The organism is Hymenobacter sp. J193 (genome assembly GCF_024700075.1).
Taxonomy (GTDB): Bacteria; Bacteroidota; Bacteroidia; order Cytophagales; family Hymenobacteraceae; genus Hymenobacter.
Genome location: NZ_JAJONE010000004.1, coordinates 56,589 through 169,662 on the forward strand (window position 1 = coordinate 56,589; position 113,074 = coordinate 169,662).

The window sequence follows — 113,074 nt, forward strand, 5'->3', positions numbered from 1 at the left end:
CGAGCAAGCAGGGCGTGGTAACCCGGGTCGCTATCGGATACCTCATTGTGCGTGCGTGTTTCGGTAGCAGTGTCCAAATAGCGACGGCAATTGTCAAGCTGAGGGTTACGGTCAGTATCCGAATCTTCGTGCATCGTCTTGGTGAAGGTTTCCGTTGCCAAGCGACTTAGGGTAATTGCCGGTTCGCTGGTTCCCTTCAGAACAGTAAGATTCAGGGTTTCAGAGTAAGACAATGATGCTGCGAAATCATCATCGCTCAACAACGGCTGTTCGGCGTATTCAAGAATAAGAGGAAGCATCTAGGTGTGTAGAGGGGTTGCAAATGGAGCTTTGAAGCTTATCACTACGTCATTGCTTACAAAGCGGAACCGCGATAAGTTACAATCGCAAGTTCAATAGACAGCATTAGGCCTCAGCGGCTTGCTCTAGGTACAGCTGCTTGTCTTTCCTTCTAGTATGTACCCAAGGGATTGGGGATAGGTGATAGGCTTCAGGGAGTATTCCGGCCTCGGCAATAAATTTAGTATACTCGATGTCCGATGTGATTATTGGGAAAGAGAACCCGGGGGCCTGCGCCATCAGAGCCAGCGAAAAAGATGAATAACCAAGCTCTTTGGGCGTCGACTTATTGCCGTGTAAGGACAAATATGCACTCGCCTCCTCACCATCGTAAAGCTTGAACTTAGCGTCGTGCATCAGGGCCAAGATGCACACAAAAACTGCTTCAAACTTTTTCCGGAACGGTTTGCTCTGAAATCCGGACAGGCCCAAGTCTTTGGATACCCTATTCAGAGCCTTGTCGAACTCATGTTGTAACCCAGCGTAACTAATTGCTCCAATTCCAAGGACCGTTCCGCGGATAAACTTCAATATGTCATCAACCAGATGAATCTCGTGAGGCTTCAGAGTTGGATTAAGGTGATAGAATCCGGCCTCCTTAGTGAAGGACCTTTTCAAAAGCTGATGAATATCTCTTTTATTTAGATTGTAATATTTGATTAAAATATCATCTGTCAAGTCATCTAAACTATCCAAGACGAAAAGGTGGAAATCAGCTTTTGAAATTTTCGGCAGGCTGATGTATCCGAGTATCTGGTCAGTATAGTAGCTGTCTGGCATTCTGGGCTCGCGGGTAATAACATTCGATTCGGCCAGTTTCTTCACCCCTTCCGAAGCCATCTTCATTTTGGCGTATTTCGCATTAATGGCTTTATGGCAGATGCCACGCTCTCTTTGGGGGTGCGCAACAAAGTCTGCTACCTCCCTCAAAAATGATTCCTCGCGCAGGAATTCTCGCACATCGATGAGCAGCATTTTAATGTCGTACTCATCAAATTGGTCATCAGCAATTCTTTGAATACTTCGGTTCAGAGAAGCAACCAGCTTTGAGTTGTGAGCCTTTATCATGGTGCAGTATAAGGAACAGAAGCAACCTTACAGGCCTAACTCTTTGGCGGCATTATGCTGCTGTACATTGTCTAGTCGCGTATAGCGCCGAATCATCGCACTGGTTTTGTGCTTGGTTTGGTTCATAATTTTGCTATCGTCCGCTCCGTTGAGCTTCGCCACCGTGACAAAGGAAGCCCGCAACGAATGGGCTGTGTAGCCGGGTCCCAAGTAACGCTGCACTAGGGTGTTAATGGTCTGGTCTGAGAGCCGATTAGCAGTAATTCGGTTGCCCTTGCGAAGCATGACAAACACCGGCCCATCGCTGCGTTCCAGTTGCTCCAGCCATGCCTTGAGGGAACGGATGGGGCACACCGCCGGCTCAGGGGAGTAGAAAATTGCCTTCTCCTCATAGTCACCCAGTTGATTGGTTTTGCTCTTGCCTAGTGACACGACCAAGCACTCCTCAGTAAAGCGTAAGTCCTGCAGGTTGAGGGCGGTCAGCTCGGAGCGGCGAAACGCCCCCGTGAAACCGAGTAACAGAATGGCCCGGTCCCGCAGACCGGTCACCGTTTCCACGTCCAGGCTGCGCACGAGCTGCTTGAGTTGCACAAGTGAAAATGCCGGCGCCTGCTTTTGCCGAACGCCATGTAACCGGCGCACTCCATCCATGAAAATCTTGAACTGCTTGTCGTCCGTTGGCGAGTCCACACCACGAACCGCATGCGCCTTGCTGATGGCCGCGCAGTGCTGCTCCAAGGTGCCGACCTTTTTGCCGGCTTCGGCCAGATGGGTACAAAAACCAACCAGCGCATCAACGGGCGCCGGCAGCGCCGAGAAGCCGTGCTCGGTGCACCAGGCGCTGAAGCGCTTCAGGTGCGCGGCATACGCACGGGCCGTATTGGGTGCGCCGGTCAGCCCGGCCTCGACATAGCGGGCGGCCGCGCCCGTGTGGTGCGCCAGCCCGTGGCCCACGGGATTCACGGTCAGTGCGGCGGAGTTTTCCATGCAGCCTATATATAAGGTATCGTCACCTGGTTTGGGATATGCCGGCAAGATAGCAGATAGGTAGTGATAAGACTTACTAATCGATACCTATTCCTGAAAAGAAAGGTCGCTGTCATCAACGGCCTTCTAGGTATGATAACTAAGACTTATCATACCTTATTTAGTGTCTAAGCCGGTCGGTCTGCCTCACCCAAATTGGTTTTCAGTTTTCGCAGGTCTGCTTTGATGCGCGGGCCGATGCTTTTGCCGTGACAATTTTTGTAACGGTCGGGTCCCTGGCAAAGGCATCGCTTCTTAGGCATACCGCCCATGTAAATGAATCCCTGCAAGGCGTTTTTCAACGCATCGTAATAGTGGTGAAGCTCTAGGGCAGCGTCGGGTAGCCGCATGTGCATATCATCTCCCCGGGTACCGTAAGCGTGTATCTTGGAAAGCGTTTCGCATACTCGGATAAAATCGTCCACTACAGGGTTACCAGTGATATTGATTCGCACGTTGTCTGTGTCTTGGCCGGTGTACACAAACCCTTCATTGTCCGAAACGAAAAGCGTGTGTTCGGCCTGCCCTTCCGTTGGGGTGATGTCTACGAACTCTTCCTGCTCATCTTCCCAGACCGCATGCCTTTCTGCTTCGCATAGGATAGTTGTTTTGTGGATAGCCCAACCGTAATGAATTCGCCCGCCATCCCGCTTCACCTTTTCCTCAACATTGGGAAAGCAGTTTAGATGCTTAGCATAAGGTTCCGGCCGGATAAGTACCAACTCGGGTTCAAACTCAACCTTCAACTTATCAAGTAGCTTGGTAACGAAAGCATCATCCTTGTCTGGAGGGGTAGTAGCGTGTAGCATGAGCGCAAGTAAAGGGTAATAGGGGGTGGAATTAGCCTACCAAAATACGTGGCCAGCTACTGACCATTTTATTGGGCGGCATTGATTAGTGTAAAAGCATCTAGTTAGTACTTTTACCGACCGCCCTTCCGCTTATTCTACTAGCAAAGTCTATATGGCAAAACTTTACATTCTTCAATTTCTACTTCTGATTGTCAGCATTCCTACGCTCGCCCAGCGGCCCAAGCCCGCCGCGGTTACCCTGCCCCCGGCCGATACCGTCTACTTTGACCGCGACTGGGAGCGCACCGAAACACTGGAGGAAGTCAGCTACGCCCGCGTTGCCCGCCACGATGCCGCCGGCAAAACCATGGGCACGGTGCGGGACTACTTTTATCCGTCCTGGAAAAAGCAGTGGGAAGGCAAGATGGCCAGCGAAGCCCCCGACAAGCCCACGGGACTGTGTTGCGGCTGGCACGAAAACGGCCAGGTGAGCTTCAAGGGCACCTACGTCAACGGCGTGCAGCAAGCCGACTTTCGCAGCTGGCGCGACGATGGCCGGGAAATCAAGTGCAAGTCTCTCATGCAGGAGGCGCTGCCGCTGAGCACCGCCTCGATTCACTGCAGCAACTGCATGCACATCAGCCGCAAAGTCTTCACCGTGGACATTCCCGAAGGCACGGTGGGCATCGTCTACAAGCTGGATGTGCGCGACGAAGGCCAGCCCCCGGTGTCGTGGTCCACGGCTCTGGCCCTGGCCGGCGTAGTCGGTACGGGCGGCATGTCCGCGCCCGCCCTGCTGACTACGGCGGCTACGGCCCTCACAAAGCAGGGCAACAATGCGCCGCCCACCGTGAGCACCAAATGCCACTGGTACATCACGCCCGACGAAGCCTCAGCGCAGCAGTTTCTGGACACCAAAGGCTACATCAAGGACGTGAAGAGCTGCCTGCGCGTGGCGTCCAACACCCCCCAGGAAACCCGGCCCATCAGCCTGCCGCCCGGCATCCGCCGGCTCTACGTGTGCGTGAACAACGACAACTACACCACCGACGCCACGGCAACGCTGAGCGTGACGGCGCTGGTGCAGACCTGCAAGTAGGGAGCCGGCTGCCCGTTAATAGTGGAGGGTCAGGCCAGCTCCCCACTTGTAGTCGCTGTCGTAGTTGGTGCTCAGCGACACGTACTTGCTGACCATGTAGCGGAAGGCGACGTTGTACTCCCGGTCCGTGTTCACCAGCAAATCGGCAAAGAAGTTGTTGCTCAGGGGCAGGTCGGTGCGCTCCAGCTGCAGGCGCACCTTGCCGTTGCTGTCCAGGCGCAGCTCCGAGCGCACCAGCAGCGGCAGCAGGTAGTACAGGCCCACGTCGAAGACGCGCCGGTTGTTTTTGGTGTTCCGCTCCCCTTCCGCCAGCAGCGTGCGGTTGTTGCGGTAATCGAAGCCGACGAAGGCGGCGAGAAACTGCCGGTTGTCGAGGTAGCGCAGCAGGTGGGTTTCGGTCTCGAAGTTGCCCTGGTAGTTCGCCCGGCCCTCGAATTCCAGCGCGTTGCGGTTATTGGAAAGGGTGGTCTCTAGAAAAGCGCCCTGCGAGTGCGCCATCAGGTCGGCCCAGAGGTAGGGCCGGTTGTCTTCCTTTTTCAGCTCCTTGTAGTCGGTGCGGGCGTACTGGTTCTGCGGGGTGCCTTCGTAGCTCACGATGCGGGCCATGCCGGCCATCATGTGGTAGAGGATGTGGCAGTGGAAAAACCAGTCCTGCTCCTCGTTGGCGTCGAACTCGATGGTGACCTTGCCCATGGACTGAATGTCGAAGGTGTGCTTCATCGGCGAGTAGGCGCCCTGGGCGTTGACGAGCCGGAAAAAGTGCCCGTGCAGGTGCAGGGGGTGGCGCATCATGGTGGTGTTGGTGAACGTCATGCGCACGTTCTCGCCCTTGCGGATGGGAATTTTGTCGGCCTCGGACAGGGTCTTGTTGTCGAACGACCACACGTAGCGCAGCATGTTGCCGGTCAGGGTCAGGTTGATTTCCCGCCACTGCTTGGTCGAGTCCAGCGTGGTGGGGTTAAGGGCCCGCAGCTGATTGTAGTTGAAGTCGCCGGCGCTGCCCCCCATGCCACTCATTCCGGCCATGCCGCCCATGTCCATGCCCGCCATGCTGCCCGTGTCCTGCATGCTGCCCATGCTCTTGCCGGCTTTTTCCTGGGCATTTTCGGGTCGGTTCTGCGGCGAGGGCGCCGTGGTGGCGGGCGGCGCCCCGTGCTGCATGTCCATCCCCGGCATCGGCGAGCCACTAGCTGGCTTCTGGCCTGACATGTCCATGCCTTTCATTTCCCCACTGCCCTGCTGCTTGGTCATGCCGGCGCCGCCCATATTCATGCCGCTCATGCCCTCCATGCTGTTCATTTCGCGCATCATCTGGAAGTAGTTGATGCGGGGCAGGTCCGGCGCTTTCATCGGCTCGCCCGCCCCGATGTAGGTAGAGGTGTAGCCCGTGATGTCGTTGGCCGTGGCCCGAAACTCGGCCGCGCCCATGGCGGGCACGGTCACCAGCAGGTCGTAGGTTTCGGCCGTGGCAATTTCGAGCTTGGTGACCGGGAAGGGCTCCACGTTGATGCCGTCGGCGGCAATCACCTGCATGGGGCCGCCGGCGTACTGCAGGAAAAAGTACGAGGAGGCGCTGCCGTTGATGACGCGCAGGCGCACCACCTCCCCGGGCTTGGCGTCCTTGAAATAGCCTTTTTCCTGCCCGTTGGTCAAAAACTTGTTGTAGTAGATGTCGGTCAGGTCCATGGCCGGCATGCGGCCCCACTCCTGCTTGAGCTTGTCTTTGAAGTAGCCGGCGGCCAGGGCCTCGCCGTAGCTCTGGGTGGCGCCTTTCTGCACGGCAAACCACTCGCCGGTGCGCTTGAGGTAGCGCAGCACTTCCTTGGATTTGTGGTCGGTCCAGTCGGAGAGCACCAGCACGTACTCCTTCATCTCGTAGGGAATCCGCTTGGGGTGGATAACGATGGAGCCGTACACGCCGTCCTGCTCCTGCAGCATGGTGTGGGAGTGGTACCAGTAGGTGCCGCTCTGTATCAGGGGGAACGTAAACGTGTGCGTGCCGCCCGGCTCCACGGGGGCTGTGTTGAGGTAGGGCACGCCGTCCTGCGCGTTGGGCAGCAGGATGCCGTGCCAGTGGATGGAGGTTTCCATGTGCATCTGGTTGTGCACCCGAATCACGGCCGTGTCGCCCTCGTTGAAGGTGAGCGTGGGGGCCGGAATCTGGCCGTTGATGCCGATGGCCCGGCGGGTGCGGCCGGTGAAGTTGACCAGGCGCTCGTCGACGTACAGGTCGTATTCCACCCGTTTGCCCACGTAGCTGGTGCGGGGCGTCACGACTTTGCCCTGCAGCTCGGCGGCCGGGGGCGCGGACTGGGTCAGGTGGGGCTCGGTGCCCTTGGCCATGCGCATGCCCGGCATATTTTGGGCCCAGGCGGGCAAGGTGGCCAGCAGCGCAGCTAGCAGAAAGAGTACTCGCATCGTCACTTAGTTATTGCTTTTGGGTTGGGTGCGCGCCGGGTTGTTGTCCTCGAAGCGGTACTTGTCCATCGGGCTGGGCATGGCCATGCCAGGCATTGTTCCGGCGCCCTTCATGTCCATGGCCTTGCCATCCTTGCCCTTCATGTCCATGCCCTTCATATCGCCCATGCCGGGCATAGATTCGCCCTTTTTCATGCCTGGCATTCCTGACATGTCGCTCGTTGTTTGACGAGTCGTGGCAGGCTTTTGGCCGCTGGCGGGCTGCATGCCGGGCATGTTTTCCATGCCCTTCATCGGGCCCATGTTGCCCATGGCAGGCTGATTCCGGGGCGTATTCTTCGGGCGGGCGGGCCCCATATCCATGCCCGGCATGTTGCCCATATCCATTTGAGTGGGCTGCCCTTTACGGCTGGGCCCTTGGGCAGAAGAGCGCGGTGTGCTCATGCCGGGCATGTTCATCCCCGGCATATCCGCCATGGCCCCCGGTCGTGCGGCGCTACGTGTTCGTGCCGGCTGCGATTGGCCGCCCCGCGGTTGATTGGGCATGGTCATGCCGTCCATCTGTTCCATGGGTTGACCGCGCTGGCCTGGCTGAGCGGCCTTGGGGTCCATGTTCATGTCCTCCATTCCGGGCTGGGGGTTGTCCGACGTCGTGCCGGTCTCCTCGTTGTGGGCGTCCGCCCCCGAAGTAGGCATGTCCATATCAGGCATTTCTTCATCCCCACCGTGGCCGTGGCTTTTGTCGAGCAGGTTGCCCTGGGGGCCCACGCCCTCCACGTACACCAGCTGCGCGCCCCGGTGCCCGGCCACGGAAAGCGCGCCGGCCGCCGCCACCGCCGCTACCAGCACCACCACCTCGTAGGCTCGGCGCTGTACCTTAAAGTAAAACCCGATGCTGGCTAGTAGCAGCGTGATGCCCGAGAGCCAGGTGGTGTAGCTGGCAAACTGTTCGTGGGCCGCAAATACCGCCGCCGCCCGGGGTGACAAGCCCAGGGGCAGGGCATGAAACACCGTGCTGGCCGCCACCGCCCCGGCGAAGCCCCCGGCCATTACCGCCAGGGCAATCCAGCGCACCTGGGGCCAGTCCTTGAACACCAGCAGGGCCTGCAACGCCGCGGCCAGCATAATCAGGACGATGGGTAAGTGCACCACCAGGGGGTGCAGATTGGGAAAATCTGAAAACATAGAGCCGAATTAGCTAAGGCTGGTGCACGGAAAAACCCCGGCTCACCGCTAATAGCAGCGCCGGGGCATTGCCCGATGGACGATGAAGAGGCCGCGCGGACCTCTGGCCCCTCGCCGGATGGTCGTTGCAGTTCTCTGTGATGTACCATACGTAGGCGGGCCGAGACAATGTTTACACGCAAGGGTCCACCCAGTTGCATAATTTCAAGCACCACGGTAGCTGCGTAGGTACACCGTGCCCAGCTGCCGGCCGCTTTAGGGAGTGCCAAAACGAAAAACGCCCGGCCACAGGGTCAGGCGTTTTAAGCAGCATCGGGTAGCTTACTTAGCGGCGCAGCAGCTGGGGGCTCCTGCCGTGCAGGCCGGAGTGCCGGCCTGGGCGCAGTTTTGCACCAATGGGCAATCGGGGGTGCCCTTCAGCGGGCAATCAGCCGCGGCGGACGTGGGGCTGGTGAAGCCAAACAGCGCACCAGCGGAGAGCAACGCCGCAGCGCTGAACATCATCATCTTGTGTTTCATCGGTTCTAGTGATTAAGATGGGCCCGCCGGTACGGCCGCGGGGTAGTTTAAGAATCCACGGTCCGTACGTCGTGGGTAGCACTCAAAAGAGAAATTAGGCCTTGGTAGCCTTGAAGCCGGCATCTTCCACCAGGGCCAGCACCTGCTCCTCGGTCACGTCGCCGGTCACGGTCAGGACCTTGTTGGGATTGGCCGTGTCGACCTGCCAGCTGGCAATGGCCTTCTCGCCGTTGAGGGTGGGCGTTACGGCTTTGATGCAGCCGCCGCAGTTGATGTTGGTGTTGAATTGAAGCGTTTTCATGGTAGTAATGCATGGCGCCCTTGGTGGGCGGGTTCGGGTTTAAAACACCCAAAAGTAGCGGCACGTGCCCGGGAAGGGGTACAGAATTAAGCTTGAGGCTTGCATGATTTGTATCAGCTGTGCCGCTACTGGCCCGCCTATCACGGCGCAGGACTTGCTTTAATGATGACTCATGCCCCCGCTTAGCAGGTGTTTGCCAACGACAAAGAGCAGCAGCAGCACCAGCCCGGCGATGAGCAGATAGCGGCCCCAGGGCTTCGGCAAAGCAGCGGCGTGACCCGCGGCCACGGCTTGGGCGTGGGCCTGCTGTTGCTGCCGCCACTTACCGATGCGTCCCCAGGGTTTGTAGACCGAAATGGCGGTGGCCGCCAGCAAGACCACCAGCGCGGCGGCGGCATCAGCCAGCAGCTGCAGGCGTAGCCCGCGCAGGTCAGTCGTGGATAGGTCGGACTTGGCGGCTACCTCGGCCAGGTAGGTAACGGGCTGCATGTGCAGCAGCAGCAAGAGCGTGGCGCCCACTGTGAGCACCAGTTTCACCAGCACCCAGTAGTGCTTGAACAAGCCCCAGGGCGTACCCAGCGCCTGCACCACGCCGGTGGCCAGCGCGGCCAGGCTGGAGGGCACGATAACAAACCAGCCGCTCAGGCCCATGGCCAGGTAGGCCGTGCGCACCAGTAAGGCATCGGAGCTGGTCAGGCCGGTGATGGCCAGGGCCAGGAACACGGCCACGGCTCCGAGCCAGCCCACCGAGAACGTGATGTGGGCGGTGAGCAGGAATTTGCGCAGGGCGGGAGCCAGGGTCATCAGCGGGGTATTTATGACGGGTAAACGACCCCGCAAAAGTAGGAGCGCCGCCCATGCCCGGCGTACAGAATTAGGCCGCGAACCAGCATGATTTCCACGCCGGAACCCAAGAAAAAAGCCAGCCCGTACGCGACGGGCTGGCTTCACACGGTATCAATAACAATTAAGCGGCGATGCCCTGGCGGCAAGCCTGCTCGCAGCGGCGGCAAGCCTCGGCGCACTCCTTGCAGTGCTGGGAGTGGGCGCCGTGCTTCTCGCACTCGTCGGCGCAGGCCTTACAGATTTCAGCACACTCCTTCAGCAGATGGGCGGCGTGCTCCGAGCCGCGGGCCACGAGGCGGGCGGTGAGGGCACACACGTCGGCGCAGTCGCGGTCCAACAGGACGCAGCGGGCCATCATCTTCACGTTGTCTTCCTGCAGGCAGGCCGTGGCGCAATGCTCGCAGGCGGCGATGCAGGCATTGAGGGCGTCGAGCAGGCTTTGGTTTTGGGTATGCATGGGAAAGGTATATAAGTGAACAAACAAGGCAACCCGACCGGGCTGCTGCCTAAGTATACCTCCCCCATGGCCCACGGTTTTGCATATTACTTCCCATCCCTTGCATGATTTGGGGCCTCATCCCCCACAACCGCAGCCATTTCGGCCCGCAGCAGCCGGCGATACGCGGAAGGCGAGCAGCGGGCCAGGCGCCGGAACTGGCCGGAGAAGTGCGCCAGGCTGGCGTAGCCCAGGCGCCGGGCAATGAGCCCCACGCTCAGGGAAGACGAAGTCAGGAGTTCCTGGGCATAGGCCAGGCGCTGACTAATAATGTAGGCCGCCAGCGTCTTATCGCCCACCAGGCGGGCAAAGGCCGCGCTGAGCTGCCCGTAGGTCAGGTCCAGCTCCCGGGCTACCGCCGCCCCAAAAGCCCGGTGCCGCAGGCTTTCACCCGGCTCGCGCAGCAGGCGGTTCACCGCCACGCTGACCCGTTCCACCAGGGTCTGGTGAAAGGTTTCGAGCAGGGCAAACCGCGCTGCTTCCAGCGTGGCCCGCAGGCGGGGCCAGTCCAGCTCCTCGGCCGTGCCCGCCACCGTGGCCGCGCCCAGGCGCACGTCGAGCACCTGCAAGCCCAGGCCTTCCAGCTCCTGCCGAACCACCCGGATACCGCGCGCGCACACCATGTGCTTGATGTAAAGCACAGTGGTGGGCGCAGCAGAATCGTGGCGATTAGGCATAACCTAGCGGGTAGGCAGCACCGGATTCAAATCCGAGGGCGGCGTAAGCGGCTGCGCGTTGAGCTCCTGCGGGTGGTCGTCCAAACCCGTTTCCTGGTGAGAGGCGAAGTACTGCGCCAAGGCCTTCTCCCCTACCAGCCAGAACACCACCGGCGTCACGATGATGTCGAGGAAGGTGGACGAGAGCAGGCCCCCGAGAATGACGGTGGCCACCGGATACAGGATTTCCTTGCCCGGCGCGTCCTTGGCCAGCGTAAGCGGCACCAGGGCCAGGGCCGCCACCAGGGCCGTCATCAGCACCGGCACCAAGCGTTCCAGGGAGCCGCGAATAATCATGGGGATGCCGAACTTCTCGCCTTCGTGCTCCACGAGGTGGATGTAGTGCGAAATCATCATGATGCCGTTGCGGGAGGCAATGCCGGTGAGCGTGATGAAGCCCACTAGCGAGGCAATGCTGAACGTGCCGCCGGTGAGCAGCACGGCCACCACCGAGCCGATGAGCGCCAGCGGGATGTTGAGCATAATCTGCCCCACCATGTAGCTGGACTTGAAGTGCGAGAACAAGACCAGGAAGATGCCGGCCAGCGAAAACAAGCTCAGCCAGAGTATTTTCTGCGAGGCCGACTGCTGGCTCTCGAATTGCCCGCCGTAGGTGAGGTAATACCCGGGGGCAGCTTCACCTGCGCATTCACTTTGGCTTGAATCTCCTTGACCGTGGAGCCCAAATCGCGCTCGGCCACGTTCAGGGAGATGGTGATGCGGCGCTGGGTGTTTTCGTGGTTGACGGTGTTGGGGCCCGGCTCGTACACGATGTCGGCTACCTGGCTCACCGGAATCATCGCGCCCGTGGGCGTTTCGATGCGGGTCTGGCCGATGGCGGCGATGTCGTTGCGCTGGGCTTCGGGCAGCTTCACCACCAGGTCGAAGCGCTTCTGCCCGTCGAGCATCTGCGAGACCACGGCGCCTTGGAACAGCGTTTCGAGGTCGCGCACCACTTCGCCGCGGGCCATGCCGTAGGCGCGCAGGGCATCGTCCTTGGGCCGGATGAGCAGCTGAGGAATCTGAACCTGCTTCTCCACCTGCAGGTCCACCACGCCCGGTACGGTAGATGCGGCAGTGCGCACCTCGTTGGCGTAGCGGCGCAGCTCTAGCAAATCGTTGCCAAACACTTTGATGGCCACCTGGGCGCGCACGCCCGACAACAGGTGGTCGAGGCGGTGTGAAATGGGCTGGCCGATGTTCACGTTCACGCCCGTAATCAAACTGAGCTTCTCGCGCATGTCGGCCAGGATTTCGTCGCGGCTGCGCATGGTTTTGCCTTCCTTCTCCAGCTCGGCTTCGGTCTTGAAGGCCACCTCGATTTCCGAGTTGTTCACCGACTCGGCGTGCTCATCTAGTTCGGCCCGGCCCGTCCGGCGCGCGGTGTAGGCCACTTCCGGAATTTTGAGCATCTGCTGCTCGCCCAGGCTGCCCAGGCGGTTGGATTCGGTGAGCGAGGTGCCGGCCGGGGCCGAGAAATTGACCGTGAGCGAGCCTTCGTTGAAGGGCGGTAAAAACTCGGTGCCGAAAAATGGAATTAGCGCCATGGCTGCCACGAACAGCGCCCCGGTCACCCCAAGGATGGCTTTGGGGTGCTGCAGGCCCCAGCCCAGCAGGCGGGTGTCCTTTTTCTTGAGCCAGCGCACCAGCCCACCGTCGGTTTCGGGGTGGTCCATCTGCTTCATCTGGGGCAGCAAATAGTAGCAGAGCACCGGCGTGACGGTGAGCGACACGAATAGCGAGGCCACGATGCTGGTGATGTAGGCAATGCCCAGCGGCGCGAAAATGCGGCCTTCCATGCCTTCCAGCGCGAACAGGGGCAAAAACACCAGCACCACGATGATGGTGGCGTACACGATGGAGTTGCGCACCTCGGAAGAAGCGGCATAGATGACTTTTAAGACGGGCTGGGGATACGCTTTTTGCTTGTTTTCGCGGAGGCGCCGGTACACGTTTTCCACGTCCACGATGGCATCATCCACCAGCTCGCCGATGGCAATGGCCAGGCCGCCGAGCGTCATGGTGTTGATGCTGATGCCCGCCGCCCGGAACACCAGCGCCGTAACCAGCAACGACAACGGAATGGCCACCAGCGAAATAAAGGTGGTGCGCACGTTCAGCAGAAAGGCAAACAGCACGATGACGACCAGAATGGCGCCGTCGCGCAGGGCTTCCTCCACGTTGGAAATCGAGGACTCGATAAACTCGGACTGCTTGAACAGGCGCGTATTCACCTGCACGTCATTGGGTAAAGAGGGCTTGAGCTCCACCAGCGCTTTTTCCACGGCTTCAGTCAAACCCACGGTAGCCGCTCCGGGCTGCTTTTCGATGCTCAGAATCACGGCGGGCTTTCCGTTCACGCTGCCGTCGCCGCGCTTGAAGCGGGCCCCGAACTCCACCTTGGCAATGTCCGCTACACGTATGGGCGACTGCTCGCGGTAGCCGACGATGATGTTCTCGATGTCGGTGACCGAGCGCAGCCGGCCCAGGTTGCGAATCAGTACTTCCGAGCCGTTGCGGTCGAAGAAGTTACCCGTGGTGTTCAGGTTAGATTGGCGCAGGGCCTCTTCCACCTGGTTCACGGTCAGGCCGGTGGCGTTCAGCCGGGGCATGTCGAGCAGCACCTGGTACTGCAGGTTGTCGCCCCCGATGGGAATGACCTGGGCCACGCCCGGAATGGATAGCAGGCGCTGCCGCACGGTGTAGTTGGCCAGGGTGCGCAGGTCGGCCGCGTTGGTTTCCTTGCCGCCCGATAGCCCCACCAGCATAATCTGGCCCATGACCGAGGAGATGGGCCCCAGCACCGGCGTGATGCCTTCGGGCAGCTGCTCGCCGGTGGTTTGCAGCTTCTCGCTCACAATCTGGCGGGCGGTGAAGATGTCGGTGCCGTAGTCGAACTCCACGAACACCATGCCCAGGCCGATGGCCGAGTTGGAGCGCACGGCCGACACGCCGGTGGCCCCGTTCAGGGCCGTTTCCACGGGCAGCGTCACCAGGGCTTCCACTTCTTCGGGCGCCATGCCGGGCGCTTCCAGAAACACGGTCACGCGGGGGCGGTCCAGGTCGGGCAGCACGTCCACGGGCAGCTGCCGGGCCGTGTAGGAGCCGGCAATCAGGAGACCCACGGCAAAGGCCAGCATCAGCAGCCGGTTTTGCAGGGCAAAGCGAATTATCTTGTCTAGCATCGGTGGTTAGCGCAAAGAGGAAGAAGCGAGAGCGGCCGGGTGGCCCCTCCCCTCCCGGAATCGGCAGCATCCCGGGCCGCAGCCCAGGCCCGCCGGACAGCTTATTTTTTGACGCGGGGGGTGCGCGCCGACGAGTGGGTGCTCATGATTTGCCACTGCCCGGCGGCGTTTTTGCGCAGCACCGAAGTGGCCACCCCGCGGCGCACGATGGGCGCCTTGGCTTCCTTGTCCTGAGGGCCTTTTTTGAGGTTGATGGTGTAGGTGTAGGTTTCCGTCGCAAAAGCGTAGGGACCGTCGACCTGCACGGTGGCTTTGTAGTCGCTGAAGGTGAAGGCACTGAATTCCTTGAGCTCGGGAGCCAGGTGATGCTCGGCGTAGTGCCGGTAGGTGCCTTCCACCCCACCCGACTCGAACACCTGGGAGTTGGCCGTGAACAGGCGGGCCGTGCCAGTAGTGTCGAGCTTTTGCACGGCCTGCTGGTACTTGGTCAGCACCGCTTTCACCGCAGTCTCGTCGGCGGCGGAGCTGGCGGCCGGGGCCGTCTGGGCCCGCGCTGTCGCGGCAGTGAGAGAAAGCGTGGCGGTCAGCGCCGCGAAAGCAAAGAGGTTTTTCATGGGGAGGGAGGAAGCTGCCACCGCGGAGCGGGACTTATTGATTGAGGTAAATGGATTTGAGCTGGTAGGTGCCAGTGGTCACCACCCGGTCGTTTTCGTTGACCTGGCCCTGCACCAGCACCGTTTGCTGGCCGTTCACGGCCCCGGGCTGCACAAAGCGAATCTTAAAGCGCTCGGGCTCGGTGTGCACAAATACCACGGGCTTGCCATTGAGGTCGGTAATGGCCGAGGTAGGCACCACCAGCTGCGGGGTGCCGCCGCCGGTCTGGCCTACCACCTGCACGTTCACGGCCTGGCCGGCGCGGTAGGCGCTGCCTTCCTGAGCGTCAAGCTCCAGCACCAGCTGGCGGGCCTGGTTCACGGGATTGACCACGTTGCTGAACACCACGAGCCGGGCGGGCACACCGGCCTGCCCTTGCAACCCTTCGACTCGAAACCGGGCGCCGGGCGTCACCTTGGCCAAATCCTGGGCAAACACTTGGGCCTCCACGCGTAGCTTGCCGGGGTTGATGACGCGGAACAGCTCGTCGCCCTGGCTCACCTGCTGGCCCACGGCGAGATTAAACACGTCCACCGTGCCGCTCACCGGCGAAGTGATGCTGACGCGGCGCTGGCCGGCCTGCCCGTTCTGGATGCCGGCGTTCTGGCGCGCCTGGCGCAGGCGCAGCTCAGCGGCCACCACGTCCTTGCGGGCGGCGATATCGGCGATGCTTTGCAGGCGGGCGTAGTCCTGCTGGGCGGCGCGCAGCTCGGCCTGGGCGTTGGCCCGCTCGGTGCTCAGCCCGATTTGCTGGGTGGCGTCGAGCGTTTGCTCGATGACGGCCAGCGTCTGCCCGGCCCGTACGGTCTTGCCCACCTGCGCGGCGAGGCTTATGATGCGCCCCGTCTGAGGCACCACTACGCGGCCTTCGCCCCCGGCCGCGGCCGATACCGTGCCGTAGAGCGTGGCCCGGCTGTAGGTAGTGGAGAATGCGGCCAGGTTGGTGCGCACTTCGAATAGAAACTGGCTTTCCTTGGGCAGCAGCACCTCGTCGGTCGAGGCCACGCCGGTGCTGGCCTTAGCCTCGCCGCCGTGGTCCTCGCCGCCGTGCGCCCGCACCAGGCCCGGGGGAGGGAGTAGTACCGTCAGGACCAGTCCCGCGGCGGCCGTGGCCGCCAGGAATTTATGCTTGGTTTTCATATCGGGGGAGCATTAAGGGAAGGGGGTGCGGCGGCTGGCGGTCAACGCCTGCTCCGAGGTTTGCAGCACAGGCTCCGGGGCTTGGCGGCGGCGCCGCATAAGCAGGGCCGTCAGGCCGATGCCGAGTGCAAAGGCGCCGACCAGGGCCAGAATGGTTTTCCAGGACGAGAACAGCGACGTGGCCGCAGCAGGGGCCGCGGCCGCTACGGGCAGCTTCTCCCCTACCTTGATGCCTTCAAGTAGCAGCAAATCAGCCGTCTCGCCGGCCACGACGTTGAGGGCAAAGCTGTAGGCCTTGTTGGCGGGAAACTGGCCTTCCACGAGGTACACGCCCGGCTCCTGCTCGGTCACCGCCCACTTCAGGGTGGCGTCTTCCGGGGTGGTGAGGGTGAGCTTAGCCCCTTTGATGGGGGCGTTGCTGGCGTAGTCGGAAAGGAACAAACGCAGGTCGGCGGGCTTTCCCCCTTCCAGAGGCTCGTAGCGCAGCAGCGCCTCGAACTGTTCCGAAAGCGCGGCCACCGAAAACGACGTCGCGCCGGCCGCGGTGCCCGCTTTGGGCCCGTCGCCGTGGTCTTCGCCCCCGTGGGCATAGGCCGTGCCGCTTAGCAGCAGGCCCAGCAGCAAAATCAGGAGTTGTTTCATGATGGTTGACGGTTATTCGCCCCGCAGGTAGTTAAGCTCGACCAAAGCCTGGCGGTAGTCGCGGATGGTGGTCAGGTAGGTGTTCTGGATGGCAAAGGCCTGGTTCAAACTCATAATGAGCTGCAGGTAACTGACTTCCCCGGCCCGGAACAGGCGCTGGGACTGGCTGATAATAGCCCGCGACTGGGGCAGCCCGGTCTGCTCGTAGTAGCCCAGCGAGGCCGAGAACTTGCGCGTATCGGCCAGCGCCTGCTGATACTGACTACTGAGCTCCAGGCGCTGGGCCTGCAGCTGGTAGCTGGCGGCCTGGGAGCGGGCGGTGGCCGCCTGCAGCTGGGAGCGGTAGGTCCAGAACCAGATGGGCACCGAGACACCGAACTGGAAACGGTACTTCAGCGCCGAGTTCTCAAAGGCCTGGTTCTGATAGCCCACCGTCAACGCGGGGGTGCGGCGAGCGCGCACCAAGCTGATGCCCGACTGGCTCAGGGCCACGTTCTGGGTGGCGGCGGCCAGCGTGGGGCTGCGCACCAGGGCTGTGCTGTCTTCGGCCGGCAGGCCCGCGAGCAAAGCCGTGCCCGTTTGGGCCAGCTCCGTGCCGGTGCGGCCCAGGTCGGTGCTGGTGGCCAGCGCCTCGTTGGGCCGGCCCATCAATAGGCCCAGGCGGCGCTGGGCGGCCTGCCGGTCGGCGGTGGCCTGCTGCAGCTGCACGGTCACTTGCCGGGCTTCGGCGTCGGTGCTGATGCGCTGCAGCGAGGTGACTTCGCCGGCCGTGAACAGGCGCTCGGTAGCTACACGCAGCACCCGGAACAGGCTGTCCTGGTAGGTAAGCTGCCGCACCTGCGCTTCCGCGAACTGCAGGGCCAAATACGCCAGGCGGGTGTCGCGCAGCACGCTGGCCCGGCTTACTTCGCGGTTGCGTTCGGCCAGGGTAATGCCCGCTTGCGCCACCTTAGACTGCTGGCGGTAGACGTTGGGCAGGTCGATGGTTTGCACCACGCCCGGGGCCCACATCTCGCCCGTGGGGGCTGAGAACAGAAAGTCCGGGTTGGCCGGCGCAAACGAGCCGCGCTTGAGGGCCCGTTGCTCCTCGATTTCGCGGTCGGATTGCCGCAGCCGCGGGTGCCGGCGCAGGGTCTGGGCTTCGGCGCTGTCCAGCCCGATAACGGTTTGCGCGCGCACCCCGGCCGGGCCCAGCCCCAGGAGTACCAGGGTCAGCAGCAGCAGTCGGTTCGCCGCACGTTTCATTTTCAAGTACTTCATAGAATCAGGTTAACGCCAGTCATAGGGCCGCCCACCGTTGCAGCAGCAGACGGCCCAAGACGGAGAAAGGCCCGGACGCACTGCGCCCGAAAAACAGGCTCCGCCTAGGCTTTTTTGACCAGGGCCATGCCGCACTTGGGGCAGCTGCCGGGCTTGTCGCTGGCACTGCCCTCGCAGTTCATGGGGCAGGTGTAGGCAGCTGTCACCGACTTGCCGGCCTTGGCGGCCGTGTCCAGCTTGTCAAAGCGCACGTTCAGGGCCTCGCTGCCGTTTTTCAGGCTCACGATGGCGGTGCGGGCTTTGGTGCCGGCGGGCAGCTTGGCCACCACGTAGTCGGTGCCGCCGGCCGTGAGCGGCACGGTCGTCGTCTTGTTGTCGGTGGTCTGCACCATCACCGAGCCCGTCAGGGTCTTGTTCGGCACGGCGGCCATCTTGTCGCCCAGCAGGTAGATGCGCAGCTCGGTGGGCTGCTGCACGAGCTCCATGTGGTAGGGTTTGGCCGAACGCACCATGCCGCCGTGCGGCGAGGCATGGGCGTGGGTTTCGCCGGGGGCGATGTGCTTGTCCGCGGCGCCCGCGCCGTGGGCGTGCTGGGCCTGCGAGGCCAGGGGAGCGAGGGCAAAAAGCGCGGCGGCAACGAATGAAATCTTTACAATCTTCATGGGAAACGGGATAACCGGTATGGTGGGAAGGGGTGAGAATGGGAGCAGGTCGCGTCCGCCAACCGGCGGCGCCACCTGCCTCCCGGGAATTACATCTTGTCGGTGTTCTTGTCGTGCCAGGCCTTGAAATCGGCGATTTCCTTCTCCTGGGCAGTAATCATCATCTGCGCCATTTCCTTGAGCTTGGTGTCCTTGCCGTGGGCCAGCTCGGCCTTGGCCATGTCCACGGCGCTCTGGTGGTGCACCGTCATCAGCATGTTGAAGTTCATGTCCGGGTTGGCCACGGGCTTGGGCATGTTTTGCATCATGCCGTCCATCGAGGCCTTCATCTTGCTGGTGAAGGGGTCGGCCGGGTCGTTGGGCTGGTAGTTGGTGGGGGCGCTGTCCAGGCGGGTGGCCACGGCTTCGAGCTCGGTGATTTCCTTGAGCTGGTCGGCTTTGATTTTCTCGGCCATCTGGCGCATGGTGGCGTCCTTGCCGTCGCGCAGCTCGATGTCGGCCATGGCCACGGCGCCCTTGTGGTGCTCCAGCATGTGGTGGGCAAAGTCGTGGTCGGTGTTGCCCTTGGGCTTGCTGGCCTCCATCTTCTGCATCATCTCATTCATCGAGGCCATCAGGGGCGATTCGCCGGCCGCGGCCCCAGCCGAGTGGTCCATGCCGGCCATGTCACCGGAGGCGCCTTCCGTGGTGGTGGTCTCGCTGGTCGTGGCCGTCGAATCGGCGGCTTTGTCGCTGCTGCAGCTGGCTACCAGCAGGGAGCCCGAGCAGAGGGCGGCGAGGAAAAAAGCGGACTTTTTCATGGGTTTGGTTGGGTTAGTGGAAAAATGAAATGGGAAGCAGGGACGGGGCTACGCCTTCGCGTTAAGCCTTCACGTTGATGGTGAAGTCGCCGGTGTGAATCTTGCCGGCGTGGTTGAACTGCAGGAATACGCGGTACAGGCCGGGCTTTTCGAAGTTGGTGTTGAAGCCGATGTTGGGACCTTTGTCGGCCTGGTCGTTGGGGTGCACGTGCAGGTACTGCTCGGTGTCCTCGCTGATGACCACCACGTGACCTAGGGCACCGAGGTAGTTGGCCAGGTCGGTCACCGGCTGGCCATCCTTGCTGATGTTGATTTTCATGCCCAGCAGCTGGCCCACTTTCAGGTCCTTGTCGAAGGAAAGGGTGGCCTTATAGCCGTCCTTGTCCCACTGCATGTCGTCGTTTTTGAACTTCACCGGGGCATAGGCCGCGCCTTTTACCGTGAGCGGCTGGCGGCCCAGCTGGTGGCCGGAGCCCGTGGGCGTGTAGTCCTGGAACAGCACGTACTCGCCGCCCTTGGGGAAGGTGTACTGCACCTTGTAGTCGCCGGCCGCGGTGTACTCGGGGTGTTCGTGGTAGAACTGGCCGAGGTCTTTGCTGACGATGATGAGGTGAATTTTCTTCTCGTGCACCACGTCCAGGGGCACGGGTGCGGAGCCCTTACCCGTTTCCACCGGCGTAAAGGCCAGCGTGGTGGGCTGCCCGGCGGTGACCTGCGTGGGGGTGGGCACCATTTTCATCTCATAGGTTTTGCCGTTGGCCACCTTGTCGTTGTGCTCCAGGTTCATGCCGCACTTGGGGCACTTGTCGCCTTCCTTGGTGCTGGTGACCTCGGGGTGCATGGGGCAGGCGTAGGTGTGGCCCCCGCCGTGCTCGGCGGTGCCTTCGGCCGGGCCGTTGGTGGGCGTGGTGACGGTGTCGGTGGTTTTGCTGGACTCGGTTTCGGACGAGCAGCTAGTGGCAGTGAGCAGGCCGGCCAGGGCCAGCAGGGAAAGCGGGATGCGGTACATAAAAGGGGAATGGGGTTGAACAGATTGGGGGCTACACTGGGTAGCGTAGAGTACTGCTACCGGGCAGCTAGGCCTGCCATTGCTGCCAGAGCACAAAGCCCAGCACGGCAGCTACCGCAGCATAGAGCAGGTAGGAAAGCAGGCGACGAACCGGGCCTTTAGGAGCGGGTGCGCCGGCTTCTTCGCAACAACTTTTCATTGTTCGGCGAGGGTAAAACCAGGAAGATGAGGGGGGCGCAACTAGGCGCCGGGCGGACACGACAATGCAAAGGCCCGCCCCGGACATAGCAGAGCTATGCCAGGGCGAGCCTAGTGCGCGTCAAACCAATCAGACCGTCAGGGACTGAATAAAGATTCGGATGTCGGGTATTTTGGGGGGCAGGTGCTCGCGGAGCACCAGAACGACCGAATGCGTGCGGTCCCACTGTCCGGCAGCGGGCCGGAAAAAGAAGTCACTGCTGGCCGGCAGCAGAGCCGGCGCGGACGCGAGCAGCTGCTTTTCGCCGGGCGTGGCGAGCGACTTAAGAATAGCAGCCGAGTTGTCCTTGCAGCAGTCATCCTGGCCCGCGGGCTTGGAATTGTGCTTGGCATGGTCATGCTTGGCTTTCGTGGACTTCTGCTGGACCGGGGCTTTGTCGTGACCGTGGCAGCCGGGATGCGAAGGCTTCTGCGCTGGGGTGAACTTAGCCATCGGCGCCGCCGCCACCGGGTTGATGGTCGCGCAGTAGCACTGGCCCACGAACACGTTGACGAAGACGAGCAGGAAGCTCGTCGCCAGCAAACGGCGGAAAGGGAACAGGCTACGGAACATGAGAGGCGCTAAGCAACCGCAAAAGTAGACTTCTCCACGAAAAGGCGGTACTGCCTATTTACCCCATTTCTAAATAAAGAGTTTCCGGGCCGTTCGCGCGGCAGGCCGCTTAGCCTCTAAAAAAGGACCGCAAAGGGCTACCAAGCCGTTTTAAGCGGCGGTTAGGCGAAATGCCCCCAATTGATGACCGCAAAATTATGCAAGCCTTCGGCCGGATTATGTAAATCCATTGCCGGCCCACTACGTGCAAATTATGCAAGTTTCAAGTGGGATTCCGTACCAACCCCGCCGCAGATGCGCCGTTCCTTTGTAAGGAGCTTTCTAGCCTGGGGAACAATGTGTTTCCCGGCCCAATGCAGCATTACAGCTGCTTATTTTTATGGAACCAACAACCAAGACTGAAACCCTCGACATTGAAGGCATGACCTGCGCGTCCTGCGCTTCCTTCGTCGAAAAGTCCTTGACCCGCACGCCCGGGGTGCAGCGGGCCATGGTCAACTTCGCCACCGAAAAAGCCACCATCGACTACCTGCCAACTCAAGCCACCCCGGCTACCCTTAAACAGGCGGTCGTCAATGCTGGCTACGGCGTCACCGAGCGAGCCCCCGATACCTCAGCTGCCGACCGGCAAGCCGAAATCGACCAGCAGAAGGCCCTGGCCTATGTCAAGCTCAAGCGCCGCTTTTGGGTAGCCACGGTGCTGGCCATCGTCATCATGCCGCTGAGCATGCTCATGCTCTGGCCGGCGATGATGGCCCGCGTGAACATGCAGTGGCTGAACTACGGTCTGCTGGTGCTGACCATCCCGGTGCTGCTGTACAGCGGGCGCGAATTCTTTACCTCGGCCTGGAACGGCTTCAAGCACCGGGCCGCCAACATGGATACGCTCATTGCGGTGGGTACCGGCGCCGCTTTCCTCTACAGCCTCGCGGCCACGGTGGTGCCCGGCTGGTTTATGCGCCGGGGCATTATGCCCGAAGTGTATTATGACACCACGGCCACCATCATTGCCCTGATTTTGCTGGGCAAGGTGCTGGAACTGCGCGCCAAAACGCAAACCTCGGCGGCCATCAAGGCCCTGATGGGTTTGCAGGCGAAGACGGCCCGGGTGGTGCGCCCCGACGGCCAGGAAGTGGACGTGCCCATTGAGCAGGTGCAGCTCAACGACCTCATCGTGGTACGTCCCGGCGAGAAAGTGGCGACTGATGGCCTCATCGAGGAAGGTCGCTCCGCGGTGGACGAGGCCATGCTCACGGGCGAAAGCCTGCCGGTGGAAAAGAAAACCGGGGACCCCGTGTTCGGGGCCACGCTTAACAAAACCGGTTCGTTCCGTTTCCGCGTGACCAAAGTGGGGGCCGATACCATGCTTTCCCAGATTGTGAAGCTGGTGGAGGACTCCCAGGGCAGCCGCGCCCCCATTCAGCGCCTGGCCGATAAGGTCAGCGCCATTTTCGTGCCCACGGTGGTGGTCATTGCCATACTCACCTTTGTGCTCTGGTTTGACCTCGCGCCCGTGGAAGCCCGTCTGCCTTTGGCCCTGGTCAACTTTGTGGCCGTGCTCATCATCGCCTGTCCCTGCGCCCTAGGGCTGGCCACGCCCACGGCCATTATGGTCAGCACTGGCAAGGGAGCCGAGCACGGCGTGCTCATCCGCAACGCCGAGGCCTTGGAAAAAGCCCACCAGGTCAACACCGTGCTGCTCGACAAAACCGGCACCATCACCCGCGGCGAACCGGCTGTGACCGACTTTGTGCCGGCCGAGGGCCAGGACGCCGCCCAGCTGCTGCAGGTAGTGGCCGCAGTGGAACGGCAGAGCGAGCACCCGCTGGCCGAAGCCGTGGTGCGCTATGCTGACACCCAGCAGGCCCCTATCATTGCCGCCACCGGTTTCCAGGCCATCGAAGGCAAAGGGGCGCAGGCGTCCGTTAATGGGCAGGCGGTGCTTATCGGCAATTTCCGCCTGCTCGATGAGGCCGGTATTTCGCTTTCATCCGCGGTGCGCCGGCAAGCCGACGAGCTGCTGGGCCAGGCCAAGACCGTGCTCTACGTGGCCATGAACCAGCAGGCCGTGGGCCTCATCGGCGTGGCCGACACCGTGCGCGAAACGTCGGCGGCGGCCATCAAACGGCTGCAGGGCATGGGCATCGAAGTGGTGATGATGACCGGCGACAATCCCCAAACCGCGGCGCAGGTGGCCGGGCAGGTGGGCATCAAGCGCTACTTCGCCGAGGTGCTGCCCGCCGATAAAGCGGGCAAGGTGAAGGAGCTGCAGGCCGAGGGCCGCATCGTGGCCATGGTGGGCGACGGCATCAACGACGCCCCGGCCCTGGCCCAGGCCGACATCGGGCTGGCCATGGGCGGCGGCACCGACGTGGCCATGGAAGCAGCCGGCATCACGCTCATGCGTTCGGATTTACAGGGCGTGGTCACGGCCATTGAGCTCTCGCGCCAGACCATCCGCACCATCAAGCAAAACCTGTTTTTCGCCTTTATCTACAACACGCTGGGTATTCCCATCGCAGCGGGTTTGCTCTACCCCTTCTTCGGACTGCTTCTCTCGCCCATGCTCGCGGCCGGCGCCATGGCCCTGAGCTCGGTGTCGGTGCTCACCAACTCGCTGCGGCTGCGCAGCTTCTCCCCTGCTAAAAACTGAGGTTATGGATACCACTGAAATCATCGTGACCCTGACCGGGCTGGCCCTGTCGGCTTTTGTCATCTGGTACTTCTTCTTTTCCGCCCGCCAGACGGCCAGCGCCGTTTCCACCGCCAGCGGGGTGCAGGAAGTGGACATCACTGTCAAAGGGGGCTACTCGCCCGACGTCATCGAGGTGGAGCGGGGCAAGCCCGTGCAGCTGAGCTTTTACCGCGACGAGGAAAACTCCTGCTCCGAGGAGCTGCTCATGCCCGACTTCAGCATCCGCCGCGACCTGCCCGCCTTTAAAACGACCCTGGTGGAGCTGCTGCCCCAGCAGGCGGGTACCTTTACGTTCACCTGTGGCATGGGCATGCTGCGCGGTAGCTTAGTCGTTAAATAGATGCCGCTCATGAACTCCCAACTCCGCTCCGGCTTCACGCTGCCCGCCCCCGGCACCCACCGGCTGCTGATAAAGAACATGGTGTGCCCCCAGTGCATCCGAGTGGTGAGGGAAGACCTGACGGCCTTGGGCCTGCAAGTACACCGCGTGGTGCTGGGCGAGGCCGACGTGAGTACCGCCGACGGTCAGGACCCGGACCTGGAGCCCGTGCGCACCAGCTTGGAGGCCGCGGGCTTTGCCTTGCTCGAAGACCCGCGGGCCCAGCTGGTGGAGCAAATCAAGACCCTGCTGGTGACGCTCATTCATTATCCCGAGCCGGGCCCGCGCTTGCTGACTTACTCGGATTACCTGGTCCAGCACCTGGGGCGGGATTACCACTACCTCTCCCACCTGTTTTCCTCCGAGGAAGGGTTGACCATCGAGAAATTCATCATCCGCCAGAAGGTGGAGCGGGCCAAGGAGCTCATCGGCTACGGCGAGCTGAGCATTGCCCAGGTGGCCGGCCAGCTGGGCTACAGCTCCCCGGCCCACCTCTCGCGGCAGTTCGGACAGGTGACGGGTTTGACTCCTACCGAATTTCAGCGGTTGGGGCCCGCCAGCCACGCCCGACGCAGCCTGGACGCGCTGCTGTAGCCTCCGAAATTATGCAAGCAAAAAGGCCAACGGTGTAAAAACCGGACAGGTGGCCTGGGCGTTTATAATGCTCACCATCAGACCCCACCGACCGTGAGCATGAACCGCTTATTCCGTTTGCCTATTTACTCCCTGCTTGTGCTTGTTTCCCTGTTTTCGGCCTGTAAAATGGACCACGACATGGACGATATGAAGCACGACTCTGCGCTGATGAAAATCATGATGGACATGATGACGCAGATGGACGCACAGGCCAAGACCCAGGACCCTGACCACGACTTCGCCGCCCAGATGGTGTTGCACCACGATGCCGCCATCAAGATGAGCGAGGAAGAACTTCGCGCGGGCAGCAACCAGGAGATGAAGACCATCGCCCAGGACGTCATTACCAAGCAGCGCGCCGAAATCACGCAATTCAACACGTTCCTGAGCGGGCACCAGCCCACGCAGCCGCTGGTGCCGCAGTTCAACCAAATCCAGAAAACCAACATGGACCGCATGATGGCCGCGAGCAACGCCCGCGCCATGACCATGCGCACCGACGTGGACTACGCAGCGATGATGATTGACCACCACCAAGCGGCCATCGACAACTCGGAGGCGCTGCTCCAGCACGGCCGCAACGCCACGATGCGTCAGCTGGCGCAGGCCATCATCACCGACCAGCGCCAGGAGATTGCCACGCTGCAAAACTGGCTGACGCGCAACCGTTAATACCGGCTTTGCTCCACGAAAAAGGCAGCTCTTGCGGGGCTGCCTTTTTCATTTCCTGTAAGCAAATGACCGACTAGGTCGTTAGCGGGCTTCTTTCTTGGAAATGTTGACCTTGCTCTGTTTGTCTGTTTTTCGTTACCTCTTTTACTTCTGCCTTGCCGCCAGCCTGCTTTTAACTGGGTGCCGGTCATCCGCCGTGGTTCCTAATTTTCCCGCGACCCCCGGGTATCACCACCCGCGCTTGGCCCAGCGCGTTGACTCGGTCACGGTTATCCCGGCCCCTGCGCGCCCCAGCACCCCGCCGCGACGGACAAAGGTGGCTGTGCAGCCTCCGGTCGTGAGCCCGCAGGTTCCTGTGCCCCGGGTGGAAAGAAAGCCGGCTGGCGAGCTGGGCCAGAGATATGCCAAAGCAGCGCCCGGAGACACTGTGCGCCGCGCTACCCAGCCGACGCCACCACGCGGCCTGCGTCGGCAGTTCCCGACCAAACTTTTCAGCGCCCAGACGCTGGTGCATTACAGCCTGCACTTTCTTTTCCCGGCCGTGCTAGCGCTGGTGTTTTTTCCTGCGATGTGGCAGGCCGCCTACCTGATGATGTTGGCCACGATGCTCATGGACCTGGACCACCTGCTGGCCAAACCCATTTTCGACCCGCTGCGCTGCAGCGTGGGCTATCATCCGCTGCACTCTTTTTACGCCTTCCCGGTGTATGCGCTGCTCCTGCTGCTGCCGGCATTGCACCCCGTCGCCGTGGGCTTGCTTTTCCACCTGTTCACCGATACCGTGGACTGCCTGTGGAACTTCAGCCACTGCAACGAGTGCTACCTCAGCTCCCGGATTTACGCCTTGCGCAACGGGGTGAAAAAGCTACTGGGCCGCAAGGTGGTTGAGTGAGTCAGGATAGCCGCTTGTACAGCGCCTAGGCACTCCTAATAAATACCCTGCAGGAGTTCCCGGAAATTATGCAAGCCATAGTTAAGCTTTTATTATTTGTAATCATTCTAAATAAGCCGAACTTTGTGCCATCGTTACCCTTTAAGGCACTCTGATGACCCGTACTTTTTCCCGCGATACCGCCGTTGCACTTGGCAGTCTGGCGTTGGCTACCCTTGCTTTCCTTCCCACCGCCCACGCCCAGCAGGCGCCGGCTGCAGACTCCACCCGCCGCCAGACCCTGAGCGAAGTAACCGTGACCGGAGTAGGTCCGCACTTTGCGGCCCCCGTGGACGGCACCACGATTACGGCCGGCCGCCGCAACGAGCTCATCAAGCCCCGTGAGGTCAATGCTAATCTGGTGCAGAACAACATGCGCCAGGTGATGGCCCGCGTGCCCGGCCTGATGGTGTGGGAAAACGACGGCTCGGGCCAGCAGATTAACGTGGCCACCCGCGGCCTGAGCCCCAACCGCAGCTGGGAGTTTAACACCCGCCAGAACGGCTACGACATGAGCGCCGACGCCTTTGGCTACCCCGAAGCCTATTACAACCCGCCCATGGAAGCGGTGGAGCGCATCCAGCTGCTGCGCGGCGGCGCCGGCCTGCAATTCGGGCCCCAGTTCGGGGGCTTGCTCAACTACGAGCTCAAGCGCGGGGCCCGCGACAAGAAAGTTGAGATTGAAACCAGCAACACGGCCGGCTCTAACGGCCTGTTCAACTCCTACAACGCCGTGGGCGGCACCGTGGGCAACGTGAACTACTACGCCTATTACCGCCACCGGCAGGGCAACGGCTGGCGTCCCTCCAACCAGTTCACCGTCGACGACTTGCACGGCAACGTGCACGTGGCCCTCACCGAGCGCCTGACCCTAAACGCGGAGCTCACCTACCTGACAAACCGCCTGCAGCAGCCCGGCGGGCTCACCGACGCGCAATTCGCGCAGGACAGCCGCCAGAGCACCCGGGACCGCAACTGGCTCAGCACCCCCTGGCTGATTCCGGCCCTCACCCTGGACTACAAAGCCAGCGAGCGCACCCACATCAACCTGAAGACCTTTGGCCTGGTGGCCGCCCGCAACAGCGTGGGCTTTGTGGCTGGCCTGCCCGCCTTGGACACCGTAAACCGTCGGACCCGGCAGTTTGCCGCCCGTCAGGTGGACCGCGACGACTACCGCAACCTGGGCGCCGAGTTGCGCCTGACCCAGGACCTGGACTTTTTGGGGTACACCCACACGTTGGCCACCGGTTTGCGGGCCTACCGGGCCACCACGCTACGCCGCCAGCGCGGCACGGGCACCACGGGTTCGGACTACGACCTGAGCTTGAGCGGCAACGGGCTTTTTACCAACGAGTTTGATTTCACTACTACCAACGGGGCGGCGTTTGCCGAACTGCTGCTGCACGCCGGCACCCGCCTGAGCATCACGCCGGGCGTTCGCTACGACTACCTGCGCAACACCAGCACCGGCTACCTGGGCCGGGCCGCCAATGGCACCGAAAACCGCTTGCCCGACCAGTCCAGCCAGCGCAACGTGCTCTTGTACGGCCTGGGTACTGAATTCATCGTCTCCCCTACGACCAACCTGTATGCCAACTATTCGCGCGCTTTTCGCCCCGTGCTCTTCGGCGACCTGGTGCCGCCGGCCACGGCCGACGTCATCGACCCCAACCTGAAGGACGCCCGCGGCTACACCGCCGAAGTGGGCTACCGCGGCACCTTCAAGAACTGGCTGCGCTTCGACGTGGGCTACTTCTTCCTCAACTACGAGGACCGCATCGGCACCATCCGCCGGCCCGTACCCGGCGGCACCGCCGGCCAGACCCAGCAGTTCCGCACCAACCTGGGCCGCACCCAAACCCATGGCTTGGAAGCCTACGCCGAATTGGACCTGATTCACTCAATCACCGGCAACTTCAACCTGCCCCACCTCGACCTGTTCGCGGCCCTGAGCCTGCTCGACGCCCGCTACGGGAACCTGCCCGTGACCACGCTCACCGGCACGGGCGTCGGCACCCAGATTGTGGAAAGCAACCTGGACGGCAAGTACGTGGAGAACGCCCCGCGCCAGACCCTGCGCACGGGCCTCACCTTCGCTCACAAAGGTGTGTCGGTGACCGGGCAGTTCAGCCACGTGGGCAAGGTGTACGCTGACGCCAACAACACCGAGGAGCCCACGGCCAATGCCCAGACCGGCGCCATTCCGGCCTACCAGGTGGCCGACTTCTCCGCCACCTGGAAGCTAGGCGCCGAGGGCCGCTACCGCCTCAGCGGCGGCGTCAACAACGTGTTCGACGCGCGCTACTTCACGCGCCGGGCGGGTGGTTACCCCGGCCCGGGCATCCTGCCCGCCGACGGCCGCACGTGGTTCGCGGGCCTGGGCCTCACGCTGTAACCGCGGCGTTTAACTCGGAAATTATGCAAGCCTGGGCGGGATTGTCGCAAATCCACGCCCGGGCTTTGCCGTTTTCAAGGTTAGCTTTTTCATTAACGACCGCTACCCATGAACAAGATATTTCGAATGCCCCTGCTCGCGCTGAGCCTGCTCGGGGCTACCTTTTCCGTTACCAGTTGCGACAAGGACGACGACAACGGTCTGGAGCTCATCGGCCACGACGAGAGCGTGTACATGCGCAACATGCACGAGGGCATGGCCATGATGGAGTCCATGCCCAAGACAGGCGACCCCGACAACGACTACTCCACCATGATGATTATGCACCATCAGATAGCCATCAAAAACAGCCAGGAGGAGATTAAAAGTGGGAAAAGTGCCGAGATGAAGGCCATGGCTCAGACGATTATCGACAAGCAGCAGGCCGAAATCGCGCAGTTCAACGCCTTCCTGGCCGGCCACCCGGCGCATGCCCCGGCCGTGCCCGAGTTCAACGCCCTGCAAATGATGAACATGATGCAGATGATGAAGGCCGTGGATTTGCGCCCCCTCACCGGTGACCCGGACTTCGACTTTGCCCAGCTGATGATTGACCACCACCAAGCCGCCATCGAAAACTCGGACGCACTGCTCAAGTTCGGCCGCGACAACGCCACCAAGGTGCTGGCCCAGCAAATTATCACCGACCAGAAGATGGAAATCAGGATGCTGCAGGACTTTCTGCTGGCTAACAAGAAATACTAGGGCTTCCCTCGCTCGTATCCCTAAGCAGCGGACCCTTCGGTTCGCTGCTTTTCTACTTTAACCCCTGCCCCTATGGAAATGCACACTACCCCCTGGGCACCGGATTGGGCTCTCTGGCTCTGGTTTAGCTTGACGCTGCTCTCGGTGCTCTACGTGGCCTGGGACCTGTTTACCCGCACGCCCGAGATGAAGGTCATGAAGTGGGGCTGGGTCCTGGTCACGCTCTACACCGGCCCGGTGGGCCTGCTTATCTACTGGTTCTCCTGCCGCGAGCCCGCGCCGGGCACCCACGAGGCTTTTATAGCGCCGCTGTGGAAGCAGGCCGTGGGCTCCACCATTCACTGCGCGGCGGGCGACGCGACGGGCATCATCGTGGCCGCCGCCATCACCGGCTACTTTGGGCTGAGCATGGGCGTGGACATCTGGATAGAGTACGCTGCCGGCTTTGTCTTCGGCCTGTTCATCTTTCAAGCTCTGTTCATGAAGGACATGATGGGCCTGAGCTACGGGGAGGCCCTACGCCAATCCTTTCTGCCGGAGTGGATATCCATGAACGCTATGATGGCCGGCATGCTGCCCACCATGGTGATTCTGATGACCCGCGACATGCGGGCCATGGAAGCCACCTCGCCCTGGTTCTGGGCGGCCATGTCGGCCGCGACGCTGGTGGGCGTGGTGGTCTCCTACCCCGTCAACTACTGGCTAGTTAAAAACCAGCTCAAGCACGGCATGGGCACCGAGCGCGCGTTGGGCAAAGGCGGCGCGGCACAGGAAGAAGTCAGCGCTTCGGCGCATGCCGGCCATTCTATGGGTGGCATGTCGCACGCCGTGTCCCCAGCAGCGGCGCACGCCGGGCACGCCATGGCCGCGATGCCCATGAACATGGAAGGCGGAGCCCAGGTGTCGGGCTTGCGCAAAGCAGTGGTTACCTTGATAACGCTGGTGATGCTCGCCCTCGGCTACTGGCTGGCGGCCCGCTACGGCGACCTGTCCATGCGGCCCGGCGAGCCGATGGAGGCCATGCCTGGCATGGACATACCGGGCCACCGAATGTAAATAGCCAGCGCGGCCCCAAACAAGTCATGGGGCTGCGCTGGCTAAATCAGAAGGCAGGCGGTGGCCTGCGGCGGTTAAAAAGCTTTTAGGCTTTTTTGACCAGGGCCATGCCGCACTTGGGGCAGCTGCCGGGCTTGTCGCTGGCGCTGCCTTCGCACTTCATTGGGCATTCGTAAGCAGTACCGGCCATTTTGCCGGCTTTGGCGGCCGCGTCCAGCTTTTCAAACCGGGCGCTGAGCGAGCTGCCGTTGGCTTTCACACTCACGATGGCCGTACGCAGCATCGAGCCGGCGGGCAGGGCGGCCACCAAATGGTCACCGGTGGGCGTAAGCTTGACCGTGCTGGTTTTGCCCGTCGTGCTGAGCAGCATGACGGAGCCGGTAGTGCGGTCAACGGCCAGGGAGTTCTCCTTGCCGTCAAGCAGGTACACGTGCACCTCGTTGACGTGCTGCACCAATTCGATGTGGTACTTGCCCGCGGTGCGCACCGTGCCCCCGTGGGGAGATTTGTGAGCATGGGTTTCGCCGGCGGCCTTGTGACCGTGGGCGGCGGCGCCGGGCTTGTGGCTGTGCTGAGCCGAAAGAGAAAGCGGGGCGGCCAACATTGTAGCGGCCAGCAGGAAGTGCGAAATTTTCATGAGGGAAAGTTGGGATGGTGCGACCAGTGGACCATGGTGGGAATACCGTCGGCAATGGTTGCTCGGGTGGGCAGTTATCATCATTTGTGCCAGTTTCATCGGAGACAAATAACCGAGCCGACTGGAGGAGGAATGAGGCGCCTGATTTGAGTTGACCGCGATTGCGCGCTTCTGTGCATCTTAGCTGCTTTATTGGCCTTACGCTTCTTTATGTCCGCCGCTCTACCGCCCCTTATCCAGCAATACAAGGCCGATTCCGAGTCCGTTTACAACACCTGGTTTATCAACAACGAGGAGCGCTTGAAGGCCTTTCGCTCCATCCGGCGCGGCGTGCAGCAGGTGGTCAAGGACATCAAGGCCGGTAGCTTCGGCAACGACTTCAAGGGCACCTCGCTTGAATTCGTGCTCAGCGTCATCAGCGAGCAGAAGCAGGTGTTTCAGGGCGCGGCCCACCCCTTCTACTGGAAGCCCAAGCTGCGCATCCCCGACATCTACGAGCACGAGGACAACAAGCGCGCCTTCGGGCAATTTCTGGAAAGCTGCCTCGCGGCCACTACTGAGCAGCAATTGCTCAAGGAAATCGAGATTCTCGACCGCCGCAAAATCAAGGGGCTGGGGCCAGCCGTGGCCAGCATCCTGTATTTTCTGCACCCGACCTTGATGCCGCCCTGCAACACGGCCATCGTCAACGGCTTCAACGCCTTGTTCGGAGAGAAAATCAAGCTCGGCTCCTGGTCCGAGTACCTGCGCATGCGCGACCGATTGCGCGACCTCAACCAGGAACACCGCCAGCACCTGAGCCTCGACTACGGCGCGCTGAGCGGCCTGCTCTTCGATGTGGGCGTGAAGAAGATGATTGCCGGCGACCAGCAGTTCACCACCGACGAGGACCGCGACAAGTACCAGCAGCAGGCCCAAAAGCGCCACAAAGAGGTGCAGTCCGAAGCCCAGGAGGAAAACCAGCACACCGAGATGCAGCACCACCTGCTGCGCATCGGCAAAGCGCTGGGCTGCGATGTGACGACGGCCATCAACGACCGCAACCGCCTCTGCGGCGGGCAGAAGCTCTCGTTTCTTTGCCTCGACCAGCATCCCGAGCTGCCGGTGCCCGCCGACGTGGCCAGCACCATCCGCCTGATTGACATCGTGTGGTTTGCGCCCGGCACCAACCGGGTGGTGGCCGCCTTCGAGGTGGAAAAGAGCACCAGCATCTACTCGGGCATTCTGCGCCTAACGGACCTGGCGTTTTCCATGCCTGAGAATGAAACGGCCCTATATCTGGTGGTGCCCGACGCCCGCGAGAAGGAAGTACAGGCCCAGCTGTCGCGGCCGGCCATCCGCGCCGCCGGCGCGACCATCCACTACATCCTGTTCTCGGAGCTACGCCAGCATTGCGAGGCGCTGTGCAAGTTCGGCGACTCACCGGCCGCGATGCGCAAGATTGCGAAGGGCGTTTAAAAGCCGAATCAGCCTTTCAGCCACCCAATCCGCTTGACTAGAATAGCTACGTACTAGTCAACTCCACTAAAAACATACGGGTTTAAGTGCTTCCGGAAGCTTCCGGAAGCTTCCGGAAGCACTTAATTTCCTCAAACTGGTTAGTTTTACACCTCATGGCAAAGGCAGCACGACTAAATGTGATGGTGAGTTCATCGGTTTATGGAAACCAGAACTTGCTGGACCGCATTTATGCTACGCTAAGCGTGAGCTATAACGTGTGGATGTCGCACGAAGGCACTGTGTTTGTCAATTCCAAAGTTGGCAACTTCGCCAACTGCATTGCCGCAGTGGAAGAGTGCGACGTTTTTCTAGGAATTATCACGGGCAATTATGGCAGCGGCCTGGAGAAGAAGGGCGAGCCTAGTATTACGCACCTGGAGATGCGCCGGGCGCTGGAGCTCGAAAAGCAGCGGTGTTGCTTGGTACACGAATCCGTAGTGACAGCCCGGCAATTATTAGCTCCTTTCCGCATGAACCCGGAACAAGGCCCGTTTCGACGAGACGAAAAGGGCGATTTGAAGCTGATAGAATGGCCCCGTGGGAACCGCGTGATAAGCGACCTGCAGGTGCTTGATTTATACGAAGAAATGATGCGCCTTAACCTTCCCATCGCGGAGCGCACCGGCAACTGGGTGCAGACGTATCAAACCGACGAGGATGCGCTGCGCTACATCACGACGGTGTTTGGCGACGTGAAGCGACTGCGTAGGATAGTAAAAGGGGAATAGGTGCTTTTGAAAATAGCCTTGCAGATGACAAACCAGAAAGATACCGGCCCCGCCCTGACTACCCTGACCAGTGACTTGGAGCTGTTGAAGCAGCCCGAAAGCAACACGCTGGAGCGGCTCACCAAATACAACCTGAAGACCATTGGCCAAACGGTTTGTGCTTTCCTCAATGGAGAAGGAGGGCGCATACTGGTGGGTGTGAGCGACACAGGCCAGGTAGTGGGGGTCCCTCAGGCTGAAGAGGCCGTGGAGAGCGTGCAAAAGGAGATTTTCTCCCGGGTGCAGCCACCGGCCACGTGCATGGTTAGCTTGGTAGCCTTCCAAAACCAAAAAGTGCTGCTGCTGGAAATAGCCCCGGGAGCCGACGGGCCCTACACCTACTCTCACACTATTTATGTCCGAGAGGGAGAGTCCACGCGGAAAGCCACGCCCAAAAACGTTATCGAATTGGTTGGGCAACTGGAAAGTGTGCCTCGTTGGGAAGCCCGCCCCTATTTGGGGTGTGAACTATCCGATTTAGACCAAGCAGAATTGGAACGCACGGCAGAGGATGCGAATCGCCGCCGCTATGCCAACTTGCCTCAGGAGCATGAGCGCATGCTGGATGCGCTGTATCTAGTCCGGGGGGGCGCTTTAACGAATGCCGCGGTGGCGCTCTATGCCAAAGAAGCCGCCCGGTTTCTGCCGCAGACGCGGGTGCGGGCGGTGCACTTTGCGGACGAGAGCAAAGATGAAATATTGGACAATAAGTCATTTGAGGGCCACGTCTTCTCGCTGCTCGACCAAATGAATGCCTTTCTGCAGACAAATCTGTCGATAAAGGCATCGCTGCCAGGAACCACTGATTTTGTGCGGGCAGAAGCCGTAACATTTCCCCCAGAGGCACTGCGCGAAGCATTATTAAATGCCATCGTGCACCGCGACTACTCCCGCAGCGACGGAAGCATTAGCATATCCTTGTTCCCCCGCCACCTGGAAATATGGAACGCCGGAGGACTTCCCGAAGGAGTGACCCTGAAAACGTTGCGAGAAGGGGGGATTTCCAGGCCCCGGAATCCTGACTTGGCCCACGTGCTGCTCTTAAGAGGCTTGATTGAGCGGATGGGCATTGGGGGGCGCCGCATTATTGAGGCGTGTCAGAAAGCTGGCTTGCCAGCGCCAAAGTGGGAGGAGAAGGCAGGCGGCATGCTGCTCACCTTCCGCTTGCCGGGGGCAGGCAGCCAACCGCAGAAAGGTGCCCCAACCCGCTCGTCCGCAGAATTAAATCCGAGGGTGTGGGATTTTGTCGCCACGCTAACTGAAGGACAGAAATTTACCGCGCGCGAATACCAGGAAAAAGCCGCAGCGGGGGTCTCGGAAAGGCAAGCCCGTTTGGACCTTGCGCAGATGATAAAGGCACAAGTTGCTGAGCGCCGCGGCAGTGGCCATAGTACTTATTATGTGCGCACCGAGATTGAGCTTAAGTAAGCTACTTCGAGGTATCGGGCTTAAGGGTGGAATTTGTTGGGTGAACGGCACGCAATGGCATACCCCGACTTTTTTTGTTGACAAGATGCCCGACAGGAAATCCCTGCCGGGCGTTTTATTCACTACTCCCCGATAACGTAAACCGGAACCGCCTGAGCTTCGATGCCCCGGCCCGTTTCCTTCTTCACCTCTTTGCCATCCAGCAGGATAGCGCAGGTGATTTCAGAGGCCGCCGTGCCCCCATCGATGCTGGCCAAGATGGTCAGGTTGTCGCCCCGTTTCATGGTGCGCTTAAATTGGTAGCTGGCTGGGAGGGGCGTGTTGTTGAGCGTCGTGTTGCCGCCGCTTTCGTTGGTGTAGCTCAGGTAGTCTGATACCGGAGCATTAGAGGTAATCTTATACTCAACCTGGTATTCTTTCGAGCCAGAAGGCGTAGCATCGTCCTTTGAGCAGCCGGCGGCGAGGGCCGCGCAGCTCAGCAGCAAGTAAGAAAGTCGTTTCATCGGTCAGAAAGGGAGGGTTAGCGGAAGTGATAGCGCAATCCAGCGCTGGCCAAACCCGGCCAGCGGTCAATGAGCGGGTTATTGAAGAGGTAGCCTTTGGTGCCGGTGGCGACCAGGGAGAGGCGGTTGCCCAGGAAGACATCGGCTTCGAGGCCGGCCTGCGGGCCATAGGTGAAGCGCTGGGGCTCATCCGAGCCGGTAATCAGCTCCCCACTGCCATTTTGGTTGGTCCACTCGTAGCCGGCGCCCGCGCCCAGCAGCAGATGGAAGTAGGCCACCTCCCCGAGGCGGAACAGTTGGGGGAGAGCAGCACGCGGCCCTGGTACACCGAGTATTCCCCGCGTGCCGGCAGGGTGCCGTGTTCGTAGCCCCCGCTCAGGCGCAGGGCCAGGCGGTTGGTGAGCATGGGCGTATAGCTCAGCTCGTAGTAGTCGCCCGTTTCAGAGCGGCCGACGTGGGCACCCCAGGAGGCGAGGTGTTTAACGTGGCGCTGCGCGGAGGCCGGCAAGATGCCGACCCCGGCGGTCAAGAGCACCATCAAAAGAAGCTTTTTCATCGTGCTAGCGCGGCCGGTTACGGTCCATTTTAATGAGCGCATTCCGGCTTAGGGTCGAGGCGTAGACGGCTTCAGCAGCTTGGTGGGCCGGGCCGGCCTGCGAGGCTTCCATGAACAGGCGGTCCCCCTGCTCGCGCAGCTGCATGGCCTTAATCATGTTGTCGTTGGAGGAATTGAGCGCCGCCATCCGCTCCCCTTCCGTCATGGCGTAGCGGCCCGGGTTTTTCAGAGTGGCCTGCATTTCCACGCTTTGCGCGGTCATCTCGTCGGCAATCTTGTAGTAATTCACGGCCATGGCCAGCTTGCGCTTGGCCATCATCTCCTCGGCTGCGAACAGGGAAACCGTCGATTCCTCGCGCTTGGCCTGGTACTGGTCGCTAGTCAGGTTGCCATTGGGGTCGGTTGAGCTGGCCCCGAAGCGGGAAAACACGTCGTACATGGTGTTCACGTCCTGCGCGGGGTTGGTCAGCTGCAGGGCTTGGCGCAGGCGCTGGGCTTTGGCATAGACCGGCATCATCTGATTGGTCTGGCTCCGGCCGGACATGGCCAGAGCCCGGGCAAACAACTCCTGCGGGTTGGAGAGGCGCAAGTCCTGAATGCTTTGCACTTTGCGCAAGTCCGCCTGCACCTGCTTTTGTAGGTCCAGGGCTTCCTGCGTCAGGCTGCGGACTTCGCTGGTGATGTCCTTGGTGACGCCGGCAATCTGGCGGGCATCTTTCACGACCTGGTAGTTTTTGACCGTTTCGGTCCACTGCGCGAGGCGCTTGGCGAAGTCGCCGATGTGCACGCCCATGTGCACCGGGTCATTGACGACCATCTGGGCCCGGGCCCGACCAGCCGGGGCAAGTATCAACGCGACAGCCACCAGGGCCGGAAAAAGAGTCTTTTTCATGGTTGTAGAATGAGTGAATGGAAAGGGTTAGCGGCCTGACGCCGTGGCTGGCCCCAGTTGGCCGGCAGCGGCCGTAGTAATCAGGATGGGGTAGCCGTCGGGCAGCAACACCTCCCGCAGCTTGGTGCGGGTCTTGGGGCGGCTGAGCACGTTCATGGCCACGCGCCCGCCCACGCCCACCACCGAGTTAGCGGCCGAGGCCGAGCGGTCGATGGCGGTGCTCACTTCCTGCATGGATTGCTGCTGCAGGTCCTGGCCGGCGAGGCTGGCATCCTTGGCGACCCGCTTAACCGGGTCAATCATGATGCCCGGCAGGTAGTTGTAGTCGTAGATGCTGGCCGCGACCCGGGTGGGCCCGAGGCGGTTGACTTCCAGCATCACGTTGTTGGTGCCCACGCTGGCAATGCCGGCGAAGACCGAGTTCTTGGGGAAGGTTACGCCCGACACCACGGCGTCTTCCTGCAGGCGCAGCAGGACCACCGAGCCCGTGCGCACCTTCTGCTCGCCGTTTATGACGCACTTGAAAAACACGTCCGGCGTGAGCTCGGCCTGGCTGCCCTGGGCCATCATCCGGGCGGAGTTGCCCACCTTGACGGTGTTGAAGCCATCCCTGCCGGCAGCGTTAGCACGATTGGCCAGGGTTTGCGCGGCCGCTTTGGGGTCACGGAAGCGCTTGCCCGTCATGCGCTCGTAGGCGGCGCGGGTTTCGGGCGGCGAGGAGCCCAGCATAGCCAGCACGTCCGGGTCTGTTTCAAACGGGGTGCCGTCAGTATCGGTCGCGGGCAGCAGCCCGGCCCGCAGGCCCCGGCCAGCCCGGTAGCTCGCCTGGCGGGCCGAAGCGCCTACTACCTGGCCGGGGCGACGCCGGGGGACCACCAGCATTTGCGCGTGGTAAGAACCCGTGGTAGGGTCCTGCAGAGTCGTTTCAATCGTGTCCACGTCGGCCGCGGCCAAGCGGGCTTCCTCCTGCCGGCGACGGGCGGCCAGGGTAGCCGCCGCGGCCCGCCGCTTCCGGCGCAGGGCCTGGCCCAGGGTGTCGGCGACAAACGCTTCCACCACTTCGTCAGTGTTAGGGCGAGCCGGCGTGCTCTGAGCTTCCTGTTCCAGCCGCCGCTGCTGCTCGATTTGCGCCGAGGGCGAAACAGGGGCGGTGGGCTCGGTGGGCGCGGCCTTGATTTCGGGCTCGATGTTTTCCGAAGCCGCCGCCACGACTTCCTTCTGTTGCTGGGCGGCCTGCGTAGCCGAGCGCAGCCAGAGGAACAGCCCCCCGGCGACCAGCAAGACCAGCAGGCCGGTCAGGGGTATCCAGTTGTTGCGCAGCAGCTCCAGCGGAGTTGTTTTTGATTTGTCAGCAGCGGTCCGGTCCGCTCCCAGGCGTTCGTGGTCATCGTGCTCGGCTGAGCCCGTGGAATGAGATTGAGTATGGGGGTTTGCAGGTTCCATAAGAAGGAAGGGTTAGATGGTGGAGGCCCGATTGATGACCCGCGACGGCACCGGCAGCACCAGCACCCGAGCCCCGTTCAGCTCGCGCAGCGTCACTTCCAGGTAACCCCGGTCGGTCGCCGCGTAGAGCGGAATGGCGTAGGTCAGGTAGCCGGTGGTACGGCCCGAAACGACCTGGTTAGTCCCGCCGCCGGAAGGGGCCAGTGGGCGGCGCGCTTCGTTCTTTTTCTTGGCCAGAAACTTCTTCTGGGCGTTTTCCACCAGCTGGAAGTCGGTGAAATCGACGTTGTAGTCGATGGCCGAGTGGTTGATGACTTTAAAGCGCAGGTAAGTGAAGTCCCGGTCGTTGCGTACGTTGGCCAGAGAAAGCACTAGGTCGTTGTCGACCACGGCCACCGCTTGGTGCTCCTCCTTGGACTTGCGCAGCGCGGAGAGCTTGCCTTCCACGGCGGCTTTCTTCTCCCGCTCTTTGTCCAGCGCCAGCTCATTCTCCGGCGCCGAGCCCGCTACGGAGCCAGCACCATTGCTCAGGCCCAGGGCCCCGTCTTTCTGGAAGTCGTAGAGCTGCAGCACGGGCCGGTTCACATACACCAGCCGCCCCATCCAGTATTTGCTGCCGAAGCGGATGAGCATGGGGGTCGGCGGTGCGGACTTGCGGCGGGCGCGCACGAACACGGCGTTGGCTTCAATCTTTACCAGGTAGTTATTGGCCATGCCCACGTCGACCAGCGACACGGGGCCGCTGAACACGAGGTAGGTGGTAGAGCTGTCCGACACGGCCACGTCCAGCAGCGTGGGCGCAGTGTGCACCGCGGAGGAAGACGGCCGCAGCATGACCGACGGGGCAGAAGTGGTTTGGGCTGAGCTGGCCGAGGCCAGCAGCACCGGCAGGCCCAGGGCCAGCAGAAGTTTAGAAAACATGGGAATACGCTTTAGGAAGGAAGAGACTTATTTGCCGGGCGATGCCGGGGAGGCCTGACCAGGGGCCACTGGGGAGACCGGAACGATGCCGGCGTCGGGAGCCCCGCCCCCCGCGCTGCGCTGGGCTTCCTGCAGGGCGCGCTGCCGGTCGGCTTCCTGCTCTTTCAGGGCTTGCAGCTCCTCGCGTGACACCTGCGGGTTGTAGGGGATGTAGTCGAAGTTGGTAATCAGCAGGCCGTAGGGGTTGGCATCCGAGCGGTTGGTTTCGGCCAGGTTGAACTTAGCAGCCAGCGGCAGGGGCTCTTTTTGCTCGCCCCCAATGAAAATGCGCTGCTTGATGTAGACCCGGCCCGACCAGGGGCGGTGGTTCATGTCCACGCTTACGCTGTCCACCGTCACCACATTGCGGGCGGCGTAGCGCTCGTAGTTCTGCAGCACCTGCCCGCGGGTGAACCCGTCGTAGATGCGCCGGCCGCCGCGGCCTTCGATAAGCGGCAGGGCGGCGTCCAGGTTGGTTTTGTAGGTGTACTGGTCGTGCCCAAACATGGTCAGCATGAAGTTGCGCACCAGGTTGCGGGCTTCGTAGGCGGTGTGCGTTTCGGTGGTGGGCGCCGAGAGTGCGGCCACCGAGCCGGTTTGGCCGACCACGTACACGCGGCGGCCGCTGTTCTCGTAGGCGCGGTACACCAGAAAGCCGGCGGCTAAGGCCACGAGCAGCAGGGCCAGCACGCTCCCCATGGCCAGGTTGCGCATGGTGGAGAAAGAGGTACTTAGGTTTTTGGCAGAATCCATTGCAAATGCGGGTTAAGTCATCAAGAGGGGATGTAGGAGGCCGGGATTTTCTTCCCCACCGCCCCTTATTTGGCCAGGGGCAGGGAGATTTGCAGGCCCCGGTAGGGATAGGTTAGCAAGCCGGCGTCTTCACCGCCATCCGGGCTGGCGTAGGCGTAGAGCACCCCCTGAACCGTGACGGGCTGCGCGGGCCGCATCGGCACCACTTGGCCGCCCCGGTCGATGTCGCTGATGAAAAAGCCACGCAGCGAATCCTGGGCAGAGGGCAGCTGCAGCTTGCCGATGCCAGGCTTGCTCTTGCCAAAGCCCATCGGCTTCCAGCGCAGCACGGCCGCAAAGGGGATGCGGTAGCCCGGCCCTACTTTGGGGTAGCCCCGTTGGGCGCTCCGCAAGCCGGCCGGCAGGGCGAGGATGGCCGCGACCGGGGCCTGGCTGGTGACTGAAATCAGCTCCAGGTAGCCTTCTTCGGGCAGCATCTGGGCCACCCCAGGCGCTACGTTCACTGCCGACGCGGGCAGGGCCGGAGGCAGGGTAGTGGCGGCTTTCCAGGCATTCGCTTTGGCTTGCTCAGCGGGACTGCTGGCGTTGGTTTGCAGGGCGTCGACAAGGTGCGTGGCCGCCTTCTCCTCCTGGGATTGGCAGGCGCTGGCCAGGCCCAGGGCTAACAGGGACAGGTAACGGGTTGAATGGTTCATCGAAAAAAAGAGGATTGGTTAAACCGTCCACAGCCCGGAGGGGCGTTGCCGGTAGGAAGGATTCAGCGCGTCCGACATGGTGATGGTGGGCAGGCCCGCCGAAGCCGAGCTGCCGCCACTTGGCGCGGGCGTCCCGCCGCCGGAGCTGCCACCACCATCACCACCTCCGCCGCCCGCGCTGCCGCCGGCTGCTTTGCTGCCGCCGCCCATGGCGCGGCCGATGGCGCCGGATACGCCGTGCCCGCCGCCATTCATGCCTGCCGAGACGCCGGCGCCCGCCGCGGCCGCCGATGCGGCCATGCCCACCACCGAGCCCACGAAGCTTTGGGCGGCCGAGGAGCCGATGATGAGGCTGGTCAGGTAGGGCACCATGAGGTAGAGCATGATGAAGGCGACCGACACCACCAGTTGCTTGGTGTCTTGCTCGACGGCGGCCGGCCCCGCGAACACCCCGCCGAACGTGGTATTGGAGGACGTGTAGTAGGTGTAGAGCAGGTCCAGCAGGGCAAACGACAGCCCCCAGAACTGCACGGCCAGGAAGTTTTGCAGCCACTTCATCGCCAGTTGGCCGAAGGAAGGAATAACCGACAGGCAGATGGAAATGGGGCCGCAGACAAACAGAAACCCGAGAATGAACTGCTGGATGAACTGCATGATTTGCCGAATCAGCAGCACCACTTCCCCGGTCACCAGCTGCAGCAGGATGTTGGTTAAGCTGAATGAGGTGATGGTTTTCAGCAGGTTACTGATTTCGTCCACTCCTTGCTCGACCACCGTTTTCTGCGAGAGGGTGTCAGCGCTGCTGATGGTGGCGCCCAGCGCCGAAGCGGCCGTCGAACCGTCCGGGGTGGCAAAGAGCCGGGTGAAATTGGCGACCCCCGAGCTGAGCGTGTCAATCAGCTCCTGGTAGAAAAAGAGCAGGAAGAATATCCACACCGCCTTGAGGATGGGACCCCAGTCCATGGAGAGCCCGTGGCCCGAGAGGAAGCCCCGCCCGACGGTGTAGAGCAGGGCAATGAGCATGAAGGTGGGCGTGATGAAGCGGCAGGCGCGCAGCACGATTTGCAGGGTCTGGTCGCAGGCGCTCAGAAACGTCGGGTCGGCCCCGTAGGCGACCATTAGGTAGCAGCCGCTCATTTGGCCAGTACGCCCGTGCGGGCCTGTTTATCTTCCACAAACTGGTCCACGGCGTAGTCCAGGCGCTGCACCTTGACGGGCTCGTACTGCGGATTGCCCTCGGCGTCCAGCTGCAGCCGGCCGCTTTTGTCGAGCACTGGCTTGCGGTTGGTTTGCTGGTAGAACTTCACCAGCTTGTTGAGGTAGTTGCGCTCCACGGGCTTGGAGGTGAGAATGGCATCGAGCTGCGGGGAGGCTTCCACTCCGAATATCTTGCCCTTGGCGCCCTGCTTGATGAATATTTCGCGCAGCGCGTCCGTGGAGCGCACCGACTTAATCAAATCCATCTCGTGCCCCGTGAGGCCGAGCGGGGGTTGCAGCTGGGCCAGAGAGTCCGGGTTAACGTGGCGCAGGATAATCTTGGTGGCCGAGTTATTGATGATGGCCGGGCCGATTTTGCTGCTGGTAATCTCGGTGATGCCCTGGGTGATGATGGTGACTGAGCCGTTGGTTTTGCGGATGGTGCGGTACATCGACTCGATGAATTCCGAGAGCACGCCCGAAAGCATGGTCCAAGCCTCGTCCAGGGCGATGTACTTGATGTCGTCAGGGAACTTGCGGAACAGGTCCAGGCTCAGTTCGGTGATAAGCATGGCCACCACGGGGTAGAGGTCGGGGTCGGCCTGCACCTTGGCCAGGTCAAAGCAAATGAGCCGGTACTCGGACAAGTCCACGTCGCGCCGGGCGTTGAGCACCCGCTCGTAGCGGCCGCCGGTGATGTACTGGCCCAGCACCAGGAAGAACTGGTGCATGTCGATATACTTCAGATTCTTCTGGTACTGCCGGCGGGCCCCGTCCAGCGGGTCCGGCTCCACCCCGTCGCCGGGCTGCGCCACGGGCTTCTGCATTTCGTGGTCAAACTGCTCGACGAACTTATAAAAGCTTTCCATTCCCGGAAATTCCTCGTCCTTCTGATTCAGGCGGTCGCTCTCGTTCAGGCAGGTGTAGTACTCAATCAGAAAGCGGCTTAGAATGGTCCGTTCCGACTTATCGAGGCCGGTATCCTTGCCGCCCTTCCAGAGCGCGGCGAGCAAAGCCAGGTGAAAGTTGGTTTTCTCGTCGTTGTAGAGCCACTTGCCCGAAGCGTCGCGCGGCACGATGAAAGGGTTGAATTCAATCGGCCGCTGCGGGTCGTACTCGAAGTAGGTGTGGTCGAAGTCTTCGCCGTTGAGCGACTGCAGCACGTTGCGGTAGGTGCCGCCCACGTCCATGATAATCTGCCGGGCGCCCTTCTCGAAGCGCTGCACAATCAAATTGCCGAAGGTGTAGCTCTTGCCCGAGCCCGAGGGGCCGATGACAATGGCGTTCTGGTTATCCAGCGCGGTGTTGAACAGGTTCACCTGCACCAGGTTGCGGAACCTATCGGTCAGGTACTCCCCGACCGGGTCCGTCTTGTATGTCGCCGTCCAGTGCGTGTAGCAGGCGCCGCGGTCGGAAGAGCAGGTCAGCCAGCGGTCCGGCACCTGCCAGGCGTTGCCGGGCAGCAGGCCGAAGAACACGGGCAGGGCCAGGTAGCTTTCTACCACGCTTTCCGTGCCGAACATGTACCGGAACGCCGCCGTGGCCTTCTCGACGTTTTCGCGCCGGCTGTTGTCGTTGGTGTCCCAGAGCAGCAGTGAGAGGTGCAGGCCGACAATCTGCTTGTTCTCGGCCCTTACTTCAGCGGTGAACTCCTCTACTTCCGCCGCCCGCAGCGCATTGTCCTGGGTGGAGAGAAACGAGAGCGAGGCGTTGAGCTTGCGGTCGGTATCCAGGCTGCTGAGTTCGGCGCGGGTGTCCTGCACGAGCATCGCCTGGGTGAGCACGTGCGGGCACTGCAGCACGTGGGTGAGCGGGTAGAGCATGGGCGCGGTCACGCCGTAGCTGTTCTTGACCGCCGCGTGGGCCTCGCTGCCCTGGCCCACCATCGAGAGGATGTTGACCTTGTGCTCCCCGACGCTGAGCGTGCCCAGGTCGTTGCCGATTTCGCGCTCCTGCCGGGTAGGCTGGCCGTCGAAATTGAGGTTGAAGTACTGCAGGTAGAGCTGGTGCATCTCGCGGCTGCTCATGCGCTCAAACGCCACCCCGCCTAGGTTTTTGAGGCCTTGGGTAAATTCCACGGCGCCAGCTTCGGCCACCTCTAGCGTGTGCACGAGCTGTGCAAAGGGATTCTTGATGAGGGCCTCCCCGGCCCGGGCCACCAGGGCGTTTACGGCATTGGTCCGGGTGGTTTTCACCGCAACCGGCGCGAAGGAGAGAAACAGGTAGGACTTCTGGAACAGTACGAGCCGCTCGAAGAAGTGCTTGTTCATCTTGCCCTCGAAGTAGGTCTGCTGCGTTTTGTCTTCGCGGTAGGGCCGGTCGTAGTAGACGTCGGTTTTCTGCACGATGGTGCCCACCGGCAGGGGCCGTATCACGCCCACAAGTGCCGTTTGGAAGGCGTCGTAATCTTCGACCGTCCAGCTTTCCATCTCGGCCGGCTCAATCACGAAGCCCACGGCGACGCGGCCGTCCTTGAAGACCACCTTGTTTTCTTCAAAGGAATGCACCGGCATCACCGCGTTAAACGCGGTTGTTTTGGGTGTTTTTGCCATGAGGGGGAAAGGGTAATAGTCCCACCGCCAGGCGGCGGGGCTGAATGAAGGTGTAGGAAAGCCACCCCATCAGAAAGCCGGGGGCCTGGGTCCGGGTGAGGTAGCGCAGGCCCAGGAGGAGGCCGATTTCCGACAGGATGACCAGCAGGTAGACCATGCGCGGAATCTTGACCGCCATGCCCAGAAAGCCGAGCAACAGCACGGAGCCGATGAACAGGCCCACCAGCAGGCCCAGGTCCTGCAGGTTCATGCCCAGCACCTGGGCGGGCCGCTCGATGGATTTATAGGAGCGCATCGTGGCAGCGGCTTAGTTGGTCAAGCCGCCGCCTTCGCTGCCACCCACGGCACTCACTAAGTCGTCCTTGAAGAGCTGGAAGCCGAACCAGAGCAGCACCCCGCCCACGAGCCAGCCCAGGGAGCCCAGCGCGTCTGGGGAGCCCTGGATAAACTTCATCACCACCCGAATCAAGCCGATTATGAGGATGATGGCGAAAATGACCTGCACGATGCCAATGACTTTCTCCTTGACCTGGGTGAGGGCCGCTTCGGCGCTTTGGGCCCGGGCCGCGCCGGTTGAGAGGGCCAGTACTGTAAGCAGCGCGTAGCCGCGCTGCTCCAACTTAGAGGGTTGGTAGGTCTGGCCGGCCGCCAGCAGATTCAGGCCGTGGGCGGCGGCAGTAGTTGCGCCGCGGCGCAGGGAGGTGAACAGGGGTGTTTGCATGGAAAAAGTAGGAGGGTGAAAAGGTGAATAGGGTGAGAGGTAAGGCCCGCGCCTCAGGCAGTAGCGGGTGCGGCGCGTTGGTTTTTCAGCGCCTCGTTCATCACCAGGCGCATTTTGGCCCGCCGCTCGGCGGCGGTCAACTCCACGCCGCGGTTGTGCGCGTCGGTCGCCGTGGGCGCTGGGGCCGTGATGTAGTTGTGCTTGGCCCCTTCGGGCAGCTGGCCCGCTTCTGCCGCAGCCGGGGGAGTCTGGTCATCGGCCTGACTATCAGCTGCGATTGCCGCGGCCGTTTCCGTCGGGGCGTCCGTCGGGGCTGCTTCCGCTTCTGCCACCGCCACGTCAGCCGCCGCGTCCGCCACGGGAGGCGCTTGCGGCGGCGCATCCTGGAAGTCGGCCAGCCGATAGTGCCGGGTGCGCAGCGAGGCGTGGTTGCCGTCGAGCGCGGGCGAGGCCAGGGTACTGCCGGCACCCGCTGGCATGGCGTAGCGCCACCAAAGCCCGCCCAGGGCCACTAGGAGCAGAAAGAGCACCAACCACAGCATGGGTTTCAAGCAACAGGTCGAAGTTTTTTATGAGCAATTGCGGCAACTATACGGAGCACTTCCGTATAAGTTCTGTTTTAGGAGAAGTTTTGAAGAAGCTACGCCGAAGCTTTGCGGGTGTTCTTGCCCCGAAGCCGACGTGGTTAAATGCCCGCAGCAAGTGCGGTAGTGCAGACGGCCGGCTGGTTTGCTACCTTGCGCGCCCTCCAATTGCTGCTGCATGAACACTTCTATTCCCACTCCCCCGACTACTACCCCAGTAGAGCCGGTCAATGCGGGCTTTCCTGACCCCGCGCTCATCGTTTCCTATGCCACCGTTCTGCGCTACATCCGCCACCGCCTCAACACGCTACTGCACGGGCAGCTCAAGCCCTGGGCCCAGCAGCATAAGTTCAACTACGCCCGGCTGATTGAAATCAAAAAGCTGGAGGAGGAAACCCAGGCCGTGCTCTTGCAGCGGCTGATGACCCACTTCCAGTTCCCCACCGAGCTGCTGCGCATCATCGTGCACCAGTCGCGCCGCCACTTTTTCCTGTTCACCTCGCCCGACAGCCTGACCCGCTTCAAGGCCGAGCTCAACCTCTTCGACAACCCACCCTTCGACGCCCCGGCGCCACCTACTACGCCCACTTCATCCCCTAACTAGCGGAAAGGCCCTGGAGCCCGACCGCTCCACGTTGCTCTTTTCCCTATGCCTGCTTCCGTTGCTTCCCGCCGCCCGGCCAGCAAACCTGCGACTACCCCGGCCGCCTTGGGCCCCCAACTGCCCAATCCGGCTCTGGCCATAGCCTATGATGAAGCCCGGCGCTACGTGCAGCTGCGACTGCGCAGCCTGCCCCACGGGGGCCTGCGGGCCACCTGCACCGCCTATGGCTTTCCCTACACGACCAGCGTGGGCCTGAAAACCGGTAGCCTGCAGCGCGAAGAGTACCGCCTGGTGCAGAAGCACCTGCGCGTGTTCGGCTTCGAGACCGAACTGGTGCGCCTGTACGTGAGCGGCCAGCTCTGCGAGCACTACCTTTTTGCCGACGCGGCGCTGCTGGCCACGCTGCGCGAGCAGCTGGCCGCCCACGAGGAGCTGGTCAGCTAGCTGCCCCTCCCCTACTGCTTTTTGGTTTTGATTCCCGCCCCGGATTCCGGCGGCGCGGCTGGTTTGTACCCCTTCCATTCTACTTCTATGCCCGCAACTTCTCCCCCGCGCGACAACGACCCGCAGGAGCTCGACCGCTTCAAGCAATCCATTGACCTGGTGGACTACGCCACCCGGCGCCACGGCTACGACGTGAAAAAGGCCGGCCCCCGTGGTCACTGGCACCAGCTGGAAAAGGACGGCGAGATGCTCATCGTCTCCCGCAAGGGCGACCACCAGGTGTACCTGAACCCCGGCGACGACCGGGACTCCGGCTCCATCATCGACTTCGTGAAAACCCGCGAAAACCAGACCCTGGGCCAGGTGCGGCAGACCCTGCGCCAGTACTTGGGCGAGCCCGAGCAAGGCTGGCAGGCGGCCACCTCTCCCCCACTGCCCGCCCCGGCGGCGTACGCACCCACGCCCACCGGGCCGACCGAGATGGAATCGGAGGCCGAGCGCCGGGCCCGTCTCGTGGCGGCGGTGATGGGCACCCACGCCACGCTAACCGACCGCAGCTACCTGCATAATCGCCATCTCTCCGATGAGACCATCGACAGCCCGGCTTTTCAGGTGCGGGTCTTCACCAGCCAGCAGGGCAACTTCCGCAACACGGCTTTTCCCCTCTACAACGAGCACGGCATTGCCACCGTGGAGCAGCGCAACAACGAGTACAAGCACTTGCTGCAGCTGCCCAAAACCGGGGTGTGGGTGTCGCACCCCACCGAGGGCAAGGACACGCCCGTGCAGCGTATGGTGGTGTCGGAGAGCCCCGTGGATGCCATGAGCTACCACCAGCTCCACCACCGCGGCGCGCAAGGGCAGCCCAACACGCTTTACGTGGCCACCAGCGGCACCGTCACCGAGCGGCAGGTGGAACTCATTCAAAAGCTCATTGACAAGCAGGAGCCGAAGGAAGTGGTGCTGGCCAACGACAACGACGCCGCCGGCCGCCGCTTCAACATCAATTACCTCAACGAGCTGCAGGTGCCGCGCCGGGCCCGGGAAGTAGCCGATGGCCAGGTGGCCTACGACGAAGCCCCCCGCCCGGTAGAGTGGCACGCCACAGCCGCCGGCAAGTACCACACCGCCCTGCGGGTGGAGTATCACCACGCCACTCGTGCCGAGGGTACCGAGCAGCTGAGCCAGCTCACCGCGCAGGTGCAGCAGCTACGGCCGGCGGCGGACGAAACGGTGGTCCTGGAGGTGCAGCGGGCCACCCGGCAGGAAACCGTCGTGCGCCTGGTTGTTCCCAATGCTGACAGCCACGCCCTCGAAGACCTGGCCCGCACCCTGCACGCCCAGCGCGAAACGCAGCGCGAGCAGCTTGAGCGCCAGTCCCAAGAGCCAGGCCGGCAGCCCGAGAACTTTATTCGCACCGAGTACGCCATCAGCAAGGACTTTAACCGCGACCTGGAGCTGTTAAGTCAGGGCCTCAGCCGCGAGCAAATTGCACAGCAAGCCCGCACCGACGAACTGGCCAAGGAGCAGCTACGCCAGGAAAAAGCCCGTCAGGAACAGGAGCAGCGCCAGCAGGCTCAGCAGCGCGAAGCCGAGCGTGAGCAGGCAGCCAGCTCACCGGAGGCTCAGCACCGGGATGCCGAGCACCGGCGTCAGGCTGCTGGGCTCGTAGTCGCAGCGGCCAGCGGCGACCCAGCCCTGCAGCGGGCCGTGCAGCTGACGGTAACCGAGCCCACTCCGGCGGATGAGGCCACACCCAGCCAGGCCCAGCAGATGCGGGAGCTGCTGCGCAAGGCCGGCGCCCAAATAGAGTTGCGAGCGGAAACGGACCCCACCAGCGGACAGCTGCGCAGTGAGCTCGACGTACGCTACCAGCCCCACGGTACGCCCGGCGGCCTGCGCCAGCTCAGCCAGACGCTCGATGCGCTGGATAAGTCGCCGTTGGTGACGCTCACCGAACCCGTTGACGAGCAGGCTGAGCGTCGGCGGTTAGCCGCCGCTCCCCCGGAGCAGCAATCGGTGACGAAAACGGCCATCATTCGCATCGACGAGCCGGAGCCGCAGCCGGGGGCTAACGGTCAGGCGGAAGCCGTAGCGGAGCAGCTGCGCGCCGCGGGCCTGAACACCGGCTCGCTGCGCAGCGCCACCGACCCAGCCACTCACCAGCGCCACAGTGAAATCGAAGTCAGCTACCGGCTCGACCAGCCGAACCTGGCGCGGGTTAGTGCGGCGCTCGATGACGTGGCCCGCCAGCCCGGCGCCCACCTGCACGAGCACGCTGCCGACCGGGCTGAGCGGCACCGTCTAGCTCCTAGCGGTATTAGTGCCAGCACCCTAGCCGAGCGTACTGCCGGGCCCGAGCGGTAAGCGGATTCTGCTTCTGAGTCAAAGACCCAGAAAATGTGCGCTGATTCTTTAGTTTTGCAGGAATAGCAAGCTGCCCACCATGCTGGCAAAAACAGGTTCTACTACTCATGCTCCGTTTGGCCTGCTCCTGGCAGACCAGACCCTGGCACCCGCTGCTCTGCGGCCGCTGCCTATTTCCGAGCGCCCGGCCCTGTTTGTGGGTCCGCATCGAGGCTAATCCAACTTCCTGGTAAACGTCCCGCCGCAATTATGCGGCTGCCCGCGGCTTGCTTACTGCCCGCGGGCTGGGCTGTTTTTTTTCCGGCCCTTGCTATTGCGGGCAGGCCGGAACCCTCTTTGCATTCCCTTCCACGCTAGTACCCTCCGTTATGATATCTACCGGTCACCGGCCATTTTCCAACTTCTGCCCGGCCATGAAAGGCCTGATTTTACAGCTTATCCGGGACGAATACCAACCCCTGCTGCAACTACCATCGACCCTGTCGGCCGAGGCCTGGTCCGAGGCCGTTACCAAGGCCAACCCCATCCTGTTTTACCTTAACGACGGCGCCCCCCTGATTCAAATTGGGGAAGCTTCCCGCCAAAGCCTGCTCAAATTTCTCAAGCAGCAATTTGGCCCCGCGCAGTAGGTCGCGGCTCGGCTCGCTGAAACGCCCGGTTGGTTATCCAATCGGGCGTTTTCGTTTTAAACCCTAACCGCCGGTCTCCTAAGCAAACGCTCGGGGAAGCGCCATTCCACCGTCCCCAGGTTACAGATGCGACCACTACCCAGGGTAGTTCAGACGCCAAGGGGCAGTGGGGGAGAAATGTTTTACGAAGGGCAAATAAATCAATAATTGTTGTTAAAAAAGCAACAAATGACGCTAAAAATGCGTTTAATAAGTAAGGAAACGGTTTTAGAAACAGTCACTTAGCCCTTACTCAGCGATGATAAAGCAAGCCCGCCCCGCCGCTCAAAACACTGCCCGCCCCGATGTGTACCAGCTTGTAACCGACCGGGTAATTGAGGCCCTCGAAGCCGGTCAGATTGCCTGGCGCAAGCCCTGGCACGCGGCCTACGGTCTGCCCCGCAACTACGTGAGCGGCCGGGCTTACACCGGCATCAATGCCTTTCTGCTGCACCTGGTCGGCGGCACGCCGTTCTTTCTAACGTTCCGGCAGGCCAAGGAGCTGGGCGGCAACATCCGCAAGGGTGCCAAGGGCATGCCCGTGATTTACTACAACGTCACGACTCGCACCGACAAGCAAACCGGCGAGGAAGAGAAAACGCCATTTATCAAGTACTACACGGTCTTTTCCGTGGACGACGTGGAAGGCGTGGAAATCGTCCTGCCCGAGCAGCCCCAAGACCGGAACCACGAGCCCTTGGCAGCCGCCGAGGCCCTGGTAACGAATTGGGCTACCTGCCCCCGGATTGAGCACGGCGGTACGCAGGCCTTCTATGCTCCGGGTCCTGACTTTGTACAAGTACCCCGCCCGGAAACCTTCATCAGTGGCGAGGCCTATTACTCGACCCTATTTCACGAGCTGACCCACGCCACCGGCCACGCCAGCCGCCTGGACCGTCCCGACCTGGCCGAAGCCCTGCGCCCGAGTGGCCGCGCCGGCTACGCCCGCGAGGAGCTGACGGCGGAAATGGGCGCCGCTTTTCTGTGCGGCCACGCTGGCCTAAACCCCAGCGCCACGCTGGAAAACACGGCCGCCTACCTACAGTTTTGGCTGGAGCAGCTGCGCGGGGATAAAAAGCTGGTGGTGCAGGCCGCCAGCCGGGCCCAGCGCGCGGCAGAGCTGATACTGGGCCGCCCGGCTCCCGAGGATACCGAGCCCGACCCGCAGCCGACCCCCGCCAGCCCCGCCCCTGCGGCTGTGGTCGTGGCCTCTGAGCATGCGCAGCCAGCATGCTGCGGGGAAACCGGGGCCATACCGTCCCGCCCGGTGCTGCCCACGCTGCCACCGGTGATTTTGGGGCAGGAAACCCTGCCTTCGCTGACCACGGTCGTGGTCGCCACGCAGCGCATCGAGCTGACCCGCCTGCTGGAGCATCCCGCCTTTACCGATGAGCAGCGCCGCACGGCCACCGGCCGCATCCTGGCCGAAACCGACCCCGCCCGGCTGGGCCGCTGGCTGACCAACATCATGCAGCGGGTGGCCGAGTGGGAAGACCAAACCCTGGCTGAGGAGGCGCGCCAGAACCCGCGCCCCTATCCGTTGGACGAGTGCTGACCCTTAGCCGTCGCTTACATCTTCTTTCATCGGCGGGACCGGGGGCAGTGGGGTACCGTTCCACCGTCCCCGGTCTGCCGGCTTGCTTCCTTAACGTTTTTTATGCCTACCCCCCCTCCCCTACCGCCCCGCGTTGCCACCGCGCCGGCCCGGCGGTTTACCGACCTGCTGCGCCACGGCCGCTTCAGCTTCACCGAGCGCGAGCTGATGGAGCACCTGCGCATGACTTACCGCACCATCAAGCAGCGCGAGGCCGACCCGTCCACGCTCACCATCGCCGAGCTGCTGCGGGTTGCGGATTTGCTCAACGAGCCCGTGCAGGACATAATCGCCGTGGTCCTGGCTGAGGTGCAGTCCGGGGTTAGCTCGCCGGCTGGAACTCCCTCTACTTCCCTTTAGCGGGCGGGCCGTGCTGGAGGTAGTAGTTAACCGCTTCGTCGACCAACTCTTTTAAGTACACCCGCCGGCTGTGGTGCATAAGCTCCTCGTGGATGTAAGCCAGGGCGGCCCGCTGGGTTTCCCCCTCCAGGCGAATTAAGGAAGGCTGCAGCCCCACAGCCCCACTTTCCGCCTGAGCTGGTGCTTGTACCTTGGGGGGGCGCCCCCTCCCCTTGCGGGCTTCCGGCGCTACAGCGGCCTGCTGCGGCTTGGTTACGGGCTGAGCGGCTGGCGCTGGTGCTGCTGCCGCTGCTGCCGGAGCTTTCGTTACTGGCGGAGCGGCCACCGGTGCTGGTACTGGTGCTGGTACTGGTGCTGGTACTGGTGCTGGTACTGGTGCTGGTGCTGGTGCTGGTGGTGCAACGGGCGCTGCGGCCGCTGGCTCCGTGGCGGCTGGGGCTGCCGGCATGTGGCCGGGCTGTCCGCGCAGCATGGACATTTTCTCGTCCGTGGAGATTTTCAGGCGTTGAATCTTGGCCATTACGATACGAGTTCAGAGGTGAGCCCAGCGCGGGCAATCAGTTCGTCGCACAGGGCGCGCACTTCCGTTTCCACGGCAGCATCGGCCCCCACCGCCCGCCGGTAGGCCGGGTTGAGGTAGCTGTAGCGGGTTGAGAGGCGCTTGTAACAGCCGAGCTGGCGCAGCGAGGCCTGCAGGCGCGGCAAGCCCAAGGCGTCGGTGAATTCGTCCATGTCCTTTTCCTCTTTCAGGTTGGTGCGGTGCGAGTGCACGCCGAAGAATTGGAAGTCCAGCCCCTGCTCCCGCGAGAGCCGGGAAATCTCCTGCAGCAGCTGCATAAAGGAAATCGTGGCCAGGCGCTCGGCGTCCGAGGCCCCCACGGGCACGAGCACCACGTTGGCGCCGCTGAGCACGTCAATCATGGCCGTATCATCCGAGCGGCCCGGCACGTCGATGAACACCACATCGTAGTCGTCGCTGACCTCGTCGAGCCGGTCATACACTTGGCCCATGCCCACTGATTCCAGGGCATAGGGAAAAGCAGGGTCGGCCAGCGTGCCGGCTGCGCGCTCCTGGTCCACGCTGGGCTGGTCGTTGGTCAGGCGCACCCCGGCCAGGGTTTGCTGGGAGTCGGCATCGACCACGAGCACGCGGTAGCCATAGTCGGCCGAGAGCGCGCCGGCCAGCACGGTGATGAGGGTACTCTTACCAATGCCACCCTTCTGGTTGGCAACGCAGATGATTTTCATAAAACGGGGGAACTAACGGGTAAAGCCCCAACGGGCGTAGGCAGGTTGCAAAATAAGCAGCTTATTTCTCAGTTTTCAAACTTACTTGTAAACTTGTTTTTTTGTTTCCTAGAAAATAAAGCAACTATTTTACTAGAAAATAAGCTGCTTGATTTCTTGTCTTGCTTATTTCTTGAAAAAACTTAAAACAAAGGAAACAAAAATTATTGATTACCAACTTCTCAGTAAACATTTATCAAAAGCTCTTAAGAAACTTATTTCCTAAAATCCTAAGAAACAAACCAGAATACGGGGCGTAAAGCGGCAGGGATGCAAGGTCAGAGTTTCTATTTTCCTTGTTTCCTAGGAAATAATAAAAAGGGGTCATCACCTTCTGACTGCGCATCACCGGTGCGGCATGGCATACCGAACAAGCAGCAGACTTAACCTCTCACAAGCAGAACAGCATGCTCCAACCCAAAGCAGAATCAACACGGGCTACCGGGGGAGGCGGCGGTAGCCGGAACCGGCCTAGTCAGCTAGCACCTAGCCTTGCGAATGCCAATAGAGAAGGTAGCAGGGTAGTTAGCAAGAAGACTACCCTTTAATTGCGCTAACGCGCTGATTAAAGGGTAGTTATTTATCAACAGAGTTGATAAAGCTTAAAACGAATCTCTAAATTCTTAATAGACAGCAGCTAGCAGTTAAAAATTGGCTATGCAGGACCAAAATCCCCCATCGTTGTCACCGCCAAGCACTGGCCCGGCCGTGAAGCACCTTACAGTCAGCGGCCCGGCGCACCGGCTAGTAAAAGCGGAGTCCGCCCGGCTGGGCCTAACCCGCACAGAATACGCCGACGCGGCCATCCGCTACTTCGCGGAAAGGAGCTTGAACCCGGTGGAAGCTCAGGCTCGGGAAGGGCAGCTCATTATGGCGGAAGTGAAGCGGCTGGGTGACCGGGTGTTTTCTTATCTGCAGGAGCAGGAGCGGGGCTTGCTGCTGGAAATGGTGCGTTCCCAGCTGCGCCAGCAGGTCGTGCAGGAACAAACGCTGCGGGTTGTGGAGAATTTATTGGCCCCGGAAGGAGGGGAGGCCCTGCATAAAATACAGCGCAAAAATCAGGAGCGTATTGCGGAAGCTACCGCCGCTGGGATGGCGGCCATTAACATTAAGTCTCTGAATAAACAGCCTGGTAACGGGAAATAATGTCATGCACGCCAAGCTAATTAACCCCAAAGCCAGCGGCAAGAAAGCTTATAATAACCAGGGCAGTGCCGCGCAGGCCTTGAATTACCTGACCCACGAGGCCCGGCAAAACGGCCAGGAAGCGCACTTCTTTGACGGGCAGCGGGAGGCACTGGACCGAGAATCCGTACTGGCGGCGCTCGATAACAACGTGAAGGGACTGCGGGCCAACGAGGCCAAGTTCTACTCCCTGGTCTTGAGTCCCAGCCCGGAAGAGCTGGCGCACATCGGGGGCGGTGATGAGGCGAAGCTGCGCGCTTACACCCGGGAGGTGATGGCGGCCTACGCGGCGAACTTCCGCCTCAAAGACGGCGGGGCGGTGGGGAAGGACGAACTGGTATGGGGCGCCATCATTCACCATGAGCGCACCCACCGTGGCACCGACCCGGCCGTGAAGGAAGGGGATGCCAGAGCGGGGCAGCCGCGCCCCGGCCTGCAGGCGCATATCCACGTGGTGGTCTCGGCCCGGGACCGAAATCGGCGCATCACGCTCAACCCCGGCGGGCGCGTAAGCCGGTTCAGTCTGCGCGATTGGCAGGAGGAGGCCCGGGTGCAATTCGAGCGGCAGTTTCAGTACCAGGGTCCGGCCCCAAAACGGAAAGAGGCCCCCGCCGTCTACGCGCCCAACCCGAAACGCAACGCGCGAATTGCGGAGCGCGTCGAGCACTTAAACCGCCAGGCGGACCCGAGCCAGCGCCTGGAGGGGGAACGGGTGCAGCGCATCGCGCAGGCCCGGGGCTATGACCCCATTTTCTACGACCGGCTGCGCCGGCTGGAAGACCGGGCCCGGCAGGGGCAGCCGCTGGACAACGCCTACCACCTGCTGGCCACGGGGCGTGAGGAGCCGGCCCGCGCCAATACCGGGCACCATGTGCGGCAGGCCCTGCACAGCCTGCAGCAAGTCCTGCGCGCCAACAGAGGCCCCGAGCACGTGATAACCGAGGACATTGGCGAGCCGCGTCGGCGCGGACAGTGGGAAGCCGAACTGTGATTCAATCAAACCCTACTCTTTAGCTAAACTCTGCATGAGCATGATGAGCGCCCCCCGGCAGCCGGGCAACCAACGCCTGACCGGCTTTTACGTCGGCCTGACCTTTCTCCTGATGGTGCTGGCCGGCGGCGAGTACTACTTTCTGACCCACCCGGACCTAGTGGCGGGGGCCACGTCCGCTGCGGGCCCGAAAGCGGGCTTAGGCACCTCAATTACCACCCGTCTGCTGGGCGGGCTGGGGAGCTTCTACCGGCGCTACGGCCTTCTGGTTCGCGGTGCGGTGCTGGTAGGAGGGGGGCTGCTGGCCTTGCTGCTGAAAATGCCCCCCGCCCGGCCCGGGCAGCGGCGCTGGCAGCCCACACAGCTGCAGCTGCGGCGCGTGCAGCTGGCGGCTGCGGGGGGTGGGCTCACTCAGTGGGACGCTGCTGCTGGCCCTGGCCCCGTTTTCGGCGGGCATCATTGCCTGGCTCTATCCCACGGCCGCCGGGCTGGTTCTGGGCGCGGGCCTGGTTGCGGGTGTGGTGCGGGCCCTGCACAAGACCGAGCGGTTTGGGCTGCGCACCGAGCGCCAGCAGCAGCAGTCGGAGCACGGCTTTAGCTTGGCCACGACCGATGGGGGCTGGATTAACATTCCCAACCCGTTTCGGGGCACGCTGGTGCTGGGCGGCGCCGGGGCAGGTAAGTCGTATTCCATCGGGGAACCTTTGATTGAGCAGTTCACGCAGAAGGGCTTTGCCGGCCTCATCTACGACTTTAAGTTTCCGGTGCTGGCCGAAGCCGCGCAGAAGGCTTTTGTGCTGGCCGATGCCAAAGCCAGGGCGGCAGGGAAGGAGCCCGCTCAAGTGCAGCTGCACATCATCAACTTTAAAGACCTGGAACGCAGCGAGCGAGTGAACCCGCTACGGGCCGACAAGATGCCGGTGGTGGCTTATGCCAACGAGTACGCCCGCGCCATCATGGCCAACCTGAACCCGGAGAGCATCAAAAAGATGGACTTCTTTGACACCAGCGCCAACGCCTTCCTGACGGCCATCATCTGGTTTTACAAGAAGAACTTTCCCACGTTCTGCACCCTGCCCCACGTGGTGAACACGGCCCTGCACCCGGACTTTACCCACGTGCTGAGCATGCTCGACTCGGACCCCGAGTGCGGGGACATGGTGCGCTCCATCACCACGGCCGTCAAGCAGCGGGCCGAGAAGCAGGTGGCCGGCGTCATTGCCTCGCTGCAGATTGTGCTCACCCGCATTAACTCACCGGAAATTGCCTGGGTGCTCACGCCGGACGAGGCGAGAGGGGGAGGGGTTCAGCCTGGAGCTGAACGACAAGAAAGCCCCCAAGGTACTAGTGGTAGGCAACGACCCCACACTCAAGGAAACCTTCTCGCCGGTCATCAGCTGCATCGTAGCAGTGGCCCTGAAGCTAATGAACCAGCAGCACAAGCACCCGAGCTACGTGTTCCTCGACGAGGCCGCTACCATCTACGTGCCCAACCTGGAGGTGATACCGGCCACGGCGCGCAGCAACAAGGTGGCCATGATTTACATGACCCAGGACCTGAGCCAGATGATTGACGCTTATGGCCGGGAGAAGATGCAGGTGATGGTGAGCAACCTTAACAATCAGTTTTTCGGCAAGGTCAATTCGCTAGAGACAGCCAAGTTCGTGTCTGAGCTTGTGGGCAAGGAAGACCGGGAGATGGTATCGGCCAGCCTGGGCCGCAGCCAGAGCGGCGGCGCCCGCGGCGCGGGCAGCAGCAGCAACCAGAGCGTGAGTTGGCAGGAACGCAACCTCGTGCGCCTGCAGGACACCATTACCCTGGAGACGGGAGAATTTATCGGGCAGACCGTGGAAACGGAGCAGCCCTTTTTCCAGGGGAAAGTGGCGCGTCAGGCCACGCCAGGCAATTACCCGCTGCACCCCTTGGCCACGTTCGAGGGCGGGCCGGCGCCGGTACTGGAAGCGTCGCCGGCAGGGAAGGAGCCCAGCCAGGACTGGCTGAGCCAGCGCCGGGCGGCGCGGCAGGCCGGGAGCCAGCCCGCAGCCGAGGCGGTCGGCGCCCTGCAGGCCGTCATTCAGGCCAACTTTGCCCTGATACGCGAGGACGTGGCCGGCATCGTCGGGCAGTACGCCAACACCCTCAAGCCGGGCCAGATGCCGGACAATGAGCCCATGCTTTAGGCGGTATTTGAGGCACCTTCAGGGCCGGTTTTTTGTTAATTAAATGCCTCTAGTTCCTCCCATTTACGTATTTTGCATGATGGAAACGCCCGCCTATCCGACCCCGCAGTTTGGCCCCCGCGAGCAGACCCGCGAGCAGCGGCAGTTCATCATTAGCCAGTCGCTGGGCATCACCCGCAGCCAGGGTCCCTATGAAGTGCCGGAGTGGCAGGCCGCGCTCCACGAGCAGTATATAGATGGGCTGGTTGACTTGGATTACGTGGGGGCGCGCCACGACGAATACCGCGCTCAGCTCATCGCGAGCCAGGCGCCTGCCGCCGCGGCAAGCAAGTAATTCTCTTTCGCAACACCTCAGCCCGGCCACCAGCGCCGCGCGGTTTTGCCCCCGGCGTTATTCGGTTACCGAGCGCCGGGTACTGCACGTTTATGACTGACCGCTTCACCAATCCGGAAACCGGCGTTTTCCACAACCGGCTCGGCCTCACCGATGCTGACGAGCTGGACCGGGAAACCAAGCGCCTTTCCCTGCGCCGGCTCGCGGAGTTGGCCGCCGGCCGCGGCCCGCAAGGCGACAGCTTTGATGCCGCGCGGCTGCGCGCGACGCACCAGTACCTTTTCCAGGACACATTTGAGTGGGCCGGCCAGACCCGCCGGGAGGGTACTTTTCAAGGAGTCAAGGCGGCCGACCTGCCGGGTATCGAGCGGCCCATGCACTTCGCGCCTTATGAGCGTATTGACGAGCGTTTGAACGCGCTGGGTGAGCAACTCAAGCAGGAAAACAACCTCAAGGGCTTGCCCACCCCGGCCGCGTTTGCCGAGCGGGCGGCCTACTACTTTGACCACTACAACCACGTGCACGCCTTCCGCGAGGGCAACGGGCGCACGCTTCAGGCCGCATTCAGTGAGCTGGCGCAGCAGGCGGGCTACCGGGTTGACTTTGCCCAGGAGCACGAAAAACTTAACCCAGCCCGGGACCAGGGTATTGTGAGTATGCACGGGGCGCTTCACCGCGAGAAGGACTTGCAGGCCCTACGTGACTTGTTTGCCCGCAACACCACGCCCCTGCCCGGGCCGGAAGCCGAGTTGGCCCGCCACTCCAGTCAGGTCCGCCCCCTGCCCGACGGACCGACCCCCGCGGTCCGGCAGATAGAGCAGCTGCGCGAACTGGTGGCCGCCACCCCGGCCCTGCAGCAGCTGGTGGCCGGCGTGGACTACCGGCGCAACCAGCGCGCGGACGCCTTGCTGAGCCAGGTGCTCGACATCGACCGCAACCCGCAGGCCGGCGTGGTCCAGCACGGAGCCGGCCTGCAACAACTGCTACAGGAGGTAGTGCAGGATAAACGCTTTCAGGACCCGGAGTCCAAACGCGAGGCTGCCCGTTTTGGGGCTGCGCTGGCAGTTATGCAGCCCCCGGTGCCAAGTAAGGAAGTTGCTTCCACGCCGGCTTTACCGGTTACCAGCTCAGCGCCCGCGGGAACAGCCGCTTTTGTGCAGGCCGCCAAACAGTTGGTGGAAGGGTTGGAAGAACAGGGCTACCCCGGGCCGGCGGATTCCTTGTCGCGGGCCGCCAAGGCCGTGGAGAAATCATCTTACCTGGGCGGGGCTAACCTACAGGCAGTGGCCGAGGCATTGACCAGAGCCGAAAAGATACCGGCATTGGCCGACGATGCCGCCACCCTGCGGGGGGCTGGGCGCAGTTTGCAGGAAGCACAGCGCATCGCCTCGCTACCGCCGCCCGGCCGTGAACATGAAGGCCCGGAACGGTAAGCACCCGCCATCTCCGCACGTAATCCCAAACCAGACCCATGGATTTATACATAGAAGCCGAGTACGAAGCGGCCAGCTGGGAGCTGGAACAATTGCTGGACCAGTGGCCCCAGCAAGCGGAGCGCACGCTTACGCTGCTGGCAGCAATCGAAGAATTCTTTCGGCAGGGCGCTTGCCATTGGCCCGAGCCAGTACCCGCGCGCCTGCCCGAAGGGCCGGTTGAGAAAGCACGTCGGGCCCGGGCATGGGCCCACCGGGAAAATCCTGCGCTGGCCCGGCAGTACCTTTTCAACTTAGCCCAGGCCAAAGAGGCCTTAACCATCCGGGAAAGCCAAGCGAAGAGCGGATAAGCCACAATTGACTGCGGCCAACTGCTACCTTGCCACTGATGAAGGACGATGAACTTGAGTTTTTGCAGGAACAGCTGGAGGCAACCGAGTTGCTGCCCTGTGCCACTTGCCGGCAGGAAACGCTACACGCCCATGTAGAGGTGCTGGAGCGCTATGCTCACGCCACGGAGTTGCTGATGGAATGCACCGCCTGTGGCACTCGCCGTACCTGGATGCAGCTCGAAACGCCAGAGTAGCATTCAGGCCGGCAGCAACGCGTGCTGGCCCAAAACACCCATACTCTTTCAAATGGCAAAGCTTTTAACGTTTACGCACTTTCAAGACTTCCTGGACCATAACCAAAAGCATCTGGAAGCGCACTTTTACGTCTACTTCCACGTGTTTAAGCTGCTACCCCGGCTGCGAAGCAAGGAATCAGGCGTTTTCAACGCTTACAACATCGTGGACGAAGACGGCCACCAAATAATAGCCCTGCACGTCACGGGTAGTTATTATCTGTTCAGCTTTGGGTGGACGGCCCCGATGCTGGACTTATTGGCTGCGCAGGTAGATGTTGGCAACTGCAAGCAGGACTTTCAGTTTCTAGGGCAGCGCGACTTGATTGTTGAGCTACTGCAAAGGCACGACTGCCAGTGGCGGGTGTTCAAGGAACGGCTCGTCTACCAATGTGATGAAGTGTTGGGCAAAAGCCATGTACCTAATGCCAGCGTTGAAAATGGCAGCTTGGAGGACGTGCATGCGCTGACTGAAATGACGCTAGCGTTTGATGCGGACGAATATCCCGACAAGCCTTCCCGGGATGAGGACAAGGCGTTTGGGCAGGTGCTGTACGGAATTGAGAATAATGGCTTGTTCGTGGTCAAAAGTCAAGGCGAGGTCTGCTGCATGCTGCAGGTGATGGAAACCGAGGAGTTTAATAACCCCCTGCTGGGCAGCTTGTACACGCTGCCGGAACACCGGAATAAAGGGTATGCTTCCTTGCTGCTGAGGACAGTGACCAACGGGCTGTTGCAGCACAGGGCTGAGGTTTGCGGTTTGCTCTCAGATATCACCAATCCCGCTTCCAATAAAGCTTTTATAAACGTGGGGTACCGTCCCATCTACCATTGGGTTAATGTCATAATGGGCTGAACCAGTCGATAGATTAACCGGCATAAACTTATTGGCGGGACGATAAGGGAGACGTATTTTAGCGTTTGCTTAAATAAGAAAACACTACCTTTGTTGAAATTCAGGTTATGACCTCACCTACTTGCATTCGGGTTTTTGCTGATACTGCCCACATTGAACAGAGCAAACACCGCTTGGCCGCCGCCGAGCCGGAGCTGCAGTCACTGGCAGCCGTGTTGGCACTGGCCGGCAACGAGGTACGCCTGAAAATGCTGTTTCTGCTGCTGGACAAGCAGCAGCTGTGCGTGTGTGACTTAGCCGACGTGCTGCAGATGAACGTGTCGGCCATCTCCCAGCACCTGCGCAAGCTCAAGGACGGGGGGGTGATACAGGCCCGCAAAGTAGGGCAAACGGTATTTTACTCGCTGTCGGCGGCGCATTTGTCCGTGCTGCAGCCGCTGCTGACTCCGGCATCCACCTCTGCTTCCCTCACACCTGCCCGATGAATTCCACACCCGCTACTCCCACCAAGTCCCTGGCCGGCACGGGCCTGCTGGCCGCCCTCGCCGCTTCGCTGTGCTGCATTACCCCGCTGCTGGCCATTGTGGGCGGGCTGGGCGGCGTGGCCAGCACGTTTGCCTGGCTGGAACCGTTGCGCCCCTATCTCATTGCCCTGACCGTTGGCGTGCTGGGCTTCGCTTGGTTTCAGCACCTGCGACCCGCGCCCACGGCAGCCGATGACTGCGGCTGCCCCGTGCCGGCCAAGCCTTCGCTGATGCAGTCGCGAGGCTTTCTGGCTACAATCACCGTGCTGGCCGCGCTGCTGCTGGCCTTTCCCTACTACGGAGCGCGGTTCTACCCATCGGCAGCTCCCCAGCCCGTGGTGGCCACCAGCGCGGCCCCGGTGCTGCAAACCAGTTCCTACCGCATCGGCGGCATGACCTGCGAGGCCTGCGCCCGCCACGTCGAGCACGACGTGCAGCAGCTGCCGGGAGTGCAAAGTGTGCAAGTGTCCTACGAGCAGGGCACTGCCCAGGTCCGCTTCAATGCGGCCGTAACCCCGGCAGCCAAGGTCGAGAAAACCATCAACGGCACGGGTTATTCGGTGCTGAATCCTTCCGCCACCCGTTAAGCGCCTTTCCATGATTCCAATAACGCCTTCTACCCCCGCGCCCACCGTGACGCTGACTTCGGTGCTGACTTGCCCGGTGTGCCAGCACGCGCAGGCCGAGCAGATGCCGACCGACGCCTGCCAGTGGTTTTACGAATGCACCAGCTGCCACACGGTGCTTAAGCCCCTGGCCGGCGACTGCTGCGTGTACTGCTCCTACGGCACCGTGCCCTGCCCGCCCATCCAAACCGCCGGCCCGAAAGGCTGCTGCGGTTAAGCGGCCCGGACTAGCGGGCAAACGCCGGCGCAAGAACCCAGCCGTTGCCCAGCAATCGCACGCTGGCGCACGCCGGGCCGCCATCCCGGGCTTGTCCGTGGATGGAAGCCTGCAGGACAAGTCCGGGGCTGCTCAAGGTTTGCTCCAGCATCTCGGGCGTGAGCGTAGGCAACGGAACTTTCGCCCGGCGCGTCCAGCACGAATTGACCTGACCAGCGGAGGTGCCCGCATTCACGTAAAGAAACCGTCCGCTTACCGGGCCTTGCACCCCCGGTCCGGTGAGCCGGGGCTGCACTTCGCCCTTAGGAAAGCTAACCGTCAACGAAACCTCGAAGACGAGCCGCTCCGGGGTCCACACCACCGGCAAAATCAGTTCTCCATTCCCCTGCTGCACGGCCATCTGCACACCCACGGGCGCATCAAGTACCTGCAGCTGAAAAAGTAGGAGTTGCTTCATGTCAGCAAGGTAGAGCTTTCATGGACTACCATTCGCCCCTTGATTAGATGGGGCACAAACCGCAAGGGGCTTTTGCGCTAACGCATGCCTTTAGGCTAAGTGTATTGGGTCAACAGATGCTGCAGGTCGGCCGGAACGGGCATGGGCTGCTCGGCTTTGACGTTGGCACCCCCGGTATTGCCCGTAGGCACTTGCCCGACTAGCGAGCCCAGAAAGCCAAACACGATGCGGGGCAATTGCCCTATGATTTCGCGCAGGTTTCGGGTGCGCAGGCCGTGCAGCAGCATAAGCAGGTGCACGTGCGTGTGGGACATAGCCCAACGCTGGCCCAGCACGTGGGCCCGCTCCAAATGATGAAACGCACCGGCCGCGTCCTGCCGGGCGTAGGCCACCCGGGCGGCCTGCAATTCCCGCTGAAAGTGAGGCCGCAGTGACGGAGGGAGACGAAGGGGGTGCATGGCTTTGGAAAGTAGAGAATTACGTAACAAAAATAACTGTTAAGTAAGGCAGCACCGCTGAAATTCCGTGGTCCTACCCCGGACTGGGCCCACCTCATGGCGGGCAAGGTTTCCTCGATATTCCCTTGAGCCCGCAACCCAAAACGGATGCCTGTGGCGTAGGTATCGTTGCTAATTTAAAGCCTTTGTCATGATGCGTGGTCTTTGCGGGGTAGTATTCGTGCTTGGGCTCGTGCCACTGGGTGCCCAGGCCCAGCTCCCCACGGACAGCACCCGGGTCAGCGAAGACCGGTTGCTTGAATACTCCTTTGCCAACGACGCGTTTCTACGAACCGACTACTACTACACCCAAGGCATGACGTTGCTGCTGGTAAGCCCGGGCCTGCAACGCTCCCCGGTGAACCGGATTCTGGGGCCGGTGCCGGCGGGTAGTACCCTGCACCACGGTATCCGCCTGCACTACGACGGCTTTACGCCCCTGCGCATCCAGGACCCCTCTATTCGCGTTGGGGACCGGCCCTACGCCTCCTACATCTTCGCCGACCTGCTGCGCGTGGCCACGCACCCCGGCCGGCGGCTGCGGTTGACCACAGCCCTAAACGTGGGCATTCTGGGTCCGCCAGCGGGCGCCAAAGGCTTCCAAACCAAGTTTCACGAACTGCTCGGCGCCCCGACGCCCCGCGGCTGGGACTACCAGGTGCAAACCGACGTGGTGCTGGGGTGCGAGGCCCGGCTGGAGAAGCAGCTGCTGGCCCTGGGGCGAGTGGCCGAACTCAACGGTTCGGCCAGTGCTTCGCTGGGGACGCTGCAAACTTACGCGGCCGCGGGCACTACCCTGCGGGTGGGCTGGCGCCAGCCCACGTTCGAGGGGCTTGGCGTCGCAAGCCGGGCAACTCGTTGCCCGCACGGACGGGTGCAGGCCTACGGGCAGGCGCAGGTTGAAGGCCGCTTGGTAGGCTACAATGCCACCCTGCAGGGTGGGCTCTTCAATCGCCGCAATCCCTATGTGCTGCCGGCGTCGGCCGTGAGCCGGGCGGTGGCGCAGAGTACCGGCACGCTGGGACTTGGCTACGCGGGCGTGCGCGTGGAAACGGCCCTGACCTGGATTTCACCAGAGTTCACGGGCGCCCGCACCCACCGATGGACCACCATCAGCATCCGAGTGGCTTTTTAAGGAGCCTTCTTCTGTAGGGGGTAGCCGCTGCCAGGAGAACTTTCGCTGCCACCCCACCCAGTGCCACGCTGGCCGCCTGGTCGTCTAGGTATAGCTCGCGCCGCTCCCGGGCTTATTGCCCGTAAAACTGGCCCAGCAAGACCAGAACGCCGACGAAGAGGTAGATGCCCATGCGTTGCAGCTTCAGGGCGGGCTTATGGTGTTCACACATGCCGGCCTAACACAGTTGGGCGGGATTCCGTTGCATGCCCTCTTGATTGTGCCCGCTAAGAGGCTCACCGGGCCTTGGCCGGGTGCTGCCTGAGCCACGCCCGAACCTGGTCAATCTCCCGCTGCTGGTCAATCAGGATAAGGTAAGCTGTTTTTTTGAGCCCTTCGTCGCGGCCCAACTCCAGCTCGGCCCGGGCCAGGGTGATGGAGTTTTCGTGGTGCGGAATCAACAAGGTCGCGTAGTCACGGTCGATGTCTCCGGTGCCGGCGTCCTGCCGCTGCTCCTCGACTTTCGCCGGGGGGGCGGTCCGGCTGGTGTCGCCGGCGATGAGCCGGTGCGCCGCCGGGTGCAAGCCCTTGGTGGCCGCTTCCAGCAGCTCCCCCAGCTCGTGGGACTGCGGGGTGTGCTCCGGATAGGTGGGCGGCTGGTCCAGGATGCGCTGAATGGCCGAGTCCAGGCCGGGAATCAGCTGCTGGTGCGCCCGGTGAATGTCGCGGGCCAGGGCGCGCAGCGTAGCATCTCGCCCGTGCTCAAGCTCCAGGGCCGACATGGACACGGCGGCCTGGTGGTTTTCCCGCATGAGCCGGGCAAAGTACAGGTCCAGATTACCGGTGCGGGGCAAAGCCTGGGAGTGCTCATCCATCGTGTGCAGGGCCTGCATCATGGTGGAAGGCACTTGCGCCATGTGCGCGTCCTGCGTCTCGTCGGTTTTGCGGCCGCAGCCACTCAGCAGCAGTCCTAGGAGCGACAGGACCGCGGCGAGTTTGAAAACAGACAAAGCGGGGGCAAACATGGCCGGAAGATAAGCTGGGGAAAGGCTGGAAATGAGGGAAAGGCAGTTTGGGCCGGGTTTAGTTGGTCACCCCGGCGGGGTTGCTTTTCAGCCAGCGCTGAAATTGCTTGATTTCCTGCTGCTGGTCGCGCACGATGCGCCGGGCCGCATCACGCAGCTCGGCGTTGCGGCCAAACGCCAGCTCCGCCTGGGCCAGGGCTACGCCGCTGCGGTGGTGCAGCTCCATCAGAGTGGCAAAGTCGGCGTCGGGGCTGCCGGGCAGAGTCGGCACCTGGCGCAGGGGGGCCAAGGCCGCCGCAATGCGGCGCACGAACGGGTCTTTGGCGTTGCCCGGCCGGTACTCCTGCCCGGCGGGCGGCTCGCGTTTGAGAGCCAAGGCGAGCACGTGGGTGTCTTTTTCGTGGCTTTTCACCACGTGCTGGGCCATGGCCCGCAGGGTAGAGTCCTTGCCCCGCGAGATTTGCACGGCCGCCAGGCGCTGGGCCCCGGCGTGGTGCACAATCATCAGGCTGGCAAAGTCTTCGTCCCAGCAGCCGATGCGCCGCACGGCATCCAACTGGCGGACCATGAGCTGCAGGGAGTCGGCCAGATTCGGAGGCGCGACCGGGACCGGAGCAGGCCGGGGCTTGTCGTGTATGTCGGCTTCGTGGGCCGCTGAGTCGGTGGGCTCGGAGTTGCAGCCGCTCACGGCCAGGGCCACGAGCAGGGCCGCGAGCAAACGCGCCCCGTCGCACTGGAAGCGGCGGAGCAGGGTGCCGGGGAATGGGGCAAGCAGGTTGGAAGGCATGGCAAGCGGGAGTTACATGTTTAAGGCCCCGATGCCCGCCGCGTTCAGGCTCGCTTCTTTGAAGGCTTCGGCGTAGGTGGGGTGGGCGTGCGACATGATGCCCACGTCCTCGGCCGACCCGCGGAAGCTCATCACGGCTACGGCTTCGGCAATAATGTCGGCGATGCGGGCGCCTATCATGTGCACGCCCAGGATTTCGTCGGTGCCGGCGGCGGTGAGCACCTTCACCAGCCCCTCCGTATCGGCCCCGGCCAAAGCCCGCCCCGAGGCGGAGTAGGGAAAGGTGCCCACCTTGTAGGCGGTGCCACTTTCCTTGAGCTGCTCTTCGGTGTAGCCCACGCCGGCTACTTCGGGCCAGGTGTAGACCACCCCCGGAATGAGCAGGTAGTTGACGTGGGGCTGGTGGCCGGCAATGCGCTCGGCCACGAACACGCCCTCGTCGGAGGCTTTGTGGGCCAGCATGGCCCCGCGCACCACATCGCCTAGGGCCCAGATGCCGGGCACGTTGGTTTGCAGCTCGTCGTTGACTTTTACGCGGCCCTTCTCGTCCAGCTCCACGCCGGCCGCGGCCAGGTTCAGGCCGTCGGTGTAGGGCCGGCGACCCACCGACACCAAGCAGTAGTCGCCTGCCAGCTGCAAGTCGGCGCCGCCGGCCGCCGGGGTAGCTGTCAGCTTCACCGTCTCTCCTTCCCGCGTCACGGCCGTGACCTTGTGGGAGAGGTAAAACGCCAGCCCCTGCTTTTTAAGGGAACGCAGCAGCTCCTTGCCCAGGGTGCGGTCCATGGTCGGGATGATGGCGTCGGTGTATTCCACCACCGACACCTGGCTGCCCAGCCGGGCGTACACCGACCCGAGCTCCAGGCCAATAACGCCGCCGCCCACGATAATCAGGTGCTTCGGCAGCTCACGCAGCGCCAGCGCCTCGGTGCTGGTGATGATGCGCTCCTTGTCCAGGGTGATGAAGGGCAGGGTGCTGGGTTTGGAGCCGGTGGCAATGATAATGTTCTTGGCCGTCAGCTGCTGCCCTTCCCCACCGCCCCCGTCGCTGGGCGCCACCTGCACGGTGGTAGCGTCGACAAACGAGGCCACGCCTTGAATGACGTCCACCTTGTTTTTCTTCATCAGGTACACCACGCCGTCGCACACCTTGCTTACTATCTGGTCCTTGCGCGCCATCAGGCGAGGTAAATCGGCGCGCAGGTTGTCGGCGTCGATGCCGTGCTCGGCAAACTGGTGGGTGGCTTTCTGGTAGAGCTCGGTGGATTCGAGCACGGCTTTGCTGGGGATGCATCCCACGTTGAGGCAGGTGCCGCCCAGGGTGGGGTACTTCTCGATAATGGCCGTTTTCAGGCCTAGCTGGCCGCAACGGACGGCCGCGATGTAGCCGCCGGGGCCGGAGCCGATGATGAGAACGTCGTAGGAAGCTGCGGACATGAGCGGAGTTGGAGCGAGTGAAGGGTGGGAAAGCAGTGGTAGTGTTCTACAGGTGAGTTTCGTGTTGGGCGAAGTCGCCGCGTTCCACCTGAATGGTAGCGTGCTGCACGGCGTGCTTACCGGTCACGTAGGCGTGGGCGCGGGCCAGCACGTCGTCGTGGGTGGCACCCTCGGCCAGCACCACGTGGGCGCTGAGGGCGTTGACGCCCGAGGTGAGCGACCAGGCGTGCAGGTCGTGCACAGCCGCCACGCCCGGCTCGGCCAGCAGGCCCTGGCGCAGGGCTTCCAGGTTCACCTCGGCCGGGGTGCCTTCCAGCAGCACGCCCACGGCCTCCTTGAGCAGGGTCCAGGTGCGCGGCAGAATGAACAGGCCGATAAGGGCCGAGAGCAGCGGGTCGGCGTAGTACCAGCCGGTGGTGAGCATGATGATGCCCGCCGCGATGACGCCGATGGAGGTGAGCATGTCCGAGAGTACCTCGAAGTAGGCGCCTTTCATGTTCAGGCTCTCGTCTTTGCCCTGGCGCAGCAGGTACATGCAGTACAGGTTGATTACTAACCCCGCCCCGGCAATCCAGAGCATGGAGGTGCTTTCGACCTTGGGCGGGTCCAGAAAGCGGAAATAGGCCTCGTAGAGAATGTAGAGCGAAATCAGGATGAGCACCACCGCGTTGGTGAGGGCCGCCAGGATTTCAAAGCGGTAGTAGCCGTAGGTTTTCTCCGGGGTGGCCGGCTTTTCGGCGAAACGGATGGCCAGCAGGGCCAGCCCCACGCCGGCCACGTCGGTGAGCATGTGGCCGGCGTCGGCCAGCAGGGCCAGGCTGCCAGTGAGGTAGCCGCCGATGACTTCGGCCACCAGGTAGGCCAGCGTTAGGAAAAACACGATGGTCAGCTGGCGCTTGTTGCGCGAAGCGGCACTGCCGCTCATGCCGTGGGCCCCGCTCATGCTGATGGACCGGAATGATGGTGCGGGCCTTCGCGCAGCTCGCGGGGCATGGACTCAACGACCGACAGGTTTTTCTGGGCCAGTGGGGCAGCAGGCGCAGCCGGTGGCGTACCGCCCGTGCCAGGCGTGGCGTAGTCCATGCGCTGGATGCGCACGGCGTTGAGAATGGCCAGCAAGGCCACGCCTACGTCGGCAAACACGGCTTCCCACATGGTGGCCAGGCCGCCGGCGCCGAGGATGAGCACGATGCCCTTCACGATAAAGGCCAGCCAGATGTTCTGCCACACCACCGAGTGGGTGGCGCGGGCAATGCGCCGGGCGGTGGCAATCTTGCTGGGGTGGTCGGTCTGAATGACGACGTCGGCCGTTTCGATGGTGGCGTCGGAGCCCAGGCCGCCCATGGCAATGCCCACGTCGGCCAGCGCTACCACGGGGGCATCGTTCACCCCATCGCCCACGAAGGCCAGCTTGCGGCCCGCGTCCTTGTATTCCTGCACGTAGCGGGCCTTGTCTTCGGGCAGCAGCCCGCCGTGGGCCTCGTCAATGCCCAGCTCCTTGGCCACGCGCTGGGTGATGCTGTCCTTGTCGCCGGAGAGCATCACGATTTTGGTGATGCCGTCGGCGCGCAGCTCCTGAACCGTGCGGGCGGCGTCCTCTTTGGGTGAGTCGGCCACGGTGACGTAGCCGGCGTACTTGCCATCCACAGCCGCCACCACGATGCTGTCCAGAATCTGGTCAACTTCAGTAGGATAAGGCACGCTGAATTTGGTCAGCAGCTTGGTGTTGCCGGCCAGCACGTCTTTGCCGTCCACTTTACCGCGCATGCCGTGGCCGGAAATCTCTTCCACGTTCTCCACCGAAACGCCCTGCACCGCCGCGCCCACGTGCAGCACCACGGCCTTGGCGATGGGGTGGGTGGATTTGGTTTCCAGCGCGCCCACCAGCCGCAGCAGCTGCGCGGACTCCAGGCCCGGCGCGGGCTGCACCTGCTGCACGGCAAATACACCCTGGGTGAGCGTGCCGGTCTTGTCCATGACTACCGTGTCGAGCTCGCGCATCACGTCCAGGAAGTTGGAGCCTTTGAAGAGAATGCCCGCTTTGGACGCGGCGCCGATGCCGCCGAAGTAGCCCAGCGGAATGCTGATGACCAGCGCGCAGGGGCAGGAGATGACCAGGAACACCAGGGCCCGGTAGAGCCAGGTGCGGAACACGTAATCGTCCACCACGAAGTAGGGCACCAGCACCAGCAGCACGGCCAGGGCCACCACGATGGGCGTGTAGACCTTGGCGAACTTGGTAATGAACTGCTGGGTCTTGGCCTTGCGGCCCACCGCGTCCTGCACCATGGCCAAAATGCGGGCCAGCTTGGTGTCCTTATAGCCGGCCGTCACGGCCACCTGAATCAGGCTCTCCAGGTTGACCATGCCGGCCAGCACGGCCTCGCCGGCCTGCTTGGTCTGGGGCACGGACTCCCCGGTCAGGGCGGCGGTGTTGAAAGAAGCCGGGCCCTTGGTCAGCGTGCCGTCCAGGGCCACTTTTTCGCCCGGCTTCACCTCGATGGTGTCGCCGACTACTACCTCCTTGGGGTCGAGCACCAGCGGCTGCCCGTTGCGGATGACGGTGACTTCGGTGGCCTGGATTTCGAGCAGGGCCCGGATGCTGCGCTTGGCGCGGTTCACGGCCGCGTCCTGAAACAGCTCGCCCACGGTGTAAAACAGCATCACGGCCACGCCCTCCGGGTACTCCCCGATGGCAAAGGCCCCGAGCGTGGCGATGCTCATGAGCAGAAACTCGTTGAACACGTTGCCCGAGGGGATGCTGAGCACGGCGGCTTTCATCACCTTCCAGCCCACAAGCAGAAAGGCCACCCCGTACCAGGCCAGGCGCACGTATTTAGTAAACCAGGTTACGTCGTAGTAGTCCAGGGCCAGGCCGCCCAGCAGCAGGGCCAGGGCCACGCCGGGCCACAGGTAGGGGTTGGCACCCACCGGGCCGTGGTCGTGGTCGTCGCCGCTGGCGTGGTCGTGGCCGGCGTGCTCGTCGGCAGCCTGGCCGGCCAGGTCCACGACCTTTTTGCCGGCGGGGTGGTCGTGGCCTTCGTGGTCGCTGTGGTCGTGGCCGGGCACGTCGTGGCCTTCGGGCGCGGCGGCGGCTTCGGGCGTGAGCTGGTCGCGGCTCAGGGCGCCCACGTTTTCGAGCTTCGCCTGCTTGGCGGTGTTGAGCTCTTCGTCGGTGTTGGGGGAGGTTGGGTCAGGCATGGGAATAAGAATGTCAGGGGTAAGAGTAAGGCGGCGGGCAGCCCGGGGCTACCAGTCCACGAAAAAGCCGGCCACGCCCACCAGCACGAGCACCGCGCCGGTCAGGCGCCGCTCGTGTTGGGCGAGCCCGTCCACGTTGAGGCGGCCCAGGCCGCGGTGGGCCAGCGCTACCAGCGCGCACATGGCCGACACGGAGGCCAGCAGGTACACGCTCATGAGCAGGGCCAGCGCGGCCGGGCCGTGGGTGCCGGCGGCCAGAAAGAAGGTCTGGATTTCCAGGCAGGGGGCCAGGAACATGGTGGCGGCCAGCCCCAGCACCACCCGCCGGCGCGGCGTGCGCTGGCGCACCGGCCGCGGGTCGGGGTGGGTGTGGCCGGGCCCGGAAAAGGCGTACAGCACGCCAATAACGATGAGCAGCAGCGGCGCCACCCAACCGGCAAACTGCTCGAAGCGGGCCGAAAGGCGCCAGCCGAGCAGCCCCAGGGCCAGCCCGATGCCCACGGTGCTGAGCACGTGGGCCAGCCCGGCCACCATCGTCACCCCCACCGCCCGCCGCAGGGGCCAGCCCTCGGCGCGCGCCACGGCCAGCACGGGCGCCCAGTGGTTGGGAATGGCGGCGTGCAGCAAGCTGAGCACCAAAGCACCGGTGAGGAGTTCCAACATACGAGTTACGAACGGGGCCAGAACAGGATAACGGCCAGGCCGAGCATGATAACCGTCCCGCCCAACACATCGAACCGGTCGGGCCGGAAGCCGTCGAAGTACCAGGCCCAGGCAATTGACATGACGACGAACACGCCGCCGTACACGGCGTAGGTCTTGCCGAAAGAAGTGGATTGCCACGTGGCCACCCAGCCGTACGCGACGAGCAGCCCGGCCCCCAGCAATCCTACCCAGGCCGGACGGTCCGCTTTGAGCCACTGCCACATCAGGTAGCCGCCCCCGATTTCGCAGAGGCCGGCGAGAAAAAACAGGAACAGGGGCTGCAGGTAGCTCATCGGTTGGGATAAGGTGGATTGAACGCGTTTGCCGGCCGCGCGGCTATTCTTCCTCTTCGGCGTTTTTCATCTTGGCCAGCAGCGAGTAGGCGCCGTCCGTGACGAAGGTGGTCGTGGCCGCCACTCCTTCGGGCAGGGTGACTTCGGTGAAGTTGTCCTCGCTGCGGCCCAGGGTTACCGGCACCAGGCGGTAGCGGCCGGCGGCTTCCACGGCAAAGGCGTAGTTCTTGCCCTCGAAGCGGACCAGGGCCGCGTCGGGCAAGGTCGGGGCCTGGGTGCGGCCGGTTTCAATCAGGGCCCGCACGTAGAGGCCGGGCAGCAGGGCGGGGTCGTTTTCCTGGTCCAAATGGCCGTGCACGCGCACCGTGCGGTCCTCGCCAATGGCCTTACCGACCAGGTAGACGCGGGCCGTGCGCTCGCGGCGCGAGCCGGCGGAGTCGCTGGCCAGCGTAAAGCGAATGAGTTGGTTCTTCTGCACCCGGGCCACGTCGCGCTCGAAGACGGTAAGCTCCACGTGCAGGTGCTCAGGGTCCACGATTTCAAACAGGGCATCGGTGGCCGTCACGGCCTGCCCCACCGTGACGTTGACCGTGCGCACGAAGCCCGCCCGCGGGGCACGGAGGCTGGCCGTGGTGACGATGCGCCCACCCACGGGTAGGCCGGCCAACCGCAGCCGGGCCGCCTGGGCGTTGGTTTGCACCTGCAGGGCCCGATAATCGGCCTGGGCGCGCTGGTAGTTTTTCTGGGGGGCTACTTCCTGCTCGTAGAGTTCTTTTTGGCGGGCCAGCTCGGTGCGGGCGTAGTCGAGGCGGGCGCGGGTTTCGAGGTAGTCTTGCTGCAGGGTCACGAACTCGGGGTTGCGGATGGTGGCCAGCACCTCGCCCTTGCGCACGCGGGCCCCCTGCAGCAGCTCCGTATTCTCCACGAAGCCGCCCAGTGGGGCCGTGATGTTGACGGTGCTTTCTGGGGGCACGTCCAGGGTGCCGGTCACGGCCAGCCCTGCGCCCATGGGCCGATCGGTCAGGCGGGCGGTTTTCAGGCCCGCGGCCTGCTGTTCGGCCGCGGAGAGGGTCACCATATCGGAAGCTTCTTCGGCTTCACCGGCTTCACCGGATTCCTGGCCTTTGGCAGCGGGTTCGGCCTCCGCGGTTTCTTTCTTGTCAGCACCGCAGCCGGCCAGGGTTAGGCTGAGCAGCAGGAGTAGGGATGCAATCTTATTCATGGAAATCGGGTCAAGTCAAAGAGTGGATGAGACTTTACTGGGCGGCAGTGCCGAGCAGGTAGTCCAGGTCGATGGCGGTTTGGTTGTGCTGGAGCAGGGCGTCGAGGTAGGCCGTGCGCACGCTCAGGGCACGCTCCAGGTTGAGCAGCAGCTCGGAGTAAGTGGTCTCGCCGGCCTTGTAGGCCCGCTGGCTCAGGCGCACGATGACGGCGGCCTGGGGCAGGCCGGTCTGCTCGTAGAACTGCACCCGGCGCTGCTGCTCCGCCAGGCGCAGGCGCAGCTCATCGAGCTGGGCGGCGGCTTCGGCCTGGTAGCGCTGATAAGCGGTGGTGGCGACTTGCTCCTGCAGCTTGGCGGCCTGCACGCGGGCTTTCTGAGGGCCGCGCAGCAGTGGGATGGCCACGCCGGCCTGCACGCTCTGGAACCGGTCGCCGGTGCCGTAGGTCTGCGCGCGCCCGTCCACCTCGTAGGTGCCCCGCAGCGACTGGTTGGTGTAGCCCACCGTCACCTGGGGCAGCCCTTGGGCTTGCTCCACCCGGGTTTCGGCGCGGCGCTCGGCAATCTGCTGCTGCAGCACCCGCGCCTGCGGGGTGGCTGCTAACGTTGCCGTATCCACGGTTCCCCCGGGGGCGGGCAGCAAGCGCAGAACGCTGTCGGCAATGGCGACGGGCCCGTTGGTTTGCAGTAGGGCCTGCAGCTGGCGCTGGGCCACGGCGTAGTCGGCCCGGGCCTGGGCCAATAGGTTCTGCGTCTCGCCTTGTTGAATCAGGGCGTTGGCGGGCTCCAGGCGGGCCACCTCTCCGGTTTTGAAGCGCAGCTGGGCCGCGCGCAGAAACTCGGTATAGATGCTGTCCTGCCCGCGCAGGGTGCGCAGGCGGTGCCGGGCGTGCACGGCCCGCTCGTAGCTCAGGCGCACCTGCCGGCGCAGTTCAGCCTGCACCTGGGCCAGTTGCTGCTCCCGGCCCCCAATCTGGGCCTGGCTCAAACCAGCCTGGGCCCGGTAGTAGCCGGGCAGGGCCAGCGACTGGCCGATGCTCAGCACGTTGTCGGAGAGCGGGGAGTTCACCTGGCCATAGGTACCCAGGATGGTGGTGCGGCCCACGTCGAAGGCCGTACGGCGTAAGGCCTGCTGGGCTTCCAGGGCGCGCTGGGCTCCCTGCACCGTGCCGTTGGCCTGCAAGGCTTGACCCACGGCCTGGGTGGAGGTCAGTGGACCCTGCGCCCGGGCGGGCGCGGCGGCCAGCAATCCACCCAGCACGAGCAACACCAGCGACACCGGCACGGCCGGCGTGCGCTGCGGCTGCTCTTCTTCCTTGGCTTTGCTGTTGCGCTCGGACAGGGCGTAGAGCACCGGTAAGACCAGCAGGGTCAGCAGCGTGGCCGTGACCAGCCCGCCGATGACGACGGTGGCCAGTGGCCGTTGCACTTCGGCCCCCGCCGACTGTGACAAGGCCATGGGCAAAAAGCCCAGCGAGGCCACGGTGGCCGTCATCAGCACCGGCCGCAGGCGCACCTGGGTGCCTTCCAGAATGCGGGCAAACACGTCGGTGCGCCCTTCCTCTTTGAGCTGGTTGAAGTAGCCGATGAGCACGATGCCGTTGAGCACGGCCACGCCGAACAGCGCAATGAAGCCCACGCCGGCCGAGATGCTGAAGGGCATGCCCCGCAGCCAGAGCGCCAGCACCCCGCCGATGGCCGAGAGCGGAATGGCCGTGAAAATGAGGATGGACTGCTTGAACGATTTGAACGTGAAGAACAAGAGCACGAAAATCAGCAGCAAGGCTACCGGCACAGCGATGCTGAGCCGCTCGGAGGCCTTGCGCAGGTTTTCGAACTGGCCGCCGTAGGTGGTGTAGTACCCTGGCGCGAGCTGCAGTTGCTGGTCCACTTTGCCCTGCAGCTCGGTCACCACGCTTTCCACGTCGCGGCCCCGCACGTTGAAGGCCACGGTGATGCGGCGCTTGGCGTCATCCCGCTGAATCTGGTTGGGGCCTTCCAACAAGTCCACCGCGGCTACCTGCTCCAGCGGAATCTGCTCGCCGCCGGGGGTGGCCACCAGCAGCTGACGCACGTTGCCGATATTCTGGCGCAGTTCGGGGGCCAGGCGCAGCACCACGTCGAAGCGGCGCTCCTGCTCGAAGAGCTGGCCGGCGGTCTGGCCTGCAAAGGCGGTTTGCACCGTGCGGTTCACGTCTTCGGCGTTGAGGCCGAAGCGAGCCAGGCGGTTGCGGTCGAGCTTGACCACGATTTGGGGCAAGCCGGTGACCTGCTCCACGTATACGTCCTCAGCCCCTTCGACCTGGCGTACCAGGCGGGCGGCCCGCTCGGCGTAGGAGGCCAGCTGCTGCAGGTCCTCGCCGTAAATCTTCAGCACCACGTCCTGCTTGGCGCCGCTGATAAGCTCGTTGAAGCGCATCTGAATGGGCTGCTGGAAACCGAAGGTTACGCCGGGAATCACGCTCAACGCCTCGGCCATCTTGCCGGCCAGCTCCTCCTGGGTTTTGGCGGAGGTCCACTTGTCCTGGTCTTTTTCCAGAATCACCATCACGTCGGCCGCCTCCACGGGCATGGGGTCGGTGGGAATCTCGGCCGCGCCGATTTTGGCCACGACCTCCTTGACTTCGGGAAACTGCTTCTGCAGGATGGCCCCGGCCTGCAGGCTCCGGTCCACGGTGTAGCTCAGCGAGGACCCGGTGAGGGTGCGCAGCTCAATGGCAAAGTCGCCTTCCGAGAGCTGCGGGATGAACTCCCCGCCCAGGGTGCGGAACAACAGGATGGAGCCCACGAACAGCGCCACCGCGGAGGTGAGCACTACGGCTTTACGCCTCAATGCCCATTCCAGCAGCGGGCGGTAGCGGGCTTCGAGCCAGCGCATCATGCGGTCGGAAAAGTTGGGCTTCACTTCCGTCGAGCGGCTCAGGGCCAGCGCCGACATCATGGGCACGTAGGTCAGGCTCAGGATAAACGCGCCGATGATGGCAAAGGCCACGGTCTGGGCCATGGGCCGGAACATCTTGCCCTCGATGCCGACCAACGCTAGCAGGGGCAGGTACACGATGAGGATGATGATTTCGCCAAACGCCGCCGAGGAGCGGATTTTGCTGGCCGCGTGGTAGGTTTCCTCGTTCATCTGGTCGGTGCTAAGACGGTTGCCCGGCACCCGCAGCTGCCCGCCGTGCAGGCGGTGCACGATGGCTTCGACGATGATGACGGCGCCGTCCACTACCAGGCCGAAGTCGATGGCCCCGAGCGAGAGCAGGTTGCCCGACACGCCGAACAGGCGCATCATGGCGATGGCAAAGAGCATGGCCAGCGGAATGACCGAGGCCACGACCAGGCCGGCGCGCCAGTTGCCCAGAAACAGGATGAGCACGAAGAGCACAATCAGGGCGCCCTCAATCAGGTTGGTTTTCACCGTGCCAATGGCGCGGCCCACCAGCTCGGAGCGGTCCAGGTACACGTCGATGGCCACGCCCTCGGGCAGGGACTTCTCCACCGTCAGCATGCGGGTTTTCACATCCTTGATGACGTCGTTGGCGTTGGCCCCCTTGAGCATGAGCACGATGCCGCCGGTCACTTCGCCCTCTCCGTTACGAGTCATGGCGCCGTAGCGCACGGCCGAGCCCAGGCGCACGTCGGCCACGTCGCGCACGAGCACGGGCAGGCCGCCTTCAGTATTGCGCACAACGATGTTGCCCAGGTCAGCGGCGTTTTCGGCCAGGCCCTCGGTGCGAATGAAATAGGCGGTGGGCTTCTGGTCGAGGTAGGCGCCGCCGGCGTTCTGGTTGTTGCGCGACACGGCCTGGTACACCTGCTCGGTGGTGACGCCCAGCGAGCGCAGGCGGGTGGGGTCGAGCCGGATTTCGAACTGCTTGAGCTGGCCGCCGAAGCTGGCCACGTCGGCCACGCCGGGCGTGCCTAGCAGCTGGCGCCGCACGATCCAGTCCTGAATGGTGCGCAGCTCGCGGGCGTCGTACTTCTTCTCGAAGCCGGGCTTGGCGCGCACCAGGTACTGGTACACCTCGCCCAGGCCGGTGCTGACCGGGGCCATTTCCGGCCGGCCGATGCTCTCTGGTATTTGACTCTCGGCTTCGCGCAGGCGCTCGGCCACCTGCTGGCGGGCCCAGTAGATGTCCACGCCGTCCTCGAAGACGATGGTCACGACCGAGAGGCCGAAGCGGGAGAAGGAGCGCACTTCCTCGCGGTTGGGGATGGTGGCCAGGCTCTGCTCGACGGGGAACGACACGAGGCGCTCGATGTCACTGGCCGCTAGCGAGGGAGCCACCGTGTAGACGACAATCTGGTTGGTGGTGATGTCGGGTACCGCGTCAATCGGCAGCCGGCTCAGGGAATAGCCGCCCCAGGCCACCAGGGCCAGGGTCAGGATTCCGATAATGAGCTTGTTGTGAATGGAAAAATGAATCAGCCGGTCAAACATCCGTTGCTGTGGGGGTTAGGTCTAACACTTTCGAAAAAGACCCTGCGACCCGGCGGTTCCGGCTGCTAAAGCGGGAACGGCGGGGATGGAACGCACCCGGGAGCCAACGCCACGCGTTGACAAGCTCCGACGGGTCAACTCCGCTCGGGAGTTGGCCGCCCGGAGAGGGTGGTCAGCAGGAAAAAGAGGAAAGGGTTAGGCCTGGGGCGGCTGCCACACGGCCCCGAAGTCCCGGGTCGGAACGCCCACAATCAGCCGGCCGTGTTGGGGGCTGCTGCCCCACTCGGTCACCTGGGGGTACATGGCCAGGGCGCCACTGGTTAGCGTTACCACTACCCCGCCGCAGCAGTGGCACTGGCAGAGCGGCGAGCACCAGTCGCCCAGCGCGTCCGTGCTGCAGTCCGAATGCGTGGCCGCGGCCACCGTCGATTGGGCCTGGTCCTGGCACACGGTCACCTCGTCCGTGCAAGTCATGCAGGAGAGCAACGCGAAGTAGCAGGCAAAAAACAGGCTGAGCAGGCGCATGATGCGGCGAAGGTAACAATTCCCGGGGGCCGGAGCTGCTTTTACCGCTAATCGCCGGCGAAGGTTCCCTCTCCAGCCCATTAGTTGGATTGGCTAACCTTCGGGTGAAGCTCCAGGCCCGCACTCCCCCGTTTGCTGAAAGACAACCAGGGCATTCTCCCAGTGCGGAGTACCGAAAGCCCGCAGCAGCGGGACCAGCGCCGGGGTCAGGGCAAAGTGCAGCCGGGGACTGGTGCAGGCCAGCGTGGGGTTGTCGGGGTTGCGCAACACCAGGCCCGTGGCCACCAGCGGCCGCAGCACCTGTTCGCGCATGAGCAGGAACGAGTGCTCGGTGGATGCTTCGCGCCAGCCGTATGCCGTGCGCATGAAGTCGCGAATGCCGCGGGCCATGCCCTTGCGTTCGTCGCTGGCTGCGGTCCACGGCGTGTCCGGGCCTACCCCGGCCAGGGCCAGCAGGGTCAGCCCGGCCAGCTTGCTGCGCAGCGGCGCGGGCAGGTCCAGGGCCGTCAGGATGCGCTGGGCGTCGGTGATGCGGGCGTGATAGATTTCCATGGCCGGGCCGGCAAGAGGCATGAACTGCTAGCGCCGGAAGCTACATCCGAGAAAGTACGTGGTGGGCGTGTCTTTGGTCAGGGCCAGGTTGATGCCCGTGTCCAGCTGCAGGTTCTCGCCCAGGCGCAGCACGGGCCCGCCGTTGAGCGTGGCGCTCCAAGCGCGGCCCCGGGTGTCCCAGGCGGTGGCAATTTCCACGAAGCCCCCCAGGGTCTTGTACAAATCGTGGCCCACCGTTAGCGTGGGCGCCAGCTCCAGGAAGTGCTCCCGGGCTTCGCTGTCGCGGTTGAAAGTGGCCTGAAACTGCGTGCCCAGGGTAAAATCGTGGGGCAGCTGCACCGAGAACGGCGTAACGATGCCGCCCTCCCAGGCGCCGTTGCCGCAGCTGCGGCCCGTGGGCAGCTTCACGAAGGGCATCAGGGCAAAGGCCGTGGGGCCCCCGTCGTTGCCCCACAGGTTGCGCTTGAGCCGCACGGTCACGTCGCCGAAGCCCGCCCGCCGGGTGCCCGTGTCGCCCTCGCCCTCCGTCTGCACGGTGTAGGACTCGACCACTACCTGCAGGTCCACGTTGTGGGTGAGCCCCATTTTCAGGTTGGCGTGGTTGAACCCCAGCTCCTGTTGCGCAACCGCCTGCCCCGCTAAGCGGGAGCGGCCCAGGCGCAGCACGTCGGTTTCCAGCTGGAAGTGGCCCGCGTCCACCGAGTAGGCGCTTTCCGTGGCGTCGGGCCGGTCGGTGCTCAGCGGCCGCATCAGGGCCCCGGGCACGGGCTTGAACAAGGTGTAAACCCGTTTGCGGGCCCGCAGCGTGTCCACGCCGGCGGGGTCCGGGGCGGGCAGCCCGGTGGGGGCTTGCGCCAGCGCGGACAGGCCACCGGTCAGCAGCAGGCCCAGGGAGAGAAGTCGAAATGCACGCATAGAACACCGGAGCTAAAAGGCAAGGAGAGGGCGTCCCGGGACCAGGGCCCCGGCGAAACCAACCAGTAGCCAGGCGTTAGCCTAGCCGAAAAAAGTCTGCACGAGCAGGTACACGTTCAGGGCGATGATGATGCCCGACACGGTCCAGGCCGTAGCGTTGACCAGCAGGCCGTTGGCAAACACGCCCATCTTGGCCCGGCTGCTGGTGAAGAGCACCAGCGGCACCACGGCAAAACTGAGCTGCAAAGACAGAATCACCTGGCTGAGCACCAGCAGCTGGCCGGTACCCTTCTCGCCGTAAATGAGCGTTACAATCAGGGCCGGTACCACGGCAATGCTGCGGGTAACCAGGCGCCGCAGCCAGGGCTTGAGCCTGATGTTGAGGAAGCCTTCCATCACAATTTGCCCGGCCAGCGTGCCGGTGAGCGTGGAGTTCTGGCCCGCCGCCAGCAGGGCCACCGCGAAGAGCATGCTGGCCGCGCCTGCCCCGAGCACCGGCGTGAGCAACTTGTGGGCGTCGTTGATGTCGGCCACGTTGTACATGCCCGTCTTGTGGAAGGTCGCGGCGGCCGTGACCAGGATGGCGGCGTTCACGAAGAAGGCCAGAAACAAGGCCACCGTCGAGTCGATGGTGGCGAACTTGATGGCCATGCGCTTGCCGGGCTCGGTCTGCTCAATCTGGCGGGTTTGCACGATGCTGGAGTGCAGATACAGGTTGTGCGGCATCACGGTGGCCCCCAGTATGCCGATGGCGATGTAAAGCATCTGCGGGTTGGTCACCACTTCGGGGCGGGGCACCAGCCCGCCGAGCATGGCCATGTAGTCCGGGTTCGAGACGATGATTTCGTACACGAAGCAGCCAAAGATGATGACGATGAGGCCCGCCACGATGCTCTCAATAACCCGAAAGCCCTTGTTCTGGAAGTAGAGCACCACCAGCACGTCGAGCACCGTGAGCACCACGCCCCAGCTCAGGGGCAGACCGAAAAGCAGGTTCAGGGCAATGGCCGAGCCAATAACCTCGGCCAGGTCGCAGGCGGCGATGGCAATTTCGCAGAGCACCCAGAGCACCATGGCTACGGGCTTGGAGTAGTGGTCGCGGCAAGCCTGGGCCAGGTCGCGGCCCGTGACGATGCCCAGCTTGGCCGCCAGGTGCTGCAGCAGCATGGCGAACAGGTTGGAAATTAAAATCACAGACAGCAGGGTGTAGCCGTAGCGCGAGCCGCCGGCCAGGTCGGTGGCCCAGTTGCCGGGGTCCATGTAGCCCACGGCCACCATCAAACCGGGCCCCCAGAAGGCAAACAGCTTGCGCCAGAACGAGGCGCTGGCCGGCGGCACCTTGATGGAAGCGTACACTTCGCGCAGCGAAGGCGCGTTGCGCGGCTTGCGCCAGCCGGGCTCGGCGGCGACCGGGGCCGGCGTTACCGGCAGCGGCGCCGGGGGCATGAGTAAAGTTTCCATAGCAGGAGGGATAGGGTGAGCCGGCAAGGTACAATATTTAGGCTGCCCTAAATATTTATTTAAGGTAGCCTAAATACTCATTTTGCTGCTCAATGGTTTGCCTACTCGCTAAGAAATGGTTTGCGTCAGGATAGCCCCTGCGAAACCGTCCAGTTGGTATTTTGCCGGAAAGCTGGTTTCCGGCAAAACAGCACGGCTTTTAAGTATGTAGTTGACGTTTGCTGCCTGCTTGTGGCCGAGTCTGTTGTCTCATCGCGTCCCGACGACAGGGCCGAACGCCAGCGAAACCAGAGCCCCTGGCATGGTACCCACTCTTTATGAGCTCATCCTCGCTGAGTTTGGCCTTGGTTAAAAGTTTGGTACAAAAGATACTGTGATGGCAAGCAAGGGCTAGGCCGCATTTATTTATCTTCGACTTCCTCAAGGAGGGCGTGCGCGTTCATCCTGTGTAGCCTCGGCTCACTTCTGTGGCCGGGGCTATTTCATGTCTGCTCTGGTGGGCCGTGGGATAGTCGGGATTATACGCTTGATCGTTTTTCCAGAGCGAGTAGCAGAGCACGAGCAGTTTGCGCATGACAGCAATGACGCCCGGCTTGCCGCTGGGGTGACGCGTACGCAAACGGGCATAAAAGGCGATTTGCCGCGGGTTATGGCGCAGGCTGCTGAGCGCGGGCAAATAGAGCGCCGTGCGCAGGCGCGTGTTGCCGCGCTTGGAAATGCGGGTGGCATGCGCCGAGAGGCCGCTTTGCCGCTGCACCACGTCCAGGCCGGCATAGGAAGCGAGTTGACGCTCATTCTCGACCAGGGCAAAGCCGCTGGTTTCGGCTACCACGATGATGGCTGTCGTCAGCCCAATGCCGGGAATGCTCGTCAACTGCGTCAACTTGCGCGCCAGCTCCGGCTCGGCCGCCAGCAGTTCCGTCAGGTCCTGGTCCAGCGCTGCCAACTGCTGCAGGATAAGTTGCTGCTGGGCCGCCAGGCGTGCCAATGTTCGGCTATCGGGCTGGTAGCTATGCTGGTAAGCATGTACGCGGGCTTTGAGCTGCGCCCCTTGCTTGGTCAGCACCTGCCGCTCGCGGGCCAGGGCCCGCAGCTGCCGCAGCGCCGGCGTGGGCGGCTGCCAGGCAGGCAGCGCCCGCTCCAGACCCAACCGGCAGAGCAAGCGCGCGTCCAGCTGGTCGGTCTTGCTTTTGAGTTCCGTGCTGCGGGCAAAATGCTTCACCTTATTGGGCAACAGCACGCTGAGTAGCTGCTGCTGATCGGCTAAAAAGTACGCTAGCTCCTCGTAGTAGACGCCGGTGGCTTCGACCACAAACCACAGCGGAACGGCAACCGCTTGCTGCCGGGCCACCCAGCTGAGCAGGCTGGCAAAGCCGCCCAGCGTGTTTTCAAAGGTAGTTTCCTTGCCAAAGAGCAACTGCTGGTGGCCGTCCACCTGGCCAAAGCAGGCGACAAAGGAGCTCTTGGCAATGTCGATTCCGACAACGTACTTGAGCGGGGGAATCAGGGGTTTTGCGGAGGGCATTGGGCAAGCAGTAAGCAGATTAAACCATCAGCCGGCCAGGGTTTTGCCACAACTTGTCTCGTACAAATACGGGATACCCGCACGCGGCTTAGGTTCCCTCCATACTGTGCAGTCTTCAGGCAAAACGGAAGCAGGGCACGCTTTCTTTGTAGCAACGTCAAGGCCGCAGCCGCGCGTTTGGTTAAACGTGGTGACCCTGCTTCCTGCGCCAGCTGCCCTTCACCGAAAGGCATCGCAATCATACGAGTTAAACGAGTGGGGGCTTCTGTGCGGGCTAGACGCAACCGGCAACGTGTTGCTCCCTTAATCGCCTGTCGGAACTAAGTTTTGGACCGAACGGTTCTTAATCGTAACTTGCCGGCCCAAAGTCAGTCCAGCCCGCTTTGCTCACCTCACCAGCTAATGTCACGTCCCCAGGAATTTGATACCACGGAAGCGCTGCACCAGGCCATGCGGGCGTTCTGGCGCAAGGGCTACGAGGCGACTTCCCTGACCGATTTGCTGGCCGCCACGGGCCTGAGCAAAAGCAGCCTCTACGCCACCTTTGGGGGCAAGCGCGACTTGTTCCTTGCGGCTTTTGACGCCTACCGGCAGGCCCGGGCCCGCGACGCACACCGGGTGCTGCAGCAGCAGCCCGCCCGCCGGGCCATCGAGACCTTTTTCCACTCGCTGTTTGCCGACGTCAATTCAAACGAACCCTTGCTGGGCTGCATGAGCATCAACCAAGCGGTGGAACTGGCCCCGCACGACCCCGCGGTGCGGCAACGAGTGGTCGAGGACTTGCAGCAGATGGAGGAAGTATTGACCCAAGCGATTGAACGTGGCCAGCAGGATGGCTCGGTGGCCAGCCCGCGCCCGGCCCGGGAGCTGGCCCGGCTCCTGGTGTTGGCTTTCCCCGGCTTGCAGGTCATGGCCCGGGCGGGTTATCGCCGCCAGCAGCTGGACGACGCGCAGCAGCTCCTCTTTACCTGTCTGGACAGGTAGCTCTTTTTTTTGCCTTTTACTGGACCAAACAGTCCTGAATTTTTCACTTTACCCCACTTCTCATGCAGCTTCAACTGGTTCGCCACTCAACGCTTCGCCTGGACTACGCCGGCGTTAAATTTCTCATTGACCCCATGTTCGCCGACCAGGGCGTCTTCCCCGGGCTGCCCGGCACCCCCAACAGCCACCTGAGCAACCCCACCGTTGGCTTGCCCGGCCCGGTGCAGGACTACACGCAGGTCGACGCCGTGGTGGTCACCCACACCCACTTCGACCACTGGGACGAGGCCGCCAGTGCCCAGTTGCCCAAGCACCTGCCCGTCTTCACCCAGCACGCCCAGGACCAGGCGCTGATTCGCTCGCAGGGCTTCACCGATGTGCGCCTGATTCAGGGCGCTACTTTCAACGGCGTTTCGCTGACCCAGACGCCGGGCCAGCACGGCAGCGACGCCGTCATGGCGGTTGCGGGGGAAATGCTCGGGCAGGTTTCCGGCGTGGTGTTTACGCATCCCGAGGAGAAGACGCTCTACATGGGGTTCTTTTAGCAAGTGGACATAATTCTACGCTAAGCCAGGTAAGCTCAGCAGTTGGCATTCATTTACTGGGCGTAAAATTTGTTTTAGTGCAGGGGGTCATTGTCTGCACGTAGAAAATACCATCGAAGAAATTGGGCCAATTCGCATACTGCGTTTGGTGCCGGATGCCTTGCATGGCAAAATACTCGGGCGGTTGGCCCACGAGTTGCGCCCGTAACGGTTGGAAATCCAGGAAGCCATAGGCCAGGTTAGCAGGTAGCCAGCTTTCCAAACTGTTTTTAACAGGTGGGCTTAGCGCAGTAGCCGTTGCGGCAACCGTGCGCTGGCTGCTGCCCATACGAGAGATAAAGCCGACGATATACGTTTGCTGACGATTGTGCGGGAGGTCCATGAATACCTGTCCCATGGGATGCAACGCCTCGTTATCGGCGCGCAGTTGCGCTTGCTCAGCGGGGGTGAACCGAGACTGCACCAAGTAGTCGCTCCCCCGGCCTTTCACTAGGTGGGCACTGGCGGCCCACACGATGATTTTTTCGTTCTTGAACTGCGTATTGGCTAACCAGTCTAGGTTCGCGGCCATCTGGGCATCGCGCACATTGTAGGTGGCCGTGCGGTCCTCCGTGTACACCGCGCTTTCCTGCGCAAGGGCATAAAGATTGCGCAGGAGCAGCCGGTTAAACGCTTCGGCGGGCGTGCCGTCGGTCACTGGCAATTGCGCCGTGAGGGTATCCAGACACGTTTCAAAACGCCTTAATTTGCCTCTTTTATCCTTAATAGCCTTAATAGCCCGTGCCTTATCTGGATTATCCAAATCCAGCTTCCCGGTGATGAAATTGCTGGACACCAGCAGCGTGTCTAAAAAGGGCCGAAAGAAATGCCGGTAAGTGGTGGTCTGCAGAAAGGGCAAGCGGTGGTGCACTAAGTAAGTGTGGAAATAAGTTGGAAACTGTTGTCGACTGTAGTCCGAGTAGAGTTGATTGTCAAAGCCGGTGATACGCAGGGGACGTGCGCTGCGCGTAGTATGGGGCACGTACTCGTACAACAAATGGTCACATTGCTGGCAGCCAGCCCAGTAGGGGTGAATAGTGGTGTGCAAAAAGGCTGCCTGCCGGTCAGCCGCCGTGGCTACCTGCTCCCAGCCGTGATTTAGCGCAAACAGGTCGCCCTCAAAGGCGAGTACCGTGAAGGCCTTCTGCTCATGCAGGTAGCGCACCAGCCGACTTTTGGCCAAGAAGGTCGCGCCATCTCCATGGTCCTGCTCCCCCAGCATCACAATGCGGGCCTCGCCGATGGCCTGTCCTACCACGGCTAAATCCGCGTTGTCGTTGTAGTCGGGCTGAATGGAAACAATAGGGGCCACGTGCGCTTGCACATACTTTTTGACCCGCGATTGCGCCTTTCCTGGCAGACTAAACAACCCGAGTAGGGTAATGAGTGGCAGGTAACGAAGCGGTAGCATAAGGAAAAAGTGAGTTTCTAGAGAATCAGATACCTCGCGCAGCTGGCTAGTTGCACCTCGGCACCTTCCATGAGCCAGGGGAAGCAATTAATTGCCAGACACGGGTGGTAACTGCCCCGTGGGGACCCCCAAGTGGGCGAGGTAACGGTAAATGGTGGCGCGGCCCACGCCGAGGAGCTGGCCGATTTCGGCTACGGTCTTGTCCTGCTGCAGGTAGAGGGTCTTCGCCGCCTGGGCTTTGGAGAGGGCCTCCTTCGACAGCCCCTTGGGCCGGCCGCCCTGCCGGCCGCGGGCGCGGGCCGCCGTCAGTCCCGCCTTGGTTCGTTCGCGGATGATGTCGCGCTCAAACTCGGCCAGCGAGGCAAACAGGTTAAACATGAGCCGGCCCTGGGCCGTGGTCGTGTCCAGGTGGTCCTGCAGGCTGACGAAGTGCACCCCCTGGTCCTGAAACCCGGTCACCAACGCGACCAGGTCCTTGAGCGAGCGGCCCAGCCGGTCGAGTTTCCAGACCACGAGCGTATCGCCGGGCCGCAGCCGGGTCAGCAGGTGCTGCAGGGCCGGGCGTTCTTTCACCGAGGACACTTTCTCCTGGGCCACCTCCACGCAGCCGTAGGCCTGCAAGGCATCGGTCTGCAGGTGTAGGTGCTGGTCGGAGGTACTCACGCGGGCATAGCCGAAAATCATCGCCATTATTCTCAAGAAGTCAATGGGGGCGAAGATAGCGAGCCGTTGATTGGTGAGAACAGGAAATGAGACAATCTTTGGTAGCTTTTCGACTCGTCAGAAAGCCGAAGCGGGTGGGCCGCTAAAACGGCCGTTTCGCGAGACACCTTTTTGCCGCCCCATGCCCGCTACCTTTCTCTCCGAGGCCGAGCGCCTCCGCTACCAGCAGTTGCCCTCCTCCGTGCCGGAAGGCGCGTTGCGCCAGCACGGCCAGCTGTCGGAGGCCGACCAGCACCTGCTACGCGGGCAACGCCGGGACGTCAACCGGCTCGGGTGCGCCGTGCAGTTGGTCGTGCTGCGCGTGTTCGCCCACTTGCCCGAGCGCTGGTGGACGCAGGTGCCCGCCGTCCTACTCGACTTTGTGGCGGTACAACTGGCTGTGGATGCCGGCGTATTTTCCGCCTACGGCCAGCGCGAGGCCACCGTGTACGAACACTTTCAACAGGTACTCGGGCACCTGGGCTGGCGGCGCTGGCAGCCACTGCTCGATACGCCGGTGCTGGAAGCGTGGCTGCTGGAGCAGGCGCTTGCGCACGACCAGGAGCGGGTGCTGCTGGAACTGGCCTGCCAACGACTGCGCCAGCAGCAGTTGGTGCGCCCGTCCGTAGTGGAGCTGGAGCGCCTGATTGGCTCGCTCGTGGAGCAAGCGCACACGGAAACGTACCGTCGGCTGGCCCCGGTGCTCACGCCCACCGTGGAGGCGCAGCTCGATGCCCTGCTCGTGGTGGAGGACCCGGAGCGGCGCACCCGCCACGGCTGGCTCCTGCAGCCGCCCACCCGCAGCACGCCGGCCACCATCCGCGCCACGCTGGACAAGCTGCGCTTTTTGCGGGCGCTGGGGGCGGGCGAGTGGAACCTGGCGGCCCTGCACCCGAACCGGCAAAAGCGGTTGGCGGGCCTGGCCCGCCACCGCAGCAACCAGGCGCTGCAGCGCCTGGCCCCGGCCAAGCGCTACCCGCTGCTGCTGGCTTTTGGCCGCGAGATGCTGCTCGAACTCACCGACCTGGTGCTGAAGATGGCGGACGAATACTGGGAAACGGCCCTGGCGCGGGCGCGCCGGGAAATGGAGGAGTACCAGCGCGCCACGGCCCGCGCCAAAGACCAGGTGCTGGCCACGCTGGGCCACGCCGTGGGCCTGCTGCTCGACGAAGCGCACGTGCCCGGGGAAGACCTGCGGGCGCAGATTTACGCCCGCGTCCCCCGGGCCGAACTGCAGCAGGCCCTGGCCACCGCCCAGGCCCTGACGCAGCCCGCCAAGCGCTCCTACCTGGAGTTTCTCGAAGCCCATTACGCGGCCATCAAGCGCTTTTCGGCCCCGCTGCTGGCCGACCTGGACTGGGAGAACGCCTTCACCGGCGACGACTTCTTCGCCGCCCTGCTGGTGGTGCGCGACTTGCTGACCGGCACCCGCCGCCAGTTGCCGCCCCAGCCGCCCCGGGCGTTTATGGCACCGGCCTGGCAGGCGTTTGTGGGCGCGACGGGTGGGCCGCTTTCGGTGCCGGCCTACGCCCTGAGCGTGCTGGCCACCCTGCGCGAGCGGTTGCGCTCGGGGGACGTGTACGTGCGCCACTCCCGCAAACACGCCAGCCTGGACAGCTACCTCATTCCGCTCAACCAATGGCCCGCGCTGCGGGCCGACGCCTGCGCCCAGCTGGGCTTGCCCGCCGTCCCAGTGCAGCAATTGGACGACCACCTGCACGAGTTGGAAGGGCACCTGCCGCGCATGGAGCAGATTCTACGGGAAGGCGGCGACATCCGCCTCAACGCGCAAGGCGAATTGGTGGTGACCCCGCTCGCCGCGGCCGAGGTGCCGGTCTCCGCCCAGGAATTGGCCGCGCAGGTCGGCCAGCGCCTGCCGCTGGTGGAACTGAGCGAGCTGCTGGGCGAAGTGGATGCCTGGACCGGCTTCTCCCGCGTACTCCTGGGCCCCGAGCCGGTGGCGGCGCAGCGGGCGCTGCTCTACGCCGCGCTGCTGGCCGCCGCGTGCAACATCCCGCTCACGGACATGGCCCGCAGCACCGCCCTGGACTACCAGGCCCTGTGGTGGGTGGCCAGCAACTACCTGCGCGAAGACGCGCTCAAGCAGGCCACCACGTGCCTGGTCAATTACCAGTACCGCCAGCCATTGGCCGCGGCCTGGGGCGGTGGAACGCTTTCCTCGTCCGATGGGCAGCGCTTTCCCGTGCGCGGCCACGTGCGCGCCGCCCGGGCGCTGCCGCGCTACTACGGCTACGGCCAGGGGCTCACCTTTTACACCCACACGGCCGACCAGTATTCGCAGTTCGGCAGCCGGGCGATTGCCTCCACCGTCCGCGACGCCACCTACGTGCTCGACGAGGTGCTGGGCAACGAAACGGAGCTGCCCCTGCTCGAGCACACCACCGACACGCACGGCTACACCGACCTGGTCTTTGCCCTGTTCGATTTGCTGGGCCTGCGCTTCTCGCCCCGGCTGCGCGATTTGAAGGACCAGCGCCTGTGCAAAATCCAGGGCCGCGACCTGGTCTACCCCTCCCTAAAATTCACGGCCCGCTTCCACCCCGAATTCGTGCGCCGCCACTGGGACGAGCTGCTACGCGTGGCCGCCTCGTTGAAGTTGGGCTACGTCACCTCCTCGCTGCTCATCAGCAAGCTGCAGGCCTACCCCCGGCAGCACCAGCTCACCACACTGCTGCAGGAATACGGCCGGCTGCTGAAAACCAACTTCATCCTGCGCTACCTGCAAAGCCAGCCGCTGCGCCGCCGCATCCACGCCCAGCTCAACAAAGGCGAGCAGCTGCACGCGCTGCGCAGCTGGCTCTGGTTCGGCGGCGACGGGGCCCTGCGCCGCCAGCAGGACGAGCAGCAGCAGGAAACCGTGCGCTGCCTGAACCTGCTCACCAACCTGGTCGTGGTCTGGAATACCCGGTATATGCAGGAAGTGGTCGCCCAGCTGAGGCGTGAAGGGGAAGCAGTCGCTGCCGAAGACCTGCGTTTCCTCTCGCCGGCGCGCTACCGGCACATCAATCGCCTCGGGCGCTACTCGTTCCTGCCCGACGAAACCGGGCTCCTGGCCGGACTACGGCCATTAAGAACCGGCGCTTAGCGTAGGATTATGTCCACTTACTAAAAGAACCCCTACATCGCCGGCGACACGGTCTGGAACCAGGACGTGGCCAACAACCTGCGGCAGTACCAGCCCGAGGTGGTGGTGCTCAACGCGGGCGACAACCAAATCACCGGACTCGGCTCCATCGTCATGAATCAGGAGGATGTCTACGCAGTGCACCAGGCGCTGCCCCGGGCCACGCTCGTCTCCACCCACATGGAAGCCACCAACCACGCCACGCTCTCGCGCCAGCAGTTGCGCGCCTTCGCCGCCGAAAAGGGCATGACCAACCAGGTGTTGGTACCTGCGGACGGAGAAGCCTATTTCTTCTAATGCCGGTCGTATAGTTCGGGAATCAAATCCTGACGACTGACTGCTCTAACGGGCAACAACAAAGCGTTTCCATCGCAAGAAGGAAACGCTTTGTTGGCTTTGGTTAGGAACCCCTTAATTGTCCCGGTTAGCCTTTGTACTAAACTTTTGACCAAGGCCGAGTTTGTGGCATTGACTGTATAGGTAATCAGCCTTCCCTAGCTCCTTGGTTTCCATTGTTGAGGAAAACGGGACGCTCCACCGTGCCAAGACGGCATGCCGGACAACGAGCGTCCGCCCCACTCAGCTACCATGAGATACCAGTTCCGTTCTCTGAACAGTTGGGCAACATACAAGCTCCTTCCCTGTCCTACTAGCGCAAGCCTTGCATCTTCAGAAACAAGCCACCCGGATTTTTGGTAGCCTTGATTTTATCAGTCTTCAGCTTGTAGATAAAGGCAAACAAGGCATCCACGTGCTTGGGCGACTGCAGAATCTCCTGCACCAGCTTGGGTTCGGCAATACCTAGGGTTTCGAGGTGTTTGCGGGCCAGTTGCATCTTGGCGTCGTCGGCCTCCAGCTCGAAGGGGATAGGCAGTTGCTGAGGTACCTGGGTGTTGACGTAGAACTTGATGCTTTGGAAGGAGCGACCCTTTTTCAGGAGCTCGTACTTGATGCGCAAGTCGGTGTGCTCGTTTATCTGCGTCGTGGCCACGTCGAGCACGTACTTCTGCAAGGAGGAAATCTGGGCGTACTGCTCGGGCTCTTTACCAGCTGGGTCCTTGAGCTTGAGCATGCCCTTGAACTCATCCAGGGAGTAGGTCTTAGTCTCCCCGATGTCCTTCCACTGCGAGGCCAGCTGGTAGATGCGCTTGGCGTACTTGCTGCTCAGGCTAAAGGCAGCCTGCAGGCGGTAAGACGTGAAGTTGCTCTTCAGGTCAATGAGGAAAGGCCGCATGCGCTCGGATATCTCCAGCTCAATGGTGCCCTCGCCCTTGCGGTACAGCGCCGAGGCCAGCAGACTCACCTGCAGCAGGGTTTTGCCGGTCTCGATGTGATAGACCCGGCTGTTGAGGTTCTCAGTGGATTCGAGCAGCTGCTTGTAGTTCCAGGTGCGCCCGGTCATCTCCATCAGCTCCTGGACCCGGATTTCGTAGATGGTGCCGGCCTTGTCCTGCTTGGTGAGCTTAGAGAGGAGCGAGAAGACGATGTCCATCTCGCAGGCACTCATCTCGTAGCGGGCCGTCGTCAGCGCGTTATGCTGCCGAATTTCTATCGGGACGGTGGATTCGGGCGCGGCCATACGCAGCTACTGGGGTGATACCAAGCAAACATACGGCTTAAATCGGAAACTAATAGAGCCAAATCCTGAATCTATGAGCAGCCGGAATGCCTGTGGTGGTGCTGACTTATAAAAGCTATTAGTTAGACTTATGAAACCTATTAGTTAGCTGGTCGCGAGTTTTCGGCGAGGCTTATAAAAGCTATTAGTTAGACTTATAAAAGCTATTAGTTCGCAGCCGGTCAGAAGGGAGCTTCAGGAGCGTTGTTTCACCAGTGACTTATAAAATCTATTAGTTCGCCAGCATAGGGTGTAATGATAGCCATGGATTCCACCTCTATTAGTTAGCTTATCAAAGCTATTAATTTGGCTTATGAAACCTATTACCCCGCTTATGAAACCTATTACCCCGCTTATGAAACCTATTAGTTGGCTTATGAAACCTATTACTAAAGCCGCTTAAGATACTGAGGTACAAAAAGTTGCGAGCCCTGCAAATACCTTAAATACTTAAAATACTCACAAGCTTGTTGAAGCTAGAGTACAAAAGCTTATAAAGTGGTGGTTTAGGGCGATACCCGAACGAAAACAACAAAAAAGGGAGTCTAAACAAGCACAAAATCGGATTGCACTTTTTAAAGAATTTTTTACCTTTTTCTGCTATTTAGAACATCCCTGTATACCTCAAAGGTAACTTAAAAACTACGCTGATAACTCACAGATGGCTCATTAATAGATTTTATAAGTGTCGTAAGAGACTTTCGGCAGCTTCTGCAACGGCATCCGAAACAGCGCAAGGAGGTGTCCATGGACATGATAGCAATGCCAATAGTACCTTCTGGACTTATAAAACCTATTTTTTAGCAGACTTTATGGCCTACAGTTCAGCTGAGCAGGTAAGTGAACTAATAGGTTTTATAAGCCAAAATGCGGGGTAGCGCCATCAGGCAGCAGAGTTAGCCTTGGTCAAAAGTATCTCTATCCGGCAATCGCTTCGTCCGCTGGATACCGCTTGGTAGCTGTTTCTTCCTCTGCATCCTGGTCATAGCGCCGGGAACGCTTCAACCTTTTTTCCACGTGTAGCACCGGCTCAAAACGAAGTAGCTGGGCCAGCGCCTCAGCTGATGCCACGACCAGCCATCCCTCCCCTGCTTCACTGTTGGTATGCGGAGGTGGCATGTCCACGTTGCCGCTCATCCAATAAACGGATTCCACCAGCAGTTCTCCATCTTGGTTTTGCCACCCAAACAGCTTGCCGGGCGCGGGCTGCCAGCCCAACGATTTTGCAAGCGCCGGATTAAAGGCTAGCCAAGCCGATTGCTGGGTAAGGGAATTGAGCTGCTCCCGGCCAATAATGAGGGCGCCTGAGCTGGGCTGGAGGTCACGGTAGGCGTCGGTTGGACAGTTGAAGACCAAGTCAAGGCTCGTCAACTCCTCATCGGATTCTTCTTCCGCTGTCAGTTGACACTGATACTCTTCAGTAGCGGCATTCCAGTCCAACGTATGCAGGTGCGTGTCCTCCCCGATAACTAGCCAGCCCGGCCGGTAGACTGGCAGGGTCGTTGTGCGAAGCTGTTCGGCCGCCGCTACCTCGCTTACCCACTCCTTAGCCAGGTGCTCATAACGTTCGCGTTGCAGCGACTGAACGCAGGGCGGCTTGGCCACCTCGGAGAATGAATAGGCTTGGTAATCGGGCATGGCTAAGTCAGCAGCGGCCACAGCAGCGAGCGGCAGAACCCCGGCATCTAGCAACTCCGTCACCACATGCAGCAGGGCCCGCCGAGCGGTTGCTACTCGGGGCCAAGTCAGCTTATATTTCAGCCTGGTGGCACGCAGTTGCGCGCTCAAATCTTTTTGATACTCATCAGTCCATCGGGCTGGGTCATCCAATTCGGCCATGATGGTGCTGGCCCGGTGATACAGGGCGGCTGTCTTCAAGCCGGCCCGGCTCGCCAGCCAGGCAAGGGTACCGTCGTACGGTCTCACCAACTGATGCGGAGAGACATCCTTACCTCCTATCGTGCTTGGTGCTGCCTCGGCGAATTGCAAGCGATAAGTAGCTGGCAAGGGCTTTGACGCAATAACTGGTAAGGGTGTGTCTGCGGCTGTAAGCAGCCGCCGGGCTGCTTGCCGCAACTGGTAATTGCGGGCTACCGCCAGCTTTAATAGTGCTGGCGTAAACTCCGCATAGGTCACGACTATCCGCGTGGGCACCCGCAGTAACACTTCTAAAAAGAGTTCGACTTCCGACTCCAAGCCCGTACTCAGATGATGCAGCTGCTGCAGCGCCTCTGCGTGGCCTCGTTCGACCAGTTCCGCGAGTTGTCGCCGCATGGGCTGGCTTACGGCCGCCATGGGCGAATCGGCCAGATATGTCAGCAGTTCCACTAGCACTCGGCCCAGGCTTGCGGGGCTGGCTTGCAGGTCGGGTAGATTAGGAGCAGCCGCACTGTTGCCCAGCAGACGCTGCACGTAGCCAAATATCTCGTCCCAAATTACTTCCAAGCTAAAGTCGGTCCGTAATACCGGCAAGATGTCGTCCAAGCTTTCAATGTAGATGCTAGGATACTTGCCTTCAATCAAATCCTGCGTAAAGGTGGTAAACGCGCGCTCCCGGCCTTGTACTGGCTCAAATTCCTGTAGCACTTGGAACGCATGCAGGCGGCTACCTCCATCATGCCCCTTTACCCAACCTGACGAGCTTGAAGCCGCTACAGCCCGCTCGGCTAGTTGCAAACCGAGCGTGTGATTATCAAGCTGCCGGGCCAACTTACTGAGCGTGCTATAGCCGGCGGCCCGGTAATGGCTGTTTTGCAGGCGGTCGGCTACTGTGCTCAGCTGCTCGGTCGTCAATATCGGTGCTAGCTGGTGCAGGACCGGGCTCCAGTCAAACCAGGAATTACCGTAGTCTTCCTGCGCCAGCAGGTCCGTTAGGTCATCGTAACTGCTCACGCGAGCGAGCACCTCGTCCTCAGTCAGCTTTTGGTAATTAGGCTGCACGGTGAGCATGTTGGAGGAAGTCGTGTTGTCGTCTTGGCCAGTGGGAGCAGGCAAAGCAAAAGCCGGGTAGTAATCGGTTATTGCATGGCCCTTGGCAGTCACGAAATCTTCTACCTCCTTGAGCAGCCCACGGCGCGTTTCCGATAAGGCGCGGCACGTGATGCTGTCGAGCAGAAACGGTACGTGCGCGGTAAACAGGCCAGCACCCAGCAGCGCGTAACCTTTTTCCAGCAGCCGGCGCAGCAGCCGATAACGCTCCTCCTGGTCATGCCACAGTACAACCGTCCCATAGAAGCGCACGCCGTCCGCGTATTCTGCTGCTGTCGCAGCTTGGTCAAGATAGGCTAGCATGAACATGGCGAGTCCATCCTCAAAGTCCAGCAGGCCGTACTGCAGCTGCCATTTGAGCTGTAGGAGGCCGCTGCCCATGTTCCAGGCAAGGGTGGCCCCCAGCACGCTGGACGCCGCTTCCCAGAGCGTGCCGCCTTCGGTGGTATCGCGCACGAATGGCAACTGACCCAGAAACCAACCTAGTCGCTCGGGCGCCTGCGCGGGCTGCTGTTGATTTACCTGTCGCAGCCAACTTAGCCAGGTATTAAGTTGATAGTCCTTGCGGTAGCCGACGCCGATGGACTGCTGCAGGGTCTGACGTAGCCAGTGCTCGGCGCGGGCCGGGTTACCGGCCGCCGCCCAGGCCTGCGCCTGCGCCTGGCATTCTCTGACCCGGGCATCCACATCCTGCCCGTCGAGCATCGTTGCCTCCAGCCCTTCCAGGCGTTGGCTGACCCCAGCCGGGTCGTGACCATTCGCCAGTAGCGCCACCAACAGGCTGCGCTGTACCGTCGCTGGCCACCATTGGGGCCGGTCGGCAACCTCTTGGTCTACTAGCTCCAGCAACTCAGCCAGCGCGGGCGAGCCGTGAACAGCCACCACCTGCACCAGAAAATCGAAGTAGGCCTCGCGCAGAATCAAGAGGCGGTAAGCGTAGCGCTGCCGGTGATGCACCAGCCCGTAAAAGGCTCGCATCAGCGGCCGCAGGCGTTGTGGCAGTCCTCCTTTCGCTATCCGCTGGCCGGCGAGTCCTTCGGCCCAGAGTTCCGCCAGAAGCGCTAGTTGTCGCTGGAAATTCACTACAGGTTCTTCATCTGACCCGGAAGGAGCGGCCGGTACGGCCACCAGCATAGATACCCCTTGCCCAATGAGCCAGCGCAGCTTTTGCAGCAGAATAAACGGCCAGAATTCCGCCAGCGTAGTATCCCGAGCATCCAAATCCCGGCCAGTCAGAAGGAACGATGGAACCCCTGTCAGCCATTGGCTGACCGAGACTGGGTCACGGTTTACGTGATAAAGCAAATCGGCGATGTGGACCCGGGGGGCACCCCGCATCCGGTCAATTGGAAACTCCGCAAGCAGCACTGCCAAGTAGTAAGCGGCCCGGGGCTGGTCGCCGTCGGCCAAGCACTGCGTAATGGCGGCTTGCAGTACCTCGGAAAAGTACTGCATCTGCCGCTCGTGCGGTGGGCGGAACTCGGCCAGCACCAATTCCAGCTGCTCCCAGTGCCGCACATCGACCAATCGGGTGGCCAAGTCCTGCAGCAGAGAAAGCCGCAGATTAACGGTCCACTCGGCCACTGAGCGCCGCAGACCGGTTTCATCAAGTACCTGAATGTTATTTAGCCGGGTTAACAGCCGGGGTAATTCCTGAAAGTGTACGGCTACTTCCACCCACCGCGCCAGCGTTCGTTCGGTAACATCCTCATCGTGGCCGTTTTCGATGATAATTGCCTCCTCCTGCACCATCGCAGGCTCGGCCAGACTCAGCAGCATGGCGGCCTCGGGCTGGTCACCGGCATCGTAGAAGACCTGGGCCGCGTATAGGCTGAAGGCATCATTTTCCCTCAGGGTGCGGCCCTCGCGTAGGTATTGCCGGGCGCGGGTCAGCTGTCCTAGCTGTATCAGGTCATCAACAAAATTGGATGGGTCTACCATCCGCAGGCGGCTCTCCAGTTCCGCATATACCAAGACGTAGCGCGTCAGGGCCACCACGTCCTGAGTCTGTCGGGCAACCTCCAAGCCCAACCGGATATCGCGCCGGATGTCAGCCACCGGCCGGAAGCGCAGCAACTGGTCCCCGAAGTGGGCAGGAGTAGCCAGACGCTGAAACTGCGCGAAGTCTCCGGCCCGAAACCAGTGGCCCAGGGCCAGCCAGTCAGGCTCAACATCCGAGGCTTCGTAATACGTGGCCAGCTGCCGGTGAAAAGCGGCTTCCGCCGTTGCATCGGGTCGGCCCGTCAGCGGGTCCAACGCAGTCTGCTGGATTAGAAACTGCCGGAAAGAGTTGTGGAAAAAGGTCCAGCTGTCGCCTACAATGTAGAAGAGCACCTTGGTTTTATCGACCAGCGTTTGGAGCAACTCTTTCTTAACCGACCATTCCCGTACAAAATCTAGGTTGATAGTGTCTGTGATGTGCGCCAGCAGGCCTAGCAGGTTCACCAGTTTCGGTTTCGGCTTGATAGCCTTCCATATTTTGCGGTAGTAGACCTCGATGTTGCCGCTGATACGCCCGAAGCCAACGAGGGCCGTATCCCGGTCGGCCGCCTGCCGGATTCTCTCCAACAGGTAAGCCAAGTACAGCGGGTGGCCCTGCGACTTATGGAGGATGAGTCGCTGCTGCTCCGGAGTTAGGGGTGGGTGCAGGTCTGCCGCTTCAATGAAGCGCAGTACCTCCCGGCGGTTCAGCGGCTCGATAGTTACGGCACGCTCCTCGTCCCGCCAACTCGCCTGAATCTCCTCACTAATGTCCGCTAACTCAATCGACTGGCTGCCCAGAACTATGAATACCCCAGCGGGTAGTGCTACTGGTACGGGTAACTCGCGCAATAAGCTGTGCACGGTATCGGTGTACTCCCGGGGCACGTGGTCGAGCCCATCGATAAACAGGATGGTACGTTGCCCCTCCTGTTCAAAGTTTTCACCCAACAGCCGCAGCTGCTCATAGAATACCTTGCGCAGAAAATCCAAATCCTGGTAGGGCAACACATCGCGGGGGTAGATGCCCTCGGTTTTGAGTTGGAAGACCAGGTCGAAGAAAAAAGCTTTGGAATCGCCCCGGGCTTGGTAATTCTTCTCCGGATTCGTGAAATCAAAGGCGAAGTAGCGGATGATGCGCTCTGTAGGGAAATGCGCCCGCCGTTCATCCGCCCACTGCGTGAGCAGTGTCGACTTGCCCGCTCCTGGTGTACCAGTCAAAAAAGATAACCTCCAGAATGGGCGGCTAACTTCGCTTCTAATTGCGCGATGGTGCCCCGGATGGGCTGGTATCTAGCTTTATCAACGAACAGTTCGTGGGTGAATGTCGTCTCGAAGCGCGCTTGCCAGCCTAGTGCCGAGATAAGGTGGCTGCGGTTTAGCTGCACCGGCCGGTCAGGATGGCCCACGCTCTCCAGCAGGTAGGAGCGGAAATCGTTCAGGTCGCCGTCCAACTGATTATGCCCAGCTCGCACGACGCTGAAATCCTTGGCTTGGTAGGCTGGCTCAAACGTAAAATGTGCTGCAAACTCTTCGAATTCTGCCCGGCTGACTTTGCTGGCCCGGACGAGTCGGGTTATTATCGGCTGCCATTTGGCTGGCACGGGCTGCCGGGTTTGCAGGGGTTGCCAGGCCTCGGCGAAGAACGCGGCGGTAGAACCGACGACGGCCTTTTTGTGCGCAATCCTGTCTTTGGTGGTCAGGCACTTATTGGTGAGCAGGTGCGCAAGTACCTGCTTTGGCTCCGACTGATATTTGGTGCGCAGTCCCTGCCAGCTGCTCACCAACGAAGGCAGCAGTTGGCTAAAGTCGTTTAGCGAGATAGCGGCCCCGGAGATAGTCCATTTGACCTGATAGGCAAAAACCGTCGTCGGCGTGGCGTAGAGAATGTCATCCAACTGCTGGGCCTCTGGGTCGGCCACCCGGACCCATTCTAGGGAGTTGTGCAGCAGTTGCCGGTAGGCTAGCCAGGCAAACTCTCCAAACTGCGGGAGAAAGCCACCGATAGCTTGTCGTTCACCTTTCGCTGATATTGGTTTGTTCATGAGCTGCCCCTAATGCCTAAGGTGCAAAAATGCGCGTTTCCAAGTTTCAAATACTCATCCCTCCTAGTCGATGCTAGCACAAGAGTAGATTATCTTTCACACACAACTTTAGGACTAAAGCTATAACCAAGGCCATCCCTATATGCGTTAAGTGTATGCATCCGGTACATAATAGGCTTTGTCCATTCAAATCAGTTGATTGGCCTAGTGCATAGGATAATCAGTTTCAACTAAGTCAATGACACGAATAGCTGGTATCATACCATACCCTGTATCTTCATATACTCAGCTGCAACTGCTGAAACAGTCACTCTTGCTATGTGACTTAGTTGGCTTTTTCGCAGTGGATAGCCAAGTGATGTCACTAAGAAGTAATTCATTCCGCTACCCTGTGCTCGGGCATATAGCGAATGAACTGGAATCTCTGTTGGAGTCTGGTTACTTAATAGAGGCAATCAAAACGAAGGAGACGTTTTCTTTTAAGGCTAATGACCCAGTGGCGGCAGAATTCATCAGTGAAGGTGAGTTAATCAACAGTATCGATAGAAGGCTAGGTAAGAAGAAATATGATATATTAGATAGAACCAAGGATTATGACACAATAGAAGAAGCAAAAGCTCGCTTGGCTTGCCTTAAGTTAAATTATGAGGATAATGATTTTACTGCTGTACCCCTCGTAAGGCAGTTAAGGTTGCCCAAAGGAAGTAAGGCAACACAGGCTGATGTTATTAAGCTGGTGTTGAGAGAGATTCCAATTCCTGATGAACAGACATCATGGGAAAAGATATTTCAATTCAAAAGCGACCCCAATAACAAAGGAAGGTTGGCAGTTCTGAAAGATTGGATGAATAAGGCTATTAGCTCAAATAGGCCTGCTACTGAAATAAGTGACGAGCTAGAAGCTTTACTGTTTCAATATCGAAGAAGCTTGGAAATCCATAAGATTAAATTCAGAACAGGAACGCTACAAACACTAGTTGTTGGAACCGCAGAGTTACTTGAGAATGCAGCGAGGCTTAAATTCTCAGCGATTGCTAAAAGCATCTTTTCTGCTCAAACCGCCCGTGCGGAATTGTATAATGCTGAGTTGACTTCACCAGGGAGCGCTCTTGCTTATTTATATAAGGTAGGTGAAGAATTTAATAAATAGACCCTGAACTCTTCACCTACGGTTGCTTCTTACCTTGGCTTAAAGAGTCTTTTTGTGCTCTTAGGGGGTACTCATATTTCACCATACTATCTGCTACAGCATTAGAGGAATGGGTACGAGCCTGTTGCCTGAGGTTAAGTACAGAACCATCCACTAACTGCACTTTGCTGGGCTCTTCCTTTTTCAAAAACAGCCCTATACATACAAACAAAATTAGCGTGGACGTAAGAAGAAGAGCGGTTGAGAAGGAGTGCGCCGCATAATTTAAGAAGTTAGCTTTCTGATTATTATTGCTCGAATTGCGCTTAACAGAATTGTAGTAGTCGACAATCAACTCACTCTTGTATTGATTGCCTGAGTCGACATTAGCAGGTATGGTCTCATCATTATACTCCTTAAATATATTGTCGGGACTCGGCTGCATGTATTGCCATTGCAATACTTTATTCAGCATCGAAGCGTGATATATTGAATTAGTAAAGAGTATTATGGTAGCCACGAAAAGCGCCGTTATTAGGTACAGCAGTGGTCTGGGTAGCTGGCTAAGGCTATCGGCGATGAGTGGTGTGATAATGCCTACCAAGGATAAAATCAGGCCTGCCTGTCCCAGCAACTGACCGGCTTTGCTCTCTAGCGTTTCCTTACGCTCGTCCTCCTTCTCAAACGTGTCCTTTATGAACTCTAGGTGCTGGTCCAAGGTAGTTGAGGTAGGCAACAAATTTGCCGTTAACGTTGGGGTGTTGGTGGGGGGAGAGGACTGGCTTATGGGGTAGAAAGAAGCCATAGTAGTAAAACAAGCGCTTGAGCATAGGCAAGGGGGATAAAAACCAACTTTTCTACTAAGTTGAAAAGCGAAAGATTCACGTAGTCAATTCACGAATCAGCGCACTTGAAATGGGCAGGCCACATTCCATTTCCATCCAAGCCCATTGACCGTTGGGGTTGATTTCCAGAAAATAATATTGGCCATCGGTCGCTTTTATTAGGTCTATTGCTCCAAAGTTGAGGTTTAGTGCGCTAACCAATGAGCGGCAGCGGTCTGCCATGGATTCTGGCAATACATATGGCTGAAAGGCAAGCTTTTCCTTGCGCCAGTCGTGCTGTGTGGTTGCGTATGCCTGTGAATCAACTGAGGCAGCAAAAACGTGCTGGCCTACTACGGTTACACGTATTTCGTAGGCTTTGGGGATGTTACGCTGGAAGATACTGGGTGTAAGAAAGTACCGGTCTAACTGGGCAATATGTTCAGGTCTGACTTTATTCGTAAATACAACCTGCTTGTAGCTATCGAATAGGATTTTATTATTGAAAATGGGCTTTATGATAATATCCCCGTCATGCTTATGATAAAAATCAACTATGGACTGCCGTTGATTCGTAGCAAGCGTTTCCGGAATAATGAAACCCAACTCCACGGCCTTCCTAAGGTTGACAAGCTTATTTTCCGCTTTGTAGATGTGCTCCGGTTGGCTAACCCATTTGCAGTCAATCAGGTGATAGAAGTTGTTTAGTAGTGCCAACAACTCACTGGCAATGTAATCCGCTACGTGCGCGTCCTCCAGTGTCACAATGGGCTTTTTGACCCGCCGAAACCAGACCGCGGTAAATCGCTCGATGTTTCCGAGACTTAGCTGAAAACCTCCCGAGAAGCCTATCGAGTACGGGTATTCAGCCAAATCCTCACAGTTCAGCCGGAAGTAAGGTATAGAGGCCGCATTCAGTTGGTTGATGACAAAGTCAGCGGTAAAGTCTTCCTTATGAGTAATGATGAGTATCATCAATCAGTATCGGAGCTTTCGTGGGTCAGGGTCAGCGTCATGGTTGCTAGCCGAGCAAGCAGGGCGTGGTAACCCGGGTCGCTATCGGATACCTCATTGTGCGTGCGTGTTTCGGTAGCAGTGTCCAAATAGCGACGGCAATTGTCAAGCTGAGGGTTACGGTCAGTATCCGAATCTTCGTGCATCGTCTTGGTGAAGGTTTCCGTTGCCAAGCGACTTAGGGTAATTGCCGGTTCGCTGGTTCCCTTCAGAACAGTAAGATTCAGGGTTTCAGAGTAAGACAATGATGCTGCGAAATCATCATCGCTCAACAACGGCTGTTCGGCGTATTCAAGAATAAGAGGAAGCATCTAGGTGTGTAGAGGGGTTGCAAATGGAGCTTTGAAGCTTATCACTACGTCATTGCTTACAAAGCGGAACCGCGATAAGTTACAATCGCAAGTTCAATAGACAGCATTAGGCCTCAGCGGCTTGCTCTAGGTACAGCTGCTTGTCTTTCCTTCTAGTATGTACCCAAGGGATTGGGGATAGGTGATAGGCTTCAGGGAGTATTCCGGCCTCGGCAATAAATTTAGTATACTCGATGTCCGATGTGATTATTGGGAAAGAGAACCCGGGGGCCTGCGCCATCAGAGCCAGCGAAAAAGATGAATAACCAAGCTCTTTGGGCGTCGACTTATTGCCGTGTAAGGACAAATATGCACTCGCCTCCTCACCATCGTAAAGCTTGAACTTAGCGTCGTGCATCAGGGCCAAGATGCACACAAAAACTGCTTCAAACTTTTTCCGGAACGGTTTGCTCTGAAATCCGGACAGGCCCAAGTCTTTGGATACCCTATTCAGAGCCTTGTCGAACTCATGTTGTAACCCAGCGTAACTAATTGCTCCAATTCCAAGGACCGTTCCGCGGATAAACTTCAATATGTCATCAACCAGATGAATCTCGTGAGGCTTCAGAGTTGGATTAAGGTGATAGAATCCGGCCTCCTTAGTGAAGGACCTTTTCAAAAGCTGATGAATATCTCTTTTATTTAGATTGTAATATTTGATTAAAATATCATCTGTCAAGTCATCTAAACTATCCAAGACGAAAAGGTGGAAATCAGCTTTTGAAATTTTCGGCAGGCTGATGTATCCGAGTATCTGGTCAGTATAGTAGCTGTCTGGCATTCTGGGCTCGCGGGTAATAACATTCGATTCGGCCAGTTTCTTCACCCCTTCCGAAGCCATCTTCATTTTGGCGTATTTCGCATTAATGGCTTTATGGCAGATGCCACGCTCTCTTTGGGGGTGCGCAACAAAGTCTGCTACCTCCCTCAAAAATGATTCCTCGCGCAGGAATTCTCGCACATCGATGAGCAGCATTTTAATGTCGTACTCATCAAATTGGTCATCAGCAATTCTTTGAATACTTCGGTTCAGAGAAGCAACCAGCTTTGAGTTGTGAGCCTTTATCATGGTGCAGTATAAGGAACAGAAGCAACCTTACAGGCCTAACTCTTTGGCGGCATTATGCTGCTGTACATTGTCTAGTCGCGTATAGCGCCGAATCATCGCACTGGTTTTGTGCTTGGTTTGGTTCATAATTTTGCTATCGTCCGCTCCGTTGAGCTTCGCCACCGTGACAAAGGAAGCCCGCAACGAATGGGCTGTGTAGCCGGGTCCCAAGTAACGCTGCACTAGGGTGTTAATGGTCTGGTCTGAGAGCCGATTAGCAGTAATTCGGTTGCCCTTGCGAAGCATGACAAACACCGGCCCATCGCTGCGTTCCAGTTGCTCCAGCCATGCCTTGAGGGAACGGATGGGGCACACCGCCGGCTCAGGGGAGTAGAAAATTGCCTTCTCCTCATAGTCACCCAGTTGATTGGTTTTGCTCTTGCCTAGTGACACGACCAAGCACTCCTCAGTAAAGCGTAAGTCCTGCAGGTTGAGGGCGGTCAGCTCGGAGCGGCGAAACGCCCCCGTGAAACCGAGTAACAGAATGGCCCGGTCCCGCAGACCGGTCACCGTTTCCACGTCCAGGCTGCGCACGAGCTGCTTGAGTTGCACAAGTGAAAATGCCGGCGCCTGCTTTTGCCGAACGCCATGTAACCGGCGCACTCCATCCATGAAAATCTTGAACTGCTTGTCGTCCGTTGGCGAGTCCACACCACGAACCGCATGCGCCTTGCTGATGGCCGCGCAGTGCTGCTCCAAGGTGCCGACCTTTTTGCCGGCTTCGGCCAGATGGGTACAAAAACCAACCAGCGCATCAACGGGCGCCGGCAGCGCCGAGAAGCCGTGCTCGGTGCACCAGGCGCTGAAGCGCTTCAGGTGCGCGGCATACGCACGGGCCGTATTGGGTGCGCCGGTCAGCCCGGCCTCGACATAGCGGGCGGCCGCGCCCGTGTGGTGCGCCAGCCCGTGGCCCACGGGATTCACGGTCAGTGCGGCGGAGTTTTCCATGCAGCCTATATATAAGGTATCGTCACCTGGTTTGGGATATGCCGGCAAGATAGCAGATAGGTAGTGATAAGACTTACTAATCGATACCTATTCCTGAAAAGAAAGGTCGCTGTCATCAACGGCCTTCTAGGTATGATAACTAAGACTTATCATACCTTATTTAGTGTCTAAGCCGGTCGGTCTGCCTCACCCAAATTGGTTTTCAGTTTTCGCAGGTCTGCTTTGATGCGCGGGCCGATGCTTTTGCCGTGACAATTTTTGTAACGGTCGGGTCCCTGGCAAAGGCATCGCTTCTTAGGCATACCGCCCATGTAAATGAATCCCTGCAAGGCGTTTTTCAACGCATCGTAATAGTGGTGAAGCTCTAGGGCAGCGTCGGGTAGCCGCATGTGCATATCATCTCCCCGGGTACCGTAAGCGTGTATCTTGGAAAGCGTTTCGCATACTCGGATAAAATCGTCCACTACAGGGTTACCAGTGATATTGATTCGCACGTTGTCTGTGTCTTGGCCGGTGTACACAAACCCTTCATTGTCCGAAACGAAAAGCGTGTGTTCGGCCTGCCCTTCCGTTGGGGTGATGTCTACGAACTCTTCCTGCTCATCTTCCCAGACCGCATGCCTTTCTGCTTCGCATAGGATAGTTGTTTTGTGGATAGCCCAACCGTAATGAATTCGCCCGCCATCCCGCTTCACCTTTTCCTCAACATTGGGAAAGCAGTTTAGATGCTTAGCATAAGGTTCCGGCCGGATAAGTACCAACTCGGGTTCAAACTCAACCTTCAACTTATCAAGTAGCTTGGTAACGAAAGCATCATCCTTGTCTGGAGGGGTAGTAGCGTGTAGCATGAGCGCAAGTAAAGGGTAATAGGGGGTGGAATTAGCCTACCAAAATACGTGGCCAGCTACTGACCATTTTATTGGGCGGCATTGATTAGTGTAAAAGCATCTAGTTAGTACTTTTACCGACCGCCCTTCCGCTTATTCTACTAGCAAAGTCTATATGGCAAAACTTTACATTCTTCAATTTCTACTTCTGATTGTCAGCATTCCTACGCTCGCCCAGCGGCCCAAGCCCGCCGCGGTTACCCTGCCCCCGGCCGATACCGTCTACTTTGACCGCGACTGGGAGCGCACCGAAACACTGGAGGAAGTCAGCTACGCCCGCGTTGCCCGCCACGATGCCGCCGGCAAAACCATGGGCACGGTGCGGGACTACTTTTATCCGTCCTGGAAAAAGCAGTGGGAAGGCAAGATGGCCAGCGAAGCCCCCGACAAGCCCACGGGACTGTGTTGCGGCTGGCACGAAAACGGCCAGGTGAGCTTCAAGGGCACCTACGTCAACGGCGTGCAGCAAGCCGACTTTCGCAGCTGGCGCGACGATGGCCGGGAAATCAAGTGCAAGTCTCTCATGCAGGAGGCGCTGCCGCTGAGCACCGCCTCGATTCACTGCAGCAACTGCATGCACATCAGCCGCAAAGTCTTCACCGTGGACATTCCCGAAGGCACGGTGGGCATCGTCTACAAGCTGGATGTGCGCGACGAAGGCCAGCCCCCGGTGTCGTGGTCCACGGCTCTGGCCCTGGCCGGCGTAGTCGGTACGGGCGGCATGTCCGCGCCCGCCCTGCTGACTACGGCGGCTACGGCCCTCACAAAGCAGGGCAACAATGCGCCGCCCACCGTGAGCACCAAATGCCACTGGTACATCACGCCCGACGAAGCCTCAGCGCAGCAGTTTCTGGACACCAAAGGCTACATCAAGGACGTGAAGAGCTGCCTGCGCGTGGCGTCCAACACCCCCAGGAAACCCGGCCCATCAGCCTGCCGCCCGGCATCCGCCGGCTCTACGTGTGCGTGAACAACGACAACTACACCACCGACGCCACGGCAACGCTGAGCGTGACGGCGCTGGTGCAGACCTGCAAGTAGGGAGCCGGCTGCCCGTTAATAGTGGAGGGTCAGGCCAGCTCCCCACTTGTAGTCGCTGTCGTAGTTGGTGCTCAGCGACACGTACTTGCTGACCATGTAGCGGAAGGCGACGTTGTACTCCCGGTCCGTGTTCACCAGCAAATCGGCAAAGAAGTTGTTGCTCAGGGGCAGGTCGGTGCGCTCCAGCTGCAGGCGCACCTTGCCGTTGCTGTCCAGGCGCAGCTCCGAGCGCACCAGCAGCGGCAGCAGGTAGTACAGGCCCACGTCGAAGACGCGCCGGTTGTTTTTGGTGTTCCGCTCCCCTTCCGCCAGCAGCGTGCGGTTGTTGCGGTAATCGAAGCCGACGAAGGCGGCGAGAAACTGCCGGTTGTCGAGGTAGCGCAGCAGGTGGGTTTCGGTCTCGAAGTTGCCCTGGTAGTTCGCCCGGCCCTCGAATTCCAGCGCGTTGCGGTTATTGGAAAGGGTGGTCTCTAGAAAAGCGCCCTGCGAGTGCGCCATCAGGTCGGCCCAGAGGTAGGGCCGGTTGTCTTCCTTTTTCAGCTCCTTGTAGTCGGTGCGGGCGTACTGGTTCTGCGGGGTGCCTTCGTAGCTCACGATGCGGGCCATGCCGGCCATCATGTGGTAGAGGATGTGGCAGTGGAAAAACCAGTCCTGCTCCTCGTTGGCGTCGAACTCGATGGTGACCTTGCCCATGGACTGAATGTCGAAGGTGTGCTTCATCGGCGAGTAGGCGCCCTGGGCGTTGACGAGCCGGAAAAAGTGCCCGTGCAGGTGCAGGGGGTGGCGCATCATGGTGGTGTTGGTGAACGTCATGCGCACGTTCTCGCCCTTGCGGATGGGAATTTTGTCGGCCTCGGACAGGGTCTTGTTGTCGAACGACCACACGTAGCGCAGCATGTTGCCGGTCAGGGTCAGGTTGATTTCCCGCCACTGCTTGGTCGAGTCCAGCGTGGTGGGGTTAAGGGCCCGCAGCTGATTGTAGTTGAAGTCGCCGGCGCTGCCCCCATGCCACTCATTCCGGCCATGCCGCCCATGTCCATGCCCGCCATGCTGCCCGTGTCCTGCATGCTGCCCATGCTCTTGCCGGCTTTTTCCTGGGCATTTTCGGGTCGGTTCTGCGGCGAGGGCGCCGTGGTGGCGGGCGGCGCCCCGTGCTGCATGTCCATCCCCGGCATCGGCGAGCCACTAGCTGGCTTCTGGCCTGACATGTCCATGCCTTTCATTTCCCCACTGCCCTGCTGCTTGGTCATGCCGGCGCCGCCCATATTCATGCCGCTCATGCCCTCCATGCTGTTCATTTCGCGCATCATCTGGAAGTAGTTGATGCGGGGCAGGTCCGGCGCTTTCATCGGCTCGCCCGCCCCGATGTAGGTAGAGGTGTAGCCCGTGATGTCGTTGGCCGTGGCCCGAAACTCGGCCGCGCCCATGGCGGGCACGGTCACCAGCAGGTCGTAGGTTTCGGCCGTGGCAATTTCGAGCTTGGTGACCGGGAAGGGCTCCACGTTGATGCCGTCGGCGGCAATCACCTGCATGGGGCCGCCGGCGTACTGCAGGAAAAAGTACGAGGAGGCGCTGCCGTTGATGACGCGCAGGCGCACCACCTCCCCGGGCTTGGCGTCCTTGAAATAGCCTTTTTCCTGCCCGTTGGTCAAAAACTTGTTGTAGTAGATGTCGGTCAGGTCCATGGCCGGCATGCGGCACTCCTGCTTGAGCTTGTCTTTGAAGTAGCCGGCGGCCAGGGCCTCGCCGTAGCTCTGGGTGGCGCCTTTCTGCACGGCAAACCACTCGCCGGTGCGCTTGAGGTAGCGCAGCACTTCCTTGGATTTGTGGTCGGTCCAGTCGGAGAGCACCAGCACGTACTCCTTCATCTCGTAGGGAATCCGCTTGGGGTGGATAACGATGGAGCCGTACACGCCGTCCTGCTCCTGCAGCATGGTGTGGGAGTGGTACCAGTAGGTGCCGCTCTGTATCAGGGGGAACGTAAACGTGTGCGTGCCGCCCGGCTCCACGGGGGCTGTGTTGAGGTAGGGCACGCCGTCCTGCGCGTTGGGCAGCAGGATGCCGTGCCAGTGGATGGAGGTTTCCATGTGCATCTGGTTGTGCACCCGAATCACGGCCGTGTCGCCCTCGTTGAAGGTGAGCGTGGGGGCCGGAATCTGGCCGTTGATGCCGATGGCCCGGCGGGTGCGGCCGGTGAAGTTGACCAGGCGCTCGTCGACGTACAGGTCGTATTCCACCCGTTTGCCCACGTAGCTGGTGCGGGGCGTCACGACTTTGCCCTGCAGCTCGGCGGCCGGGGGCGCGGACTGGGTCAGGTGGGGCTCGGTGCCCTTGGCCATGCGCATGCCCGGCATATTTTGGGCCCAGGCGGGCAAGGTGGCCAGCAGCGCAGCTAGCAGAAAGAGTACTCGCATCGTCACTTAGTTATTGCTTTTGGGTTGGGTGCGCGCCGGGTTGTTGTCCTCGAAGCGGTACTTGTCCATCGGGCTGGGCATGGCCATGCCAGGCATTGTTCCGGCGCCCTTCATGTCCATGGCCTTGCCATCCTTGCCCTTCATGTCCATGCCCTTCATATCGCCCATGCCGGGCATAGATTCGCCCTTTTTCATGCCTGGCATTCCTGACATGTCGCTCGTTGTTTGACGAGTCGTGGCAGGCTTTTGGCCGCTGGCGGGCTGCATGCCGGGCATGTTTTCCATGCCCTTCATCGGGCCCATGTTGCCCATGGCAGGCTGATTCCGGGGCGTATTCTTCGGGCGGGCGGGCCCCATATCCATGCCCGGCATGTTGCCCATATCCATTTGAGTGGGCTGCCCTTTACGGCTGGGCCCTTGGGCAGAAGAGCGCGGTGTGCTCATGCCGGGCATGTTCATCCCCGGCATATCCGCCATGGCCCCCGGTCGTGCGGCGCTACGTGTTCGTGCCGGCTGCGATTGGCCGCCCCGCGGTTGATTGGGCATGGTCATGCCGTCCATCTGTTCCATGGGTTGACCGCGCTGGCCTGGCTGAGCGGCCTTGGGGTCCATGTTCATGTCCTCCATTCCGGGCTGGGGGTTGTCCGACGTCGTGCCGGTCTCCTCGTTGTGGGCGTCCGCCCCCGAAGTAGGCATGTCCATATCAGGCATTTCTTCATCCCCACCGTGGCCGTGGCTTTTGTCGAGCAGGTTGCCCTGGGGGCCCACGCCCTCCACGTACACCAGCTGCGCGCCCCGGTGCCCGGCCACGGAAAGCGCGCCGGCCGCCGCCACCGCCGCTACCAGCACCACCACCTCGTAGGCTCGGCGCTGTACCTTAAAGTAAAACCCGATGCTGGCTAGTAGCAGCGTGATGCCCGAGAGCCAGGTGGTGTAGCTGGCAAACTGTTCGTGGGCCGCAAATACCGCCGCCGCCCGGGGTGACAAGCCCAGGGGCAGGGCATGAAACACCGTGCTGGCCGCCACCGCCCCGGCGAAGCCCCCGGCCATTACCGCCAGGGCAATCCAGCGCACCTGGGGCCAGTCCTTGAACACCAGCAGGGCCTGCAACGCCGCGGCCAGCATAATCAGGACGATGGGTAAGTGCACCACCAGGGGGTGCAGATTGGGAAAATCTGAAAACATAGAGCCGAATTAGCTAAGGCTGGTGCACGGAAAAACCCCGGCTCACCGCTAATAGCAGCGCCGGGGCATTGCCCGATGGACGATGAAGAGGCCGCGCGGACCTCTGGCCCCTCGCCGGATGGTCGTTGCAGTTCTCTGTGATGTACCATACGTAGGCGGGCCGAGACAATGTTTACACGCAAGGGTCCACCCAGTTGCATAATTTCAAGCACCACGGTAGCTGCGTAGGTACACCGTGCCCAGCTGCCGGCCGCTTTAGGGAGTGCCAAAACGAAAAACGCCCGGCCACAGGGTCAGGCGTTTTAAGCAGCATCGGGTAGCTTACTTAGCGGCGCAGCAGCTGGGGGCTCCTGCCGTGCAGGCCGGAGTGCCGGCCTGGGCGCAGTTTTGCACCAATGGGCAATCGGGGGTGCCCTTCAGCGGGCAATCAGCCGCGGCGGACGTGGGGCTGGTGAAGCCAAACAGCGCACCAGCGGAGAGCAACGCCGCAGCGCTGAACATCATCATCTTGTGTTTCATCGGTTCTAGTGATTAAGATGGGCCCGCCGGTACGGCCGCGGGGTAGTTTAAGAATCCACGGTCCGTACGTCGTGGGTAGCACTCAAAAGAGAAATTAGGCCTTGGTAGCCTTGAAGCCGGCATCTTCCACCAGGGCCAGCACCTGCTCCTCGGTCACGTCGCCGGTCACGGTCAGGACCTTGTTGGGATTGGCCGTGTCGACCTGCCAAGTGGCAATGGCCTTCTCGCCGTTGAGGGTGGGCGTTACGGCTTTGATGCAGCCGCCGCAGTTGATGTTGGTGTTGAATTGAAGCGTTTTCATGGTAGTAAATGCATGGCGCCCTTGGTGGGCGGGTTCGGGTTTAAAACACCCAAAAGTAGCGGCACGTGCCCGGGAAGGGGTACAGAATTAAGCTTGAGGCTTGCATGATTTGTATCAGCTGTGCCGCTACTGGCCCGCCTATCACGGCGCAGGACTTGCTTTAATGATGACTCATGCCCCCGCTTAGCAGGTGTTTGCCAACGACAAAGAGCAGCAGCAGCACCAGCCCGGCGATGAGCAGATAGCGGCCCCAGGGCTTCGGCAAAGCAGCGGCGTGACCCGCGGCCACGGCTTGGGCGTGGGCCTGCTGTTGCTGCCGCCACTTACCGATGCGTCCCCAGGGTTTGTAGACCGAAATGGCGGTGGCCGCCAGCAAGACCACCAGCGCGGCGGCGGCATCAGCCAGCAGCTGCAGGCGTAGCCCGCGCAGGTCAGTCGTGGATAGGTCGGACTTGGCGGCTACCTCGGCCAGGTAGGTAACGGGCTGCATGTGCAGCAGCAGCAAGAGCGTGGCGCCCACTGTGAGCACCAGTTTCACCAGCACCCAGTAGTGCTTGAACAAGCCCCAGGGCGTACCCAGCGCCTGCACCACGCCGGTGGCCAGCGCGGCCAGGCTGGAGGGCACGATAACAAACCAGCCGCTCAGGCCCATGGCCAGGTAGGCCGTGCGCACCAGTAAGGCATCGGAGCTGGTCAGGCCGGTGATGGCCAGGGCCAGGAACACGGCCACGGCTCCGAGCCAGCCCACCGAGAACGTGATGTGGGCGGTGAGCAGGAATTTGCGCAGGGCGGGAGCCAGGGTCATCAGCGGGGTATTTATGACGGGTAAACGACCCCGCAAAAGTAGGAGCGCCGCCCATGCCCGGCGTACAGAATTAGGCCGCGAACCAGCATGATTTCCACGCCGGAACCCAAGAAAAAAGCCAGCCCGTACGCGACGGGCTGGCTTCACACGGTATCAATAACAATTAAGCGGCGATGCCCTGGCGGCAAGCCTGCTCGCAGCGGCGGCAAGCCTCGGCGCACTCCTTGCAGTGCTGGGAGTGGGCGCCGTGCTTCTCGCACTCGTCGGCGCAGGCCTTACAGATTTCAGCACACTCCTTCAGCAGATGGGCGGCGTGCTCCGAGCCGCGGGCCACGAGGCGGGCGGTGAGGGCACACACGTCGGCGCAGTCGCGGTCCAACAGGACGCAGCGGGCCATCATCTTCACGTTGTCTTCCTGCAGGCAGGCCGTGGCGCAATGCTCGCAGGCGGCGATGCAGGCATTGAGGGCGTCGAGCAGGCTTTGGTTTTGGGTATGCATGGGAAAGGTATATAAGTGAACAAACAAGGCAACCCGACCGGGCTGCTGCCTAAGTATACCTCCCCCATGGCCCACGGTTTTGCATATTACTTCCCATCCCTTGCATGATTTGGGGCCTCATCCCCCCACAACCGCAGCCATTTCGGCCCGCAGCAGCCGGCGATACGCGGAAGGCGAGCAGCGGGCCAGGCGCCGGAACTGGCCGGAGAAGTGCGCCAGGCTGGCGTAGCCCAGGCGCCGGGCAATGAGCCCCACGCTCAGGGAAGACGAAGTCAGGAGTTCCTGGGCATAGGCCAGGCGCTGACTAATAATGTAGGCCGCCAGCGTCTTATCGCCCACCAGGCGGGCAAAGGCCGCGCTGAGCTGCCCGTAGGTCAGGTCCAGCTCCCGGGCTACCGCCGCCCCAAAAGCCCGGTGCCGCAGGCTTTCACCCGGCTCGCGCAGCAGGCGGTTCACCGCCACGCTGACCCGTTCCACCAGGGTCTGGTGAAAGGTTTCGAGCAGGGCAAACCGCGCTGCTTCCAGCGTGGCCCGCAGGCGGGGCCAGTCCAGCTCCTCGGCCGTGCCCGCCACCGTGGCCGCGCCCAGGCGCACGTCGAGCACCTGCAAGCCCAGGCCTTCCAGCTCCTGCCGAACCACCCGGATACCGCGCGCGCACACCATGTGCTTGATGTAAAGCACAGTGGTGGGCGCAGCAGAATCGTGGCGATTAGGCATAACCTAGCGGGTAGGCAGCACCGGATTCAAATCCGAGGGCGGCGTAAGCGGCTGCGCGTTGAGCTCCTGCGGGTGGTCGTCCAAACCCGTTTCCTGGTGAGAGGCGAAGTACTGCGCCAAGGCCTTCTCCCCTACCAGCCAGAACACCACCGGCGTCACGATGATGTCGAGGAAGGTGGACGAGAGCAGGCCCCCGAGAATGACGGTGGCCACCGGATACAGGATTTCCTTGCCCGGCGCGTCCTTGGCCAGCGTAAGCGGCACCAGGGCCAGGGCCGCCACCAGGGCCGTCATCAGCACCGGCACCAAGCGTTCCAGGGAGCCGCGAATAATCATGGGGATGCCGAACTTCTCGCCTTCGTGCTCCACGAGGTGGATGTAGTGCGAAATCATCATGATGCCGTTGCGGGAGGCAATGCCGGTGAGCGTGATGAAGCCCACTAGCGAGGCAATGCTGAACGTGCCGCCGGTGAGCAGCACGGCCACCACCGAGCCGATGAGCGCCAGCGGGATGTTGAGCATAATCTGCCCCACCATGTAGCTGGACTTGAAGTGCGAGAACAAGACCAGGAAGATGCCGGCCAGCGAAAACAAGCTCAGCCAGAGTATTTTCTGCGAGGCCGACTGCTGGCTCTCGAATTGCCCGCCGTAGGTGAGGTAATACCCGGGGGGCAGCTTCACCTGCGCATTCACTTTGGCTTGAATCTCCTTGACCGTGGAGCCCAAATCGCGCTCGGCCACGTTCAGGGAGATGGTGATGCGGCGCTGGGTGTTTTCGTGGTTGACGGTGTTGGGGCCCGGCTCGTACACGATGTCGGCTACCTGGCTCACCGGAATCATCGCGCCCGTGGGCGTTTCGATGCGGGTCTGGCCGATGGCGGCGATGTCGTTGCGCTGGGCTTCGGGCAGCTTCACCACCAGGTCGAAGCGCTTCTGCCCGTCGAGCATCTGCGAGACCACGGCGCCTTGGAACAGCGTTTCGAGGTCGCGCACCAGTTCGCCGCGGGCCATGCCGTAGGCGCGCAGGGCATCGTCCTTGGGCCGGATGAGCAGCTGAGGAATCTGAACCTGCTTCTCCACCTGCAGGTCCACCACGCCCGGTACGGTAGATGCGGCAGTGCGCACCTCGTTGGCGTAGCGGCGCAGCTCTAGCAAATCGTTGCCAAACACTTTGATGGCCACCTGGGCGCGCACGCCCGACAACAGGTGGTCGAGGCGGTGTGAAATGGGCTGGCCGATGTTCACGTTCACGCCCGTAATCAAACTGAGCTTCTCGCGCATGTCGGCCAGGATTTCGTCGCGGCTGCGCATGGTTTTGCCTTCCTTCTCCAGCTCGGCTTCGGTCTTGAAGGCCACCTCGATTTCCGAGTTGTTCACCGACTCGGCGTGCTCATCTAGTTCGGCCCGGCCCGTCCGGCGCGCGGTGTAGGCCACTTCCGGAATTTTGAGCATCTGCTGCTCGCCCAGGCTGCCCAGGCGGTTGGATTCGGTGAGCGAGGTGCCGGCCGGGGCCGAGAAATTGACCGTGAGCGAGCCTTCGTTGAAGGGCGGTAAAAACTCGGTGCCGAAAAATGGAATTAGCGCCATGGCTGCCACGAACAGCGCCCCGGTCACCCCAAGGATGGCTTTGGGGTGCTGCAGGCCCCAGCCCAGCAGGCGGGTGTCCTTTTTCTTGAGCCAGCGCACCAGCCCACCGTCGGTTTCGGGGTGGTCCATCTGCTTCATCTGGGGCAGCAAATAGTAGCAGAGCACCGGCGTGACGGTGA

At 61.4% G+C, this 113,074-nt stretch carries 109 protein-coding genes and 1 pseudogene (2 of these 110 only partly in view); 37 read left to right on the forward strand and 73 right to left on the reverse strand.

The features are described from left to right. From LRS06_RS22785 to LRS06_RS22800, 4 genes are all read right to left on the reverse strand, one after another. Positions 1–299: the 5' portion of a hypothetical protein gene (locus LRS06_RS22785; protein ID WP_257873652.1), read on the reverse strand. Its footprint begins 52 nt before the window's first position; only the first 299 of its 351 coding nucleotides appear in the window; the start codon lies at positions 297–299; its stop codon lies off the left edge, out of view. Between the two features lie 106 nt (positions 300–405). Further along, a complete protein-coding gene (locus LRS06_RS22790; protein WP_257873653.1) occupies positions 406–1,407 on the reverse strand; it encodes a hypothetical protein in 1,002 nt (333 codons plus the stop codon). A gap of 27 nt (positions 1,408–1,434) precedes the next feature. Then, positions 1,435–2,394 carry a site-specific integrase gene (locus LRS06_RS22795; RefSeq protein ID WP_257873654.1) on the reverse strand — a complete coding sequence of 320 codons (960 nt, stop codon included), beginning with the start codon at positions 2,392–2,394 and terminating at the stop codon, positions 1,435–1,437. A 167-nt stretch (positions 2,395–2,561) separates the two neighbouring features. After that, positions 2,562–3,242, reverse strand: a complete 681-nt coding sequence (locus LRS06_RS22800) for a hypothetical protein (protein ID WP_257873655.1) — start codon at positions 3,240–3,242, stop codon at positions 2,562–2,564. Between the two features lie 154 nt (positions 3,243–3,396). Between LRS06_RS22800 and LRS06_RS22805 the strand changes: the two genes are divergently transcribed. Continuing rightward, positions 3,397–4,323, forward strand: coding sequence for a toxin-antitoxin system YwqK family antitoxin (locus LRS06_RS22805; protein WP_257873656.1), 927 nt, complete (start codon positions 3,397–3,399; stop codon positions 4,321–4,323). Positions 4,324–4,338: 15 nt separating this feature from the next. Here the strand turns inward: LRS06_RS22805 and LRS06_RS22810 are convergent, their stop codons facing one another. The 17 genes and pseudogenes from LRS06_RS22810 to LRS06_RS22895 all read right to left on the reverse strand — a co-directional run bounded on the left by LRS06_RS22810 (position 4,339) and on the right by LRS06_RS22895 (position 20,967). Then, positions 4,339–6,741, reverse strand: coding sequence for a multicopper oxidase domain-containing protein (locus tag LRS06_RS22810; protein ID WP_257873657.1), 2,403 nt, complete (start codon positions 6,739–6,741; stop codon positions 4,339–4,341). 6 nt (positions 6,742–6,747) lie between these two features. After that, positions 6,748–7,926, reverse strand: a complete 1,179-nt coding sequence (locus tag LRS06_RS22815; RefSeq protein WP_257873658.1) for a DUF2231 domain-containing protein — start codon at positions 7,924–7,926, stop codon at positions 6,748–6,750. Between the two features lie 321 nt (positions 7,927–8,247). Next, a complete protein-coding gene (locus LRS06_RS22820) occupies positions 8,248–8,445 on the reverse strand; it encodes a hypothetical protein (protein WP_257873659.1) in 198 nt (65 codons plus the stop codon). Positions 8,446–8,539: 94 nt separating this feature from the next. Beyond that, positions 8,540–8,746: a heavy-metal-associated domain-containing protein gene (locus LRS06_RS22825; RefSeq protein WP_073289190.1), complete on the reverse strand. Its 207-nt coding sequence runs from the start codon at positions 8,744–8,746 to the stop codon at positions 8,540–8,542. 159 nt (positions 8,747–8,905) lie between these two features. Next, entirely contained in the window at positions 8,906–9,550 is a 645-nt protein-coding gene (locus LRS06_RS22830) for a hypothetical protein (protein ID WP_257873660.1), read from the reverse strand. 163 nt (positions 9,551–9,713) lie between these two features. Further along, positions 9,714–10,049 (reverse strand): four-helix bundle copper-binding protein, encoded by a 336-nt coding sequence (locus tag LRS06_RS22835; RefSeq protein WP_257873661.1) that lies wholly within the window; start codon positions 10,047–10,049, stop codon positions 9,714–9,716. A gap of 86 nt (positions 10,050–10,135) precedes the next feature. Continuing rightward, positions 10,136–10,765 (reverse strand): helix-turn-helix transcriptional regulator, encoded by a 630-nt coding sequence (locus tag LRS06_RS22840; RefSeq protein WP_257873662.1) that lies wholly within the window; start codon positions 10,763–10,765, stop codon positions 10,136–10,138. Between the two features lie 3 nt (positions 10,766–10,768). Beyond that, positions 10,769–13,989: pseudogene (locus LRS06_RS22850) on the reverse strand (efflux RND transporter permease subunit). A 101-nt stretch (positions 13,990–14,090) separates the two neighbouring features. Next, positions 14,091–14,603 carry a nuclear transport factor 2 family protein gene (locus tag LRS06_RS22855; RefSeq protein ID WP_257873663.1) on the reverse strand — a complete coding sequence of 171 codons (513 nt, stop codon included), beginning with the start codon at positions 14,601–14,603 and terminating at the stop codon, positions 14,091–14,093. A gap of 34 nt (positions 14,604–14,637) precedes the next feature. Further along, positions 14,638–15,783 (reverse strand): efflux RND transporter periplasmic adaptor subunit, encoded by a 1,146-nt coding sequence (locus LRS06_RS22860; RefSeq protein ID WP_257873664.1) that lies wholly within the window; start codon positions 15,781–15,783, stop codon positions 14,638–14,640. Positions 15,784–15,795: 12 nt separating this feature from the next. Beyond that, complete coding sequence (locus LRS06_RS22865) at positions 15,796–16,425, reverse strand: hypothetical protein (protein ID WP_257873665.1); 630 nt, start codon at positions 16,423–16,425, stop codon at positions 15,796–15,798. A 12-nt stretch (positions 16,426–16,437) separates the two neighbouring features. Then, positions 16,438–17,685, reverse strand: coding sequence for a TolC family protein (locus tag LRS06_RS22870; RefSeq protein WP_257873666.1), 1,248 nt, complete (start codon positions 17,683–17,685; stop codon positions 16,438–16,440). Between the two features lie 104 nt (positions 17,686–17,789). Next, positions 17,790–18,347 carry a heavy metal-binding domain-containing protein gene (locus LRS06_RS22875; RefSeq protein WP_257873667.1) on the reverse strand — a complete coding sequence of 186 codons (558 nt, stop codon included), beginning with the start codon at positions 18,345–18,347 and terminating at the stop codon, positions 17,790–17,792. Between the two features lie 89 nt (positions 18,348–18,436). Next, positions 18,437–19,147 (reverse strand): DUF305 domain-containing protein, encoded by a 711-nt coding sequence (locus tag LRS06_RS22880; RefSeq protein ID WP_257873668.1) that lies wholly within the window; start codon positions 19,145–19,147, stop codon positions 18,437–18,439. A 61-nt stretch (positions 19,148–19,208) separates the two neighbouring features. Beyond that, positions 19,209–20,156, reverse strand: coding sequence for a heavy metal-binding domain-containing protein (locus LRS06_RS22885; protein WP_257873669.1), 948 nt, complete (start codon positions 20,154–20,156; stop codon positions 19,209–19,211). Positions 20,157–20,223: 67 nt separating this feature from the next. After that, positions 20,224–20,355 (reverse strand): hypothetical protein, encoded by a 132-nt coding sequence (locus LRS06_RS22890; protein WP_257873670.1) that lies wholly within the window; start codon positions 20,353–20,355, stop codon positions 20,224–20,226. 129 nt (positions 20,356–20,484) lie between these two features. After that, positions 20,485–20,967: a hypothetical protein gene (locus tag LRS06_RS22895; protein WP_257873671.1), complete on the reverse strand. Its 483-nt coding sequence runs from the start codon at positions 20,965–20,967 to the stop codon at positions 20,485–20,487. A gap of 379 nt (positions 20,968–21,346) precedes the next feature. On the opposite strand from LRS06_RS22895, the gene LRS06_RS22900 reads away from it, so the two are divergent. The 8 genes from LRS06_RS22900 (at position 21,347) to LRS06_RS22935 (ending at position 30,475) form a co-directional block, all read left to right on the forward strand. After that, positions 21,347–23,620 carry a cation-translocating P-type ATPase gene (locus tag LRS06_RS22900; RefSeq protein ID WP_257873672.1) on the forward strand — a complete coding sequence of 758 codons (2,274 nt, stop codon included), beginning with the start codon at positions 21,347–21,349 and terminating at the stop codon, positions 23,618–23,620. Between the two features lie 4 nt (positions 23,621–23,624). Further along, positions 23,625–24,002, forward strand: coding sequence for a cupredoxin domain-containing protein (locus LRS06_RS22905; protein ID WP_257873673.1), 378 nt, complete (start codon positions 23,625–23,627; stop codon positions 24,000–24,002). Between the two features lie 9 nt (positions 24,003–24,011). Next, a complete protein-coding gene (locus LRS06_RS22910) occupies positions 24,012–24,635 on the forward strand; it encodes an AraC family transcriptional regulator (protein WP_257873674.1) in 624 nt (207 codons plus the stop codon). A gap of 99 nt (positions 24,636–24,734) precedes the next feature. After that, positions 24,735–25,349, forward strand: coding sequence for a DUF305 domain-containing protein (locus LRS06_RS22915; RefSeq protein ID WP_257873675.1), 615 nt, complete (start codon positions 24,735–24,737; stop codon positions 25,347–25,349). Positions 25,350–25,776: 427 nt separating this feature from the next. Further along, positions 25,777–26,241 carry a DUF6122 family protein gene (locus LRS06_RS22920; RefSeq protein ID WP_257873676.1) on the forward strand — a complete coding sequence of 155 codons (465 nt, stop codon included), beginning with the start codon at positions 25,777–25,779 and terminating at the stop codon, positions 26,239–26,241. 154 nt (positions 26,242–26,395) lie between these two features. Further along, complete coding sequence (locus tag LRS06_RS22925; RefSeq protein WP_257873677.1) at positions 26,396–28,675, forward strand: TonB-dependent receptor; 2,280 nt, start codon at positions 26,396–26,398, stop codon at positions 28,673–28,675. Between the two features lie 108 nt (positions 28,676–28,783). Continuing rightward, positions 28,784–29,419, forward strand: coding sequence for a DUF305 domain-containing protein (locus tag LRS06_RS22930; protein WP_257873678.1), 636 nt, complete (start codon positions 28,784–28,786; stop codon positions 29,417–29,419). A 78-nt stretch (positions 29,420–29,497) separates the two neighbouring features. Then, positions 29,498–30,475 (forward strand): DUF4396 domain-containing protein, encoded by a 978-nt coding sequence (locus LRS06_RS22935; RefSeq protein WP_257873679.1) that lies wholly within the window; start codon positions 29,498–29,500, stop codon positions 30,473–30,475. Positions 30,476–30,560: 85 nt separating this feature from the next. Here the strand turns inward: LRS06_RS22935 and LRS06_RS22940 are convergent, their stop codons facing one another. Beyond that, the gene (locus LRS06_RS22940) at positions 30,561–31,112 is read right to left on the reverse strand and encodes a heavy metal-binding domain-containing protein (protein ID WP_257873680.1); all 552 of its coding nucleotides are present in this window, start codon (positions 31,110–31,112) and stop codon (positions 30,561–30,563) included. Between the two features lie 210 nt (positions 31,113–31,322). On the opposite strand from LRS06_RS22940, the gene LRS06_RS22945 reads away from it, so the two are divergent. From LRS06_RS22945 to LRS06_RS22955, 3 genes are all read left to right on the forward strand, one after another. Continuing rightward, positions 31,323–32,570, forward strand: a complete 1,248-nt coding sequence (locus LRS06_RS22945) for a hypothetical protein (RefSeq protein ID WP_257873681.1) — start codon at positions 31,323–31,325, stop codon at positions 32,568–32,570. Positions 32,571–32,725: 155 nt separating this feature from the next. Further along, complete coding sequence (locus LRS06_RS22950; protein WP_257873682.1) at positions 32,726–33,340, forward strand: DUF4062 domain-containing protein; 615 nt, start codon at positions 32,726–32,728, stop codon at positions 33,338–33,340. Positions 33,341–33,364: 24 nt separating this feature from the next. Next, positions 33,365–34,807 carry an RNA-binding domain-containing protein gene (locus tag LRS06_RS22955; protein WP_257873683.1) on the forward strand — a complete coding sequence of 481 codons (1,443 nt, stop codon included), beginning with the start codon at positions 33,365–33,367 and terminating at the stop codon, positions 34,805–34,807. A 122-nt stretch (positions 34,808–34,929) separates the two neighbouring features. Here the strand turns inward: LRS06_RS22955 and LRS06_RS22960 are convergent, their stop codons facing one another. The 13 genes from LRS06_RS22960 to LRS06_RS23020 form a co-directional block, all read right to left on the reverse strand. Then, positions 34,930–35,310 (reverse strand): hypothetical protein, encoded by a 381-nt coding sequence (locus LRS06_RS22960; protein ID WP_257873684.1) that lies wholly within the window; start codon positions 35,308–35,310, stop codon positions 34,930–34,932. A 17-nt stretch (positions 35,311–35,327) separates the two neighbouring features. After that, positions 35,328–35,588, reverse strand: coding sequence for a hypothetical protein (locus tag LRS06_RS22965; protein ID WP_257873685.1), 261 nt, complete (start codon positions 35,586–35,588; stop codon positions 35,328–35,330). Next, on the reverse strand, positions 35,513–35,866 hold the full coding sequence (locus tag LRS06_RS22970; protein WP_257873686.1) for a hypothetical protein: 354 nt from the start codon (positions 35,864–35,866) through the stop codon (positions 35,513–35,515). Before LRS06_RS22970 ends, LRS06_RS22965 begins: the two co-directional genes overlap by 76 nt. Before the next feature lie 4 nt (positions 35,867–35,870). Then, positions 35,871–36,758, reverse strand: a complete 888-nt coding sequence (locus LRS06_RS22975) for a hypothetical protein (RefSeq protein WP_257873687.1) — start codon at positions 36,756–36,758, stop codon at positions 35,871–35,873. 27 nt (positions 36,759–36,785) lie between these two features. Further along, a complete protein-coding gene (gene traM, locus LRS06_RS22980; protein ID WP_257873688.1) occupies positions 36,786–38,201 on the reverse strand; it encodes a conjugative transposon protein TraM in 1,416 nt (471 codons plus the stop codon). Between the two features lie 12 nt (positions 38,202–38,213). Continuing rightward, entirely contained in the window at positions 38,214–39,122 is a 909-nt protein-coding gene (locus tag LRS06_RS22985) for a conjugative transposon protein TraN (protein WP_257873689.1), read from the reverse strand. A 27-nt stretch (positions 39,123–39,149) separates the two neighbouring features. Continuing rightward, a complete protein-coding gene (locus tag LRS06_RS22990; protein ID WP_257873690.1) occupies positions 39,150–39,914 on the reverse strand; it encodes a conjugal transfer protein TraK in 765 nt (254 codons plus the stop codon). Between the two features lie 65 nt (positions 39,915–39,979). Further along, on the reverse strand, positions 39,980–40,609 hold the full coding sequence (locus LRS06_RS22995) for a hypothetical protein (protein WP_257873691.1): 630 nt from the start codon (positions 40,607–40,609) through the stop codon (positions 39,980–39,982). 18 nt (positions 40,610–40,627) lie between these two features. Further along, positions 40,628–41,746, reverse strand: coding sequence for a conjugal transfer protein TraG N-terminal domain-containing protein (locus LRS06_RS23000; RefSeq protein ID WP_257873692.1), 1,119 nt, complete (start codon positions 41,744–41,746; stop codon positions 40,628–40,630). Next, a complete protein-coding gene (locus LRS06_RS23005; protein WP_257873693.1) occupies positions 41,743–44,358 on the reverse strand; it encodes a VirB4 family type IV secretion system protein in 2,616 nt (871 codons plus the stop codon). The genes LRS06_RS23000 and LRS06_RS23005 overlap by 4 nt, the downstream gene beginning before the upstream one ends. After that, positions 44,327–44,653 (reverse strand): hypothetical protein, encoded by a 327-nt coding sequence (locus tag LRS06_RS23010; protein WP_257873694.1) that lies wholly within the window; start codon positions 44,651–44,653, stop codon positions 44,327–44,329. Before LRS06_RS23010 ends, LRS06_RS23005 begins: the two co-directional genes overlap by 32 nt. A gap of 12 nt (positions 44,654–44,665) precedes the next feature. Then, positions 44,666–45,079 (reverse strand): hypothetical protein, encoded by a 414-nt coding sequence (locus LRS06_RS23015; protein ID WP_187317338.1) that lies wholly within the window; start codon positions 45,077–45,079, stop codon positions 44,666–44,668. Between the two features lie 53 nt (positions 45,080–45,132). Next, the gene (locus tag LRS06_RS23020; protein ID WP_257873695.1) at positions 45,133–45,621 is read right to left on the reverse strand and encodes a hypothetical protein; all 489 of its coding nucleotides are present in this window, start codon (positions 45,619–45,621) and stop codon (positions 45,133–45,135) included. A gap of 220 nt (positions 45,622–45,841) precedes the next feature. On the opposite strand from LRS06_RS23020, the gene LRS06_RS23025 reads away from it, so the two are divergent. The 7 genes from LRS06_RS23025 (at position 45,842) to LRS06_RS23055 (ending at position 51,700) form a co-directional block, all read left to right on the forward strand. Then, a complete protein-coding gene (locus tag LRS06_RS23025; protein ID WP_257873696.1) occupies positions 45,842–46,267 on the forward strand; it encodes a hypothetical protein in 426 nt (141 codons plus the stop codon). Between the two features lie 45 nt (positions 46,268–46,312). Next, entirely contained in the window at positions 46,313–46,711 is a 399-nt protein-coding gene (locus tag LRS06_RS23030) for a hypothetical protein (RefSeq protein WP_187317335.1), read from the forward strand. An 87-nt stretch (positions 46,712–46,798) separates the two neighbouring features. Further along, entirely contained in the window at positions 46,799–49,078 is a 2,280-nt protein-coding gene (locus LRS06_RS23035; protein WP_257873697.1) for a toprim domain-containing protein, read from the forward strand. Between the two features lie 79 nt (positions 49,079–49,157). Further along, positions 49,158–49,295 carry a hypothetical protein gene (locus LRS06_RS23040; RefSeq protein WP_257873631.1) on the forward strand — a complete coding sequence of 46 codons (138 nt, stop codon included), beginning with the start codon at positions 49,158–49,160 and terminating at the stop codon, positions 49,293–49,295. A 151-nt stretch (positions 49,296–49,446) separates the two neighbouring features. Then, entirely contained in the window at positions 49,447–49,707 is a 261-nt protein-coding gene (locus LRS06_RS23045; RefSeq protein WP_187317333.1) for a hypothetical protein, read from the forward strand. 298 nt (positions 49,708–50,005) lie between these two features. Further along, positions 50,006–51,301: an ArdC family protein gene (locus LRS06_RS23050; protein ID WP_257873632.1), complete on the forward strand. Its 1,296-nt coding sequence runs from the start codon at positions 50,006–50,008 to the stop codon at positions 51,299–51,301. A 102-nt stretch (positions 51,302–51,403) separates the two neighbouring features. Further along, on the forward strand, positions 51,404–51,700 hold the full coding sequence (locus LRS06_RS23055; protein ID WP_187317331.1) for a hypothetical protein: 297 nt from the start codon (positions 51,404–51,406) through the stop codon (positions 51,698–51,700). Here the strand turns inward: LRS06_RS23055 and LRS06_RS23060 are convergent. Both LRS06_RS23060 and LRS06_RS23065 read right to left on the reverse strand, forming a co-directional pair. Next, positions 51,687–52,220: a hypothetical protein gene (locus LRS06_RS23060; RefSeq protein ID WP_257873698.1), complete on the reverse strand. Its 534-nt coding sequence runs from the start codon at positions 52,218–52,220 to the stop codon at positions 51,687–51,689. The genes LRS06_RS23055 and LRS06_RS23060 overlap by 14 nt on opposite strands. After that, on the reverse strand, positions 52,220–52,948 hold the full coding sequence (locus tag LRS06_RS23065; protein WP_187317330.1) for a ParA family protein: 729 nt from the start codon (positions 52,946–52,948) through the stop codon (positions 52,220–52,222). Before LRS06_RS23065 ends, LRS06_RS23060 begins: the two co-directional genes overlap by 1 nt. Before the next feature lie 747 nt (positions 52,949–53,695). Here LRS06_RS23065 and LRS06_RS23070 point away from each other — a divergent pair. The 11 genes from LRS06_RS23070 (at position 53,696) to LRS06_RS23120 (ending at position 61,959) form a co-directional block, all read left to right on the forward strand. Then, positions 53,696–54,133: a hypothetical protein gene (locus tag LRS06_RS23070; protein ID WP_187317329.1), complete on the forward strand. Its 438-nt coding sequence runs from the start codon at positions 53,696–53,698 to the stop codon at positions 54,131–54,133. A gap of 4 nt (positions 54,134–54,137) precedes the next feature. Next, positions 54,138–55,163: a DUF5712 family protein gene (locus tag LRS06_RS23075; protein WP_187317328.1), complete on the forward strand. Its 1,026-nt coding sequence runs from the start codon at positions 54,138–54,140 to the stop codon at positions 55,161–55,163. A 1,347-nt stretch (positions 55,164–56,510) separates the two neighbouring features. After that, positions 56,511–57,344 carry a type IV secretory system conjugative DNA transfer family protein gene (locus LRS06_RS23080; RefSeq protein WP_257873699.1) on the forward strand — a complete coding sequence of 278 codons (834 nt, stop codon included), beginning with the start codon at positions 56,511–56,513 and terminating at the stop codon, positions 57,342–57,344. 43 nt (positions 57,345–57,387) lie between these two features. Beyond that, the gene (locus LRS06_RS23085; RefSeq protein WP_187317326.1) at positions 57,388–57,678 is read left to right on the forward strand and encodes a hypothetical protein; all 291 of its coding nucleotides are present in this window, start codon (positions 57,388–57,390) and stop codon (positions 57,676–57,678) included. 92 nt (positions 57,679–57,770) lie between these two features. Next, positions 57,771–59,111: a Fic family protein gene (locus LRS06_RS23090; protein WP_187317325.1), complete on the forward strand. Its 1,341-nt coding sequence runs from the start codon at positions 57,771–57,773 to the stop codon at positions 59,109–59,111. Positions 59,112–59,149: 38 nt separating this feature from the next. Further along, complete coding sequence (locus LRS06_RS23095; RefSeq protein ID WP_187317324.1) at positions 59,150–59,461, forward strand: hypothetical protein; 312 nt, start codon at positions 59,150–59,152, stop codon at positions 59,459–59,461. Between the two features lie 38 nt (positions 59,462–59,499). Then, positions 59,500–59,697: a hypothetical protein gene (locus tag LRS06_RS23100; protein ID WP_187317323.1), complete on the forward strand. Its 198-nt coding sequence runs from the start codon at positions 59,500–59,502 to the stop codon at positions 59,695–59,697. Between the two features lie 52 nt (positions 59,698–59,749). Then, a complete protein-coding gene (locus LRS06_RS23105; RefSeq protein ID WP_187317322.1) occupies positions 59,750–60,592 on the forward strand; it encodes a GNAT family N-acetyltransferase in 843 nt (280 codons plus the stop codon). A 107-nt stretch (positions 60,593–60,699) separates the two neighbouring features. After that, positions 60,700–61,077 (forward strand): helix-turn-helix transcriptional regulator, encoded by a 378-nt coding sequence (locus tag LRS06_RS23110; RefSeq protein WP_187317321.1) that lies wholly within the window; start codon positions 60,700–60,702, stop codon positions 61,075–61,077. Then, the gene (merTP, locus tag LRS06_RS23115) at positions 61,074–61,703 is read left to right on the forward strand and encodes a mercuric transport protein MerTP (RefSeq protein WP_187317320.1); all 630 of its coding nucleotides are present in this window, start codon (positions 61,074–61,076) and stop codon (positions 61,701–61,703) included. Before LRS06_RS23110 ends, merTP begins: the two co-directional genes overlap by 4 nt. Positions 61,704–61,713: 10 nt before the next feature. After that, positions 61,714–61,959 (forward strand): GDCCVxC domain-containing (seleno)protein, encoded by a 246-nt coding sequence (locus LRS06_RS23120; RefSeq protein WP_187317319.1) that lies wholly within the window; start codon positions 61,714–61,716, stop codon positions 61,957–61,959. Positions 61,960–61,969: 10 nt separating this feature from the next. Here the strand turns inward: LRS06_RS23120 and LRS06_RS23125 are convergent, their stop codons facing one another. Further along, a complete protein-coding gene (locus LRS06_RS23125; protein WP_187317318.1) occupies positions 61,970–62,416 on the reverse strand; it encodes a DUF5990 family protein in 447 nt (148 codons plus the stop codon). Positions 62,417–62,511: 95 nt separating this feature from the next. Next, complete coding sequence (locus LRS06_RS23130) at positions 62,512–62,874, reverse strand: DUF3703 domain-containing protein (protein ID WP_187317317.1); 363 nt, start codon at positions 62,872–62,874, stop codon at positions 62,512–62,514. A 190-nt stretch (positions 62,875–63,064) separates the two neighbouring features. On the opposite strand from LRS06_RS23130, the gene LRS06_RS23135 reads away from it, so the two are divergent. Next, positions 63,065–64,048, forward strand: coding sequence for a lipid A deacylase LpxR family protein (locus tag LRS06_RS23135; RefSeq protein WP_187317316.1), 984 nt, complete (start codon positions 63,065–63,067; stop codon positions 64,046–64,048). 275 nt (positions 64,049–64,323) lie between these two features. Here the strand turns inward: LRS06_RS23135 and LRS06_RS23140 are convergent, their stop codons facing one another. The 14 genes from LRS06_RS23140 to LRS06_RS23205 form a co-directional block, all read right to left on the reverse strand. Further along, positions 64,324–65,052, reverse strand: coding sequence for a DUF305 domain-containing protein (locus tag LRS06_RS23140; protein WP_187317315.1), 729 nt, complete (start codon positions 65,050–65,052; stop codon positions 64,324–64,326). A 58-nt stretch (positions 65,053–65,110) separates the two neighbouring features. After that, on the reverse strand, positions 65,111–65,839 hold the full coding sequence (locus tag LRS06_RS23145) for a DUF305 domain-containing protein (protein WP_227610237.1): 729 nt from the start codon (positions 65,837–65,839) through the stop codon (positions 65,111–65,113). 12 nt (positions 65,840–65,851) lie between these two features. Beyond that, entirely contained in the window at positions 65,852–67,273 is a 1,422-nt protein-coding gene (gene lpdA / locus LRS06_RS23150) for a dihydrolipoyl dehydrogenase (protein ID WP_187317313.1), read from the reverse strand. 46 nt (positions 67,274–67,319) lie between these two features. After that, positions 67,320–68,216, reverse strand: coding sequence for a cation diffusion facilitator family transporter (locus LRS06_RS23155; protein ID WP_187317312.1), 897 nt, complete (start codon positions 68,214–68,216; stop codon positions 67,320–67,322). Beyond that, positions 68,213–70,474, reverse strand: coding sequence for a heavy metal translocating P-type ATPase (locus LRS06_RS23160; protein WP_187317311.1), 2,262 nt, complete (start codon positions 70,472–70,474; stop codon positions 68,213–68,215). The genes LRS06_RS23155 and LRS06_RS23160 overlap by 4 nt, the downstream gene beginning before the upstream one ends. A 48-nt stretch (positions 70,475–70,522) precedes the next feature. Next, positions 70,523–71,137, reverse strand: coding sequence for a hypothetical protein (locus tag LRS06_RS23165; RefSeq protein WP_187317310.1), 615 nt, complete (start codon positions 71,135–71,137; stop codon positions 70,523–70,525). 5 nt (positions 71,138–71,142) lie between these two features. Continuing rightward, the gene (locus LRS06_RS23170; RefSeq protein WP_187317309.1) at positions 71,143–71,472 is read right to left on the reverse strand and encodes a YnfA family protein; all 330 of its coding nucleotides are present in this window, start codon (positions 71,470–71,472) and stop codon (positions 71,143–71,145) included. Positions 71,473–71,515: 43 nt separating this feature from the next. Then, positions 71,516–72,694, reverse strand: coding sequence for an efflux RND transporter periplasmic adaptor subunit (locus LRS06_RS23175; RefSeq protein ID WP_187317308.1), 1,179 nt, complete (start codon positions 72,692–72,694; stop codon positions 71,516–71,518). A gap of 34 nt (positions 72,695–72,728) precedes the next feature. Further along, on the reverse strand, positions 72,729–77,132 hold the full coding sequence (locus tag LRS06_RS23180; protein ID WP_187317307.1) for a CusA/CzcA family heavy metal efflux RND transporter: 4,404 nt from the start codon (positions 77,130–77,132) through the stop codon (positions 72,729–72,731). A 195-nt stretch (positions 77,133–77,327) separates the two neighbouring features. Continuing rightward, positions 77,328–77,657: a DUF6660 family protein gene (locus LRS06_RS23185; RefSeq protein WP_187317306.1), complete on the reverse strand. Its 330-nt coding sequence runs from the start codon at positions 77,655–77,657 to the stop codon at positions 77,328–77,330. Positions 77,658–77,750: 93 nt separating this feature from the next. Beyond that, entirely contained in the window at positions 77,751–78,230 is a 480-nt protein-coding gene (locus tag LRS06_RS23190) for a hypothetical protein (RefSeq protein WP_257873700.1), read from the reverse strand. Positions 78,231–78,236: 6 nt separating this feature from the next. Then, positions 78,237–79,124: a transporter gene (locus LRS06_RS23195; RefSeq protein ID WP_187317304.1), complete on the reverse strand. Its 888-nt coding sequence runs from the start codon at positions 79,122–79,124 to the stop codon at positions 78,237–78,239. An 81-nt stretch (positions 79,125–79,205) separates the two neighbouring features. Next, positions 79,206–80,570, reverse strand: a complete 1,365-nt coding sequence (locus LRS06_RS23200; protein WP_222840661.1) for an Nramp family divalent metal transporter — start codon at positions 80,568–80,570, stop codon at positions 79,206–79,208. A 454-nt stretch (positions 80,571–81,024) separates the two neighbouring features. Beyond that, positions 81,025–82,110: an IS110 family transposase gene (locus tag LRS06_RS23205; protein ID WP_257873641.1), complete on the reverse strand. Its 1,086-nt coding sequence runs from the start codon at positions 82,108–82,110 to the stop codon at positions 81,025–81,027. A 402-nt stretch (positions 82,111–82,512) separates the two neighbouring features. Here LRS06_RS23205 and LRS06_RS23210 point away from each other — a divergent pair, with 402 nt between their 5' ends. Next, positions 82,513–83,094 (forward strand): TetR/AcrR family transcriptional regulator, encoded by a 582-nt coding sequence (locus tag LRS06_RS23210; RefSeq protein WP_187317302.1) that lies wholly within the window; start codon positions 82,513–82,515, stop codon positions 83,092–83,094. A 62-nt stretch (positions 83,095–83,156) separates the two neighbouring features. Further along, positions 83,157–83,639, forward strand: coding sequence for an MBL fold metallo-hydrolase (locus LRS06_RS23215; RefSeq protein ID WP_257873642.1), 483 nt, complete (start codon positions 83,157–83,159; stop codon positions 83,637–83,639). 49 nt (positions 83,640–83,688) lie between these two features. Here the strand turns inward: LRS06_RS23215 and LRS06_RS23220 are convergent, their stop codons facing one another. Both LRS06_RS23220 and LRS06_RS23225 read right to left on the reverse strand, forming a co-directional pair. Beyond that, positions 83,689–84,990: an erythromycin esterase family protein gene (locus LRS06_RS23220; RefSeq protein WP_257873701.1), complete on the reverse strand. Its 1,302-nt coding sequence runs from the start codon at positions 84,988–84,990 to the stop codon at positions 83,689–83,691. Between the two features lie 186 nt (positions 84,991–85,176). Next, entirely contained in the window at positions 85,177–85,779 is a 603-nt protein-coding gene (locus tag LRS06_RS23225; protein ID WP_374679463.1) for a recombinase family protein, read from the reverse strand. A 154-nt stretch (positions 85,780–85,933) separates the two neighbouring features. Here LRS06_RS23225 and LRS06_RS23230 point away from each other — a divergent pair, with 154 nt between their 5' ends. Then, entirely contained in the window at positions 85,934–88,897 is a 2,964-nt protein-coding gene (locus tag LRS06_RS23230) for a Tn3 family transposase (protein WP_257873702.1), read from the forward strand. Positions 88,898–88,963: 66 nt separating this feature from the next. After that, positions 88,964–89,233, forward strand: coding sequence for a hypothetical protein (locus tag LRS06_RS23235; RefSeq protein ID WP_257873646.1), 270 nt, complete (start codon positions 88,964–88,966; stop codon positions 89,231–89,233). A 352-nt stretch (positions 89,234–89,585) separates the two neighbouring features. Here LRS06_RS23235 and LRS06_RS23240 read toward each other — a convergent pair whose 3' ends face one another. The 3 genes from LRS06_RS23240 to LRS06_RS23250 all read right to left on the reverse strand — a co-directional run bounded on the left by LRS06_RS23240 (position 89,586) and on the right by LRS06_RS23250 (position 97,567). Then, entirely contained in the window at positions 89,586–90,515 is a 930-nt protein-coding gene (locus LRS06_RS23240) for a replication initiation protein (protein ID WP_187317300.1), read from the reverse strand. Between the two features lie 957 nt (positions 90,516–91,472). Then, positions 91,473–96,743, reverse strand: a complete 5,271-nt coding sequence (locus LRS06_RS23245) for a hypothetical protein (RefSeq protein WP_257873647.1) — start codon at positions 96,741–96,743, stop codon at positions 91,473–91,475. Beyond that, the gene (locus LRS06_RS23250; protein ID WP_257873648.1) at positions 96,740–97,567 is read right to left on the reverse strand and encodes a hypothetical protein; all 828 of its coding nucleotides are present in this window, start codon (positions 97,565–97,567) and stop codon (positions 96,740–96,742) included. The genes LRS06_RS23245 and LRS06_RS23250 overlap by 4 nt, the downstream gene beginning before the upstream one ends. A 238-nt stretch (positions 97,568–97,805) precedes the next feature. Between LRS06_RS23250 and LRS06_RS23255 the strand changes: the two genes are divergently transcribed. After that, positions 97,806–98,717: a hypothetical protein gene (locus LRS06_RS23255; RefSeq protein ID WP_257873649.1), complete on the forward strand. Its 912-nt coding sequence runs from the start codon at positions 97,806–97,808 to the stop codon at positions 98,715–98,717. Positions 98,718–98,733: 16 nt separating this feature from the next. On the opposite strand, the gene LRS06_RS23260 is transcribed toward LRS06_RS23255, so the two are convergent. The 6 genes from LRS06_RS23260 to LRS06_RS23285 all read right to left on the reverse strand — a co-directional run bounded on the left by LRS06_RS23260 (position 98,734) and on the right by LRS06_RS23285 (position 103,788). Next, positions 98,734–99,501, reverse strand: a complete 768-nt coding sequence (locus LRS06_RS23260; RefSeq protein ID WP_257873703.1) for a hypothetical protein — start codon at positions 99,499–99,501, stop codon at positions 98,734–98,736. 76 nt (positions 99,502–99,577) lie between these two features. Next, positions 99,578–100,495, reverse strand: coding sequence for a hypothetical protein (locus LRS06_RS23265; protein ID WP_257873651.1), 918 nt, complete (start codon positions 100,493–100,495; stop codon positions 99,578–99,580). Then, positions 100,495–100,845 carry a hypothetical protein gene (locus LRS06_RS23270; protein WP_257873652.1) on the reverse strand — a complete coding sequence of 117 codons (351 nt, stop codon included), beginning with the start codon at positions 100,843–100,845 and terminating at the stop codon, positions 100,495–100,497. Before LRS06_RS23270 ends, LRS06_RS23265 begins: the two co-directional genes overlap by 1 nt. Before the next feature lie 106 nt (positions 100,846–100,951). Beyond that, positions 100,952–101,953, reverse strand: a complete 1,002-nt coding sequence (locus tag LRS06_RS23275; RefSeq protein WP_257873653.1) for a hypothetical protein — start codon at positions 101,951–101,953, stop codon at positions 100,952–100,954. A gap of 27 nt (positions 101,954–101,980) precedes the next feature. Next, a complete protein-coding gene (locus LRS06_RS23280; RefSeq protein ID WP_257873654.1) occupies positions 101,981–102,940 on the reverse strand; it encodes a site-specific integrase in 960 nt (319 codons plus the stop codon). Positions 102,941–103,107: 167 nt separating this feature from the next. Next, a complete protein-coding gene (locus LRS06_RS23285) occupies positions 103,108–103,788 on the reverse strand; it encodes a hypothetical protein (protein WP_257873655.1) in 681 nt (226 codons plus the stop codon). A 154-nt stretch (positions 103,789–103,942) separates the two neighbouring features. On the opposite strand from LRS06_RS23285, the gene LRS06_RS23290 reads away from it, so the two are divergent. After that, positions 103,943–104,797: a toxin-antitoxin system YwqK family antitoxin gene (locus LRS06_RS23290; RefSeq protein ID WP_257873704.1), complete on the forward strand. Its 855-nt coding sequence runs from the start codon at positions 103,943–103,945 to the stop codon at positions 104,795–104,797. An 86-nt stretch (positions 104,798–104,883) separates the two neighbouring features. Here LRS06_RS23290 and LRS06_RS23295 read toward each other — a convergent pair whose 3' ends face one another. The 9 genes from LRS06_RS23295 to LRS06_RS23335 all read right to left on the reverse strand — a co-directional run. Continuing rightward, the gene (locus LRS06_RS23295; RefSeq protein WP_257873705.1) at positions 104,884–105,765 is read right to left on the reverse strand and encodes a multicopper oxidase domain-containing protein; all 882 of its coding nucleotides are present in this window, start codon (positions 105,763–105,765) and stop codon (positions 104,884–104,886) included. Positions 105,766–105,779: 14 nt separating this feature from the next. Then, positions 105,780–107,282, reverse strand: coding sequence for a multicopper oxidase domain-containing protein (locus tag LRS06_RS23300; protein WP_257873706.1), 1,503 nt, complete (start codon positions 107,280–107,282; stop codon positions 105,780–105,782). Positions 107,283–107,288: 6 nt separating this feature from the next. Then, entirely contained in the window at positions 107,289–108,467 is a 1,179-nt protein-coding gene (locus LRS06_RS23305; RefSeq protein WP_257873658.1) for a DUF2231 domain-containing protein, read from the reverse strand. Between the two features lie 321 nt (positions 108,468–108,788). Beyond that, entirely contained in the window at positions 108,789–108,986 is a 198-nt protein-coding gene (locus LRS06_RS23310) for a hypothetical protein (protein WP_257873659.1), read from the reverse strand. 94 nt (positions 108,987–109,080) lie between these two features. Next, positions 109,081–109,287 carry a heavy-metal-associated domain-containing protein gene (locus LRS06_RS23315; protein WP_257873707.1) on the reverse strand — a complete coding sequence of 69 codons (207 nt, stop codon included), beginning with the start codon at positions 109,285–109,287 and terminating at the stop codon, positions 109,081–109,083. Between the two features lie 160 nt (positions 109,288–109,447). After that, entirely contained in the window at positions 109,448–110,092 is a 645-nt protein-coding gene (locus LRS06_RS23320; protein WP_257873660.1) for a hypothetical protein, read from the reverse strand. Positions 110,093–110,255: 163 nt separating this feature from the next. Beyond that, complete coding sequence (locus tag LRS06_RS23325) at positions 110,256–110,591, reverse strand: four-helix bundle copper-binding protein (RefSeq protein ID WP_257873661.1); 336 nt, start codon at positions 110,589–110,591, stop codon at positions 110,256–110,258. A 117-nt stretch (positions 110,592–110,708) separates the two neighbouring features. Further along, positions 110,709–111,308 (reverse strand): helix-turn-helix transcriptional regulator, encoded by a 600-nt coding sequence (locus LRS06_RS23330; protein WP_257873708.1) that lies wholly within the window; start codon positions 111,306–111,308, stop codon positions 110,709–110,711. Positions 111,309–111,311: 3 nt separating this feature from the next. Next, positions 111,312–113,074: the 3' portion of an efflux RND transporter permease subunit gene (locus tag LRS06_RS23335; RefSeq protein ID WP_257873709.1), read on the reverse strand. It continues 1,459 nt past the right edge of the window; 1,763 of the gene's 3,222 nt are visible here — the last part of the coding sequence; the start codon falls outside the window, past its right edge — the gene reads right to left on this strand; it ends in the stop codon at positions 111,312–111,314.

Bases quoted from the DNA above. Each gene is read 5' to 3' on its own strand.
- LRS06_RS23180 (WP_187317307.1), bottom strand. From the start codon at position 77,132: ATGTTTGACCGGCTGATTCATTTTTCCATTCACAACAAGCTCATTATC.
- LRS06_RS22900 (WP_257873672.1), top strand. From the start codon at position 21,347: ATGGAACCAACAACCAAGACTGAAACCCTCGACATTGAAGGCATGACC.
- LRS06_RS22935 (WP_257873679.1), top strand. From the start codon at position 29,498: ATGCACACTACCCCCTGGGCACCGGATTGGGCTCTCTGGCTCTGGTTT.
- LRS06_RS22825 (WP_073289190.1), bottom strand. From the start codon at position 8,746: ATGAAAACGCTTCAATTCAACACCAACATCAACTGCGGCGGCTGCATC.
- LRS06_RS23155 (WP_187317312.1), bottom strand. From the start codon at position 68,216: ATGAGCGGGGCCCACGGCATGAGCGGCAGTGCCGCTTCGCGCAACAAG.
- LRS06_RS22975 (WP_257873687.1), bottom strand. From the start codon at position 36,758: ATGAAAAAGACTCTTTTTCCGGCCCTGGTGGCTGTCGCGTTGATACTT.
- LRS06_RS22990 (WP_257873690.1), bottom strand. From the start codon at position 39,914: ATGGATTCTGCCAAAAACCTAAGTACCTCTTTCTCCACCATGCGCAAC.
- LRS06_RS22830 (WP_257873660.1), bottom strand. From the start codon at position 9,550: ATGACCCTGGCTCCCGCCCTGCGCAAATTCCTGCTCACCGCCCACATC.
- LRS06_RS23295 (WP_257873705.1), bottom strand. From the start codon at position 105,765: ATGCTGCGCTACGTGTGGTCGTTCGACAACAAGACCCTGTCCGAGGCC.
- LRS06_RS23305 (WP_257873658.1), bottom strand. From the start codon at position 108,467: ATGTTTTCAGATTTTCCCAATCTGCACCCCCTGGTGGTGCACTTACCC.
- traM (WP_257873688.1), bottom strand. From the start codon at position 38,201: ATGGAACCTGCAAACCCCCATACTCAATCTCATTCCACGGGCTCAGCC.
- LRS06_RS22925 (WP_257873677.1), top strand. From the start codon at position 26,396: ATGACCCGTACTTTTTCCCGCGATACCGCCGTTGCACTTGGCAGTCTG.
- LRS06_RS23310 (WP_257873659.1), bottom strand. From the start codon at position 108,986: ATGAAACACAAGATGATGATGTTCAGCGCTGCGGCGTTGCTCTCCGCT.
- LRS06_RS23270 (WP_257873652.1), bottom strand. From the start codon at position 100,845: ATGCTTCCTCTTATTCTTGAATACGCCGAACAGCCGTTGTTGAGCGAT.
- LRS06_RS22855 (WP_257873663.1), bottom strand. From the start codon at position 14,603: ATGAAAAACCTCTTTGCTTTCGCGGCGCTGACCGCCACGCTTTCTCTC.
- LRS06_RS22835 (WP_257873661.1), bottom strand. From the start codon at position 10,049: ATGCATACCCAAAACCAAAGCCTGCTCGACGCCCTCAATGCCTGCATC.
- LRS06_RS23015 (WP_187317338.1), bottom strand. From the start codon at position 45,079: ATGCAAACACCCCTGTTCACCTCCCTGCGCCGCGGCGCAACTACTGCC.
- LRS06_RS22890 (WP_257873670.1), bottom strand. From the start codon at position 20,355: ATGAAAAGTTGTTGCGAAGAAGCCGGCGCACCCGCTCCTAAAGGCCCG.
- LRS06_RS23205 (WP_257873641.1), bottom strand. From the start codon at position 82,110: ATGCCCTCCGCAAAACCCCTGATTCCCCCGCTCAAGTACGTTGTCGGA.
- LRS06_RS23170 (WP_187317309.1), bottom strand. From the start codon at position 71,472: ATGAGCTACCTGCAGCCCCTGTTCCTGTTTTTTCTCGCCGGCCTCTGC.
- LRS06_RS23075 (WP_187317328.1), top strand. From the start codon at position 54,138: ATGCACGCCAAGCTAATTAACCCCAAAGCCAGCGGCAAGAAAGCTTAT.
- LRS06_RS23145 (WP_227610237.1), bottom strand. From the start codon at position 65,839: ATGCCTTCCAACCTGCTTGCCCCATTCCCCGGCACCCTGCTCCGCCGC.
- LRS06_RS22820 (WP_257873659.1), bottom strand. From the start codon at position 8,445: ATGAAACACAAGATGATGATGTTCAGCGCTGCGGCGTTGCTCTCCGCT.
- LRS06_RS23140 (WP_187317315.1), bottom strand. From the start codon at position 65,052: ATGTTTGCCCCCGCTTTGTCTGTTTTCAAACTCGCCGCGGTCCTGTCG.
- LRS06_RS23275 (WP_257873653.1), bottom strand. From the start codon at position 101,953: ATGATAAAGGCTCACAACTCAAAGCTGGTTGCTTCTCTGAACCGAAGT.
- LRS06_RS22950 (WP_257873682.1), top strand. From the start codon at position 32,726: ATGGCAAAGGCAGCACGACTAAATGTGATGGTGAGTTCATCGGTTTAT.
- LRS06_RS22940 (WP_257873680.1), bottom strand. From the start codon at position 31,112: ATGAAAATTTCGCACTTCCTGCTGGCCGCTACAATGTTGGCCGCCCCG.
- LRS06_RS22930 (WP_257873678.1), top strand. From the start codon at position 28,784: ATGAACAAGATATTTCGAATGCCCCTGCTCGCGCTGAGCCTGCTCGGG.
- LRS06_RS23165 (WP_187317310.1), bottom strand. From the start codon at position 71,137: ATGTTGGAACTCCTCACCGGTGCTTTGGTGCTCAGCTTGCTGCACGCC.
- LRS06_RS23105 (WP_187317322.1), top strand. From the start codon at position 59,750: ATGGCAAAGCTTTTAACGTTTACGCACTTTCAAGACTTCCTGGACCAT.
- LRS06_RS23065 (WP_187317330.1), bottom strand. From the start codon at position 52,948: ATGAAAATCATCTGCGTTGCCAACCAGAAGGGTGGCATTGGTAAGAGT.
- LRS06_RS23025 (WP_257873696.1), top strand. From the start codon at position 45,842: ATGAACACTTCTATTCCCACTCCCCCGACTACTACCCCAGTAGAGCCG.
- LRS06_RS22945 (WP_257873681.1), top strand. From the start codon at position 31,323: ATGTCCGCCGCTCTACCGCCCCTTATCCAGCAATACAAGGCCGATTCC.
- LRS06_RS22955 (WP_257873683.1), top strand. From the start codon at position 33,365: ATGACAAACCAGAAAGATACCGGCCCCGCCCTGACTACCCTGACCAGT.
- LRS06_RS23135 (WP_187317316.1), top strand. From the start codon at position 63,065: ATGATGCGTGGTCTTTGCGGGGTAGTATTCGTGCTTGGGCTCGTGCCA.
- LRS06_RS22880 (WP_257873668.1), bottom strand. From the start codon at position 19,147: ATGAAAAAGTCCGCTTTTTTCCTCGCCGCCCTCTGCTCGGGCTCCCTG.
- LRS06_RS23215 (WP_257873642.1), top strand. From the start codon at position 83,157: ATGCAGCTTCAACTGGTTCGCCACTCAACGCTTCGCCTGGACTACGCC.
- LRS06_RS23280 (WP_257873654.1), bottom strand. From the start codon at position 102,940: ATGGAAAACTCCGCCGCACTGACCGTGAATCCCGTGGGCCACGGGCTG.
- LRS06_RS23325 (WP_257873661.1), bottom strand. From the start codon at position 110,591: ATGCATACCCAAAACCAAAGCCTGCTCGACGCCCTCAATGCCTGCATC.
- LRS06_RS23255 (WP_257873649.1), top strand. From the start codon at position 97,806: ATGACACGAATAGCTGGTATCATACCATACCCTGTATCTTCATATACT.
- LRS06_RS23010 (WP_257873694.1), bottom strand. From the start codon at position 44,653: ATGCGCTCCTATAAATCCATCGAGCGGCCCGCCCAGGTGCTGGGCATG.
- LRS06_RS23120 (WP_187317319.1), top strand. From the start codon at position 61,714: ATGATTCCAATAACGCCTTCTACCCCCGCGCCCACCGTGACGCTGACT.
- LRS06_RS22995 (WP_257873691.1), bottom strand. From the start codon at position 40,609: ATGAACCATTCAACCCGTTACCTGTCCCTGTTAGCCCTGGGCCTGGCC.
- LRS06_RS23005 (WP_257873693.1), bottom strand. From the start codon at position 44,358: ATGGCAAAAACACCCAAAACAACCGCGTTTAACGCGGTGATGCCGGTG.
- merTP (WP_187317320.1), top strand. From the start codon at position 61,074: ATGAATTCCACACCCGCTACTCCCACCAAGTCCCTGGCCGGCACGGGC.
- LRS06_RS23250 (WP_257873648.1), bottom strand. From the start codon at position 97,567: ATGAACAAACCAATATCAGCGAAAGGTGAACGACAAGCTATCGGTGGC.
- LRS06_RS22910 (WP_257873674.1), top strand. From the start codon at position 24,012: ATGAACTCCCAACTCCGCTCCGGCTTCACGCTGCCCGCCCCCGGCACC.
- LRS06_RS22865 (WP_257873665.1), bottom strand. From the start codon at position 16,425: ATGAAACAACTCCTGATTTTGCTGCTGGGCCTGCTGCTAAGCGGCACG.
- LRS06_RS23320 (WP_257873660.1), bottom strand. From the start codon at position 110,092: ATGACCCTGGCTCCCGCCCTGCGCAAATTCCTGCTCACCGCCCACATC.
- LRS06_RS23175 (WP_187317308.1), bottom strand. From the start codon at position 72,694: ATGAATAAGATTGCATCCCTACTCCTGCTGCTCAGCCTAACCCTGGCC.
- LRS06_RS22800 (WP_257873655.1), bottom strand. From the start codon at position 3,242: ATGCTACACGCTACTACCCCTCCAGACAAGGATGATGCTTTCGTTACC.
- LRS06_RS23315 (WP_257873707.1), bottom strand. From the start codon at position 109,287: ATGAAAACGCTTCAATTCAACACCAACATCAACTGCGGCGGCTGCATC.
- LRS06_RS23230 (WP_257873702.1), top strand. From the start codon at position 85,934: ATGCCCGCTACCTTTCTCTCCGAGGCCGAGCGCCTCCGCTACCAGCAG.
- LRS06_RS23100 (WP_187317323.1), top strand. From the start codon at position 59,500: ATGAAGGACGATGAACTTGAGTTTTTGCAGGAACAGCTGGAGGCAACC.
- LRS06_RS23050 (WP_257873632.1), top strand. From the start codon at position 50,006: ATGATAAAGCAAGCCCGCCCCGCCGCTCAAAACACTGCCCGCCCCGAT.
- LRS06_RS23200 (WP_222840661.1), bottom strand. From the start codon at position 80,570: ATGCCCCCGGCGCCGCTGCCGGTAACGCCGGCCCCGGTCGCCGCCGAG.
- lpdA (WP_187317313.1), bottom strand. From the start codon at position 67,273: ATGTCCGCAGCTTCCTACGACGTTCTCATCATCGGCTCCGGCCCCGGC.
- LRS06_RS23060 (WP_257873698.1), bottom strand. From the start codon at position 52,220: ATGGCCAAGATTCAACGCCTGAAAATCTCCACGGACGAGAAAATGTCC.
- LRS06_RS23020 (WP_257873695.1), bottom strand. From the start codon at position 45,621: ATGCTGTGGTTGGTGCTCTTTCTGCTCCTAGTGGCCCTGGGCGGGCTT.
- LRS06_RS23125 (WP_187317318.1), bottom strand. From the start codon at position 62,416: ATGAAGCAACTCCTACTTTTTCAGCTGCAGGTACTTGATGCGCCCGTG.
- LRS06_RS22815 (WP_257873658.1), bottom strand. From the start codon at position 7,926: ATGTTTTCAGATTTTCCCAATCTGCACCCCCTGGTGGTGCACTTACCC.
- LRS06_RS22960 (WP_257873684.1), bottom strand. From the start codon at position 35,310: ATGAAACGACTTTCTTACTTGCTGCTGAGCTGCGCGGCCCTCGCCGCC.
- LRS06_RS23000 (WP_257873692.1), bottom strand. From the start codon at position 41,746: ATGAGCGGCTGCTACCTAATGGTCGCCTACGGGGCCGACCCGACGTTT.
- LRS06_RS22895 (WP_257873671.1), bottom strand. From the start codon at position 20,967: ATGTTCCGTAGCCTGTTCCCTTTCCGCCGTTTGCTGGCGACGAGCTTC.
- LRS06_RS22790 (WP_257873653.1), bottom strand. From the start codon at position 1,407: ATGATAAAGGCTCACAACTCAAAGCTGGTTGCTTCTCTGAACCGAAGT.
- LRS06_RS22970 (WP_257873686.1), bottom strand. From the start codon at position 35,866: ATGAAAAAGCTTCTTTTGATGGTGCTCTTGACCGCCGGGGTCGGCATC.
- LRS06_RS23240 (WP_187317300.1), bottom strand. From the start codon at position 90,515: ATGGCCGCGCCCGAATCCACCGTCCCGATAGAAATTCGGCAGCATAAC.
- LRS06_RS23130 (WP_187317317.1), bottom strand. From the start codon at position 62,874: ATGCACCCCCTTCGTCTCCCTCCGTCACTGCGGCCTCACTTTCAGCGG.
- LRS06_RS22795 (WP_257873654.1), bottom strand. From the start codon at position 2,394: ATGGAAAACTCCGCCGCACTGACCGTGAATCCCGTGGGCCACGGGCTG.
- LRS06_RS23085 (WP_187317326.1), top strand. From the start codon at position 57,388: ATGCCTCTAGTTCCTCCCATTTACGTATTTTGCATGATGGAAACGCCC.
- LRS06_RS23055 (WP_187317331.1), top strand. From the start codon at position 51,404: ATGCCTACCCCCCCTCCCCTACCGCCCCGCGTTGCCACCGCGCCGGCC.
- LRS06_RS23030 (WP_187317335.1), top strand. From the start codon at position 46,313: ATGCCTGCTTCCGTTGCTTCCCGCCGCCCGGCCAGCAAACCTGCGACT.
- LRS06_RS22805 (WP_257873656.1), top strand. From the start codon at position 3,397: ATGGCAAAACTTTACATTCTTCAATTTCTACTTCTGATTGTCAGCATT.
- LRS06_RS22810 (WP_257873657.1), bottom strand. From the start codon at position 6,741: ATGCGAGTACTCTTTCTGCTAGCTGCGCTGCTGGCCACCTTGCCCGCC.
- LRS06_RS22860 (WP_257873664.1), bottom strand. From the start codon at position 15,783: ATGAAAACCAAGCATAAATTCCTGGCGGCCACGGCCGCCGCGGGACTG.
- LRS06_RS23260 (WP_257873703.1), bottom strand. From the start codon at position 99,501: ATGGCTTCTTTCTACCCCATAAGCCAGTCCTCTCCCCCCACCAACACC.
- LRS06_RS23095 (WP_187317324.1), top strand. From the start codon at position 59,150: ATGGATTTATACATAGAAGCCGAGTACGAAGCGGCCAGCTGGGAGCTG.
- LRS06_RS23225 (WP_374679463.1), bottom strand. From the start codon at position 85,779: ATGGCGATGATTTTCGGCTATGCCCGCGTGAGTACCTCCGACCAGCAC.
- LRS06_RS23285 (WP_257873655.1), bottom strand. From the start codon at position 103,788: ATGCTACACGCTACTACCCCTCCAGACAAGGATGATGCTTTCGTTACC.
- LRS06_RS23330 (WP_257873708.1), bottom strand. From the start codon at position 111,308: ATGCCTAATCGCCACGATTCTGCTGCGCCCACCACTGTGCTTTACATC.
- LRS06_RS23210 (WP_187317302.1), top strand. From the start codon at position 82,513: ATGTCACGTCCCCAGGAATTTGATACCACGGAAGCGCTGCACCAGGCC.
- LRS06_RS23110 (WP_187317321.1), top strand. From the start codon at position 60,700: ATGACCTCACCTACTTGCATTCGGGTTTTTGCTGATACTGCCCACATT.
- LRS06_RS22885 (WP_257873669.1), bottom strand. From the start codon at position 20,156: ATGTACCGCATCCCGCTTTCCCTGCTGGCCCTGGCCGGCCTGCTCACT.
- LRS06_RS23195 (WP_187317304.1), bottom strand. From the start codon at position 79,124: ATGCGTGCATTTCGACTTCTCTCCCTGGGCCTGCTGCTGACCGGTGGC.
- LRS06_RS23290 (WP_257873704.1), top strand. From the start codon at position 103,943: ATGGCAAAACTTTACATTCTTCAATTTCTACTTCTGATTGTCAGCATT.
- LRS06_RS23035 (WP_257873697.1), top strand. From the start codon at position 46,799: ATGCCCGCAACTTCTCCCCCGCGCGACAACGACCCGCAGGAGCTCGAC.
- LRS06_RS23190 (WP_257873700.1), bottom strand. From the start codon at position 78,230: ATGCCTCTTGCCGGCCCGGCCATGGAAATCTATCACGCCCGCATCACC.
- LRS06_RS23090 (WP_187317325.1), top strand. From the start codon at position 57,771: ATGACTGACCGCTTCACCAATCCGGAAACCGGCGTTTTCCACAACCGG.
- LRS06_RS23185 (WP_187317306.1), bottom strand. From the start codon at position 77,657: ATGCGCCTGCTCAGCCTGTTTTTTGCCTGCTACTTCGCGTTGCTCTCC.
- LRS06_RS22985 (WP_257873689.1), bottom strand. From the start codon at position 39,122: ATGTTTTCTAAACTTCTGCTGGCCCTGGGCCTGCCGGTGCTGCTGGCC.
- LRS06_RS23265 (WP_257873651.1), bottom strand. From the start codon at position 100,495: ATGATACTCATCATTACTCATAAGGAAGACTTTACCGCTGACTTTGTC.
- LRS06_RS22905 (WP_257873673.1), top strand. From the start codon at position 23,625: ATGGATACCACTGAAATCATCGTGACCCTGACCGGGCTGGCCCTGTCG.
- LRS06_RS23160 (WP_187317311.1), bottom strand. From the start codon at position 70,474: ATGCCTGACCCAACCTCCCCCAACACCGACGAAGAGCTCAACACCGCC.
- LRS06_RS22915 (WP_257873675.1), top strand. From the start codon at position 24,735: ATGAACCGCTTATTCCGTTTGCCTATTTACTCCCTGCTTGTGCTTGTT.
- LRS06_RS23300 (WP_257873706.1), bottom strand. From the start codon at position 107,282: ATGCGAGTACTCTTTCTGCTAGCTGCGCTGCTGGCCACCTTGCCCGCC.
- LRS06_RS23040 (WP_257873631.1), top strand. From the start codon at position 49,158: ATGCTGGCAAAAACAGGTTCTACTACTCATGCTCCGTTTGGCCTGCTC.
- LRS06_RS22840 (WP_257873662.1), bottom strand. From the start codon at position 10,765: ATGCCTAATCGCCACGATTCTGCTGCGCCCACCACTGTGCTTTACATC.
- LRS06_RS22870 (WP_257873666.1), bottom strand. From the start codon at position 17,685: ATGAAGTACTTGAAAATGAAACGTGCGGCGAACCGACTGCTGCTGCTG.
- LRS06_RS22875 (WP_257873667.1), bottom strand. From the start codon at position 18,347: ATGAAGATTGTAAAGATTTCATTCGTTGCCGCCGCGCTTTTTGCCCTC.
- LRS06_RS23045 (WP_187317333.1), top strand. From the start codon at position 49,447: ATGATATCTACCGGTCACCGGCCATTTTCCAACTTCTGCCCGGCCATG.